This window comes from Streptomyces sp. NPDC041122 (assembly GCF_055592445.1).
This window is the reverse complement of record NZ_JBVIYQ010000010.1, coordinates 113,453-227,274: the sequence shown is the minus strand read 5'-3', so window position 1 is coordinate 227,274 and position 113,822 is coordinate 113,453. Positions and strand designations below refer to the sequence as shown.

General features: G+C 72.3%; 103 protein-coding genes, 1 tRNA gene and 1 pseudogene (2 of these 105 running past the window's edge). 37 read left to right on the top strand and 68 right to left on the bottom strand.

Annotated elements, in window-relative coordinates; translation table 11 throughout:
• On the bottom strand, positions 1-1,205 hold the start of the coding sequence (locus ACZ6B8_RS32160; protein WP_471609491.1) for a penicillin acylase family protein. It extends 1,654 nt beyond the left edge of the window; only the first 1,205 of its 2,859 coding nucleotides appear in the window; it begins with the start codon at positions 1,203-1,205; its stop codon lies beyond the left edge, outside the window.
• A 243-nt stretch (positions 1,206-1,448) separates the two neighbouring features.
• Between ACZ6B8_RS32160 and ACZ6B8_RS32155 the strand changes: the two genes are divergently transcribed.
• The 6 genes from ACZ6B8_RS32155 (at position 1,449) to mscL (ending at position 7,203) form a co-directional block, all read left to right on the top strand.
• Positions 1,449-2,954 (top strand): potassium/proton antiporter, encoded by a 1,506-nt coding sequence (locus ACZ6B8_RS32155; RefSeq protein WP_471086030.1) that lies wholly within the window; start codon positions 1,449-1,451, stop codon positions 2,952-2,954.
• A 238-nt stretch (positions 2,955-3,192) separates the two neighbouring features.
• Entirely contained in the window at positions 3,193-4,464 is a 1,272-nt protein-coding gene (locus tag ACZ6B8_RS32150; RefSeq protein ID WP_471085537.1) for an MFS transporter, read from the top strand.
• A 67-nt stretch (positions 4,465-4,531) separates the two neighbouring features.
• The gene (locus ACZ6B8_RS32145) at positions 4,532-4,864 is read left to right on the top strand and encodes an FmdB family zinc ribbon protein (protein ID WP_471085534.1); all 333 of its coding nucleotides are present in this window, start codon (positions 4,532-4,534) and stop codon (positions 4,862-4,864) included.
• A gap of 96 nt (positions 4,865-4,960) precedes the next feature.
• Positions 4,961-5,815 carry an S-methyl-5'-thioadenosine phosphorylase gene (locus ACZ6B8_RS32140; protein ID WP_471085531.1) on the top strand — a complete coding sequence of 285 codons (855 nt, stop codon included), beginning with the start codon at positions 4,961-4,963 and terminating at the stop codon, positions 5,813-5,815.
• A gap of 179 nt (positions 5,816-5,994) precedes the next feature.
• A complete protein-coding gene (locus ACZ6B8_RS32135) occupies positions 5,995-6,543 on the top strand; it encodes a hypothetical protein (RefSeq protein WP_471085528.1) in 549 nt (182 codons plus the stop codon).
• 183 nt (positions 6,544-6,726) lie between these two features.
• Positions 6,727-7,203 carry a large conductance mechanosensitive channel protein MscL gene (mscL, locus tag ACZ6B8_RS32130; RefSeq protein WP_471085525.1) on the top strand — a complete coding sequence of 159 codons (477 nt, stop codon included), beginning with the start codon at positions 6,727-6,729 and terminating at the stop codon, positions 7,201-7,203.
• Positions 7,204-7,246: 43 nt separating this feature from the next.
• On the opposite strand, the gene ACZ6B8_RS32125 is transcribed toward mscL, so the two are convergent.
• From ACZ6B8_RS32125 to nirB, 5 genes are all read right to left on the bottom strand, one after another.
• Positions 7,247-7,468 (bottom strand): hypothetical protein, encoded by a 222-nt coding sequence (locus ACZ6B8_RS32125; protein WP_471085522.1) that lies wholly within the window; start codon positions 7,466-7,468, stop codon positions 7,247-7,249.
• Positions 7,469-7,517: 49 nt separating this feature from the next.
• Positions 7,518-8,339, bottom strand: coding sequence for a pyruvate formate-lyase-activating protein (gene pflA, locus ACZ6B8_RS32120; protein WP_471609490.1), 822 nt, complete (start codon positions 8,337-8,339; stop codon positions 7,518-7,520).
• Positions 8,340-8,453: 114 nt separating this feature from the next.
• The gene (gene pflB / locus ACZ6B8_RS32115) at positions 8,454-10,724 is read right to left on the bottom strand and encodes a formate C-acetyltransferase (protein WP_471085516.1); all 2,271 of its coding nucleotides are present in this window, start codon (positions 10,722-10,724) and stop codon (positions 8,454-8,456) included.
• 315 nt (positions 10,725-11,039) lie between these two features.
• Positions 11,040-12,473, bottom strand: coding sequence for a NarK family nitrate/nitrite MFS transporter (locus tag ACZ6B8_RS32110; protein ID WP_471085513.1), 1,434 nt, complete (start codon positions 12,471-12,473; stop codon positions 11,040-11,042).
• A 135-nt stretch (positions 12,474-12,608) separates the two neighbouring features.
• Positions 12,609-15,401 carry a nitrite reductase large subunit NirB gene (nirB, locus tag ACZ6B8_RS32105; RefSeq protein ID WP_471609489.1) on the bottom strand — a complete coding sequence of 931 codons (2,793 nt, stop codon included), beginning with the start codon at positions 15,399-15,401 and terminating at the stop codon, positions 12,609-12,611.
• A gap of 341 nt (positions 15,402-15,742) precedes the next feature.
• On the opposite strand from nirB, the gene ACZ6B8_RS32100 reads away from it, so the two are divergent.
• From ACZ6B8_RS32100 to ACZ6B8_RS32085, 4 genes are all read left to right on the top strand, one after another.
• Positions 15,743-16,681 carry a sirohydrochlorin chelatase gene (locus tag ACZ6B8_RS32100; RefSeq protein WP_471609488.1) on the top strand — a complete coding sequence of 313 codons (939 nt, stop codon included), beginning with the start codon at positions 15,743-15,745 and terminating at the stop codon, positions 16,679-16,681.
• Positions 16,682-16,748: 67 nt separating this feature from the next.
• Positions 16,749-17,870, top strand: coding sequence for a P1 family peptidase (locus ACZ6B8_RS32095; RefSeq protein WP_471609487.1), 1,122 nt, complete (start codon positions 16,749-16,751; stop codon positions 17,868-17,870).
• A gap of 219 nt (positions 17,871-18,089) precedes the next feature.
• Positions 18,090-19,307, top strand: a complete 1,218-nt coding sequence (locus tag ACZ6B8_RS32090; RefSeq protein ID WP_471085501.1) for a L,D-transpeptidase — start codon at positions 18,090-18,092, stop codon at positions 19,305-19,307.
• A 196-nt stretch (positions 19,308-19,503) separates the two neighbouring features.
• The gene (locus ACZ6B8_RS32085; protein WP_471085498.1) at positions 19,504-20,292 is read left to right on the top strand and encodes a DUF6227 family protein; all 789 of its coding nucleotides are present in this window, start codon (positions 19,504-19,506) and stop codon (positions 20,290-20,292) included.
• A gap of 86 nt (positions 20,293-20,378) precedes the next feature.
• Here ACZ6B8_RS32085 and ACZ6B8_RS32080 read toward each other — a convergent pair whose 3' ends face one another.
• The 5 genes from ACZ6B8_RS32080 to ACZ6B8_RS32060 all read right to left on the bottom strand — a co-directional run bounded on the left by ACZ6B8_RS32080 (position 20,379) and on the right by ACZ6B8_RS32060 (position 25,758).
• Positions 20,379-20,684 (bottom strand): hypothetical protein, encoded by a 306-nt coding sequence (locus tag ACZ6B8_RS32080; RefSeq protein ID WP_471609486.1) that lies wholly within the window; start codon positions 20,682-20,684, stop codon positions 20,379-20,381.
• Positions 20,685-20,853: 169 nt separating this feature from the next.
• Entirely contained in the window at positions 20,854-22,917 is a 2,064-nt protein-coding gene (locus ACZ6B8_RS32075) for a PTS fructose transporter subunit IIABC (protein WP_471609485.1), read from the bottom strand.
• 157 nt (positions 22,918-23,074) lie between these two features.
• Complete coding sequence (gene pfkB / locus ACZ6B8_RS32070; RefSeq protein WP_471086027.1) at positions 23,075-24,022, bottom strand: 1-phosphofructokinase; 948 nt, start codon at positions 24,020-24,022, stop codon at positions 23,075-23,077.
• Between the two features lie 128 nt (positions 24,023-24,150).
• Positions 24,151-24,912: a DeoR/GlpR family DNA-binding transcription regulator gene (locus ACZ6B8_RS32065; protein ID WP_471085490.1), complete on the bottom strand. Its 762-nt coding sequence runs from the start codon at positions 24,910-24,912 to the stop codon at positions 24,151-24,153.
• Between the two features lie 216 nt (positions 24,913-25,128).
• Positions 25,129-25,758 carry a TetR/AcrR family transcriptional regulator gene (locus ACZ6B8_RS32060; protein WP_471085487.1) on the bottom strand — a complete coding sequence of 210 codons (630 nt, stop codon included), beginning with the start codon at positions 25,756-25,758 and terminating at the stop codon, positions 25,129-25,131.
• Positions 25,759-26,029: 271 nt separating this feature from the next.
• Here ACZ6B8_RS32060 and ACZ6B8_RS32055 point away from each other — a divergent pair, with 271 nt between their 5' ends.
• Positions 26,030-27,283 (top strand): extracellular solute-binding protein, encoded by a 1,254-nt coding sequence (locus ACZ6B8_RS32055; protein WP_471609484.1) that lies wholly within the window; start codon positions 26,030-26,032, stop codon positions 27,281-27,283.
• 50 nt (positions 27,284-27,333) lie between these two features.
• On the opposite strand, the gene ACZ6B8_RS32050 is transcribed toward ACZ6B8_RS32055, so the two are convergent.
• Positions 27,334-28,866: an MFS transporter gene (locus ACZ6B8_RS32050; protein WP_471085481.1), complete on the bottom strand. Its 1,533-nt coding sequence runs from the start codon at positions 28,864-28,866 to the stop codon at positions 27,334-27,336.
• Positions 28,867-28,987: 121 nt separating this feature from the next.
• Here ACZ6B8_RS32050 and ACZ6B8_RS32045 point away from each other — a divergent pair, with 121 nt between their 5' ends.
• On the top strand, positions 28,988-29,992 hold the full coding sequence (locus ACZ6B8_RS32045; RefSeq protein WP_471085478.1) for a helix-turn-helix transcriptional regulator: 1,005 nt from the start codon (positions 28,988-28,990) through the stop codon (positions 29,990-29,992).
• 113 nt (positions 29,993-30,105) lie between these two features.
• Here ACZ6B8_RS32045 and ACZ6B8_RS32040 read toward each other — a convergent pair whose 3' ends face one another.
• A complete protein-coding gene (locus ACZ6B8_RS32040; RefSeq protein ID WP_471609483.1) occupies positions 30,106-31,104 on the bottom strand; it encodes a sigma-70 family RNA polymerase sigma factor in 999 nt (332 codons plus the stop codon).
• A gap of 184 nt (positions 31,105-31,288) precedes the next feature.
• Between ACZ6B8_RS32040 and ACZ6B8_RS32035 the strand changes: the two are divergent.
• Together ACZ6B8_RS32035 and ACZ6B8_RS32030 are read left to right on the top strand one after the other, a co-directional pair.
• Positions 31,289-31,552: pseudogene (locus tag ACZ6B8_RS32035) on the top strand (GNAT family N-acetyltransferase); the annotation flags it as partial.
• A 149-nt stretch (positions 31,553-31,701) separates the two neighbouring features.
• On the top strand, positions 31,702-32,733 hold the full coding sequence (locus ACZ6B8_RS32030) for a questin oxidase family protein (RefSeq protein WP_471609482.1): 1,032 nt from the start codon (positions 31,702-31,704) through the stop codon (positions 32,731-32,733).
• A 113-nt stretch (positions 32,734-32,846) separates the two neighbouring features.
• On the opposite strand, the gene ACZ6B8_RS32025 is transcribed toward ACZ6B8_RS32030, so the two are convergent.
• The gene (locus ACZ6B8_RS32025; protein ID WP_471085469.1) at positions 32,847-33,617 is read right to left on the bottom strand and encodes a dioxygenase family protein; all 771 of its coding nucleotides are present in this window, start codon (positions 33,615-33,617) and stop codon (positions 32,847-32,849) included.
• Positions 33,618-33,716: 99 nt separating this feature from the next.
• Between ACZ6B8_RS32025 and ACZ6B8_RS32020 the strand changes: the two genes are divergently transcribed.
• Positions 33,717-34,232, top strand: coding sequence for a MarR family winged helix-turn-helix transcriptional regulator (locus ACZ6B8_RS32020; protein WP_471085466.1), 516 nt, complete (start codon positions 33,717-33,719; stop codon positions 34,230-34,232).
• Positions 34,233-34,251: 19 nt separating this feature from the next.
• Here the strand turns inward: ACZ6B8_RS32020 and ACZ6B8_RS32015 are convergent, their stop codons facing one another.
• Positions 34,252-35,775: an MFS transporter gene (locus ACZ6B8_RS32015; protein ID WP_471085463.1), complete on the bottom strand. Its 1,524-nt coding sequence runs from the start codon at positions 35,773-35,775 to the stop codon at positions 34,252-34,254.
• Positions 35,776-35,857: 82 nt separating this feature from the next.
• Positions 35,858-36,514 carry a TetR/AcrR family transcriptional regulator gene (locus ACZ6B8_RS32010; protein WP_471085460.1) on the bottom strand — a complete coding sequence of 219 codons (657 nt, stop codon included), beginning with the start codon at positions 36,512-36,514 and terminating at the stop codon, positions 35,858-35,860.
• Between the two features lie 283 nt (positions 36,515-36,797).
• Between ACZ6B8_RS32010 and ACZ6B8_RS32005 the strand changes: the two genes are divergently transcribed.
• Complete coding sequence (locus ACZ6B8_RS32005) at positions 36,798-38,069, top strand: M6 family metalloprotease domain-containing protein (RefSeq protein WP_471085458.1); 1,272 nt, start codon at positions 36,798-36,800, stop codon at positions 38,067-38,069.
• Here the strand turns inward: ACZ6B8_RS32005 and rho are convergent.
• Positions 38,056-39,210 (bottom strand): transcription termination factor Rho, encoded by a 1,155-nt coding sequence (rho, locus tag ACZ6B8_RS32000; RefSeq protein ID WP_471085455.1) that lies wholly within the window; start codon positions 39,208-39,210, stop codon positions 38,056-38,058. The two genes, ACZ6B8_RS32005 and rho, sit on opposite strands and share 14 nt — an antisense overlap.
• Before the next feature lie 306 nt (positions 39,211-39,516).
• On the opposite strand from rho, the gene ACZ6B8_RS31995 reads away from it, so the two are divergent.
• From ACZ6B8_RS31995 to ACZ6B8_RS31980, 4 genes are all read left to right on the top strand, one after another.
• On the top strand, positions 39,517-40,332 hold the full coding sequence (locus tag ACZ6B8_RS31995; RefSeq protein ID WP_471609481.1) for a 2,3-dihydro-2,3-dihydroxybenzoate dehydrogenase: 816 nt from the start codon (positions 39,517-39,519) through the stop codon (positions 40,330-40,332).
• A 291-nt stretch (positions 40,333-40,623) separates the two neighbouring features.
• On the top strand, positions 40,624-41,829 hold the full coding sequence (gene dhbC / locus ACZ6B8_RS31990) for an isochorismate synthase DhbC (protein WP_471609480.1): 1,206 nt from the start codon (positions 40,624-40,626) through the stop codon (positions 41,827-41,829).
• Positions 41,826-43,505, top strand: a complete 1,680-nt coding sequence (locus ACZ6B8_RS31985) for a (2,3-dihydroxybenzoyl)adenylate synthase (protein WP_471609479.1) — start codon at positions 41,826-41,828, stop codon at positions 43,503-43,505. The genes dhbC and ACZ6B8_RS31985 overlap by 4 nt, the downstream gene beginning before the upstream one ends.
• A 23-nt stretch (positions 43,506-43,528) precedes the next feature.
• Positions 43,529-44,164: an isochorismatase family protein gene (locus tag ACZ6B8_RS31980; RefSeq protein WP_471609478.1), complete on the top strand. Its 636-nt coding sequence runs from the start codon at positions 43,529-43,531 to the stop codon at positions 44,162-44,164.
• 112 nt (positions 44,165-44,276) lie between these two features.
• Here ACZ6B8_RS31980 and ACZ6B8_RS31975 read toward each other — a convergent pair whose 3' ends face one another.
• The gene (locus ACZ6B8_RS31975) at positions 44,277-44,819 is read right to left on the bottom strand and encodes a MarR family winged helix-turn-helix transcriptional regulator (RefSeq protein WP_471609477.1); all 543 of its coding nucleotides are present in this window, start codon (positions 44,817-44,819) and stop codon (positions 44,277-44,279) included.
• Between the two features lie 94 nt (positions 44,820-44,913).
• Here ACZ6B8_RS31975 and ACZ6B8_RS31970 point away from each other — a divergent pair, with 94 nt between their 5' ends.
• The gene (locus ACZ6B8_RS31970; RefSeq protein WP_471085438.1) at positions 44,914-45,327 is read left to right on the top strand and encodes an organic hydroperoxide resistance protein; all 414 of its coding nucleotides are present in this window, start codon (positions 44,914-44,916) and stop codon (positions 45,325-45,327) included.
• Between the two features lie 14 nt (positions 45,328-45,341).
• Here ACZ6B8_RS31970 and ACZ6B8_RS31965 read toward each other — a convergent pair whose 3' ends face one another.
• Positions 45,342-45,650 carry a helix-turn-helix domain-containing protein gene (locus tag ACZ6B8_RS31965; protein WP_471085436.1) on the bottom strand — a complete coding sequence of 103 codons (309 nt, stop codon included), beginning with the start codon at positions 45,648-45,650 and terminating at the stop codon, positions 45,342-45,344.
• A 129-nt stretch (positions 45,651-45,779) separates the two neighbouring features.
• On the opposite strand from ACZ6B8_RS31965, the gene map reads away from it, so the two are divergent.
• Together map and ACZ6B8_RS31955 are read left to right on the top strand one after the other, a co-directional pair.
• Positions 45,780-46,607 (top strand): type I methionyl aminopeptidase, encoded by an 828-nt coding sequence (gene map / locus ACZ6B8_RS31960; protein WP_471085434.1) that lies wholly within the window; start codon positions 45,780-45,782, stop codon positions 46,605-46,607.
• A gap of 84 nt (positions 46,608-46,691) precedes the next feature.
• Entirely contained in the window at positions 46,692-47,477 is a 786-nt protein-coding gene (locus ACZ6B8_RS31955) for an SAM-dependent methyltransferase (protein WP_471086024.1), read from the top strand.
• A gap of 28 nt (positions 47,478-47,505) precedes the next feature.
• Here ACZ6B8_RS31955 and ACZ6B8_RS31950 read toward each other — a convergent pair whose 3' ends face one another.
• From ACZ6B8_RS31950 to ACZ6B8_RS31880, 15 genes are all read right to left on the bottom strand, one after another.
• The gene (locus tag ACZ6B8_RS31950; protein ID WP_471609476.1) at positions 47,506-47,832 is read right to left on the bottom strand and encodes a hypothetical protein; all 327 of its coding nucleotides are present in this window, start codon (positions 47,830-47,832) and stop codon (positions 47,506-47,508) included.
• 96 nt (positions 47,833-47,928) lie between these two features.
• On the bottom strand, positions 47,929-48,951 hold the full coding sequence (gntD, locus tag ACZ6B8_RS31945; RefSeq protein ID WP_471085428.1) for a guanitoxin biosynthesis L-enduracididine beta-hydroxylase GntD: 1,023 nt from the start codon (positions 48,949-48,951) through the stop codon (positions 47,929-47,931).
• A 40-nt stretch (positions 48,952-48,991) separates the two neighbouring features.
• Positions 48,992-49,615 carry a hypothetical protein gene (locus tag ACZ6B8_RS31940; protein WP_471609475.1) on the bottom strand — a complete coding sequence of 208 codons (624 nt, stop codon included), beginning with the start codon at positions 49,613-49,615 and terminating at the stop codon, positions 48,992-48,994.
• The gene (locus ACZ6B8_RS31935; RefSeq protein WP_471609474.1) at positions 49,612-50,904 is read right to left on the bottom strand and encodes an MFS transporter; all 1,293 of its coding nucleotides are present in this window, start codon (positions 50,902-50,904) and stop codon (positions 49,612-49,614) included. The genes ACZ6B8_RS31940 and ACZ6B8_RS31935 overlap by 4 nt, the downstream gene beginning before the upstream one ends.
• Positions 50,901-58,061 (bottom strand): amino acid adenylation domain-containing protein, encoded by a 7,161-nt coding sequence (locus ACZ6B8_RS31930; RefSeq protein WP_471609473.1) that lies wholly within the window; start codon positions 58,059-58,061, stop codon positions 50,901-50,903. The genes ACZ6B8_RS31935 and ACZ6B8_RS31930 overlap by 4 nt, the downstream gene beginning before the upstream one ends.
• Positions 58,058-58,288 (bottom strand): MbtH family protein, encoded by a 231-nt coding sequence (locus ACZ6B8_RS31925; RefSeq protein ID WP_471085416.1) that lies wholly within the window; start codon positions 58,286-58,288, stop codon positions 58,058-58,060. The genes ACZ6B8_RS31930 and ACZ6B8_RS31925 overlap by 4 nt, the downstream gene beginning before the upstream one ends.
• A gap of 5 nt (positions 58,289-58,293) precedes the next feature.
• Entirely contained in the window at positions 58,294-59,370 is a 1,077-nt protein-coding gene (locus tag ACZ6B8_RS31920) for a thioesterase domain-containing protein (protein WP_471085413.1), read from the bottom strand.
• Positions 59,371-59,419: 49 nt separating this feature from the next.
• Complete coding sequence (locus tag ACZ6B8_RS31915) at positions 59,420-60,418, bottom strand: TauD/TfdA family dioxygenase (RefSeq protein ID WP_471609472.1); 999 nt, start codon at positions 60,416-60,418, stop codon at positions 59,420-59,422.
• Positions 60,419-60,510: 92 nt separating this feature from the next.
• Positions 60,511-61,257 (bottom strand): thioesterase II family protein, encoded by a 747-nt coding sequence (locus tag ACZ6B8_RS31910; protein WP_471085407.1) that lies wholly within the window; start codon positions 61,255-61,257, stop codon positions 60,511-60,513.
• Positions 61,254-62,483, bottom strand: a complete 1,230-nt coding sequence (locus ACZ6B8_RS31905; protein WP_471609471.1) for a cytochrome P450 — start codon at positions 62,481-62,483, stop codon at positions 61,254-61,256. The genes ACZ6B8_RS31910 and ACZ6B8_RS31905 overlap by 4 nt, the downstream gene beginning before the upstream one ends.
• The gene (locus ACZ6B8_RS31900; protein WP_471085401.1) at positions 62,480-64,282 is read right to left on the bottom strand and encodes a non-ribosomal peptide synthetase; all 1,803 of its coding nucleotides are present in this window, start codon (positions 64,280-64,282) and stop codon (positions 62,480-62,482) included. Before ACZ6B8_RS31900 ends, ACZ6B8_RS31905 begins: the two co-directional genes overlap by 4 nt.
• Complete coding sequence (locus ACZ6B8_RS31895; RefSeq protein ID WP_471609470.1) at positions 64,279-65,058, bottom strand: thioesterase II family protein; 780 nt, start codon at positions 65,056-65,058, stop codon at positions 64,279-64,281. Before ACZ6B8_RS31895 ends, ACZ6B8_RS31900 begins: the two co-directional genes overlap by 4 nt.
• Positions 65,055-65,267 carry an MbtH family NRPS accessory protein gene (locus ACZ6B8_RS31890; protein ID WP_471085395.1) on the bottom strand — a complete coding sequence of 71 codons (213 nt, stop codon included), beginning with the start codon at positions 65,265-65,267 and terminating at the stop codon, positions 65,055-65,057. The genes ACZ6B8_RS31895 and ACZ6B8_RS31890 overlap by 4 nt, the downstream gene beginning before the upstream one ends.
• A gap of 349 nt (positions 65,268-65,616) precedes the next feature.
• Complete coding sequence (locus ACZ6B8_RS31885) at positions 65,617-66,867, bottom strand: cytochrome P450 (RefSeq protein ID WP_471609469.1); 1,251 nt, start codon at positions 66,865-66,867, stop codon at positions 65,617-65,619.
• Complete coding sequence (locus tag ACZ6B8_RS31880) at positions 66,864-67,103, bottom strand: phosphopantetheine-binding protein (RefSeq protein WP_471085389.1); 240 nt, start codon at positions 67,101-67,103, stop codon at positions 66,864-66,866. The genes ACZ6B8_RS31885 and ACZ6B8_RS31880 overlap by 4 nt, the downstream gene beginning before the upstream one ends.
• A gap of 426 nt (positions 67,104-67,529) precedes the next feature.
• On the opposite strand from ACZ6B8_RS31880, the gene ACZ6B8_RS31875 reads away from it, so the two are divergent.
• On the top strand, positions 67,530-68,879 hold the full coding sequence (locus tag ACZ6B8_RS31875) for an AAA family ATPase (RefSeq protein WP_471085386.1): 1,350 nt from the start codon (positions 67,530-67,532) through the stop codon (positions 68,877-68,879).
• Positions 68,880-68,982: 103 nt separating this feature from the next.
• On the opposite strand, the gene ACZ6B8_RS31870 is transcribed toward ACZ6B8_RS31875, so the two are convergent.
• From ACZ6B8_RS31870 to ACZ6B8_RS31785, 18 genes are all read right to left on the bottom strand, one after another.
• Positions 68,983-69,318: an NIPSNAP family protein gene (locus ACZ6B8_RS31870; RefSeq protein WP_471085384.1), complete on the bottom strand. Its 336-nt coding sequence runs from the start codon at positions 69,316-69,318 to the stop codon at positions 68,983-68,985.
• Positions 69,315-70,085: a thioesterase II family protein gene (locus ACZ6B8_RS31865; RefSeq protein WP_471085381.1), complete on the bottom strand. Its 771-nt coding sequence runs from the start codon at positions 70,083-70,085 to the stop codon at positions 69,315-69,317. Before ACZ6B8_RS31865 ends, ACZ6B8_RS31870 begins: the two co-directional genes overlap by 4 nt.
• An 87-nt stretch (positions 70,086-70,172) precedes the next feature.
• On the bottom strand, positions 70,173-71,885 hold the full coding sequence (gene leuA / locus ACZ6B8_RS31860) for a 2-isopropylmalate synthase (RefSeq protein ID WP_471609468.1): 1,713 nt from the start codon (positions 71,883-71,885) through the stop codon (positions 70,173-70,175).
• 251 nt (positions 71,886-72,136) lie between these two features.
• Positions 72,137-73,420, bottom strand: a complete 1,284-nt coding sequence (locus ACZ6B8_RS31855) for an MFS transporter (protein ID WP_471085375.1) — start codon at positions 73,418-73,420, stop codon at positions 72,137-72,139.
• Complete coding sequence (locus ACZ6B8_RS31850; RefSeq protein ID WP_471609467.1) at positions 73,417-74,727, bottom strand: condensation domain-containing protein; 1,311 nt, start codon at positions 74,725-74,727, stop codon at positions 73,417-73,419. Before ACZ6B8_RS31850 ends, ACZ6B8_RS31855 begins: the two co-directional genes overlap by 4 nt.
• Positions 74,717-76,504 (bottom strand): amino acid adenylation domain-containing protein, encoded by a 1,788-nt coding sequence (locus ACZ6B8_RS31845; protein ID WP_471609466.1) that lies wholly within the window; start codon positions 76,502-76,504, stop codon positions 74,717-74,719. Before ACZ6B8_RS31845 ends, ACZ6B8_RS31850 begins: the two co-directional genes overlap by 11 nt.
• Positions 76,501-77,355 (bottom strand): O-methyltransferase, encoded by an 855-nt coding sequence (locus tag ACZ6B8_RS31840; protein ID WP_471609465.1) that lies wholly within the window; start codon positions 77,353-77,355, stop codon positions 76,501-76,503. Before ACZ6B8_RS31840 ends, ACZ6B8_RS31845 begins: the two co-directional genes overlap by 4 nt.
• A complete protein-coding gene (locus tag ACZ6B8_RS31835; protein WP_471609464.1) occupies positions 77,348-78,424 on the bottom strand; it encodes a MupA/Atu3671 family FMN-dependent luciferase-like monooxygenase in 1,077 nt (358 codons plus the stop codon). Before ACZ6B8_RS31835 ends, ACZ6B8_RS31840 begins: the two co-directional genes overlap by 8 nt.
• Complete coding sequence (locus tag ACZ6B8_RS31830; protein WP_471609463.1) at positions 78,408-79,937, bottom strand: AMP-binding protein; 1,530 nt, start codon at positions 79,935-79,937, stop codon at positions 78,408-78,410. The genes ACZ6B8_RS31835 and ACZ6B8_RS31830 overlap by 17 nt, the downstream gene beginning before the upstream one ends.
• Positions 79,934-80,173 (bottom strand): acyl carrier protein, encoded by a 240-nt coding sequence (locus ACZ6B8_RS31825; RefSeq protein WP_355807629.1) that lies wholly within the window; start codon positions 80,171-80,173, stop codon positions 79,934-79,936. Before ACZ6B8_RS31825 ends, ACZ6B8_RS31830 begins: the two co-directional genes overlap by 4 nt.
• Before the next feature lies 1 nt (position 80,174).
• Positions 80,175-81,581 (bottom strand): condensation domain-containing protein, encoded by a 1,407-nt coding sequence (locus ACZ6B8_RS31820; protein ID WP_471609462.1) that lies wholly within the window; start codon positions 81,579-81,581, stop codon positions 80,175-80,177.
• Complete coding sequence (locus ACZ6B8_RS31815; RefSeq protein ID WP_471609461.1) at positions 81,578-82,987, bottom strand: acyltransferase domain-containing protein; 1,410 nt, start codon at positions 82,985-82,987, stop codon at positions 81,578-81,580. Before ACZ6B8_RS31815 ends, ACZ6B8_RS31820 begins: the two co-directional genes overlap by 4 nt.
• A complete protein-coding gene (locus tag ACZ6B8_RS31810; RefSeq protein ID WP_471609460.1) occupies positions 82,984-84,180 on the bottom strand; it encodes a class-II aminoacyl-tRNA synthetase family protein in 1,197 nt (398 codons plus the stop codon). Before ACZ6B8_RS31810 ends, ACZ6B8_RS31815 begins: the two co-directional genes overlap by 4 nt.
• Complete coding sequence (locus tag ACZ6B8_RS31805) at positions 84,177-85,385, bottom strand: acyl-CoA dehydrogenase family protein (RefSeq protein ID WP_471609459.1); 1,209 nt, start codon at positions 85,383-85,385, stop codon at positions 84,177-84,179. Before ACZ6B8_RS31805 ends, ACZ6B8_RS31810 begins: the two co-directional genes overlap by 4 nt.
• Positions 85,382-85,651: a phosphopantetheine-binding protein gene (locus ACZ6B8_RS31800; RefSeq protein ID WP_471085344.1), complete on the bottom strand. Its 270-nt coding sequence runs from the start codon at positions 85,649-85,651 to the stop codon at positions 85,382-85,384. The genes ACZ6B8_RS31805 and ACZ6B8_RS31800 overlap by 4 nt, the downstream gene beginning before the upstream one ends.
• Before the next feature lie 3 nt (positions 85,652-85,654).
• Positions 85,655-86,536, bottom strand: a complete 882-nt coding sequence (locus tag ACZ6B8_RS31795) for a 3-hydroxyacyl-CoA dehydrogenase family protein (RefSeq protein ID WP_471085341.1) — start codon at positions 86,534-86,536, stop codon at positions 85,655-85,657.
• Positions 86,533-87,363, bottom strand: coding sequence for a thioesterase II family protein (locus tag ACZ6B8_RS31790; protein WP_471609458.1), 831 nt, complete (start codon positions 87,361-87,363; stop codon positions 86,533-86,535). The genes ACZ6B8_RS31795 and ACZ6B8_RS31790 overlap by 4 nt, the downstream gene beginning before the upstream one ends.
• Entirely contained in the window at positions 87,360-89,459 is a 2,100-nt protein-coding gene (locus ACZ6B8_RS31785) for a beta-ketoacyl synthase N-terminal-like domain-containing protein (RefSeq protein ID WP_471609579.1), read from the bottom strand. The genes ACZ6B8_RS31790 and ACZ6B8_RS31785 overlap by 4 nt, the downstream gene beginning before the upstream one ends.
• Positions 89,460-89,811: 352 nt before the next feature.
• Here ACZ6B8_RS31785 and ACZ6B8_RS31780 point away from each other — a divergent pair, with 352 nt between their 5' ends.
• Together ACZ6B8_RS31780 and ACZ6B8_RS31775 are read left to right on the top strand one after the other, a co-directional pair.
• Positions 89,812-90,591 (top strand): 4'-phosphopantetheinyl transferase family protein, encoded by a 780-nt coding sequence (locus ACZ6B8_RS31780; protein ID WP_471609457.1) that lies wholly within the window; start codon positions 89,812-89,814, stop codon positions 90,589-90,591.
• A gap of 142 nt (positions 90,592-90,733) precedes the next feature.
• Positions 90,734-90,806: transfer RNA gene (locus ACZ6B8_RS31775), tRNA-Arg, on the top strand.
• A gap of 316 nt (positions 90,807-91,122) precedes the next feature.
• On the opposite strand, the gene ACZ6B8_RS31770 is transcribed toward ACZ6B8_RS31775, so the two are convergent.
• From ACZ6B8_RS31770 to ACZ6B8_RS31725, 10 genes are all read right to left on the bottom strand, one after another.
• Positions 91,123-91,458 (bottom strand): DUF397 domain-containing protein, encoded by a 336-nt coding sequence (locus ACZ6B8_RS31770; RefSeq protein WP_471609456.1) that lies wholly within the window; start codon positions 91,456-91,458, stop codon positions 91,123-91,125.
• Positions 91,459-91,832: 374 nt separating this feature from the next.
• Positions 91,833-92,039 carry a hypothetical protein gene (locus tag ACZ6B8_RS31765; RefSeq protein WP_471609455.1) on the bottom strand — a complete coding sequence of 69 codons (207 nt, stop codon included), beginning with the start codon at positions 92,037-92,039 and terminating at the stop codon, positions 91,833-91,835.
• Entirely contained in the window at positions 92,033-92,518 is a 486-nt protein-coding gene (locus ACZ6B8_RS31760; protein WP_471609454.1) for a hypothetical protein, read from the bottom strand. Before ACZ6B8_RS31760 ends, ACZ6B8_RS31765 begins: the two co-directional genes overlap by 7 nt.
• On the bottom strand, positions 92,515-92,979 hold the full coding sequence (locus ACZ6B8_RS31755; RefSeq protein WP_471609453.1) for a hypothetical protein: 465 nt from the start codon (positions 92,977-92,979) through the stop codon (positions 92,515-92,517). Before ACZ6B8_RS31755 ends, ACZ6B8_RS31760 begins: the two co-directional genes overlap by 4 nt.
• Positions 92,980-93,066: 87 nt before the next feature.
• Positions 93,067-93,909 (bottom strand): helix-turn-helix domain-containing protein, encoded by an 843-nt coding sequence (locus tag ACZ6B8_RS31750; protein ID WP_471609452.1) that lies wholly within the window; start codon positions 93,907-93,909, stop codon positions 93,067-93,069.
• Positions 93,906-94,442 (bottom strand): DUF6879 family protein, encoded by a 537-nt coding sequence (locus ACZ6B8_RS31745; RefSeq protein WP_471609451.1) that lies wholly within the window; start codon positions 94,440-94,442, stop codon positions 93,906-93,908. The genes ACZ6B8_RS31750 and ACZ6B8_RS31745 overlap by 4 nt, the downstream gene beginning before the upstream one ends.
• A 3-nt stretch (positions 94,443-94,445) precedes the next feature.
• Complete coding sequence (locus ACZ6B8_RS31740; RefSeq protein ID WP_471609450.1) at positions 94,446-94,649, bottom strand: hypothetical protein; 204 nt, start codon at positions 94,647-94,649, stop codon at positions 94,446-94,448.
• Positions 94,646-95,002, bottom strand: a complete 357-nt coding sequence (locus ACZ6B8_RS31735; protein WP_471609449.1) for a chaplin — start codon at positions 95,000-95,002, stop codon at positions 94,646-94,648. Before ACZ6B8_RS31735 ends, ACZ6B8_RS31740 begins: the two co-directional genes overlap by 4 nt.
• A 45-nt stretch (positions 95,003-95,047) precedes the next feature.
• Positions 95,048-95,452, bottom strand: a complete 405-nt coding sequence (locus ACZ6B8_RS31730) for a hypothetical protein (protein ID WP_471609448.1) — start codon at positions 95,450-95,452, stop codon at positions 95,048-95,050.
• An 82-nt stretch (positions 95,453-95,534) separates the two neighbouring features.
• Positions 95,535-96,155: a Scr1 family TA system antitoxin-like transcriptional regulator gene (locus ACZ6B8_RS31725; RefSeq protein ID WP_471609578.1), complete on the bottom strand. Its 621-nt coding sequence runs from the start codon at positions 96,153-96,155 to the stop codon at positions 95,535-95,537.
• An 81-nt stretch (positions 96,156-96,236) separates the two neighbouring features.
• Between ACZ6B8_RS31725 and ACZ6B8_RS31720 the strand changes: the two genes are divergently transcribed.
• On the top strand, positions 96,237-96,800 hold the full coding sequence (locus ACZ6B8_RS31720) for a PH domain-containing protein (RefSeq protein ID WP_471609447.1): 564 nt from the start codon (positions 96,237-96,239) through the stop codon (positions 96,798-96,800).
• 102 nt (positions 96,801-96,902) lie between these two features.
• On the opposite strand, the gene ACZ6B8_RS31715 is transcribed toward ACZ6B8_RS31720, so the two are convergent.
• Both ACZ6B8_RS31715 and ACZ6B8_RS31710 read right to left on the bottom strand, forming a co-directional pair.
• On the bottom strand, positions 96,903-97,088 hold the full coding sequence (locus ACZ6B8_RS31715; RefSeq protein ID WP_471609446.1) for a hypothetical protein: 186 nt from the start codon (positions 97,086-97,088) through the stop codon (positions 96,903-96,905).
• A complete protein-coding gene (locus ACZ6B8_RS31710; protein ID WP_471609445.1) occupies positions 97,072-97,326 on the bottom strand; it encodes a hypothetical protein in 255 nt (84 codons plus the stop codon). Before ACZ6B8_RS31710 ends, ACZ6B8_RS31715 begins: the two co-directional genes overlap by 17 nt.
• 176 nt (positions 97,327-97,502) lie before the next feature.
• Here ACZ6B8_RS31710 and ACZ6B8_RS31705 point away from each other — a divergent pair, with 176 nt between their 5' ends.
• A complete protein-coding gene (locus ACZ6B8_RS31705) occupies positions 97,503-97,922 on the top strand; it encodes a hypothetical protein (RefSeq protein ID WP_471609444.1) in 420 nt (139 codons plus the stop codon).
• Between the two features lie 161 nt (positions 97,923-98,083).
• On the opposite strand, the gene ACZ6B8_RS31700 is transcribed toward ACZ6B8_RS31705, so the two are convergent.
• From ACZ6B8_RS31700 to ACZ6B8_RS31690, 3 genes are all read right to left on the bottom strand, one after another.
• Positions 98,084-98,884 (bottom strand): bestrophin-like domain, encoded by an 801-nt coding sequence (locus ACZ6B8_RS31700; RefSeq protein ID WP_471609443.1) that lies wholly within the window; start codon positions 98,882-98,884, stop codon positions 98,084-98,086.
• Between the two features lie 193 nt (positions 98,885-99,077).
• A complete protein-coding gene (locus ACZ6B8_RS31695; protein ID WP_471085266.1) occupies positions 99,078-99,332 on the bottom strand; it encodes a chaplin in 255 nt (84 codons plus the stop codon).
• A 382-nt stretch (positions 99,333-99,714) separates the two neighbouring features.
• Complete coding sequence (locus ACZ6B8_RS31690; protein WP_471609442.1) at positions 99,715-100,671, bottom strand: hypothetical protein; 957 nt, start codon at positions 100,669-100,671, stop codon at positions 99,715-99,717.
• Positions 100,672-101,162: 491 nt separating this feature from the next.
• On the opposite strand from ACZ6B8_RS31690, the gene ACZ6B8_RS31685 reads away from it, so the two are divergent.
• A complete protein-coding gene (locus ACZ6B8_RS31685; RefSeq protein ID WP_471085259.1) occupies positions 101,163-101,351 on the top strand; it encodes a hypothetical protein in 189 nt (62 codons plus the stop codon).
• A gap of 33 nt (positions 101,352-101,384) precedes the next feature.
• On the top strand, positions 101,385-102,785 hold the full coding sequence (locus ACZ6B8_RS31680; RefSeq protein ID WP_471609441.1) for a cytochrome P450: 1,401 nt from the start codon (positions 101,385-101,387) through the stop codon (positions 102,783-102,785).
• Positions 102,786-102,790: 5 nt separating this feature from the next.
• Here the strand turns inward: ACZ6B8_RS31680 and ACZ6B8_RS31675 are convergent, their stop codons facing one another.
• The gene (locus tag ACZ6B8_RS31675; protein WP_471609440.1) at positions 102,791-103,261 is read right to left on the bottom strand and encodes a PPOX class F420-dependent oxidoreductase; all 471 of its coding nucleotides are present in this window, start codon (positions 103,259-103,261) and stop codon (positions 102,791-102,793) included.
• A 204-nt stretch (positions 103,262-103,465) separates the two neighbouring features.
• On the opposite strand from ACZ6B8_RS31675, the gene ACZ6B8_RS31670 reads away from it, so the two are divergent.
• From ACZ6B8_RS31670 to ACZ6B8_RS31640, 7 genes are all read left to right on the top strand, one after another.
• Entirely contained in the window at positions 103,466-104,716 is a 1,251-nt protein-coding gene (locus ACZ6B8_RS31670; RefSeq protein ID WP_471609439.1) for an MFS transporter, read from the top strand.
• A 170-nt stretch (positions 104,717-104,886) separates the two neighbouring features.
• A complete protein-coding gene (gene snpA, locus ACZ6B8_RS31665; RefSeq protein WP_471609438.1) occupies positions 104,887-105,573 on the top strand; it encodes a snapalysin in 687 nt (228 codons plus the stop codon).
• A gap of 193 nt (positions 105,574-105,766) precedes the next feature.
• The gene (locus ACZ6B8_RS31660; RefSeq protein ID WP_471609437.1) at positions 105,767-107,662 is read left to right on the top strand and encodes a transglycosylase domain-containing protein; all 1,896 of its coding nucleotides are present in this window, start codon (positions 105,767-105,769) and stop codon (positions 107,660-107,662) included.
• Positions 107,663-107,731: 69 nt separating this feature from the next.
• Complete coding sequence (locus ACZ6B8_RS31655) at positions 107,732-108,616, top strand: MerR family transcriptional regulator (protein WP_471609436.1); 885 nt, start codon at positions 107,732-107,734, stop codon at positions 108,614-108,616.
• Between the two features lie 129 nt (positions 108,617-108,745).
• Complete coding sequence (locus tag ACZ6B8_RS31650; protein WP_471609435.1) at positions 108,746-110,488, top strand: trypsin-like serine peptidase; 1,743 nt, start codon at positions 108,746-108,748, stop codon at positions 110,486-110,488.
• A complete protein-coding gene (locus tag ACZ6B8_RS31645) occupies positions 110,485-112,893 on the top strand; it encodes a tetratricopeptide repeat protein (protein WP_471609434.1) in 2,409 nt (802 codons plus the stop codon). The genes ACZ6B8_RS31650 and ACZ6B8_RS31645 overlap by 4 nt, the downstream gene beginning before the upstream one ends.
• On the top strand, positions 112,842-113,822 hold the 5' portion of the coding sequence (locus tag ACZ6B8_RS31640; protein ID WP_471609433.1) for a hypothetical protein. It continues 486 nt past the right edge of the window; the window shows 981 of its 1,467 coding nt (coding positions 1-981); it begins with the start codon at positions 112,842-112,844; its stop codon lies off the right edge, out of view. The genes ACZ6B8_RS31645 and ACZ6B8_RS31640 overlap by 52 nt, the downstream gene beginning before the upstream one ends.

Genomic DNA, 113,822 nt, shown 5'->3' with positions numbered 1-113,822 from the left:
TAACCGGAGACGTCGTAGCCGCACTTGTCGGAGACCGCGCGGCAGTGCAGGCCCATCTGGTACCAGACCGAGGGCAGCTGCGGGGCCAGGTGCGGGTCGTTGGCGAGGAGCGGCTTGCCGGTGATCGTGTGCTTGCCGGAGACGACCCAGGAGTTCGAGCCGATGCCGTTGCCGTTCGGGCCGAGGATGGCCGGGACCTCGTCCAGCGCGTCGGAGAGGCCGGAGAGCTGCGAGGTCATCCCGGAGGGTGCCTGGGTGCCACCGGCGATGCCGGTGCCCGCCGTGCCGGAGCCGCTGCCGGACCGGGTGTTGGTGCCGGTGCCGGTACCCGTACCGCCGGTACCCGTACCGCCGGTACCCGTGCCCGTACCCGTTCCGGAGCCCGTCCCCGTGCCCGTACCGGCACCCACGCCGGATTCGGTGCCCTCGGGGTCGTACTCCTTGGTGGCGGCGCTGTAGGCGCCCTCCTGGACGATCGGCTTGTTCCGCTTGTACGGGTACTCGGGGTACAGGTCCTTGATCTGCGAGGGGCCGAGGCGGCTCGTCATCAGGGAGCGGTCGATCTCGTCCTGCATGTTGCCGCGCAGGTCCCAGGCCATGGCCTTGAGCCACGCCACGGAGTCGACGGGCGTCCACGCCTGCGGCTTGTAGTCGTTCTCGAAGCCGAGCGCCGCGTACTCGACGGAGATGTCCTCGCCGTCCTTGCCGTCGAGGTAGGCGTTGACCCCCTTGGCGTACGCCTGGAGGTACTTCTTCGTCTCCGGCGAGAGCTTGGAGTCGTACTCCTTCTTCGCCACCCGGTGCCAGCCGAGCGTGCGCAGGAACTCATCGGTCTTGACCTGGCCCTTGCCGAACATCTCGGAGAGCCGCCCGGAGGTCATGTGGCGACGGACGTCCATCTCCCAGAAGCGGTCCTGCGCCTGGACGTAGCCCTGTGCCATGAACAGGTCGGCGTCGGAGTCGGCGTAGATCTGCGGGATTCCGTTTCCGTCCCGCTGCACGTCGACGTTGCCGTCCAGGCCGTCGAGCTTGATCGACCCCTTGGTCTGCGGGAAGGAGGCGCGCACGGTGCTGACGCTCCAGTACGCGCCGAAGCCGATGCCTCCGACGATGGCCAGGACCAGGACGATCACGACGAGTCGGGCTCGGCGCCCCTTCTTCTTGCCGGACTTATGACCGGAAGAGGCGGTGGTGTTGGAGGGCATCGCTGTCCTTGCTGTCCTTACGCGAGCGGCAGGGCGGGCTTGGCGGGCTGTGCTGTCGACTTGGGCGGCTCTGGGAGCGCTGGAGCAACCATAGGCGCAGGGCGTTGCGGCTCCGGACGCGGAGTCAGGAACCCGGCCCTCATGAGATCGAATAGTCATTCGACGGCGTCAAGAAAGCGTTAACAATTAGGTAAGGTAACGAAGTACCAGGATCCGCAGGATCCACGGAGGAAGGAACGGCCCCTGACTGTCCACCACCTCAACCAGCTCCTGCTCGTCTGCTCGCTCGTCCTGCTCGTCGCGGTGGCGGCGGTCCGTGTCTCGTCGCGCAGCGGGCTCCCCAGCCTGCTCCTCTACCTGGGCATCGGCGTCGCCATGGGCCAGGACGGCGTCGGCGACGTCCACTTCAACAATGCCGAACTGACCCAGGTCATCGGCTATGCCGCGCTGGTCGTGATCCTCGCCGAGGGCGGCCTCGGGACGAAGTGGAAAGAGATCAAACCCGCCCTGCCCGCGGCGGCCGTCCTGTCGACGGTGGGGGTCGCGGTGAGCGTCGGCGTCACGGCGGCGGGCGCCCACTATCTCGTCGGGCTCGAATGGCGGCAGGCACTGATCATCGGCGCGGTGGTCTCCTCCACGGACGCGGCGGCGGTCTTCTCGGTGCTGCGCAAGGTGCCGCTCCCCTCGCGCGTCACGGGCGTCCTGGAGGCCGAATCGGGGTTCAACGACGCTCCCGTGGTGATCCTGGTGGTGGCGTTCTCCACGGTGGGCCCGGTGGACGACTGGTACGTACTGCTCGGCAAGATCGCCCTGGAGCTGGCGATCGGCGCCGCGTTCGGCCTCGCGGTCGGCTGGCTCGGCGCGTTCGGCCTGCGGCACGTGGCGCTGCCCGCCTCCGGCCTCTACCCCATCGCCGTCATGGCGATCGCCGTCACCGCGTACGCCGCCGGGGCCATGGCGCACGGCAGCGGCTTCCTCGCCGTCTACCTCGCCGCGATGGTGCTGGGCAACGCCCGGCTGCCGCACTGGCCGGCCACCCGGGGCTTCGCCGAAGGGCTCGGCTGGATCGCCCAGATCGGCATGTTCGTCCTGCTCGGCCTGCTGGTCACCCCGCACGACCTGCTCGACGACACCTGGCCCGCGATCCTCATCGGCCTGGTCCTGACCGTGGTGGCGCGCCCCCTGGAGGTCGTCGTCAGCCTGCTGCCGTTCCGTATGCCCTGGCAGGAGAAGGCGCTGCTGTCCTGGGCCGGCCTGCGCGGCGCCGTGCCCATCATCCTGGCGACCATCCCGATGGTCAGCGACGTCGAGGACAGCCAGCGGATCTTCAACATCGTCTTCGTCCTGGTCGTCGTCTACACCCTCATCCAGGGGCCCACACTGCCCTGGCTGGCCAGGAAACTGCGGCTCGGCGACTCCTCCGAGGCCGCCGACCTGGGCGTCGAGTCCGCTCCCCTGGAGCGGCTCCAGGGACACCTCCTGTCGGTGGCCATCCCCAAGGGCTCCCGCATGCACGGCGTGGAGGTCGGCGAGCTGCGGCTGCCCCCGGGTTCCGCGGTCACGCTGGTGGTGCGGGACGGAGAATCGTTCGTCCCGTTGCCGACCACGGTGCTGCGGCGCGGCGACGAGCTGCTCGTGGTGGCGACGGACCCGGTGCGGGACGCCGCCGAGAAGCGGCTGCGCGCGGTCGGCCACGGCGGCAAGCTGGCCAGTTGGCTGGGAACCGACGGAGAAAAACACCAATCGTAGGTGGCGGGGGTCTCATCGGCTGCGATCGCACGGCCAAATGAGACCCTCCCCTGTACGATGAAGGCACCTGATCGAACCAACTCTGCCTGAAGCAGAGCTGGCGCGACCGTATGGCGGCCGGTGACGCCCTCGCAGTGGGCCCCGGCATCTACCGCAGTTCCGCGCAAGAGGACAGCTCTCGGCACCGGCTCCCGCACAACGGGAGGACGCGCTACCAGGCGGCAGAAAGGCACGGGCCGTGGCATCCACGGTCACCGAATCCCGCCCCGGCTACGGACAGCTGCTGCGCACCCCGCGCGCCTGGACGTTCCTGCTGCCCGGCTTCGCGGCGCGTCAGCCGTTCGCGATGCTGACCATCTCCATCGTGCTGCTCGTGCAGCACACCACCGGCTCGTACGGCGCCGCCGGCGCCGTCTCGGCCGTCACCGGCGTCTCCATGGCGCTCTTCGCGCCCTTCAGCGGCAAGCTCGCCGACCGTTTCGGCCAGCGCGCCGTGCTGCTGCCCGGCGTCCTCGTGCACTCCGCGTCCGTGGTCACCCTGACGGTCCTCGCGCTCTCCGACGCGCCCCTGTGGGCGCTCTTCGTGGCCGCCGTGCCCGCGGGCGCCTCCACGCCGCAGATCGGCCCCATGGTGCGGGCCCGCTGGGGCGTCAAGCTCCAGGACTCCCCGCTGGCCACCACCGCGGCCGCCTTCGAGTCGGTCACCGACGAGCTGACCTTCGTCCTCGGCCCGCTGGTGGCGACCGCGCTGTGCACCACCGTCACCCCCTCCGCCGGTCTCCTCACCGAGGCCGGGCTCACCCTGGTCGGCGGTCTGCTCTTCGCCGCGCAGAAGAGCACCCAGCCCAAGCCGTCCGCGCACCACGACGAGCACGCGCGCGTGGAGCACGTCTCCGCGCTGCGCGTCCCCGGAATCCGCGTCCTGATCGCCACCTTCCTCGGCATCGGCGCCGTCTTCGGCGGCATGCAGGTCTCGCTGGCCGCCTTCACGGAGTCCATCGGCGAGCCCGGCCTGAACGGCGTCCTGTACGGCACGTTCGCGGCCGGCAACATGCTCTCCGGAGTCGTCTGCGGCGCCATCGCCTGGAAGGTCTCCCCGCAGCGCCGCCTGCTCGTCGGCTACACGGCGCTGACCCTGATGGCCTCCGGCCTGTGGGCCGCGCACTCCGTGCTGCTGCTCGCCGGCCTCGGCCTGCTGGTCGGCGTCTGCATCGCGCCCGCGCTGATCACCGGCTACACGCTGGTCGACAAGCTGGTCGCGCCGACCGGCCGCACGGAGGCCTTCACCTGGCTGACCGGTGCGGTCGCGCTCGGTCAGGCGGCGGCCGTCACGGTCGCCGGACAGCTGGAGGACCGCCTCTGGGACGGGGCCGGATTCCTGGTCCCGCTGGGCGGCACGGCACTGGCCCTCGCGGTCCTCGTGACCCTCCGCTCGCGGCTCGTCCCCAAGGCCCCGGGCCGCACCGTGGCGCGTGGCGTCGGTCACCGCGTGCCGGTGACGGTGGACTGATCCCGCGGAATAGGTCACTATGGAGCGTCGTTAGCACTCATCGAGTGAGAGTGCCAGGAGGAAGCAAGTGCCGACGTACCAGTACCAGTGCACCGAGTGCGGCGAAGGCCTCGAGGCGGTGCAGAAGTTCACCGATGACGCCCTGACGGAGTGCCCCAGCTGCAACGGACGCCTCAAGAAGGTGTTTTCGGCAGTCGGCATCGTCTTCAAGGGCTCCGGCTTCTACCGCAACGACAGCCGCGGCTCGTCGTCCAGCAGCACGCCGTCGACCTCGTCGTCGAAGTCCGCCTCGTCCTCCTCCTCGGCGGACTCGAAGGCTGCTTCGTCCTCCTCGTCCTCGGACTCCAAGTCCTCCGGCTCCTCCTCGTCGACGTCCACGTCGTCGAGCTCGGCCGCCTAGGACTCACCGCACGTCCTCCGTGCGACCCCGCCGTCCTGTGACGGCGGGGTCGTCGGCGTTCGCCCCGGTCGCTTCCCGCCCGGATACTGTGCGCCCATGGTGAACACGGCGAACCCCGCGCGGGCCGAGATCGGCGTGATCGGCGGCTCCGGCTTCTACGCCTTCCTCGACGACGTGACCGAGGTCCAGGTCGACACGCCCTACGGGGCCCCGAGCGACTCCCTCTTCCTCGGCGGGATCGCGGGGCGGCGCGTGGCCTTCCTGCCCCGCCACGGCCGCGGCCACCATCTGCCGCCGCACCGCATCAACTACCGCGCCAACCTCTGGGCGCTGCGCTCGGCGGGCGTACGGCAGGTGCTCGGACCCTGCGCGGTCGGCGGGCTGCGGCCCGAGTTCGGACCCGGCACGCTGCTCGTGCCCGACCAGCTCGTGGACCGCACCCAGGCACGCGCCCAGACGTACTTCGACGGGGCTCCGCTGCCCGACGGCAGCGTCCCGAGCGTCGTGCACGTCTCGCTCGCCGACCCCTACTGCCCCGCCGGACGTGCGGCCGCGCTGCGTGCGGCACGCGGCCGTGACTGGCAGCCGGTGGACGGCGGGACGCTCGTCGTGGTCGAGGGGCCGCGGTTCTCGACCCGGGCGGAGTCGCGCTGGTATGCGGCGCAGGGCTGGTCGGTGGTGGGCATGACCGGCCACCCCGAGGCGGCGCTCGCCCGGGAACTGGAGCTCTGCTACACGTCGTTGACGCTGGTCACGGACTTGGACGCGGGCGCGGACACCGGCGAGGGCGTCTCGCACGACGAGGTGCTCCGGGTGTTCGCCGCCAACGTGGACCGGCTGCGGGGCGTCCTGTTCGACGCGGTGGCGGGGCTTCCGGCGGAGGAGGAGCGGCGGGGCTGCCTGTGCGCCGGGGCGCTGGGCGGGGTGGATCCGGGGATTCCGCTGTCGTGAGAGTCGGAGGGGGCTGAGGCCCGAGGGGTGCGGAGGGCACCGCGAGGGGCGGAACTTCCCCTTCGGGTGAGGCGGTTGTCCACAACCGGTGAGTAGTCCACGGGCGTCAGCGGGAAGCGGCGCGGGCCTGCATCGTGAGAGCGCAAGCCCGGTTCCTCGCACCGCAGGCGGTGGTCGTCGTGACGCACGTTCCTCCTCAGACCCGGCCGGCAGACGGCTGCCCGGTCCCCCACTTCCCGCCCGTGCGGGTGCGCGGCGGGCATCCGCGGCTGCGCCGGCTGCTGCGGCACAGACGACGGGCCCTGGCCGTGGGACTGGCGATGACCGCCGCGGCCCTCGCGGCCGGCACGCCTCGCTCCTCGGCGCCGGACCCCGCCCAGCGGGCGGTGGCGGCAGAACCGGCGCGGGAGGCAGGGGCGGCCGGGGGCGCGTCCGGAGGTCTCGCGGGGCGGGCGACGGTGACCGCTCCGGTGCGGATCGCGGATGCGGACGCCGTGCGTCTGCTGCGCCCCGGCGACCGGGTCGACGTGATCGCCGCCGACGGTTCGTCCGGTGGCGGCGCGGAACCCCGCGTGGTGGCGGCCGGCGCGCGGGTGGCCGCGGTGCCGGAGCCGGCCGAGGGCCCCGCCGAGAGCGGCGCGCTGGTGGTCTTCGCCGTGCCGGGCCCGACCGCGGCGCGGCTCGCGGGGACCGCGGCGACCACGCGGTTGGCGGTGACGCTGCGATGAACGACCTTGCGCCGCACGCTCTCGTGGTGACCGACCCTGTACTGAATTCGAACGTTCACGATCGCACTGACAGCCTGTCAAGTAATCCGTTGGGGACGCCGAATTGGACAGGTCGGCCCGGGTCTGACGTAGGTTGCGAAGTTGTTTGTTCCGCAACACGCACATGCAACGAAAGGCCTTGTGGTGAGCGAGAAGAAGGAACCGGGCGTCTGGGACGGCTTCAAGGCCTTCCTGATGCGCGGCAATGTCGTCGACCTGGCGGTCGCGGTGGTCATCGGCGCCGCGTTCACGAACATCGTGAACTCGGTGGTCAAGGGTGTCATCAACCCGCTCGTCGGCGCCTTCGGGACGAAGGACCTCGACCACTACCACTCGTGCCTGAAGTCCCCCTGCGAGATGAACGCCGCGGGCGAGGTCTCCAAGGGCATCCCGATCATGTGGGGTTCCGTGCTCAGCGCGGTGCTGAGCTTCGTGATCACCGCGGCCGTCGTGTACTTCCTGATGGTGCTGCCCATGTCCAAGTACCTGGCGCGGGTGGCGGCCAAGCGCGCCGAGAAGGAAGGCACCAAGGAGGTCATGGAGATCACCGAGCTGGAGGTGCTCAAGGAGATCCGCGACGCCTTGGTGGCGCAGCGCGGCTCGGGTCATCGCGAGGAGTAGCGCGGCGGGCCTGCCGGGGCCCGGAGGGGCGGGCGGGGCGGGCTCAGAGGTGGTGGGGCGGCTTCTCGTCGAGGAAGCGCGCGAGGTCGGCGGCGCTGTCGCGGCCGGCCTCGGCCCGCTCGCCCCACCCTCGGTCCGTGTCGTCCGAAGACTGCTGCGACAGCGGGTCGTCGAAGATCAGCGCGTTCCCCGGCTGCTTCTTCGGGTCCTCGGAGGTCTTCGGCTTGTCCGGATCTCGCGGTTCGGGGGCGGGGGCGGGGCTCATGTCTCCAGGGTACGCCGGGGGCGCGGGCGGCTTCCGCCAGCAGCCGCCGTCAGATGGCCTTGAGGCCCTGAGCTGCGAAGATCTCCTTGGCCTCGGCCACCTGTGCCAGGGTGGGCGAGGGGGTGTCGCGGAGGGTGAAGTCCTTGCCGAGCCCGTCCCACTTCGCCTCGCCCAGCTTGTGGAAGGGCAGCACGTCGACCCGCGAGACGTTGCCGAGCGAGGCGGCGAAGCGGGCGACGCCCTCGATGTTCGCCGGGTCGTCGGTCAGTCCGGGGACGAGGACGAAGCGCACCCAGGCCTCCTGGCCGAGGCCGGCCAGCCGGTGGGCGAAGTCGAGGGTGGGCCGCAGGGGACGCCCGGTGACGTGCTGGTACGTGGCGGGGTCCCAGGACTTGATGTCGAGCAGGACCAGGTCCACGTCGCGGAGCAGCGCGTCGGTGGCGCGGGCGCCGAGGAAGCCGGACGTGTCGAGCGCGGTGTGCAGACCCAGTTCGTGCTTGAGGCGGTGCAGGAGTTCGCCGGTGAAGACGGGCTGCAGGAGGGGTTCGCCGCCACTGACGGTGGCTCCTCCCCCGGCGGCGGCGATGAACCGGGTGTACTTGGCGGCCTCGGCGATCACCTCGTCGGCCGTGGTCCGCTTGCCGTCGCGCATCCGCCAGGTGTCGGGGTTGTGGCAGTACCGGCAGGACAGCGGGCATCCGGAGAGGAACGTGACGAAGCGCGTCCCCGGTCCGTCCACACCGGTGGACAGGTCCCAGGAGTGGACCGAGCCGGTGACGGGGCGGTGGGTGGCGGCCGCCGCGGGGGTGGCCGCGTCCTCGTCGCCGCCACGGGGGCGGACGGGGATGTCGTTACCGAGCAGAACAGCCATGGCGGAACTCCCGAACTACTGGCAGAGCGTGGTGTGCGCGGCGCCCGGGGCCGGGGTGAGGGCCCGGCCCCGGGGCCGCGGATCGGGGGCGGCCCCCTGGTGGGGGCCGGGGGCTCAGAGGGAGCCGTGGAAGGTGCGGTTGATGACGTCGAGCTGCTGGTCACGGGTGAGCCGGATGAAGTTCACCGCGTATCCGGAGACCCGGATGGTCAGCTGCGGGTAGTTCTCCGGGTGCGCCATGGCGTCCTGCAGTGTCGCCTTGTTCAGGACGTTGACGTTCATATGGAAGCCGTCACTCGCCATGAAGCCGTCCAGGACGCCGGCGAGGTTCGCGATCCGCTCCTCGGGGGTGCGGCCGAGCGCGTCCGGGGTGATGGTGTTGGTCAGCGAGATGCCGTCCTCGGCGTCGTCGTAGTCGAGCTTGGCGACCGACATCGCGGAGGCGATGTAGCCGTGCTCGTCGCGGCCGTTCATCGGGTTGGCCCCGGGGGCGAACGGCTCGCCCGCGCGGCGGCCGTCGGGGGTGTTGCCGGTCTTCTTGCCGTAGACGACGTTCGAGGTGATGGTCAGCACCGACTGGGTGTGCACCGCATCGCGGTACGTCGGGTGCTTGCGGACCTTCTCCATGAAGTCGTGCACGATGCGGCGGGCGATCTCGTCGGCGCGGTCGTCGTTGTTGCCGTAGGCGGGGTAGTCGCCCTCGATCTCGTAGTCGACGGCGAGGCCCGTCTCGTCGCGGATCACCTTCACCTTGGCGTGCTTGATCGCCGAGAGGGAGTCGGCGGCGACCGAGAGGCCCGCGATGCCGCACGCCATGGTGCGCAGGATCTCCTGGTCGTGCAGCGCCATCTCGATGCGCTCGTAGGCGTACTTGTCGTGCATGTAGTGGATGACGTTGAGCGCGTGCACGTACGTCTTGGCCAGCCAGTCGAGCATCCTGTCGTAGCCGCGCACGACCTCCGCGTAGTCCAGGTACTCGCCCTCGATGGGCGTGAAGCCCTCGACGATGGTCTTGCCGGACTTCTCGTCGCGGCCGCCGTTGATCGCGTAGAGCAGGGCCTTGGCGACGTTGACGCGGGCGCCGAAGAACTGCATCTGCTTGCCGACGGCCATCGCCGAGACGCAGCAGGCGATGGCGGTGTCGTCGCCGTACTTGGGCCGCATCAGCTCGTCGGACTCGAACTGGATGGCCGAGGTGTCGATGGCGGCCTTGGCGGCGAACTCCTTGAAGCCCCGCGGCAGTCGCCGCGACCAGAAGACCGTCAGGTTGGGCTCGGGGGCCGGGCCGAGGTTGTAGAGGGTCTGCAGGGCGCGGAAGGTGGTGCGCGAGACGAGCGGGCGGCCGTCCTCGCCGATGCCGGCCATCGACCAGGTGACCCAGGTGGGGTCGCCGGAGAAGCCCTCGTTGTACTCGGGGGTGCGCAGGAAGCGGACGATGCGGAGCTTGATGACGAAGTCGTCGATGAACTCCTGGGCCTCGGCCTCGGTGAGGCGGCCCGCCTCGATGTCGCGCTGCAGGTAGATGTCGAGGAAGTTGTCGATGCGGCCGATCGACATGGCCGCGCCGTTCTGCTCCTTCACCGCGGCGAGGTAGGCGAAGTACAGCCACTGGATGGCCTCGCGGCCGGTGGTGGCGGGCCGTGCGATGTCGTAGCCGTACGACATCGCCATGTTCTTCAGTTCCGTCAGGGCCTTGATCTGCTCGGAGATCTCCTCGCGGCCGCGGATGACGTCCTCGGTCGCCCACTGTTCGCCGAGGGCGGCCTTGTCGGCCTCCTTCGCGGCGATGAGGCGGTCGACACCGTAGAGGGCGACGCGGCGGTAGTCGCCGATGATGCGACCGCGGCCGTAGGCGTCCGGCAGGCCGGTGATGATGCCGGAGGAGCGGCAGGCGCGGATCTCGGGCGTGTAGGCGTCGAAGACGCCTTCGTTGTGGGTCTTGCGCAGGTGCGTGTAGACGTCCCTGACCTCCGGGTCGGCCTCGTAGCCGTAGGCGTTGAGGGCGCCTTCGACCATGCGCCAGCCGCCGTTGGGCATGATGGCGCGCTTGAGCGGGGCGTCGGTCTGCAGGCCGACGATCAGGTCCCGGTGGTCGGCGGCGGTGCCGTCGACGTAGCCCGGCTTGAAGGCGTCGATGCGCGAGGGGGTCTTCACGTCCACGTCGTGGATGCCGCGCTCGATCTCCTCGGGGAACATCGAGAGGAGCTTCTGCCAGACCTGGGTGGTGCGTTCGGTCGGGCCGGCGAGGAAGGAGTCGTCCCCTTCGTACGGGGTGTAGTTCTGCTGCACGAAGTCGCGGACGTCGATGGCGTCCCGCCACAGACCGCCCTTGAAGCCCTCCCAGGCCTCGCCGTTCACTGTCGTTTCCGCAGGAGTGGCAGTCATGACGCGCACCTTCCGTATCGCTTCTTCGCTACGCCTCCATTCCACTCCTGTTCAGCCGGAGAAAGGGGCCGCAATGGTCCTCGCTTGAGGGACGGAGGTCCCTTTCTGGCGCAGCAGAATTCGAGTTCACCCATGTTGACCTGGTATTTCTCCCGGTACTTTGGACCCAAGTTCGCTTGTGAAAGTATTCACAAGAATTCCGGGGACATCTCGTGGTACGCGCGGTGCGCGCCGCACGCACCGGCAAAAAGAGGACGGGCCGAGTGCTCCCACACTCGACCCGCCCGGACCGTGTCGCTCACGCCTCTCGGGGCGTCAGCTGGGCGACTCCGCGCCCTTGCGGGCGTAGCACCACCAGGTGACCGCGATGCAGCTGACGTAGAAGGCCACGAAGCCCCACATCGCGCTGGTGACCGCGAAGTTGGCGAACATCGCCGGGATGAAGAAGAAGCCGTACGCCGCGATGGCGGAGGTGAAACCGGTGACGGCGCCCGCCTCCATCTCCGACTGCTTCAGCGCCTTCGCGTACTCGGGCGTGCCCTCGGTCAGGCCCTTCAGGTGCTGGTTGCGGAAGATCACCGGGATCTGGCGGAACGTGGAGCCGTTGCCGATGCCCGAGAAGAAGAACGCACACAGGAAGCAGGCGAAGAAGCCCCAGAAGTTGCCGTTGTCGCCGCCGGAGGGCAGGAAGTTGATCACGCCGATGATCGAGAGCGCCATGCCGACGAACGAGATGATGGTGACCCGCGCGCCGCCGATCTTGTCCGCGATCCAGCCGCCGGCCCACCGGGCGAGCGCGCCCACGGCCGGGCCCATCCAGGCGTAGGTGGCCGCGGAGTAGGCCGCGTCGATCGGGGTGAACGTGGTCTTGATCAGCATCGGCAGGGCCGCGGCGAAGCCGATGAAGGAGCCGAAGGTGCCGACGTAGAGCCAGGTCATCAGCCAGTTGTGCTTGCGCTTGAAGATGATCTTCTGCTGGCTGAAGGGGGTGGAGGCCACCTTGAGGTCGTTCTGGCCGAACCAGGCGACGACGGCCAGGATCACCAGGACCGGCACCCACAGGAACGCCGCGTTCTGCAGCCAGACCGGCGTGCCGTCGCCCTTGTGCTGGGCCGAGCCGACCGCGATGACCGAGCTGGTGATGACGATCGGGGTGAGCAGCTGGACGACGGAGACGCCGAGGTTGCCGAGACCGCCGTTGATGCCGGTGGCGTTGCCCTTGTCCTTCTTCGGGAAGAAGAAGCCGATGTTGGCCAGGGACGAGGCGAAGTTGGCGCCGCCGATGCCGCACAGGGCCGCGATGGCGATCATCACGCCGTACGAGGTGTCGGGGTTCTGAACCGCGATGCCGAGCCAGATCAGCGGGACGACCAGAACGATCGTGGAGAGCGCGGTGAACCGGCGCTGCCCGATCATCGGGCCGAGGAAGGTGTAGAGGATGCGGGCGGTGCCGCCGGTCAGGCCCGGGACCGCCGTCAGCCAGAACAGCTGGGAGGTGGAGAAGCCGAAGCCGACGTCCTTGAGGTTGGTCGCGGTGACCGACCACACCTGCCAGACCACGAAGGCGACGAGGAGGGCGGGGACCGCGATCCACAGGTTGCGCGCGGCGACCCTGCGGCCGGTGGACTTCCAGAAGAGTTCGTTCTCCGGCTCCCAGTCGGTGATGGTCTTACCGGGCCGGTACTGCGCGGGGTCGTACGAGGTGCCCGTCGGCGCGGTCCGCGTCGCTTGGGCGGCAGGCGATCTCATGTTGGTTCCCAGTTCGCTCAGGGTCCCGACCTTGCTACGGGGCCTGACACATCCACGATCACGCGCGGCGGCTCGCCGCAGCAGAGGCGTAGGGCACCTGCCGGCCAGGCCGAAGAGCGCGAAGGTGACGGGACTTCAGGCCTGTGCGGCCGGTTCTCCCGCGGGGATCTCGTGCACCGGCAGCGCGACCGTCGGGTCGTCCAGACAGCGGCCGGTCCGCAGGTCGAACTCCTGCTTGTGCATCGGCGACGTCACGACGGGGCGGCCGTCGCGGGTGCCGAGGATGCCGTGGGCGATCACGTCGGCGCCGGAGAAGGGGTCGCGGTTGCCGACCGCGTAGACCCGGCCCGCGCCGTCCTTGAAGAGCGCGGCCTCGGAGCCGTCGGGCAGCACCGCGACCCGGCCGCGCCCCGGCTCGAGGAACTCGGGCGCGGGCCGCGCGAGGTGCTGCTCGAAGCGGGCGAGGGCCTGCGGGTCGTCGAGGACGGCCTGCCACTCGTCGCGGTACGCCGCCGCGTGCCGGTCCATCTGGGCCTCCAGGTCGGCGCAGATGCCCAGCGAGTCGTCGATCAGGACCGACCGGAGGTGGTCGAGGCCGCCGATGCGCTCGAACCACGGTGCGGTGCGCTCCAGGCGCTCGCCGGTCCGCAGGTAGTACATGAGGAAGCGGTCGACGAGGCGGAGGAGCTCGGCGGTGGACAGGTCGGCGGCGAGCAGGTCGGCGTGGCGCGGGGAGGCGCCGCCGTTGCCGCAGACGTAGAGGTTCCAGCCGCTCGCCGTGGCGATGACGCCGATGTCCTTGCCGCGGGCCTCGGCGCACTCGCGCAGGCACCCCGAGACCCCGCCCTTGATCTTGTGCGGGGTGCGCAGGCCGCGGTAGCGCAGCTCCAGGTCGATGGCGAGCCGTACGGAGTCCCCCTGCCCGAAGCGGCAGAACTTGGCGCCCACACAGGACTTCACCGTGCGCAGCGACTTGCCGTAGGCATGGCCGGACTCCAGGCCGGCGTCGACCAGGCGTCGCCAGATCGTGGGGAGTTGGTCGGCGCGAGCGCCGAAGAGGTCGATGCGCTGACCGCCGGTGATCTTCGTATAGAGGTCGAAGTCGCGGGCGACCTCGCCGATCGCGATGAGCTGGGCCGGGGTGATCTCACCGCCGGGGACGCGTGGGACGACGGAGTAGGTGCCGTCCTTCTGGAGGTTGGCCAGGAACAGGTCGTTGGAGTCCTGGAGGGTGGCCTGCTCGCCGTCCAGGACGTGGCGCAGGCCGAGTTCGGGTGCGAGCGAGCCCAGGACGTTGCCGACGACGGGCTTGCAGACGGCGCAGCCCTCGCCGCCCTGGCCGTGCCGTGCGAGCAGTTCGGAGAAGGAGCGGATGCGCTCGGTGCGGACCGTCTCGTAGATCTCGGCGCGGGTCAGCGCGAAGTGTTCGCACAGGCCCTTCGACCGCTCGATCCCGGCGGCGGTGAGCTCAGCGTCGAGGACGGACTGGAGGGTGGAGAGACAACCGCCGCAGCCCGTGCCGGCCTTGGTGCACCGCTTGATGCCGCCGATGTCGGTGAGGGAGTTCTCGGCGACGGCGGTGCGTACGGCGCCCTTGGTGACGTTGTGGCAGCTGCAGACGACGGCGTCGTCGGGGAGGGTGTCGGCGCCCGGGAGACCGGCGCCGGCGAGGTCCGCGGCCACGGCGGGCAGGACGTAGGCCTGTGGCGGGGCGGGCAGGGGGCGGCCCGCGTGCGGTCGCAGGGTGCCGTAGGCGTCGGCGTCACCGACGAGGATGCCGCCGAGCAGCTGCCCTTCCGGACCGAGCAGCAGCTTCTTGTAGACGCCCTCCCGGGTGTCGGAGAAGACGACGGAGACGGCGCCGCCCTCCTCCCCCTCGGGCGCGAAGGGATCGCCGAAGGACGCGACGTCGGCGCCCATCAGCTTCAGCTTGGTGGAGGTGTCGGCTCCGGTGAAGAGCGAGACGCCGTCCCCGGCGAGGGCGTCGGCGGCCGCCTCGGCCATCTGGTAACCGGGGGCGACCAGGCCGTAGACACGGCCGTCGGCGCACTGGGCGCACTCGCCGATGGCGTAGATGTAGGGGTCGGTGGTCCGGCAGTGTTCGTCGACGACGACGCCGCCCCGGTCGCCCACGGCCAGGCCGGCCTCACGGGCGAGGCGGTCCCGTGGGCGCACCCCGGCGGAGAAGACGACCAGGTCGGCGTCGAGGGTGCGGCCGTCGCTGAGGGTCAGTGCGCACACGGCCCCGTCGTAGTCCGTCTCGACCCGGCTCGCTCCGACCCCTGTGTGCACGGCCACGCCCATCGACTCGATGGTGGCGCGCAGCGCGGCGGCGCCGCCGTCGTCGACCTGGAGGGGCATCAGGCGGGGGGCGAACTCGACGACGTGGGTGCGCAGTCCGAGGGTGCGCAGGGCGCCCGCCGCCTCCAGGCCGAGGAGCCCGCCGCCGATGACGACGCCGGTGGTGCGGTCCTCCGCGGCGGCGTACGCGGTGAGGGTCTCGACGTCGTACAGGGTGCGGTAGGTGAAACAGCCGGGGGCGTCCGCACCGTCGATGGGCGGCACGAAGGGGTAGGAGCCGGTGGCGATGACCAGGGCGTCGTAGGGGACGGTGGCGCCGGAGGTCGTGGTGACCGTGCGGGTGGCGGTGTCGATGTGCTCGGCCGGGTCGCCCAGGCGCAGGTCGATGCCGTACCGGGCGAGGAAGCCGGCGTCGCAGAGGGAGAGTTCGGCGTCGGTCGCTCCGGTGAATGCGGCGGAGAGGTGGACGCGGTCGTAGGCGGGCCGGTCCTCCTCGGCGAGCACGGTCACCTGCCAGCCGGGGCCCTGCGGGGCGGCGGGGTCGGCGAGGGCGCCGCGCTCGGCGAGCAGTTCCAGGAGGCGGTGTCCCACCATTCCGTGGCCGATGACCACCAGGGTCTGCTGCATGGGGGCACACTCCGTCGGTCGAGGTGGGTGTGGTGGCGGGGACGGGTGGGGCGGTGGGGCTCGTCCCCTATGACGGTAGGCCCGGGGAAAGGGGTGGACCAGTCGGCCAAGGACCTCTCCGGGAGGGTCCAACGACCCCTGGAGTCGGGGCCTTTGGCGGCGCCCGTACGGCGGGGCCGGGCGTAGCGTCGGCGCTGACGGGCTGCTTCCCGGCATCATGCGCGGCCCGGCGCGATGCGGGTTCCGGGGCGGGCGTGCGGCGACACCACGTCCCCGTCCCGGGCCCGCTCGCGAAGACCTCCGGTCTCCGGCTTCTCCTCCAGCTCCGGACGGGGTGAACGGTGCGACCTCTCGTACTCGCCGTGCACGGCAGCCCGCTGCCCGGTGCCGACCGCACCCTGCGGCGGCTCTGCGGCCAGGTCGAGCGGATCGCCGGGGTGCGGCCCGTCGTCGGCCACCTCGACCACCAGTCGCCCTCACTCGCCGAGGTGCTGCGCGAGGGCGCCGTCGTCGTCCCTCTCCTCCTGGGCGACGGCTACCACCGCACCGTCGACATCCCGGCCGTCGTGCACGGCGGCGGCTGCGTACTCGCGGAGAGCCTCAGCGGGGAGCCGGCCGTCGCGCTCGCGCTGCGCGATCGGTTGCGGGACGCGGGGCTGCGGGCGGGGCCGGGGGCGGCGCGGCCGGGGGCCGTGCCTCTCCCGGGGCTCCCGGCGGGACTCCGTCCATGCCTCGTCCCCGAGTTCGGCCGGCTCCGCGACTCTGGCGGGTTCCACCGGTTCCGCGGGTTCCATCGGTTCCCCGGGTTCAGCGCGGAGGCGGCAGGGGCCGAGGCCGTCGTGCTCGCCGCCGCCGGGTCGTCGCGCCCGGGTGGCAACGACGGGGCCCGCACCGCCGCAGGGCGACTGCGGTTGCTGCTGCCCGGGGTTCCGGTCCGCACCGCGTACTGCTCGGCCACCGGGCCCACCGTCCCCGACACGGTCGCGGCGTTGCGGGCCGCCGGGCACCGAAGGGTCTTCGTGGCCACGTTCCTGCTCGCCCCGGGCCGGTTCACGGCCGCGCTCGGCGAAGCCGGTGCGGACGCGGTGGCCGAGCCCCTCGCGGACCACCCGCAGGTGGCCCGGCTCGTGGCGCGGCGGTACGAGTGGGCGGCGGGAGGAGTGGAGGGAGGAGCGGAGGCCGGAGTGCCGGGCGCCGCACTCCGAGAGCTCGGCGCCGCCCCGAGCCAGGGCGCCACCCGAAAGCTCACCGTGCGGGCGCCGCGCCCCGGTTGCCGGTGAGCGAGGGTGGTACGCCTACCTCATGACCTCTGAGCCCCCTGTGCCACCTGTGCCCCCTGTCCCCTCAGTGCCTCCTACGCCCTCCGCCCCCTCGCCCCACACCCCCAGCTCCCCCACCCCCGACTCCCTCACCGACGTCGCCCTCGCGTCCGACTCCCCCACCCCCGGCTCCCTCACCGACGTCGCCGGGCTCAGGGTCGGTCATGTCACGTGGGCCGGGGGCGGGCGGCTCACCGGGACCACCGTGGTCCTCGCGCCCGAGGGCGGTGCCGTCGCCGCCGTGGACGTGCGCGGTGGCGGGCCCGGCACGCGGGAGACGGACGCCCTGGACCCGCGCAATCTGGTGCAGCGCGTCGAGGCCGTCGTCCTCACCGGCGGCAGCGCGTACGGGCTCGATGCCGCGTCCGGGGTGATGGCATGGCTGGAGGAGCAGCACCGGGGCGTGCGGGTCGGCCCGGAGCCGTCCCACGTCGTCCCCGTCGTCCCGGCCGCCTGCGTCTTCGACCTGGGGCGCGGCGGCGACTTCGGGGCGCGGCCCGACGCGGCGGCCGGGCGGGCGGCGGTCGAGGCGGCCGCGCGCACGGCGGAGTTCAGCCCCGTCGAGGAGGGCAACGTCGGCGCGGGCACGGGCGCGGTGGTCGGCAGGTTCAAGGGCGGTGTCGGCAGCGCGAGTGTCCGCCTCGACTCAGGTGTCACGGTCGCCGCGCTGGTCGTGGCGAACGCCGCGGGCTCGGGGGTCGATCCGGAGACGGGCGTGCTGTACGGGAGGTACTTCGCGGGGCGGCGGGTGACTCACCCCGCGCCCGAGGTCCACGCGGAGGCGACGCGGCGCCTCGACGAGGCCGCGGCGGAGAGCGGCGCGCCCCCGTTGAACACCACGCTGGCCGTCGTCGCCACGGATGCCGAACTCACCAAGGCCCAGGCGCAGAAGCTGGCCGGCACCTCGCACGACGGCATGGCGCGCGCGGTGCGGCCCGTCCACCTGCTCAACGACGGCGACACGGTCTTCGCCCTCGCCACCGGAGAGCACGCCCTGGCCGCCGAACGCCCCCTCGCCCTCAACGAGATCCTCGCCGCGGGCGCGGACATGGTGACGGCGGCGATCGTGCGGGCGATGCTCGCGGCCGAGTCCGTGCGGACGCCGGGCGGCACCTTCCCCGCGTACCGCGATCTCTACGGGAACCACTGAGGGCGTGCGATGAGAGGGGGTGTTGGAGGCGAGGAAGGGGTACGGAAAGAGGGGGCGCCAAAGAGGAGCAATACGGGCAAATGCAGTTCACCGAGGGCCCGTTGAGATCCCGCGAGGGCCCGGGAATGTGCCCACACTCACACCGTGCCGCGGGAACCTCCAACCCGCACAGGTCGCTCTTTACTCGTACTGGATCAGAACACGTACTTGGAGCAGCCCGTGACAAGGTCGGTCATAGTCAACCCCCGGCGCCGTGCCCTGCTGGCCGCCACCGCGCTCGCCGCCGTGGGCGCGCTGACCCTGTCGGCCTGCGGGGGTGACGCGGACGCCAAGGACGACAAGAAGGGCGGGGCTTCGGCCGCCAAGGGCGCGGACATCACCATCTCGTCGAAGGACGGCGCCACCGACGCCTCGATCAACGCCACCGGCGTCAAGGTCGCCGGCGGCAAGCTGACGAGCGTGAAGATGACGTCGGTGACGTCCGGCGCCGCGGTCGAGGGCGCCATCTCCGGCGACGGCACCAGCTGGAAGCCCAAGTCCCAGCTGGAGCGCGGCACGAAGTACAAGGTGACCGCCAACGCCAAGGACGACAAGGGCAACGCGGCGACCGAGAACGCGACGTTCACCACGGTCTCCTCGGCCGACAGCTTCATCGGCACCTACACGCCGGACGGCGGCGCCACCGTCGGCGTCGGCATGCCGGTCTCCTTCACCTTCGACAAGGCGATCACGGAGAAGAAGGACGTCCAGTCGCACATCAAGGTGACGTCGAGCAGCGGCCAGCAGGTCGTCGGCCACTGGTTCGGCAACCAGCGCCTGGACTTCCGGCCGGAGGAGTACTGGAAGGCCGGCTCCAAGGTCACCATGAAGATCGACCTGGACGGCGTGAAGGGCGCGAACGGCGCCACCGGCGTGCAGAACAAGACGGTCACCTTCACCGTCGGCCGGGCGCAGGTCTCCACCGTCGACGTCCAGGCCAAGAAGATGACGGTCGAGCGGGACGGCAAGGTCATCAAGACCGTCCCGGTCTCCGCGGGCAGCCCGTCGAACCCGACGTACAACGGCAAGATGGTCATCTCGGAGAAGTTCACCCAGACCCGGATGAACGGCGACACGGTCGGCTTCGGCGGTGAGTACGACATCAAGGACGTGCCGCACGCCATGCGCCTGTCCTCGTCGGGCACGTTCATCCACGGCAACTACTGGGGTTCGCCCTCGATCTTCGGCAGCGCCAACACCAGCCACGGCTGCGTCGGTCTCCAGGACGCGCGGGGCGCGGGCGACCCGAACACCCAGGGCGCCTGGTTCTTCAGCAACTCCCTGATCGGCGACGTCGTGACGGTCAAGGGCTCGCCCGACAAGACCATCGCCCCGGACAACGGCCTCAACGGCTGGAACATGTCCTGGAGCGAGTGGACGGCGGGCAGCGCGAGCTGACGCGGAGACCGCCCGCGAGCTGACGCGAACCGCCTGTGACCTGGGCGGCAGCACCTCGACGGCACCTCCCGACCGCGCGAGCCACGCGGGAACTTCCCGCGTGGCTCGCGCGTTTTCCCGTTCCCGGGCACGATGTCCGACCCAGGGGCTACGGTATGCACTCACCAGGTGACATGTAGCAACGCCGGGAGAAGCCTTGAGCGTTCCGTACGACACTGCGTACGAGCCACCCGAGTCGCCCGAACCACACTCCCCGGAGGAGCACCTCGAGCGACTCCTCGGCCGTGCGATGAACTCCTTCGACCTGCCGGACGAGGTCGTCGCGCGCCTCGACTCCGCGCTCGCGCACGACAGTTCGCTGCACTCGGCGCACCACAGCTCGGGCCTGCACCGCGAGACGTTCAGGCACACCTGGCTGCTCGCGGACGCGTCGGTGCTCACGCTCTGGGAGCTGGTCCACAACACGGCACCCGGCAGCCCGCCGAGGCACGAGATCTACGCCGACGAGGAGGAGGCCGGCGTCGCCACGTCGCGGCTGCCGCTGCCGCCCGATCCGCCCGGCTGTGGCCGTCCGGTCGTGCTCGACCTCCCGGCCGACTCCGAGCCCCGGCACACGTACGTGCCGGACGGCTCCGCGGACCACGCCCGCCGGCTGCTGCGCCGCGCCGAGAACCCCGACGCGGACCGGCCGGGCACGAGTGTCGAACTGCTGCTGCGGGCGGCGTTCGCGCACCGGATCACCCAGGCCTTCGGCCGCCCCTGCCTGGCCGGCGAGGTGCGCATGTGCTTCTCGCTCTACGAGCACGCGTTCCTGCTCTTCGACGGCGGCGAGACCAGCCTGTGGGAGGTCGAGCACACCCTCACGCCCGACGGTCGGCACATGTGCGAGGTGTACGACACCGAGGCGGCGGCCCGCGCCGCGATGGAGCGCAGGGCCCGCGACTGGACCCAGGGACGGGGGCAGCGGCGGGCGGCGGAGGCGTAACGGCCGACCGCGGCCGGAGCGCGGGCGCAGACCCCGGCAGGACCGGCAGGACCGGCAGACTGGCAGGACCGGCACCGCCTAGGGCGTCAGGCCCGCCCGCGGCCCTCGCCGAACTGCCGTACCAGACCGGCGAAGGCGTCCCGCTCGTCCGCCGTGAGCTCCACGTTCTCCGCGCGCGGCGGCCCCTGCTGGACCGGCAGTGCGTGGAGCGGCTGTGCCTGGCCCCACCCCTCCACTTCGAGGCGCTCGAACCGGTCGAACCGGTCGAACCGGCCCGGTCGGCCGGGCCGCTCCTTGCGCATCACCCGCACCAGGCCGACGGCCCAGACGACGGTCGCCACGGCGAGCACGGCCACGCCTATCTGCTGAATGGTCGAGACATCCTGGAGCATGCGGCCCAGTAGACAACAGGGGCGGGGGCTTACGACAGGGGGTAATGGGACTTAGGTCCCGAAGTGACGCAAGTCGCACACTCCGGATTCCCGAGTTCCGCACCCCCGGGGCCTCTTGAGGCCCCGGGCACGTCACTCAGGCCGACATCGAGCCGGCCGATCAATTCGATCAGGCCGCCACGGACTCCCGCGTCCCGTCGGACGCCTTGCCGAGCGACGCGTCGCCGCCCGACTCCGCGCCCGCTCCCGCACCGTCGCCCGCGCCCTCGCCAGCGCCCTCGCCCTCGCCCTCGCCCTCGCCCGAAGGGGCCGTCTTCCTGGTCCCCTTGAGCAGGACGACCACGGCCGTCGAGACGCCGACACCCGCGGCGACGGCGACCAGGTACAGCAGCGGCTGGCCGATCAGCGGGACCACGAAGACGCCGCCGTGCGGGGCGCGCAGCGTGCAGCCGAACGTCATCGACAGGGCGCCGGTGACCGCACCGCCCGCCATGGACGCCGGGATGACGCGCAGCGGGTCGGCCGCCGCGAACGGGATCGCGCCCTCCGTGATGAAGGAGGCGCCGAGGAACCAGGCCGCCTTGCCGTTCTCCCGCTCGGTCCTGGTGAACAGCCGTCCGCGGACCGTGGTGGCGAGCGCCATGGCGAGCGGCGGGACCATGCCGGCCGCCATCGCCGCGGCCATCACCTTCAGGGAGCCGTCGGTCGGGTGGGTGAGGCCGCCGACCGCGAAGGCGTAGGCCACCTTGTTGAGCGGGCCTCCGAGGTCGAAGCACATCATCAGGCCGAGGATCACGCCGAGGATGACCGCGTTGGCCCCGGTGAGCCCCTCCAGCCAGTCGGTCAGCGCGCTCTGCAGGGAGGCGATGGGCTTGCCGACGACGAGGAACATCAGGAAGCCGACCACCGCCGAGGAGATCAGCGGGATCACCACCACCGGCATGATGCCGCGCAGCACGGCCGGGATGCGGACGCGCTGGATCCCCATCACGACGGCGCCCGCGAGCAGACCCGCGGCGAGACCGCCGAGGAATCCGGCGTCGATGGTGACGGCGACCGAACCGCCGACGAAGCCGGGTACGAGGCCGGGCCGGTCGGCCATCCCGTACGCGATGTAGCCGGCGAGGACCGGGACCAGGAAGGCGAAGGCGAGACCGCCGATCTGGAAGAGCAGCGCGGCCCAGCTGGTGTGGTCCGTCCAGATGAAGTGTTCGGCGACGGACGGCGCCTTGTCGATCTTCCAGCCGCCGATGGCGAAGCCGAGGGCGATCAGGAGGCCGCCCGCGGCGACGAACGGCACCATGTAACTGACGCCGGACATCAACCATTTGCGCAGCTTGGTGCCGTAGCCGTCCTCGGCGTCACCGGCGTTGTCGACCGGGGTCGTTCCGGCGGGGGCGGTCGTCTCGCCGCGGGCCGCCTTCTCCCGTACCTCCGCGATGAGTTCGGCGGGCCGGTTGATGCCGGCCTTCACCCCCACGTCGACGGTGGGCCTGCCCGCGAAGCGGGTCTTGTCGCGTACGGGGACGTCGTGGGCGAAGATCACCGCGTCCGCGGCGGCGATGACCGCGGGGTCGAGGCGGGTGAAGCCGGCCGAGCCCTGCGTCTCGACCGTCAGCTCCACGCCGGCCTCGCGGGCGGCGTTCTCGAGCGACTCGGCGGCCATGTAGGTGTGCGCGATGCCGGTGGGGCAGGAGGTGACCGCGACGATACGGAAGGGCTGCTCACCGGCGGGCGCCTCTCCCGTGCCGGGCTCACCCGCTCCGGGCTCACCCGCTCCGGGCGTCTCTTCGCCGCGGATCAGCGCGGCCGCCTCTCGGGCCGTCGAGGCCGACCGGAGCGCCCCGGTGAACTCCGCGTCCATCAACTGCCGCGCCAGCGAGGAGAGAATCGTCAGATGGGCGTCGTCCGCACCCGCCGGGGCCGCGATCAGGAAGATCAGGTCGGCGGGGCCGTCCGGCGCGCCGAAGTCGATGCCGCGGGCCGAGCGTCCGAAGGCGAGGGTCGGCTCGGTGACGTGGGCGCTGCGGCAGTGCGGGATGCCGATGCCGCCATCGAGGCCGGTCGGCATCTGCGCCTCGCGGGCCGCCACGTCGGCGAGGAACCCGTCCAGGTCGCTGACGCGCCCGAGGGCCACCATGCGCTCGGCGAGCGAACGCGCCGCGGCTTCCTTGGTTCCGGCGGACAGGTCGAGTTCGAGGTCGACCAGGTCCGCGGTGATCATCTCGGTCATCGCGGGCTCCTTCGCACGCGTATCGCCCGGAGGGCGGGGGCTGGGGTGGGGACTGGGGTTGAGGCAGGGGCTGCGGCTGGGACGGGAACCGAGGGGAGGACGGTGGCAGGGGGCAGGTCAGGGGTCGCGGCGACGGACCGCACCGGCGTCGGCGCCGTCACGAGACCGGCTCCGTCAGCGCGCGGTCCAGCGGGACCTCGGCCGTCACGGTGACCGCATCCGGCGCGAGATCCGCCGGCGCCGGCATCGCGCTGCCCGGCAGCTGAACGGCGGCGGCCCCGTGCGCCACGGCCGAGGCGAGCGCCAGCGGCCCGGTGCCGCCCGCGATCAGGAAGCCGGCCAGGGAGGAGTCGCCGGCGCCGACGTTGCTGCGTACGGCGTCGACGGGGGCGCTCGCGAAGTACGCGCCCGCCTCCTCGACCAGGAGCTGGCCGTCGGCGCCCAGGCTGGCGAGGACCGCGCGGGCGCCGAGGCCCCGCAGCTCCTCCGCGGCCTTGACCGCGTCGCCGACCGTGGCGAGCGGGCGGCCGACGGCCCCGGCGAGCTCCTCGGCGTTGGGCTTGACCACGTCGGGGCGTTCGGCGAGTGCGGCGAGCAGCGCGGGGCCCGAGGTGTCGAGGGCGATCCGGGCGCCGGCCGCGTGCGCGCGGGCCACCAGCTCCGCGTACCAGGACGGCCGCAGGCCGCGCGGCAGGCTGCCGCAGCAGGCGATCCAGTCCGCGCCCGCCGACCGCTCGCCGACGGTGGCGAGCAGCATCTCCCGCTCGTCGTCGGACAGTTCGGGGCCCGGCGCGTTGATCTTCGTGAGCGTGCCGTCCGGTTCCGCGACCGCGATGTTGGAACGGGTCTGCCCGGTCACCGGCACCGGGGCGACCTCGATGCCCTGCTCGTCGAGGAGCCGGGCGACGAGCGCGCCGGGCGCGCCGCCCAGTGGCAGGACGGCGACCGTCCGCACGCCCGCCGCCGCGACGGCCCGCGAGACGTTGACGCCCTTGCCGCCCGGGTCCATGCGGTCGCCGGTGGCGCGGACGACCTCGCCCCGGTCGAGCGCGGGCACCTCGTAGGTGCGGTCGAGGGAGGGGTTGGGGGTGACGGTGAGGATCATGCGGGTACCGGCTGCTGCTTCCTTGCTCGTGCGCGGGGTCGTGCGCGGGGTGGTGCTCGTACGCGGGGTCGGGCCTGTGCTCGTACGCGTGTCCGTCCGTGCGCCCGCGAGCGCATCCGTACGCGTCCTCATGCGCGGACGACCTCCGTGCCCGCCGCCTCGATGGCGGCGGCCTCCTCCTCGCCGAGGCCCGTGTCCGTGATCAGCAGGTCCACGTCGGCGAGGTCGCCGAAGCGGGCGAAGTGTTCCTGGCCGTGTTTGGCGGAGTCGGCGAGCAGCACGACGCGGCGGGCCGCGGCGACCGCCGCCCGCTTCACTGCGGCCTCGGCGAGGTCGGGGGTGGTGAGGCCGCCCTCCGCCGAGTAGCCGTTGGCGGCCAGGAAGAGGACGTCGGCGCGGATCTCCCCGTACGCCCGCAGCGCCCACGCGTCGACGGCGGCGCGGGTGCGCTGCCGGACGCGGCCGCCGATGAGGTGGAGCTGGATGCCGGGGTGGTCGGCGAGGCGCGCGGCGGTGGGCAGGCCGTGGGTGACGACGGTGAGCGTCGACTCCAGCGGGAGCGCCGCCGCGAGCCGCGCGACGGTCGAGCCCGCGTCGAGGATGACGCTGCCCTCGGCGGGCAGTTCGGCGAGGGCGGCGCGGGCGATGCGGTCCTTCTCGTCGGCGGCGGTGCCCTCGCGCTCCGCGAGGTCCGGCTCGAAGTCGAGCCGCCCGGCCGGTATGGCCCCACCGTGCACACGGCGCACGAGTCCGGCGCGGTCGAGGGCCTTCAGGTCGCGCCGGATGGTCTCGGCGGTGACCCGGAACTCCTCGGCCAGTGACAGGACGTCGACCCGCCCGCCGTCACGCGCCAGGCGCAGGATCTCCTGCTGCCGCTCCGGTGCGTACATGTCCGTTTTCCTCCGCCGAATGTCCGAGCATGTGGTTTCACTCGCAGAGTACGGGCGAGGTACGGGAAAGTAAACGGGTTCGGGCCCACTTCGGACACAAACGGACTTTCGTACGGCGGGGAGGCCCCGTTGGCCCTCACCCGAAGCCGACGTAAGTCCCCTCGCGAGCCCTCCGGTAAGCCCCCCGGTACGGGACAGCGCCGGGCGCGCCGGGCCTTACGGCCACCCGAACCCGTCGAGCGCGTCGAGGCACCGCTCCGCCAGCGCGGCCGGACCCCCCGCACCCCGCGCCGGCTCGTCCCCCGCCGCCCAGCTCTCCACCGCGACCCGCACGGCCGCGCTCGCGACGCCCGCCGCGAGCCGCAGCGCCATCCCCGCCTCCGGCGCGGGCGGCTCCGTCCCACCCGTCCGCTCCGCGAGGACCGCCAGGAGCGTCTGCTCCGAGGCGTGACACGCGTCCGCCCACACCGAGCGCAGCGCCGCACTCCGCTCCGACATGCGCAGCAGCGACCGGACCCAGTCGAGGGACTCCACCGCCGCCGTGTCCCCGGCGCCCAGCGCGTCGGCCACCGCGTGCCGCAGCGCGTCCGGGACCGCCAGCCCGGCCGGCGCCCGGCGCACCGCCTCGGCCCACTGCTGCGCACCCGCGGCGAAGAGCGGGGCGACCGACTCCTCCTTGGTGGCGAAGTAGCGGTAGAAGGTGCGCGGTGCGACGCCGGCCGCGCGGGCGATGTCCTCGGCGCGGGTGGCCCGCAGGCCGTCCGCGACGAACAGCGCCGCGGCGGTGCGGGCGATGTCCAGGCGGGTCTCGTTCTTGCGGCGCTCCGTCAGCGAACTTGCAGGCATGCCTGGCAGGTTATGCCAGCCCCGCGACCGGTCGCGCCGGCTCTTCCGCGCCCGGGTTCGAAGACACGTACTGCCCATGTGGCAGAATCTGCCACCGTCAGGCGCGGGACGGGCGGCGACCCTCCGGACCGGACGGTGCTCCCGCACTGGACGCGGACCCTCCGCCGGGCGGGCGGCGGCCACCGGGGCGCGACGATGCACGCACGCCCACTGGGCGCGGGCACCCCGCACCCACCCGCGCACGCGGTGCGAGCAAGAGGTGGCAACAGCGGTGCGTCGTCGGCAGTTCCTTCTCCACACGGCCGGTCTCGCCGGCGCCACCGCGCTCGGCGCCGGCGGCCTCAGCGCCTGCTCCGCGGAGACCGACACCCCGCTCAAGGTGCTCGTGGCCAGTTACGACAAGAGCGTGGGCTCCTCGATCGGGGACCAGTGGGGCAGCCTGACCGCGGCCTTCAAGAAGGCCCACCCGGACATCGGGATCAGCCTCGAACGCGTCCCGTTCGCCGAACTCGACCAGACCCTGGCCCGGCGCGTGCGGGACGGCGACGCCCCCGACATCGCCCAGTCCAACTTCTTCGCGCCCTACGCCGAGCAGGACAAGCTCTACGGCGCGTCCGACCTCTTCGACGTCCGCACCGAGGGCGACTTCATCCGCTCGTACGCGGAGGCGGGCATGGTCGACCGCGTCCAGTACGGCCTGCCCTTCCTCGCCAGCACCCCGCGCCTCTTCTACAACAAGGACCTCTTCAAGCGGGCCCATGTCACCGCGCCCCGCTCCTGGTCCGAACTGCGCGACGCCGCGCGGGCGTTGAAGGCGGCCGGCGTGCCCACCCCCTACGGGCTGCAGCTGGGCCCGGAGGCCGCCGAGGACGAGGCGCTCGCCTGGCTGCTGGCCGACGGCGGCGGCTACGCGGGCCTCACCGGCTACGACTTCGCCACCCCCGGCAACATCGAGACCCTGACCTGGCTCCGCGACAACCTGGTGCGGCCCGGCCTGGCGGGCGCCGACCCGAAGTCGCTGACGAGGACGGACGCGTACGCCCAGTTCCTGCGCGGGAAGATCGGCATGCTGATCGCGCACCCGGTCCTGATGGGCGCCGCCGACAAGGCCGCGTTCCCCTACGCGCACGCCCCGTTCCCCAAGAAGGTCGGCGGCGCCGCGCCGCCCGTGGGTCTCAACGACTGGCTGATGGCGTTCCGGCAGAACGGGCGGCGCGAGCAGTGCGGCGCGTTCCTGAGCTTCCTCTACGGCCGCAAGTCCGCGCTGGAGTACGGCGGCAGCCAATCCGCGCTGCCGGTGACGAGTTCGGCCGCCCAGGCGCTGCGCGAGGACCCGGAGCAGCGGCCGATGCGGGAGTTCATCGACCAGATGCCGCAGGCCCAGTTCCAGCCGACGAACCTCGGTTCGTGGCCGGAGGTCAGGAGCGCCGTGCGCCGCCACATCGGTGGGGCGGTGGCGAAGAACGGTGACCCGAGGGCCGTCCTCGAGGCCCTGGACACGACGGCGACCCGGGCGGAGCTCTGAGGCTCCCCACCGGGCCGCGTCCGATCCACCGATCGCCCTGACCTGCTCGGTCAAGAGGTCAACGCGGGCTCCTTCGCGGGCAGTTCGTCCTGCGCCGGCTCCTCGCCGGCGCCGCCCTCGACGTGCTGCCGCGGCTTCGCGGGCAGCGCGAACATCAGCAGGAAGATGATCACGAGGACACCGGTCACCCACCACAGGGCGTGTCCGAAACCGTCCACGAACTCCGCGGGGATCCGGTCCGGCGTGACCCGCTCGTCGATCACTCCGAAGAAGGCGACCGACACCAGGCCGAGGCCGAGCGCGTTGCCCATCTGCTGCACGGTGTTGATGAGACCGGAGGCCGAACCGGCGTGCTCCTGCGGCACGTCGGAGAGGACCGCGTCGGTGATCGGGGCGACGATCAGGCCCATGCCGAGGCCCATCACCACGAGGGGCAGCGCCATCTGCCAGGGCGCGATGCCCGCGCCGTACCGGTCGGCCTCCCAGATGTAGATGAGCACGCCGGCCGCCATCGTCAGGGCGCCGGCCTGCAGCACCTTGCGGCCGAAGCGGGGCACGAGCTGCTGCACGGAGAGGCCGGCCGCGGCCGAGACGGCGATCGAGAACGGCACCCCGGTCAGGCCGGCGCGCAGCGCGCTCCAGCCGAGACCGATCTGCATGTAGAGGGTCCAGACGAGGAAGAAGATGCCGAGCGCGACACCGAACACGGTCTGCACCGCGATGCCCGCGGCGAAGCTCTTCACCTTGAACAGCGACAGCTCGACGAGCGGCGAGCCGTCCCGCGCGGCCTTGTGCCTCTCGTACGCGACGAGGGCGCCGAAGACGACGAGCGACCCGGCCATCATGAGGTGGCCCCACAGCGGCCAGTCCAGCTCGCGGCCCCGGGTGAGCGGGTAGAGCAGCATCAGCAGGCCGAGCGTGACCAGGACGACGCCGACCAGGTCGAGCTTGAGGGCCCTGGGCGCCTTGGACTCGGTGATGAACTTGCGGCCGAGGATCACGCCCGCGACACCCACCGGCAGGTTGATGAGGAAGATCGGCCGCCACTCCAGGCCGAAGATGTTCCACTCGGTGAGCAGGGCGCCGAGCAGCGGCCCGGAGACCGCGCCGAGGCCGACGACCATGCCGAAGAGGCCGAAGACCTTGCCGCGCTCGTGGGCGGGGAAGGTGGCGTGCACGATCGAGAGGACCTGCGGCACCATCAGCGCGGCCATGCCGCCCTGCAGGATGCGGGAGGCCACCAGCATCTCCGGGTTGGCGGCGAAGCCGCAGAGCGCGGAGGCGACGGTGAAGCCGGTGATGCCGATGAGGAAGAGCCGCTTGCGGCCGTGGATGTCGCCGAGCCGTCCGCCCGTGACGAGGCCGGCGGCGAAGGCGAGGCTGTAGCCCGCGGTGATCCACTGGATCTGGCTGAACGAGGCGCCCGCGTCCCGCTGGATGGACGGGATGGCGATGTTGACGATCGTGACGTCGACCAGGTCCATGAAGGCGGCGGTCATCACGATGGCCAGGGCGAACCAGCGCCGCCGGTCGCCGGCGGGCGCCGGTATCCCGGGGGCGGAAGTGGTGCTCGGTGAAGTCATGCCGTCAGGCTAGAGGCCATGTAGGACAGTCCATGACCTAGATGTCCGGCATCCTGATCGGCATGACGACGGACCGCACGGCAGACGACGGACGGCACGACATGACGACGGGGAACGCGACATGACGGCGGACGGCACCACGGCGGGCACCGACACCCCGGCCCGGCTCCTGAAGCTCCTCTCGCTGCTGCAGACGCCGCGGGAGTGGCCCGGCGGCGAGCTCTCGGAGCGGCTCGGGGTCAGCAGGCGCACGGTGCGGCGCGACATCGACCGGCTGCGCGACCTCGGCTATCCGGTGCGGGCCAGTCAGGGGGCGGCGGGCGGCTATCGGCTCGTGGCGGGCAAGGCCATGCCCCCGCTGGTCCTGGACGACGAGGAGGCGGTGGCCATCGCGGTCGGCCTGCGGGCCGGGGCGGGCCACGCGGTGGAGGGCGTGGAGGAGGCGTCGGTACGGGCACTCGCCAAGCTGGAACAGGTGCTGCCCGCCCGGCTGCGCCACCGGGTCTCCGCGCTGCAGATCGCGACGACGCCGCTGACCAGCGGGGACGGGGCGAGCATCGCGCCGGAGACGCTGACGGTGATGGCGTCGGCCGCGGCCGGGCAGGAGCGGCTGCGGTTCGCCTACCGGTCGGGCGACGGCACGCGCTCGCGCCGGCTCACCGAGCCGTACCGGCTGGTGTCGACGGGGCGGCGCTGGTACCTCGTGGCGTACGACATCGACCGCGAGGACTGGCGGACCTTCCGGGTGGACCGGGTGAGCGAGCCGTTCGCGACGGGCGCGCGGTTCGCGCCGCGGGAGCTGCCGAAGGGGGACGCCGCGGAGTTCATCCGCGACGCGATGTGGGGCGGCGGACGCCCGTCGTACGACCTGGACATCACGTTCGCGGCGCCCGCGGAGTTCATCACCGCGCGGCTGCCCTCGTCGCTGGGTCCGCTGCGGCCCCTGGACGACCGCAGCTGCCGTTTGCGCTGTCCGGCGTCGGACTCCGTGGAGTGGCTGGCGGTCCGTCTGGCCGTCATGGACTGCGACTTCACGGTGCACGGGCCGCGGGAGCTGGTGGACTGCGTCAGGGAGATGAGCGCTCGCCTGTCCCGGTCGGTGAAACCAGGGCAGGCGGGCGGGTAGAACGCGCGAAGCGCGACGCCCCGACGAAACGGCCCAGCAGGCCATGCCGGACAGAGCCCCCGGCGCCGAGAAGAGACACCGGGGCAGCAGGAGTGCACCGCCAGGCCGGCCGCCTAGGCCGCCGCGTCGAAGCCCGTGTCCCGCGCGAGCTTCTTCAGCTCCAGCAGTGCGTGCTTCTCTATCTGGCGGATCCGCTCACGGGTCAGGCCGTGCTCCTTGCCGACCTCCGTCAGCGTCCGCTCCCGGCCGTCCTCGATGCCGTACCGCATCTTGATGATGGAGGCCGTGCGCTGGTCCAGCCGGCCGAGGAGGCCGTCGAGCTCCTCGCTGCGCAGCAGCGACAGGACGGACTGCTCGGGCGACACGGCGGAGGTGTCCTCCAGGAGGTCGCCGAACTGGGTGTCGCCGTCGTCGTCCACGCCCATGTTCAGCGAGACGGGGTCGCGCGCCCAGTCCAGGACGTCCGTGACGCGCTCGGGCGTCGAGGACAGCTCCGCGGCGATCTCCGCGGGCTCCGGGTCCCGGCCGTTCTCCCTGTTGAACTCGCGCTGCACGCGGCGGATCCGGCCCAGCTCCTCGACCAGGTGGACGGGGAGGCGGATGGTGCGGGACTGGTCGGCGATGGAGCGGGTGATGGCCTGGCGGATCCACCAGGTGGCATAGGTGGAGAACTTGAAGCCCTTGGCGTAGTCGAACTTCTCGACCGCGCGCACCAGGCCGGCGTTGCCCTCCTGGATCAGGTCGAGCAGGGGCAGGCCGCTGCGCGGATAGCGGCGGGCCACCGCGACCACCAGACGGAGGTTGGACCGGATGAAGACGTCCTTGGCCCGCTCGCCGTCGGCGACCAGCGCCTCCAGCTCCTCGCGGTCCGCGGTCACCTTGCTGTCCTCGACCTCGCCGTCCAGGATCTTTCCGGCGTACACCCCCGCCTCGATGACCTGGGAGAGCTCCACTTCCTTGGCTGCGTCGAGCAGTGGCGTACGCGCGATCTCGTCGAGGTACATGCCGACCAGGTCGCGGTCGGCGATCTCCCCGCCTACGGCGCGAACACTGCGTGCCGCGTCGGTCTCGCCGGAGGCGGACTTACGACGGGCGACGGCACGGGTTGCCATGCGTGCTCCCTTGCGATCTATGGGGTTCCTGGTCGGCCCACTGGTGGGGCCTCTGTGGTGGATGGCACACCCTCGGGTGCCCTGCATCCGATGGAAACAACGACTGGAATCCGGACAGAATTCCCAAGCCGCGCATCTTTTTTCCTGACGGTGCAGTACCCTGTGGCGCCACACGGGAGGCCGGATGCCGTCGGAAGGCACAGAGGTGCAGGTCAGGCCGGGCGATGAGGCCGACCTCGAAGCCCTCACGGACCTCTGCAACCACTCCGTGCGTGAGACGGCCGTCACCTTCGACACCGTCGCCTTCCGTCCGGAAGAGCGCCGCCCTTGGCTGCTCTCCCACCCCGAAGACGGCCCGTACCGTCTCTTGGTTGCCCAAGGGGCGGATTCCGGTCTCCGCCCCTCTCGGGTGCTCGGTTACGCGACGAGTACTCCTCTTCGTACGAAGTCCGTCCGCCACGGGGCCCTACGAGGGGCCGCTCGGTCCGTGGACCTAGGTCGCGGTCCGTGGACCTAGGTCGCGCGCCCGCTCCCGGGGCGGGTTTCTCGGGCCCCAGCCCGATACGCGCCGCCGCCCGCGCCGCCTACCGTCCCCGCATGACCGACACCACAGGCATCCTCGACGAAGCCCTGCAACGGCTGCACTCCTCCGGTCCCGAGCGGCTGGGACGGCTCACCAACCACGCGCCCATGGCCGTCGAGGCGCTCACCGCGCGCGGGCAGGCCGGCGCCGTCCACCGGTGGCTCGATCTCTACGCCCCGAAACTGGAGGACTTCCCCGCCTCCGTCGAGCCGGTCACCGACGCCGGCTGGCAGGACGCCCTGGGTGATCCGCGCCGGGCCGCGGACTGGATCGCGTACTTCCGCCGGAAGCTCGCGGCGGAGCCGTGGCGTGCCGTGCTCGCCACGTGGTGGCCCCGGCTGCTGCCCGGCCTGTACGGGGGTTCCACGCATCCGGTGATCCGGGTGGGGCACGCCGTGCGGGCCCTGGAGGCGGGCGGCCCGGCGCAGGGTGACCTCACCGAGCCGCGGCTCGCCGAGCTCGCGCACGGGCTCGGCTACTGGGCCGCCCGGCACCGGCCGCTCGGCACCCCCGCCCCGCTGCCGGGCGCCCTCAGCGCCGCCGACGCCCTGGAGGCGGTGCCGCCCATCGCCGGGCGCGCGGCCGGCAGCTTTCCCGAACGGCTCGGCCGGGTGAACGCGCTGCCGCGGTGGGGCTCCGCGGTGACGGACCCCGAAGAGGCGCGGCGGCTGCTCACCGATCTGGTGCGGGCGGCCACGCACCGGTACGCCACGCACGGTCACGGCGAGGAGACGATGCTGGTGCACGCGGCGACGGCGCCCAACGCCGTGCTCCGCGTGCTTCCCGTGCTGCCGCGCGGGCTGTGGGTGCCGAGCCTGCGGGCGGCCTGGACGGCGTCGGCCGCCGTCACCGCGATGTACGCGCCGGATGAGGCCGTCGCGTACGAGCCCTCCGGTGACCTCGTCGCCGAGGAGGTCTTCGAGCGGGCGCTCGCTCATGGGGACGAGCATGTGATCAAGTTCGCGGACACGGCGTTGGACGTCGGCGATCAGCGGGCGCTGGGGGCGGCCCTGCGGGCGGTCGAGCTGAGCGTGCCGCTCCGCTGAGTCGCTTTTCGGCCGCGGGTTCGTGCGTGGCCGGTCGCGCAGTTCCCCGCGCCCCTGACGGCACCACCGCGCCCGGCGATCTCATCCGCCCCTCGCCCCCCCCCTGCGAGCCCTCAGCCGAACTGCACCGACCTCTTCGCCAGCCCCATCCAGAAGCCGTCGATCACGCTGCGCTGCGCGGTCAGGTCGCCCGTCGCCTCCGCCGCGCCCAGGGTCACGAAGAGGGGGGCGAAGTGCTCCGTCCGCGGGTGGGCCAGGCGGCCCGCCGGGGACGTGCGGCCGAAGTCGAGGAGGGCGTCGACGTCGCCCGACTCCAGGGCCTCGTGGCCCCACGCGTCGAACTCCGCCGACCAGGCGGGGACGCCCTCCTGGCGCAGCGCGGCCAGGTTGTGCGTGAAGAAGCCGCTGCCCACGATCAGCACGCCCTCGTCGCGCAGCGGGGCGAGCCTGCGGCCGATGTCCATGAGGCGGCGCGGGTCGAGGGTCGGCAGCGATATCTGGAGCACCGGGATGTCCGCGTCCGGGTACATCTCCACCAGCGGGACGTAGGCGCCGTGGTCGAGCCCGCGGTCCGGCACGTCCTGCACGGGCGTGCCGGGGGCGCGCAGCAGCTTCCGTACCGAGGCGGCGAGTCCGGGGGCGCCGGGTGCCGCGTACGTCACCTCGTAGTAGTGCTCGGGGAAGCCCCAGAAGTCGTACACGAGGGGCAGCGTCTCGGTGGCGGACAGCGCGAGGGGGGCCTCTTCCCAGTGGGCGGAGACCATCAGGATCGCGCGGGGGCGCGGCAGCCGGGCCGACCAGGCGGCCAGCTCGCCGGGCCAGACCGGGTCGTCGGCGAGCGGCGGGGCCCCGTGGCTGAGGTACAGGGCGGGCATGCGGGTCATCGCGCACCTCCTCCTCTTACTTGAAGTCTCAAGCTTTACGCGACCACCGTACGCATGGTTTGTTCAATGTTCAAGGAAGGGCCTCGTACAGTGGGGTACATGGATACGGCAGCGACCCCTTCCCCGGCCGACGAGCCGCGCTGGCTGGACGGCGATGAGCAGCGCGTCTGGCGGGCCTACCTCCAGGCGACCACGCTTCTCGACGACTTCCTCGACCGCCAGCTGCAACGCGACGCGGGCATGCCGCACATGTACTACGGCATATTGGTCCAGTTGTCCGACGCCCCCCGACGGCGCCTTCGGATGACCGAACTGGCCAAGACCATGAAGATCACCCGGTCCCGCCTCTCGCACGCGGTCGCGCGCCTGGAGAAGAGCGGCTGGGTGCGGCGCGAGGACTGCCCCTCGGACAAGCGCGGCCAGCTGGCGATCCTCACCGACGAGGGGTTCGGGGTGCTGCGCAGGACGGCGCCCGGCCATGTCACCGCCGTCCGCCAGGCCCTCTTCGACCGGCTCACCCCGGAACAGCAGAAGTCCCTCGGCGAGATCATGACGATCGTCGCCGAGGGACTTCAGCCCAAGGAGGCCGGGGCGGACCTCCCCTGGCTCCGCTAGGCGCTGCCCACGAACCGGGTCAGTGCACCAGCACCGGCACCTTCACCTCGTCCTCGACGCCGTCCTCCGACGAGGCCGAGGAGTTGCCGCCCTGGGCGCCGGTGGTGACGAACGTCGCGGCGATCAGCGCGGAGACCGCGAGGATGCCGACCGCCCACCAGATGGCGCTGGTGTAGCCCTCGACCATGGCCTGGGCCTGGAGGAGCCTGGGGTTGGAGGCGGCCAGGGACGCGTGGTCCGTGAGGTACGCGGTGGTCGCCGACGCGGCGATGGTGTTCAGCAGGGCCGTGCCGATGGCGCCGCCGACCTGCTGCGAGGTGTTGACCATCGCGGAGGCGACACCCGCGTCACGGGCCTCGACGCCGTGCGTGGCCAGCGACATGGCGGGCATGAACGCCGTACCCATGCCCAGACCCAGCATCAGCTGCGCGGGCAGGATCAGACCGGCGTAGGAGGTGCCGATCTCCAGCTGCGTCAGGAGCAGCATGCCGAGGGCGGCGAGCAGGAAGCCCGGGGCCATCAGCAGACGCGGGGGGACGCGGGTCATCAGGCGGGCGCCGATCTGCGTGGAGCCCGTGATCATGCCGACGATCATCGGCAGGAAGGCGAAGCCGGTCTTGACCGGCGAGAAGCCCTTGACGATCTGCAGGTAGTACGTGAGGAACAGGAACAGGCCGAACATCGCGATGACGGCGAGCCCCAGCGACAGGTAGACACCGCCGCGGTTGCGCTCGGTCAGGACGCGCAGCGGCAGCAGCGGCGACGTGACCTTGGCCTCGGTGAGGACGAACGCGGCGAGCAGCACGACGGACGCGACGAACATGGTGATCGTCACGGAGTCGGACCAGCCCGCGGACTCGGCGCGGGTGAAGCCGTAGACCAGCGAGACCAGGCCGAGGGTGGAGAGGACCACGCCGGGGATGTCGAGCGGCGAGCGGTTGCGGCCGCCGGCCGGCTCACGGATGACGAAGTACGCGCCCAGGGCGGCGATCACCGCGAACGGGATGTTCACGAAGAAGGTCCAGCGCCAGTTCAGGTACTCGGTGAGGAAGCCGCCGAGGATCAGGCCGACGGCGCCGCCGCCACCGGCGATCGCGCCGTAGATGCCGAAGGCCTTGGCGCGCTCCTTGGCGTCGGTGAACATCACCGCGAGCAGCGAGAGGGCGGCGGGCGCGAGCAGCGCGCCGAAGACACCCTGGAGGGCGCGGGCGCCCAGCATCATGGCCTCGCCGGACGCGGCGCCGCCGAGCGCGGAAGCCGCGGCGAAGCCGATCAGACCGGTCACGAAGGTGCGCTTGCGGCCCCACAGGTCGGCGATGCGGCCACCGAAGAGCAGCAGACCGCCGAAGGCGAGCGCGTAGGCCGTGATGACCCACTGCCGGTTGCCGTCGGATATGCCGAGGTCCTGCTGGGCGGAGGGCAGCGCGATGTTCACGATGGTCGCGTCGAGCACGACCATCAGCTGCGCGAGAGCGATGAAGATCAGCGCTCTCCAGCGGTTGGCGTCGGGCCCGGTGCCGGGCTTGAGGGCTGTTTCTGACATGGGAGTAGCCACCTAGCGGTACGGAGTGGTGAAAAACGAACGACGTACGGGATGAAGCGGGTGAGGAGCGGGGTCGGCCGGGTCAGTGCTGCCGGAGGTCCCGCAGGGTCGCCGCCTCCCCCGGGAGTGCGGACCGGGCCGGTGCCATCAGGCCGTCGAGGAACAGCTGCAGATGGCGGTGGACGAAGCCGTCCATGCTCGGGCAGGCCGTGCCGGGCAGCGGCCGGGTGAGCTGGGAGAGGGCGACCATCAGGTCTCCGACGGCGATGTCGGTGCGCAGCTGCCCGGCCGCGCGGGCCCGCCCCATGAGGCCTTCGATGGACTGTTCCAACTGCTCACGGGCGTCGAGCAGTTCGGGGTGGAAGGGATCGAATTCCGGCGAGAGCATCGGGCACATGGCGCCGATCCGCTCACCGGCCGCGGCGTGCACGAAGGTACGCAGCGCGCCGAACGCCGCACCCTCGTCGGCGTCCGCCGTGGCGATGCCCTCTTCGGCGAGGGCGGTGACGCGGTCCATCACCGTGCGGACGACCTGGCGGACCAGTTCGCCGCGGTCGGCGAAGTGCCGGTAGACCGTGGCGTTGCCGACGCCGGCCCGGCGCGCGACCTCGTCGAGGGGTACGTCGGCTCCGTACTCCACGAACATCTCGCGCGCCGCGGCGACGATCCGCTCCCGGTTGCGCAGGGCGTCGGCCCGCGGGCGGGTGGCGCGGCGCTGCGGGGCGGTGGCGGTGTCCACGGCTGCTCCTCGGTCGGTGGTCTTCGTCCGGGGTCCCGCTGGACCCCGGCTCCGGCGATCCGGGGAGTACTTCCCCGTTTCGCGCGGACACAGTTCCAAACGGGGAGACAGTCCCCGGATATTTCCCGTCACGCGTCCGGATCCATGTGAGCTGAGTCACACCTGTTCCGGCGAGAAACCCACGATCGGTCGCACCCAGCGAGCGCACGCGCATCCCCCGGCAGAGGGTGATCGGACAGGGTGCAGCCAGGACCGGCGGCTGCCGCGGAGCGGAAGGCCACGCATGCAGCAGCCGACCTGGCGATACATACGCAGCGCCGCTCTCGCCTCCTTCTCGGCCTTCGCCCTCACGGTCACCACATCGGCGAGCACCGGCCGCCTGATGGAGAAGTCGCCCAGCGCGGCAGGGCCGGTGGCCCTGGCCCGCGGCGCCACGCTCGCACCCTGCATGATCAGCGGCGCGATGGGCGTGCAGATGTCGGAGGGCGTGCCCACCTCGCCCGGCTACGCCCGCTCCACCGGTACCGTCCGGGCCCTGAACCTCATGATCGACTTCTCCGACGCACAGGGCCAGGGCAGCGCGCTCGACCGGCTCGCGGAGTTCTTCCCGCAGACCGCGAAGTGGTTCAGGACCAGTTCGTACGGGCACCTCGACTACCGCCCGGAATCCCCGATCAAGCACTGGCTGCGGATGCCCAAGAGCTTCGCGAAGTACGGCATAGAGCGCGGCGCCCCCTTCGAGCCCGGCTACCGCACGCTCGTCGAGGACATAGTGGCCACCGCCGACCCGGACGTGGACTTCCGCTCGTACGACCTCGTGAACATATTGATCACCCCGAACGCGGGCCCCTCAGCCCTGGACACCGTCCTGTCGGTGACCTTCGCGGGCAATCACGAGGCCCCCGTCGCCGACGGCGTCCCCGTCTCCAACGCGTCCTTCGTCTACAGCCGCCAGGACGACGGCTCGGGCAGCTACGGCGAGACGGGGTACCGCGTCCTGCCGCACGAGAACGGCCACGTCTTCGGCCTCCCGGACCTCTACACCCAGGAGGGCGGCGGGGCGGCCGGGCACTGGGACATCATGAGCGAGGACTGGGGCGCCAACAACGACCTGGTGGCCTGGCACAAGTGGAAGCTGGGCTGGCTCGACGACGACCAGGTCAGCTGCGCCGCGAGCTCGGGCACGACCGAGCACGTGCTGTCCCCGCTGTCCCGCACCGGCGGCACGAAGCTGGCGTTCGCCCCTATCGACGAGAAGGCGGGGTTCGCCATCGAGGCCCGCACCGAGGGCGGCAACGACGAGGCGGTGTGCAAGCCGGGGGTGCTGGTCTACCGGGTGGACGCGGAGGTCGACACCGGCCGCGGCCCGATCACGGTCTCGGACTCCAAGCCCGACAGCGGCGGCTGCACGCACCGGCCCAACGTCCACGCGGAGCTGTCCGACGCGACCTACGGCGTCGGCGAGACCTTCACCGACCGCAAGACGGGGATCCGGGTGACGGTGGCGGGTGTGAACGACGCCGGCGAGTACCGCGTGCACGTCACGCGGCCGTAGCGTCCGCGCGGACGTGCGCCCCCGGCACGGTCTGCCGCACCTGGCGCAGGAACGCCGCGTTGCTCGGGGTCTTCGCGATCTGTTCGAGCAGCGCCTCCAGGGAGCCCTGCCCGTCCCGGCCGCGCAGCGCCCGGCGCAGTCCGCGCATGGCGGTCAACTCCTCGCCCGGCACCAGCAGTTCCTCGCGCCGGGTGCCGGAAGGGGTGACGTCGACGGCGGGGAAGACGCGGCGCTGGGCGATGGAGCGGTCGAGCCACAGCTCCATGTTGCCGGTGCTCTTCAGCTCCTCGAAGTAGTAGTCGTCGGCGCGCGATCCGGTCTCCACGAGCGCCGTCGCGAGCAGGGTGAGGGAGCCGCCCTCCTCGGCGAGCCGGGCGGCTCCGAAGAGTCGCTTGGGCCCCTGCACGGCCGAGGCGTCGACGCCGCCGCTGAGGGTGCGGCCGCCGCTGGAGGCCGCGTTGTTGTACGCCCGGCACAGCCGCGTCAGCGAGTCGAAGAGCATGACGACGTCCCGCCCGTCCTCGACCATGCGCCGGGCGCGTTCGACGGCGAGTTCGGCCAGCGCGATGTGTTCCTTGGCGGGCCGGTCGAAGGTGGAGGCGAGCACCTCGCCGCGGACCGAGCGCCGCATGTCGGTGACCTCCTCGGGCCGTTCGTCGAGGAGGACGACCATGAGGTGGCACTCGGGGTGGTTGCGGGCGACGGCGGCGGCGATCTGCTGGAGCAGCACGGTCTTGCCGGTGTGCGGCGGGGCGACGATCAGGCCGCGCTGGCCCTTGCCGAGGGGCGCGACGAGATCGACGAGCCGCCCGGCCACGGGCCCGCCGGGCGTCTCCAGGTGGAGCCGTTCGCGGGGGTGCAGCGGAGTGAGGTCCGCGAAGCGGGGCCGGCCGCGCAGGGCGCCGACCGCCCGCCCGTTGACCCGTTCGGCGCCGGCGAGCACGCCCGGACGCCCGCAGACGCCCTCGACGAAGTCGCCGGTGCGCAGCTCTAGTTGGCGGATGACGGCAGCGGGTACCTGTACGTCACGGGGCCCGGCAAGACAGCCGGCTCCCCGCAGGAAGCCCCGCCCGTCGCGTCCGACGTCGAGAACTCCCGTACAGGCGACCGCGGTTGCGGATTCAGTGGTGGTGATGGTCATGAGAGGTGTGTCCTTTCGCGGACAGGCAAGGGGAAGGCCCGGCGGGGCGGCGGATGACCACGCCCCGAACGACGGGCGACAAGAGAACTGCGTCAACAGCAGAGGAAGGAGACCGAAGCGGTCCGACAGATCCCGCCGGAGGCCGGGAGGCACGGGCGCCCTAGACGGGGCGTACACACGTACCACTCGCAAGGTAACACAGGACCCGCGGAACGCCCCCACCCTTGCGTACCCGGCAGTGACCTCGGACAGGGAATGTAAGTTAGGTTAGGCTTACCTAACGAGTTGGGGGAGGTCGCTCACACCATGCCCGAGCACATACCGAACACGTCGCCGACGGACGAGTTCGCCGGGCGCACGGCGCTGGTGACCGGCGCGGGCCAGGGCATCGGCGCCGCGGTCGCCGCCGCCCTCGCGGCGCGGGGCGCACACGTCGTCGCCACCGACCGCGACGCGCACGGCATCGCCGAACTGGCCCGCGCCACAGGCGAGTCGGCCGACAGGATCACACCCCACATCATGGACGTCACCGACGCGACCGCCGTGACCGACGTCGTCACCGGCATCGTCCGCGACCACGGCGCCCTGGACCTCCTGGTGAACGTCGCGGGCATCCTCCGCAGCTCCCCCGCGATCGAACTGACCGACGCCGACTGGGCCGACACCTTCGCCGTGAACGCCACCGGCGTCTTCCACACCTCGCGCGCCGCCGCGGCACACATGACGGCGCGCGGCTCCGGCTGCATCGTCACCGTCGGCTCCAACGCCGCGGGTATCCCCCGCACGGGCATGGCCGCGTACGCCGCGTCCAAGGCGGCCGCGACCGCGTTCACCAAATGCCTCGGCCTGGAGATCGCCCGCAGCGGGGTGCGCTGCAACGTCGTGGCCCCCGGCACCACGGACACCGCGATGCAGCGCGCCCTGTGGCCCGACGCCACGTCCCCCGAGCCCCCGCCGGGCGTCCTGGACGGCGACCTCACGACGTACCGCACGGGCATCCCCCTGGGCCGCATGGCCACCCCCCAGGACATCGCCGAAGCGGTCCTGTTCCTGGCCTCGGACCGCGCCCGGCACATCACGCTCCAGGAGCTGTACGTGGACGGCGGAGCAACCCTGCGCTGACAGCGCGGGACGCCCCGCCGACCGCCACCCGCGGACGAAACGGGAGGGGACGCGGGGGTATGCGCGCACGGAGCACCGAGCCCGCAAGAGCAACATGGTCCGCGAGGCAGCGCCGCAGGGATGGCGAGTACGCACATACCCCCACGGCCCCGCACCCACAACCGGACCCCAGGCGCAACCGACGCCCCCGCGCCCAGAGGCAAACGCCACCCACCCACACCACACCGCACCCACACCCACACCCACACCCACACCCGAACCCCCGCCCCCCACCCGAGAATTGGAGCCCCCGTGTCGACCGCACCCGAGGTCGCCCCGCACGTCACGACGGCCGAGCAGGCCCACCCCGTGGTAGGCGCGGCCACCGCTCTCCTCGCCGCCTACACCCCGGACGCCCGCTTCCTGGGAACCCCGACCCACACCCTGCTCGCCACCGGCGTGCACGCCGAAGTCCCGCACGACGAGAGACCGTTGCCGCGGCGCGTCACCGCCACCCTGGCCGACGCGCACCGCGCCGGTGTCGCCGAGCCGTACGTCATCGGCGCGGTCCCCTTCGACCACACCGCCCCGGCCGCCCTCACCGTCCCGGAGACCTCGCTCACCGCGCCCCCGCTCGCCGCGGACCCCCTGATCGCCCTGCCGACGGAGACACCGGACGCGACCGGCTGGCACGTCCGCCCGGTGCCCGCTCCAGAGGAGTACGGCGCGGGCGTGGCCGCGGCGGTGGACCGCATGTGGCGCGGCGACTTCAGCAAGGTCGTCCTCGCCCGCACCCTCGAACTCACCGCGCCCGCCCCGCTCGACCTCCCCGCGATGCTCCAGCGCCTGGCCCGCCGCGACCCGGCCGGCTACGTCTTCGCGCTGCCCACGGCCCCGGGCCGCACCCTCGTCGGCGCCAGCCCCGAGCTCCTCGTCTCGCGCCGCGGCCACAAAATCGTGGCGAACCCGCTCGCCGGCTCGACGCCCCGCAGCGACGACCTCGCCGAGGACGTGCGCCGGGCGGCCGCGCTCCTGGAGTCGGCCAAGGACCTGCACGAGCACGCGGTCGTGGTGGACGGCGTGCACCAGGCACTGGCCGGCTACTGCACGGAGCTGACCGTGCCGGCCCGCCCCACCCTCCTCCGCACCGCGACGATGTGGCACCTGTCCACCACGGTGACCGGCACGCTCGCCGACCCCGCCGTGTCCGCGCTGGAGCTGGCCTGCGCCCTGCACCCCACCCCCGCGGTGTGCGGCACGCCGACGGCGACCGCGCGGGAGGTGATCCGCGCGACGGAACCGTTCGACCGCGGCTTCTTCACGGGCGTCGTCGGCTGGGGCGACGCGAAGGGTGACGGCGAGTGGGTGGTGACGATCCGCTGCGCCGAGGCCGGGGAGCGGAGTCTGCGGCTGTACGCGGGCGCGGGCGTGGTCGCCGCGTCCGACCCGGCGGCGGAGACGGCGGAGACGGGCGCGAAGTTCCGTACGTTCCTGAACGCGGTGGGAGTGGAGCTGTGAGCGCGGGCACCCCGGAGGCCGAAGCCCCCACCTGGCCCGCGGAGTTCGCGGCCCGCTACCGCGAGGCGGGCTGGTGGCGGGGCGAGACCTTCGGCGGGATGCTGCGCGAGCGCGCGGCCCGGCACCCGGACCGTACGGCGGTGGTCGACCCGGGCGGCACCGGCACCCCGCCCCGCCGCTGGACCTACGCCGAACTCGACGGCCGGGCCGACCGCCTGGCGGCGGGCCTGCTGGCCCGGGGCATCGCCAAGGGCGACAAGGTGGTCGTCCAGCTGCCCAACATCGCCGAGTTCTTCGAGACCGTCTTCGCCCTGTTCCGCATCGGCGCGCTCCCGGTCTTCGCGCTGCCCGCGCATCGCGAGACGGAGATCCGCTACTTCTGCGAGTTCACCGAGGCCGTGGCGTACGTCATCCCGCAGGAGCTCGGCGGCTTCGACCACCGGGGCCTCGCGGCGAAGCTGGTGGACGACGTCCCCACGCTCAAGCACGTGTTCGTGGCCGACGGCGACCCCGGCCCGTTCGACGCGCTGGCGGACGTCACCGCCGAACCGGCCGGGATCCCGGATCCCCCCGCCCCCTCCGACCTGGCGTTCCTCCAGCTCTCCGGCGGCAGCACGGGCGTACCGAAACTGATTCCGCGCACCCACGACGACTACATCTACTCGCTGCGCGGCTCGAACGAGATCTGCGCGGTCGACGAGGACAGCGTCTACCTCGTGGCCCTGCCCGCCGGGCACAACTTCCCGCTGTCGTCGCCGGGTTCGCTGGGCGCGCTGTACGCGGGCGCCCGCGTCGTGCTCTGCCCGCGGCCCGGCCCGGAGGCCGCCTTCCCGCTCATCGAGGCCGAGGGCGTCACCCTCACGGGCCTGGTCCCGCCGCTCGCGCTGCTCTGGACGGAGGCGGCGCCGGCCACCCCGTACGACCTGAGCAGCCTGGAGGTCCTCCTCGTGGGCGGCGCGAAGTTCAGCGAGGAGGCGGCGCGCCGGGTGAAGCCGGCGCTCGGCTGCACGCTGCAGCAGGTCTTCGGCATGGCGGAGGGTCTGGTCAACTACACGCGCCTGGACGACGACACAGAGACGATCGTCACCACGCAGGGCCGCCCGATCTCCCCGGACGACGAGATCCGCGTCGTCGACGACGCGGACAACGACGTGCCGCCCGGCGAGACGGGCCACCTGCTGACCCGTGGCCCGTACACGATCCGTGGCTACTGGAACGCGCCCGAGCACAACGCCCGCTCCTTCACGGCGGACGGCTTCTACCGCACGGGCGATGTCGTGCGCCGCACCGGGACCGGCCACCTCGTCGTCGAGGGCCGGGCGAAGGACCAGATCAACCGGGGCGGCGAGAAGATCGCGGCCGAGGAGGTGGAGAACCATCTCCTCGCCCACCCGTCCGTGCACGACGCGAACGTGGTCGCCGAACCCGACCCGTACCTGGGCGAGCGGACGTGCGCGTACGTGATCCTGCGCGCGGACGCGGAGCCGCTGAAGCCGGTCGCGGTCAAGAAGTTCGTGCGTGAACGTGGCCTGGCCTCCTACAAGGTGCCGGACCGGGTGGAGTTCGTGACGGCGTTCCCGCAGACGGGGGTCGGCAAGATCTCGAAGAAGGACCTGCGCGCGGCCTCGGCCCGGACCCCCGCGCCTTCCCCCTCCACCCCCGCCCCGTCGGCCTGACCGGAACGGAACAACCCACCACCATGCCCCTCCCCGCCGTCACTCCCTATCCGATGCCGTCGGCCGACGCGCTGCCGGCGAACCGCGTCGACTGGAAGGTCGACCCGTCCCGCGCCGTCCTCCTCGTACACGATCTGCAGAACCACTTCCTCTCCGCGTACGACCGGACGGCCTCCCCCGTGCCCGAACTCCTGGCCAACGTCGCGGAGTTGAAGCGGTCGGCCGCCCGGCTCGGGGTGCCGGTCCTGCACACCGCGCAGCCGGGTGGCCAGACCCCCGCCGAGCGCGGACTCCAGCAGGACTTCTGGGGCCCCGGGCTGCCCGACGACGCCCACGCGGCGGCCATCGCGGCCGAGATCGGCCCGGCCCCCGCAGAGACGGTCCTCACCAAGTGGAAGTACAGCGGCTTCGTCCGCACGGACCTGCTGGAGCGGATGCGTGACCAGGGCCGCGACCAGCTGGTCGTCACCGGCGTCTACGCCCACATCGGGGTGCTGATGACGGCGTGCGACGCGTGGATGCAGGACATCGAGGCGTTCGTCGTGGCCGACGCGGTGGCGGACTTCTCGGCGGACGACCACGCGATGGCGCTGCGCTGGGCGGCCGGGAAGTGCGCGGTGGTGACGACGACGGAGGCGGTGTTCGAGGAGGCGGTGTAAGGCGGGTCCACAAGGGGGGAAGCGCCGCCGGGCCGCCCTTCGGGACGGTCGGCGTTGGGCCGCTCTTCGGTGCGGTCGGTGTTGGGCCGCTCTTCGTCGCGCCCGGACGCGGTCAGCCCGCGCAGGCGCCCGTTCCTCGTCCGGCGCCGGAACCCGCCCCGTCCAGGGCCTCGGTCAGCGCGTCGAGCCGGGCACGCAGGTCCCGGACCTCCCCCAGCGACAGCCCCGTGGCCTCGGCAATGGCGCGGGGCACGGCCCGCGCCCTCTCGCGGAGCGCGGCCCCTTCGCCGGTGAGCCGGACGGTCACGGACCGCTCGTCCTCCGGGCTCCGCCGCCGCTCCACGTGACCGGCCGCCTCCAGGCGCTTGAGCAGCGGCGAGAGCGTGCCGGAGTCGAGCCGCAGCCGCTCCCCGATCTTCTTGACGGGAAGCTCGCCGTGCTCCCAGAGCACCAGCATCACCAGGTACTGCGGGTAGGTGAGCCCCAGGTCCTTGAGCGCGGTGCGGTAGACGCCGTTGAAGGCGCGGGCGGCCGCGTGCAGCGAGAAGCAGATCTGCTCGTCGAGCCGCAGGAAGTCCCGCTCACTCCGTACGTCACCCGCGTCACCCGCTTCACGCACGTCGCCTGTTCCTGACCCGACCTGTGCCTTCTCCATGGGGTCAGGCTACCTCGACACCCCATTAAGTTGTGCACAACTGAATTGCGTGCTCTACTTCTCGTACGCAGCAGACAACGAGGAGAGGAACACCATGGACGCGCTGTACACCGCCGTGGCCACCGCCAACGGGCGCGAGGGCCGCGCCGTCAGCTCCGACGGCCAGATCGACCTGCGACTCGACTTCCCGGCGGCGCTGGGCGGCAACGGCCAGGGCACCAACCCCGAGCAGCTCTTCGCCGCCGGGTACGCCGCCTGCTTCGCGAGCGCGATGGGCAACGTCGCCCGCCAGGAGAAGATCGACGTCACGGACGTGTCGGTGACCGCCGAGGTCAGCATCGGCAAGGACACCGACGGCGGCTTCGGCCTCGCCGTGGTCATGCGGGCCGAGCTGCCGGACCACCTGCAGGGCCCCGCGGGCGAGGAGCTCCTGCGCAAGACGCACGCGTTCTGCCCCTACTCCAAGGCGACCCGCGGCAACATCCCGGTGGAGCTCGTCATCGAATAGGGGGCGTCACGGGGTCACGAAGCCTCGCTCAACGCCAGGCCCGCCCCGGCGCCCTGACCCGGCCCGCACCCCTCGTCCGGGGCGACCCGCCAGACGCGGGCCAGCTCGGAGAGCGGTACGCCGAGCACCTCGCTGAGGCGGACGACGGTACCGAAGGCCGGCGTGGGCAGCCGGCCGGTCTCGATCTTGCGGAGGGTCTCCGGCGAGATCCCGGCCGCGAGGGCCACGTCGACGGGGCTGCGCGCGGCCCGGGCGGCGCGCAGCGCGGCCCCGAGGCGTCGGCCCGCCTCGATCTGTTCGGGGGCGAGCGGGTGGCGAACCATGCGGCCAGGGTAGGGGCGCCCGTGTTCGACCGGCAACCATCCCGCTCCCCAGCGCTGCCTGGTATAAATATACCGGTCAGCAGCCGACCTCCCATGGCCGGACACCACCTCGGGGAACAGAGGACCGCAGTGATCGAACACAAGACGCCCAGGGACATCGAGCGCATGCACGTGACCGGCCGGTTCGTCGGCCAGGTCCTGGAGGAGCTCGGTGACCTCGCCGCGGTGGGGGTCGACCTGATGGACCTGGAGCACCACGCGCGCCGCCGCATCAAGGAGCGCGGCGCGGTGTCCTGCTACTGGGACTACTCCCCGTCGTTCGGCAAGGGCCCCTTCCGCAACGTGGTGTGCCTGTCGGTCAACGACGCGGTGCTGCACGGACTGCCGCACCCGTACAAGCTGCGCGACGGCGATGTGCTGACCATGGACATGGCCGTGACCATCGACGGCTGGTCGGCGGACTCGGCCCACACCGTCGTCGTCGGCACCCCGGCGGAGGAGGACCTGCGGCTGATCGAGGCGACGGAGGTCGCCCTGGACTCCGCGATCGAGGTCGCCCGCCCCGGCAACCGCCTCGGCGACATCTCGGCGGCGATCGGCGCGGTGGCCGCGGAGTACGGCTACCGGGTCAACCTGGAGTTCGGCGGGCACGGCATCGGCCGCACGATGCACGAGGACCTGCACATCCCCAACGACGGCCGTCCCGGCCGGGGCTGGAAGCTGCGGCCGGGCCTCACGATCGCGATCGAGCCCTGGTTCGCCCGCGGCACGGACAAGATCGTGTACGATCCGGACGGCTGGACCATCCGCTCGGCCGACGGCTCCCGCACGGCCCACTCGGAGCACACGGTCGCCGTCACGGAGGACGCCCCGCTGGTCCTGACGACCCGCCCGCGGCAGCTGGCGGAGCGCCAGGAGCCCGCCGCTCACCCGAACTCCCGTACACCGTCGTCCTGAAGCAGGACAATGACGGGACCCGTGCGAGGGCCGCACGAGGAGAGGGCAGGGGACGAAGTGACGGGGAACGAGCACCCGGTGGACATGTCGGCCAGGCTGAACACCGGGATCGCGCACAACGCGCGGGTGTGGAACTACTGGATCGGCGGCAAGGACCACTACGAGGTCGACCAGCAGGTCGGCGACCAGGTCGCCACGATGTTCCCGGTGATCCGGGACGTCGCGCGGGCGGACCGCGAGTTCCTCGGCCGCGCGGTCCGCTTCCTGACCGCGGAGCACGGGGTGCGCCAGTTCCTGGACATCGGCACGGGCCTGCCGACCCTGGACAACACCCATGAGATAGCGCAGCGGACCGCCCCCGAGTCCCGCATCGTCTACGTCGACAACGACCCCATCGTCCTGGTCCACGCCCGCAGCCTGCTGGTCGGCACCCCGCAGGGGGCGACGGACTACATCGACGCGGACGTCCGCCGCCCGGACGACGTCATCGCGGGCGCCGCGTCGACGCTGGACCTCGAACGCCCCGTCGCCGTCATGATGTTGGGCATCCTCAACTTCGTCCTGGACACGGACGAGGCACGGGACATCGTGCGCCGCTTCATGGCCGCGGTCCCGTCCGGGAGCTTCCTCGTCCTGACGCATCCGACCACGGACGCCGACCTCGACGGCGAGGGCAACGTGGAGGCCATGCGCTTCTGGAACGAGAACGCCACCCCGCCGATCACCGCCCGCACCCGCACGGAGATCGGCACGTTCCTGGAGGGCCTGGACCTCCTGGCGCCGGGCCTGGTGTCCTGCTCGCACTGGCGCCCCGACGGCGGGTCCGCCCCGGCGCTCCCCCAGTTCGGCGCCGTGGCGGTCAAACCCTGACGGCAGGGGGCGGAAGCGCCGGGGATCGCTAGTACCGGTCGTCGTCGAAGTCCGTGGTGTCCTGGTCGGTGTCCCGGCCGTAGGGATCGTCGTCCGCGGGCAGCGGCGGGAGCACCATGTCCCGCTGCAGCGGTCCCGGGTCCTGCTGGCGCTGGTAGCGGTGCATGCGGACCCGCAGATGCATCTTCCGCTCCTGCACCCTCAGCCGGCGCCGCTCCCGCCGTCCGGCGTCGTCGTCGTCCAACTCCTGGATGAGGCGCCGGTTCTCGAAGTAGTCACGCTCCTGGCCGGCCACGTCCTCCCCGGGCGAGGGGGCGTCCTCGTGCTCACCGTCGTCATCCGAGTGGGCTGTCATACGGCTCACAGTACTGGCTGCCCCCCGCCCCCACATGTGGTGTCCGCCACCGCGTCCGTGCCGCGGTGGCGGCCCCGGGTGCCGCCACCGCCGGGGTCAGACGACAAGGCGTCCCGCGGCGGAGTCCCGCGCGGCGCGCGACCTGCGCAGGTCGCGGGTGACCACGGCCTTCTGCAGCCAGCGGTCGGCTCCGTCGTAGCGCGCCGTGAACGCCCGACGGCCGTGCACGGCAAGGTAGTTGTCGACGACCAGCAGATTGCCCGCCTCCACCACCACGTCCTGCTGCGCGCGCTCCAGCTCCGTCACCAGTTCCTTGAGCGCCCGCTCCGCCTCGGCGTCACCGTCGACGCAGCGCATGAAGAACGGGTCGATGCGCAGGTACGGGGAGTCCGCGGCGCCGAAGAGCACGGCCACCGGCTTGGGGTCCTCCCGCATCGCGCGCACCCGCAGCAGCCCGGGGTCGTTGGGCCGCTGGACGGCGAGCTGCCGCAGGTGCTCGTCGTCGGGCAGGATGTAGAAGCGCCGCTCGGACAGCACCTGCCGGGCGTCCGCCGACAGCTCCACGTCCCGGACCGAGGCCAGTGTCGTCGGAACCCGGTCGTGGTTGCGGATGCCGAACAGGGCGAGATAGTCGCAGCGGTAGGGGTGGAACGCGTCCTCGGTGTGCCATTCCAGGAGCACATCGCTGCCGTGCCCGCTCTGCTGGCCCTCTTCGCCGGCGATGGGCAGCACGTTCTGGATCATCCGGCCGGACTGCAGCGTGGGCCAGCTGAACACCTCGCCGAGGCACTCGCCCATCAGCGCGAGGAAGAGCTCCTCCCGGCGGGTGCGGCCGGCGGCCGCCGCCTCGGCCCAGTTGCGGGGCGTCGGGCCGACGGCCTCGTCGTCCACGCCGAAGCCGCGCAGCATGAAGGCCGCGGCCGCGTCGTTGCGGCGGAACTCCTCCAGGAACCGGCGCAGTCCGACCGGTACCCGCGCCACCAGCTCCCAGGCGTTGTCGTAGAACGTCTGGTCGCCCGGATCGTTCCGTGCCACGTTCGGTTCGTCGAGCAGCCGCTGGAGGGACGATATTTCCTCGGCGGACAGGTCGTAGCTCAGAATGCCGTGGTACTGACTCATTGAGGTCTCGTTTCTGGTCTCGTGCGCGCCCACGCCACAGCTACTTTTCCGCTGCGTTGTCTTCCGTGGCCCACCACGCGATGTGACGGTCGAGGGGGGCAATCGGCATGACCGCCTTGAACATGTCATTCGGCACATTGGCCAGTCGTGCGTCGTACGGTTTGCCGACCGCGGCGAAAGCGCGCTGGATTCCCACGCGCTGTCTGTTGATCGCTGTGGCCTGCCGCTCGAAAGTGCTGCAGGGTTGCACCAGGAAATAGGTCCGTTGATCGCCGTGCGTGTACCGGGGCGACGTCTCCGGATAACAGGGGGCGAAGGACACGACGAAGAACAGCTCGCCCTCGATCATCGCGTACCACCGCTCGTCGGGCCGCGGATCGTCGGGGATGTACACGCTGGTGAACATCTCGTCGAGCGTGGTGTAGAAACACCGCGTCAATTCCACCAGCGCGTCCAGCGTGCCGCCGAGGGACGGGTCCTCGAAGGTGAGGATCATGCCGTCGCGGGAGAGCTCGGCGGCGGTGCGGAAGAAGTCCGCTATGGCCTCCCGGTGCTCCTTCAGCTCCGTCTTGACGTCGGCGGTCCTGATGGTGATGCCGGGGCCCATCTTCGACGGCTTGGCGAAGGGGCAGTACGTCTTCTGTGTGATCTCCTCGAAGCTCATGCGGAAGTCTCCACCTTTACTGATGCACTGACAGGTGTCGTGGCCCGGCAGCCGATGACGTAGAACCACCAGCTCGCGACGACGACCGCGATCAGCACGTAGAACATGACGGCCGGCGCGAAGTGCTGGAGGAGGAAACCGCAGAGGATCGGCCCGAGGCTGATGCCGATGTGGATGAGGTTCTGGGCGCCGAAATAGCTGCCGCGCAGCTTCTCGGGAGCGATGGAGTCGATGAAGGTGAACTCGGCGGGCACCACGATGACCTCGCCGAGACTGAAGACCGCCACGGCGACGACGAGGACGATCGCGTTCGTGGAGAGCGACATCGCCAGCAGCCCGACGACGAAGGCGCCGGTACCGATGGTCAGCCACCTCAGCAGGGTGTCCTGCTTGAGCCGGCTGCCGAGGACGTACTGGGAGGTGATGACCACCACGGCGTTGGCGGCCGAGATGTAGGCGACCAGCTCGTAGGCGGTGGCCCGGTCCTCCACCATGATCAGGTACTGCGACATGAAGGTCAGCAGCGGCCCGTACGCCACGATGCTGAGGATGCCGCCGATGGTGAAGTACATGAGGCGGCGGTCCGTCCCCATCACCTTCAGCACCTGGCGGAACTTGGGGGCCTCCTCCTCGCTCTCCTCCTCGACCCGCTCGGGGACCGGCTCCGCGGCCGGCTCCGCCACCGCGGGCGTGGCCGTTTCGGCGCCGGCGGTCAGGAACCGGTGGCGGAAGAGGATGAGGGGCAGCAGGGAGGCACCGATGATGCCGACGCTGAGGACGAACGGACCGCCCGATCCGACCGCGACCGCGGCGACGCCCAGGAAAGGACCCACCGCCGCGCCGATGTTCTGCAGCGAATAGCGCAGCGAGAACACCTTGGTGCGGTTCTCGGGCGGCACCAGATCGGAGAGCAGGGCGCTGCCGGCGACCCCCATGGTCGAGGAGGCGACATTGGTGAGCAGCAGCACCGCCGTGACCGTGAAGGGATCATGGATCACCGTCAGGCTGAGATAGAGCAGAATGATCACGATGTCGAGCACGATGACCAGGTTGATCTTCGTGACCCGGTCCGCGAGATAACCGCCGTACACACTCGCGACCGTGCCGACGAGTACGCTGCCGCCGATCACATAGCCGATGGTCGAACCGCTCATGCCCACCGTGTCGTACAGGTAGATGGGCATGTAGGCGAGGATCGCGAAGAAACTCAGGCTTCTCGCGGCGTTGCAGGCCAGCAGGACCTTCATCGCGAACGGAAGTTCGCGGAGCATTGTCAGAAAGTTCTTCATTCTTTTCCTGCCGCGATCGATTCGAGCGTACCGATGAGGGACTCCTTGAGCGCACTGATCTGGTGGTCGTCGAACACCTCGGGGTGGTATCCGACGGTGATGTCGAGTTCCCTGCCGGGAATCACCGTGATGCTGAGGGGGTAATGCGGGAGCCCTCGGGTGTCCTGCGGGTCCTGCGCCTGTTCCCGCACCCGCAGTCCGTCGCCACCGCTCTCCTCCAGGATTCCTGCGGGGTAGTTCTGGAAGACGTAGCAGGCGTCGAACAGTTCGCCCGCTCCCACCAGCCGCTGGATCTCGGAGAGTTCGAGGGAGCGGTGGGGCAGCGTCTCCAGCTGCGTCTCGTGCACCCGGGCCACGGTGTCGCCGACCGGTTCGCCCGGGTGGCATCGCACCCGCAGCGGCACGGTGTTGAGCAGGAGCCCCACCATGGATTCGATGCCGTCGAGGTCCGCGGGCCGTTCGGAGACGGTGTTGCCGAACACCACGTCGTCACGTCCGGTGATACGGCCGATCGCGACGCCCCACGCGGTCTGGACGGCCGAACTGAGCGTCACCCCGGCTTCCGCGCACCGGCGCCGCAGCGCACCGGTCAGCTCCGGCGGGACCGTGAGCCCCGTGGCGCGCAGCGCGACGTCCGGCGCCGGCTTGGCCGCGCAGACCCGGGTCGGCCCGTCGACACCCGCCAGATACGCCCGCCACGCCGCCACCGCGGCCGCGCGGTCCCATGCCGCGAGCCACGCCAAGTAGTCCCGGAAGGGCGGGGCCTTCGGCAGTTCCTCGCCGCGGTACAGGGCGAAGAACTCCTGCCACACCAGCAGGGTCGACCACCCGTCGAGCAGCATGTGGTGGTCGCTGACGAGCAGCCGATGCCGCTCGGCCCCCAGACGCAGCAGGGTGAAGCGCATCAGCGGGGCCACCGCGAGGTCGAACCGCCGGCCCAGGTCCGCGGCGAGGATCTCCGCCTCCGCGTGCTCCTGCTCGGCAGGGGTGAGCCCGGACAGGTCGTGCACGGCCCACGGCACCTCCACCCGGTCGCACACCACCTGCAGGGGGGCCTGGAGGCCGCGGTGGATGAACGCGGCGCGCAGGTTGTCGTGGCGCATGAGGAGCGCGTGCGCGGTGCTCCGCAGCCGCTCGGCGTCCAGCGGCCCGTCCAGGTCGAACACGGTCTGGCTCTGGTAGGGATCGGGACCCTCACCGGCGACGGCGGTGTGCAGCAGGAGCCCCTGTTGCAGGGGAGCGAGCGGCAGGATGTCGCTGAGGCCGGGGTAGTCGCTCTCCAGCTGGTTGACGGCCGGCTGCCGGACGTCGACGAGAGCGACGTCCGACGGGGTCAGGCCGCCGAGCTCCGGGTGGTCCGCGAGGCCGGCCAGCGCGCCGAGCAGGAGCGTCCACCGGTCGGCGAGCGCGCCCACGGCGGCCTCGGTGAACCGGGTGGCGTCCCAGTGCCACACGGCCTCCAGGGCCATTCCGTCGGCGTCCGGCCGGACGTCGACGCGCAGCGCGTGGCCCGCGCCGTCGTCGTCCCCGGGCACCCCGGCGGGCAGCAGCCTCAGGCACACCTGCGAAGCCCCGTACGCCGACAGCCGCCGCGCGGTCTCCGGGTCGGCGAACAGCGCCGGGTAGCCGCGGCCGCCGTCCGGCACCGCCCGCACCTGCTCCTTGACCCGCTTCAGGACGCGCGCCAGGTACGGCGGCTCGGCCAGGGCCTTGGCCAGGTCCGGGGCGCCCGGGTTGAGCCGCACCGGATGCGCGGCCGGCGGCGTCGCCGTGGCCAGGTCCAGCCGCAACCACGCCCCGGCCTGCGGGAGATACGTGCGGCGCCACTCGATGAGCGCGGGCGCGAGCGCGGCCAGCGCGATGTGTTCGGGGGCGCAGTGGTAGAGGTGCGGCAGGACGGTGAGCAGCCGTTCGGCGTCCCGTCCTGCCACGCGCCGGATGATGCGACCCCGGCCCGGGGCGGGCGGGGCGTCGGACGCCGAGTCCTCGGAGACCGGGTCCTCGGAGACCGGGTCCTCGGAGGCCGGGTACCCGGGGTCGGGTGTCCCGAGGATCTTCTCCCAGGCGTCGACGTCCACGGCCGCGCCGTCGTCCGCCGGGCGCGCCTCGGCGTTCCGCGCGGCCCGGGCCACGAGGGCCTCGACCGTCTGATCGTGGAACACGTCACGGGGCGTGAGCAGGAAGCCCTCCGCGCGGGCCCGGCTGACGAGTTGGATGGACCGGATGCTGTCGCCGCCGAGGTCGAAGAAGCGGACGTCGGCGCCGACGTCCGACAGGGCGAGCACGTCGGCGAAGAGCGCCGCCATCGTCTCCTCCCGCGGTGTGGCCGGCGGCCGTCCCGCCCGGGCCCCGAAGTCGGGTGCGGGCAACTGCCGCAGGTCCAGCTTGCCGTTGGGCGTCAGCGGCAGCGCGTCCAGGACGACGACGGCGGCGGGCACCATGTGGGCCGGCAGCCTACGTGCCGCGTGACGGCGCAGCTCGGTGGCGAGGCCGTGCTGCTCGGTGCTCGCGCCGTGCGCCGGGGAGACCACGTAGCCGACGAGCTGCTGATGGCCCGGGGTGTCCTCGCGGACGACGACGGCGGACTGCGCCACCTGCGCGTGGTCCTTCAACACCGCGTCGATCTCGCCGAGTTCGATGCGCATCCCGCGGATCTTGACCTGGTCGTCGGCGCGGCCGACGAAGTCCACCACCCCGCTCCCGCCGTGCACGCGCCAGCGCGCCAGGTCTCCGGTGCGGTACATCCGCGCGCCCGCGGGCCCGAACGGGCAGGCCACGAAACGCTCGGCGGTCAGGCCCGGCCTGCCGAGGTAGCCGCGGGCCAGACCGTCGCCGCTGATGTACAGCTCACCGGTGACGCCGGGCGGCACCGGGCGCAGCGCGGCGTCGAGGACGTACACCCGGGTGTTGCTCAGCGGACGGCCCACCGGCACCGACGCGTCCTCGAAGCCCTCCGGGCCGCTGCCGCACTCCCAGTACAGGGTGTCGACGGTGGCCTCGGTCGGCCCGTACGCGTTGATCATCCGGCGGCCCGGCGCCCAGGCGGCGGCCAGTGCGGGCAGGCAGGCCTCACCGGCGACCATCACGTTGCCGCAGTCGGCGAGCGCGTCCTCGGCCATCCCGCCGAGGATGGTGGGCGAGAAGGTGATGTGCGTGGGCCGGTAGCGGGCCATGGCCTCGCGCTGCCGGTCGGTGGAGAGCAGGTCGTCGGGCGAGGTGAGCACGACGGTCGCGCCGGCCAGCAGGGTGCAGCACAGCTCGCAGAAGGTCGGGTCGAAGTTGATCGAGGAGAACTGCAGGAACCGCGAGCCCGGCTCCAGGCGGAACCGCTCCAGGTAGCTGTGGGCGAGGTTGGGGATGCCGCGGTGCGTGACCGCGACGCCCTTGGGGCGCCCGGTGGATCCCGAGGTGTAGATGACGTACGCCAGGTCGTCGAGGCGCAGCTCCGCGCGGCGGTCCGCGTCCGTCGGCGCGTCCGCGCGGAGCCGCGCCACCTCCTCCAGCGCGGCCGGATCGTCGAACTCCAGGCGCGGCACCCGGCGCGCCTCCTCGGGCAGCTTCGCGACGACGTCGCCCGTGGTCAGGAGCATCCGGGGCGCGCTGTCCGCGACCATGAAACCCAGCCGGTCCGGCGGGTAGTCCGGGTCCAGCGGCAGATACACGCCGCCCGCCTTGAGGATGCCGAGCAGCGCGGGCAGCAGCTCGGGGCGGCGCCGCATCGCGAGGCCGACCACGTCGTCGCGGCCGATACCGCGGGCGATCAGCCAGTGCGCGATCCGGTTCGCCCTGCGGTCCAGTTCGGCGAAGGTCAGCTCGGTGTCCTCGTGGACGAGCGCGACCGCGTCGGGGGTACGGGCCACCTGGTCGGCCAGCAGCCGCGGGTAGGTCGCGCCGGACAGCTCGACGCCGGTGTCGTTCCACTCCCGCAGGATCCGGTGCTCCTCGGCGGCGCCGAGCACGTCGACGGAGGTCAGCGGGCGGGCCGGGTCCTCGGTCACCGACCGCAGCACCCGCAGCAGCCGTTCGGTCAGCGCCTCGGCCGTGGCGCGGTCGAACAGGTCGGTCGCGTACTCGATCTCGGCGCCGAGCCCGTCCGGCCGTCCGTCCGCGGTGAACCGCTCGGTCAGCTCGAAGGTCAGGTCGAACTTCGACGTGCGGGTCGGCACCACCTCGTGCGCGGCCGTCAGCCCGTCCAGGCGCCACTGCGGGGCCACGGTGTTCTGCAGGACCAGCAGGACCTGGAACAGCGGGTGGTGGCTGGTGCCGCGCGCCGGGTTGAGGACCTCGACGAGGTGCTCGAACGGCAGGTCCTGGTGCTCGTACGCGGCCAGGTTGGCGGCCCTGACCCGGGCCAGCAGGTCGGTGAAGGCCGGGTCGCCGGAGGTGTCGGTGCGCAGCACCAGGGTGTTGACGAAGTAGCCGACGTTGTCGTCGACGGCGCGGTCGCCGCGCCCGGCGAGGACGCTGCCCAGCGGGATGTCGGTGCCCGCGCCGAGTTTGGTCAGCAGGGTGGCGAGGGCCGCCTGGAGGACCATGAACAGGCTGACGCCCTCGCGCCGGGCCAGCTCCGCCAGCCGGTCCGCCAGTTCGGCGGGCACCTCGAAGGGCACCACGTCGCCGCGGTAGGTCGTCGTCGCGGGGCGCGGCCGGTCGGCGGGCAGCTCCAACAGCTCCGGGGCGCCCGCGAGTTGGGCGCGCCAGTAGGCCACGTGCCGGGCCATGCGGCTGTCCGCGTCGTCGGCCGAGCCGAGGAGTTCGCGCTGCCACAGCGTGTAGTCGGCGTACTGGACGGTCAGCGGCGGCGCCGTGGGGGCCGTGCCCGCGCGGTGGGCCGTGTACGCGTCGCAGAGGTCGCGCACCAGCGGGGCCAGCGAACCGCCGTCGCTCGCGATGTGGTGGATGCACAGCAGCAGCACGTGTTCCCGGGCGCCGGTGCGGAACAGGTCCACGCGGACCGGGATGTCGGTGGTGAGGTCGAAGAGGTGGCCCGCCGCGATGTCGAGGGCGGCCGGCAGTTCCTCGTCGGTGATCTCGTGCACGCAGAGGTCGGCGGCGGCCGCCACGGCGGGATCCGCCGCGTCCACCACGACCTGTTCGGCGCCGGCGGGCCCGTCCGCGAACCGGGTGCGCAGGCTCTCGTGCCGTCGCAGCAGGTGGGCGACCGCCGCGCGCAGTGCCGCCGGGTCGAGCTCCCCGGTCAGCCGCACCGCGACGGGCAGGTTGTAGGTGGCGCTGGGTCCTTCCATCCGGTGCAGGAAGTACAGGCCGCGCTGGGCGTACGACAGGGGCAGGGTGGCGCCGCGGTCCATCGGGCGCAGGGCGGGCCGCGCCTGTTCGGCATCGGTGAGGCGCAGCGCGAGGGCGGCGGGGGTGGGCTCGTCGAAGACGGTACGGATCGGTATCTCGACGCCCAGTTCGGCCCGGACGCGGGAGACGAGACGGGTGGCGAGCAGCGAGTTGCCGCCGAGGTCGAAGAAGCCGGTGTCGGCGCCGACGCCGTCGAGTCCGAGCACCTCGCCGAACAGCTCGGCGAGGGCCCGCTCCTGCGGGGTGGCGGGGGCGCGGCCCGCGGCGGCGGTGGAGAAGTCCACCGGCGGCAGGGCCTTGCGGTCGATCTTGCCCGCGGGGGTCAGGGGGAAGCGGTCGAGCACCCCGATGCCGGCGGGCACCATGTACTCCGGGAGCCAGGCGCCGAGGGCGTGGCGCAGCTCGTCCGGTGCGGGGGCGTGGCCGGCCGCCGGTACGACGTACCCGGTCAGCCGGGCCGCTCCGGGGCCGTCCTCGCGCATCACCACTCGCGCCTGGGCGACCTGCGGGAGCCGGCGCAGCGCCGCCTCGATCTCGCCGAGCTCGACGCGGTAGCCGCGGATCTTCACCTGCTCGTCGACGCGGCCGACGAAGTCGACGGTGCCGTCGGCGCGCCGGCGCACCAGGTCCCCGGTGCGGTACATCCGGCTCCCGGACCCGCCGAACGGGCAGGCCACGAACCGTTCGGCGGTCAGGGCGCCGCGCCCGTGGTAGCCGCGGGCCAGGCCGTCCCCGGAGAGGTACAGCTCGCCCGTCTCGCCCTGGGCCACCGGCGCCAGGCGGTCGTCGAGGACGTGGATCCCGGTCTTCCACAGCGGGGTTCCGACGGCGACGGGCTCCCCGGCGACCACCGGTGCGAGGAGCGACCAGATGGTGGTCTCGGTCGGTCCGTAGAGGTTCCACACCGCGGCCGTACCCGTGGCGAGGAAGTCGGCGAGATCCTGCGGCAGGGCCTCGCCGCCGCACAACAGGCGTGCCTCGGCGGACAGTTCGCAGGGCAGCCAGCCCGCCTCGCGCAGCAGCTGCCACAGCGCGGGGGTGCCCTGCACCAGCGTGGGCCGGGCCTTCGCCAGGCGGCGGCGCAGCGCCACGCCGTCCACGGCGGTCTCGCGCGGCACCAGATGCACCACGGCGCCGTTCACCAGCGGCAGGTACAGCTCCAGGCCGGCGATGTCGAAGGAGATGGAGGTGGTGGAGAACACCACGTCGCCGGAGTGCACCTGGAACCGGTCCGACAGGCAGTCCAGGAAGTTCGTCAGGGAACGGTGGGTGACGACGACGCCCTTGGGGCGTCCGGTCGAGCCCGAGGTGTAGATGGTGTAGGCGCCGCGGTCCGGCTCGTATCCGGCACCGCCGAGGCCACCGGCACCGGCACGGCCGGCCGCATCAGCGCCCCGTACGTCCTCCTGCCCGCCGTCCAGGTACAGGACCGCGCCCGCCCCGGCCGTGACCGGGCCCTCGCACGCGGCCGCCGTGGCCTCATCGGTGAGCAGCGCGCGCGGCGCGGCGTCGGCCACCATGTACGCGAGCCGGTCCGGCGGGTAGTCGGGGTCGAGCGGCAGATACATCGCCCCGGCCTTGAGCGTGCCGAGGAGCGCGGCGACCAGGTCCGGGGAGGTCGGCAGGAGCACCCCGACGACGTCCTCCGGGCCGACGCCGCGCTCGGCGAGCCGCCGCGCCACCCGGTCGGCCCGCTCGTCGAGTTCGCCGTACGTCACGACGGTGTCCCCGGCGATCAGGGCCGGCGCTCCCGGGGCGCGTGCGGCCCGCTCCTCGAACCGGGCGACGAGACCGGCCGCCGCTGCCGCTTGGGTGGCGCCGGTGTCCGAGCGCCGCACTTGCGTGGTCATGAAGCCACTTCCCCCGGGTCGACGCCCCGGCGTACGGGTGCCAGGTCCGTCCAGTTCCGCTCGATGTGCTCGGCGCAGGCCGCCTTCGGTCCCGGGCCGAAGACGGTGCTCCAGCCGGCCGGCACCTCGGCGAAGTCCGGCCACAGGGAGTACTGGCCTGCGGTGTTGCGCAGCACGAGGTACACGCCGGCGGCGTCCTCGAACGGGTTGGTGGCTGTACTGTCCATGCCGCTCAGTTCTCGCCCAGGTAGTCGGTGGTGCGGGCCGCGAGGTACGCGGCCTCCTCGATGCAGAGCCGCTGGCCGTAGAACTCGGAGTCGAGGACCTCCGCCGTCAGCTCGCCCTTGATGACCGAACGCCAGTCGTCCAGCGTGTAGTTGTCCTTCGCGAGCAGCATGAGCAGGTCGACGTCGGCGGGTTCGGGGCGGTAGGAGGCCAGCGCCTTCGAGGTGTTGATGAAGGAGGTGTAGAGACGGCGGCAGAACGCCTCGGCCCGGTCGTCGAAGCCGAGGCCCGTGCCGAACATCGCGGCGGCCGAGTCGCGCAGCGCCACTTCCAGGTCGGCGTTCTTTGGGGTCATCCCCGGGAACTGCTCCGTCGTCCCCGACATGCGCAGGACGCCCTCGTAGAAGTCCACGATCAGCTCGTCGTCGGACATCACGGTCTCGGGGTTCAGTTCGAGGTAGCCGTCGACCACGACCGTCCGGCCGATGCTGAGCCCGCGGTCGGCGGCCATGCGGCCGAGTTCGACGCAGATCGCGCCGCCGGCGCAGGAGCCGAAGAGATGGAACTCCTCCTCGCCGAACTCGTCCTGCAGCACGTCCGCGTAGAGCTCGGCGAGGCCCTGGATGTCGTCCGGCACCTCTCCGGCGCCCTCGACAAGGAGGGGCGACTGCAGCCCGTAGCAGGCGCGGTCCGTGCCCAGCTCCCGGATCAGCCGGCCGTAGCCGTCGACCATGCCGTGCCCGGCGTGGACGAAGACGATCGGGGTGCGCGAACCCTGGTTGCTCATCCGGATCAGCGCGTGCTCGGTGTTGGCGGCCTGCGGCTGCGCCTTCTCCGCGCTCAGGGCGGCGATGGACTGGAACCGCATCAGGTCGCCCATGTTGAGCTGCCAGCCGAGGCGCTGGTTGATCTGCTCGATGGTGGCGAGCGCCGTCAGCGAGTCGCCGCCGGCCTGGAAGAAGTTGTCGTGCACGCTCACGTCGTGCTTGAGCGTCGTGCTCCAGATGTCCAGGAGGATGTGTCGCACCAGGCTCGGTTCGACCGGGCCGGCCGACGCGTTCGCGGCCGTCTCCGCTGCGTTCATGTGCGGTGTCCTTTTCGGGAGTCTCGCGGGCGGTTGACTGGGACGGGCCCTAGGCCAGCACGGGCCCCGGGCCGGTCCGGTGCGACAGGCTGCGCCGCCCGTCCAGGTGGACGTAGACCCGGTGGAGCCAGCGGTCCTTGCCGTCGTAGCGGGGGGTGAACTCGGTACGGCCGTGCACCACGAGGCGGTTGTCCAGGAAGGCCATGTCGCCCGGGCGCAGCACCAGCTTCGACGCCACCTCGCTCAGCGCGTCACCGAGCCTGCGGAGCGCCTCGGCGGCCTCGTCGTCGGTGGCCCTGGTCGCGTTGAAGTCGACCTGGATGTCCGGGTCGTCGGCGGAGCCGTTCAGGACGCGGTGCGCGACGGTCGCGTCGCCCGAGCGGAACGACGGCGGTGCCTCGGTGACGAACCTGGGCTGGCGCAGGACCGCCAGGTCGGCGTCGTCGAGCAGCACCCGCGCCCTGCGGACCGAGGAGAACGAGGTGCCCGCCGTGCCCTCGTGGTCGCTGCGCAGGCACAACAGCCCGATGAGGTCCGGCCGGTGCGGGTGGAAGGCGTTCTCGTTGTGCAGTTCGAGCTCGACGGAGCCGGCGTTGCTCTGCGAGTCGGCCAGCGCCGGGACCGGTACGACGTTGTGCACCAGCGCGCCGTGCTTCTCGTTGCGGAAGGCGAACACGTCGCCGAGCTGCTGGCCGATGAGCATCGCCGTCGCGGCGGGCACGGTGGCCCTGCGCTCCACCGAGTCCGGCACCGACGGCGTGTCGGGCAGCGTCCCCGCGTCGACGGGGAGGTTCCCGATCAGCAGGGTGCCGCCGAGGCCGGGCTCGCTGCGGAAGGTGCGCAGGGCTTCGAGCAGCCGCAGGGGCAGCCGGCAGCTGTGCTGCCGTACGCGCGCCAGCCACCGGGGATCGTCGACCGGCCCGGCGGCCGGAGAGCGGCGCAGCTCGTCCGCGAGGGCGTGCACCTCGGTGCGCTCCCGCTCGGTCAGGGTCAGGCTCGACCGCTCGATGTCCTCGGGGGTCCGGTGATCCAACACGTGCAAGGGCATGTCTGGTCCTTTGAGCGTTTCCGCAGCCTGGCTGCGACACGTCACGCCGCGTTCGTGCGCGGGGTCTGGCCGTCACGGTCCGCCGCGGCGGCCTATTCGATGCGTACGGCGGTCATCTCGTGCTCGATGAGCTCGCGCAGCGCTCCGGGGAAGCGGAGGAACTCCCAGTGGTCGCCCTCCAGGACGTGCAGCGTGGCCGCGGCGCACTCGTCCCATCCGGGCCAGACCTCGGCCCGGGGCACGACGGCGTCCTCGGTCCAGGCGATCACCGAGACGGGGACGTCCCGGCTGGGGAGCGCCTCCGCCCGGTAGCCGCGCTGCAACCGCACGTCGGCGAGCAGGGTGTCCGCCGCCATCTCGACGAACTCCGGCGGCAGCCGGTGGCCCAGCGCCGCGCTGCGCTCCTCGATCTCGGCGGCCATGTCGACCTCGTCCAGGTCGACGAAGTTCAGCTTGCCGTAGAGCCCCCGGTGCGGGGCGCCCCACCCGGAGGCGAAGATCCGCCGGGGAACCGGCAGGCCCTGCTTCTCCAGATGGGCCGCGGTCTGCAGCAGGAACGGCACGGCACCGCAGTGCCCGATCAGCGCGTACGGCCGGTCGAGCCGGCCGGCGATCTCCGCGACCAGGCCCTCGGCGAACTCCTGGTGGCTGGCGACGTTCTCCTCGCCGAACCGGTTCTCGCGGCCCGGCGGCTGCACGGCGACGAACCGGCCCGCGCCGAGCTCCCGCGGCCACGCCTTGAACGACGAGGCCCCGGTGCCCGCGTACGGCACGCCGAAGACCAGGTAGTCCCCGTCGTCCGGCACGGGCTGCAGGGTCCAGCGGGTCATGCCGGTCATGCCGCGCTCACCCCGACGGGAACGCTCTTGTACTCCAGCATGAAGTTCGACCGGAGCCGGACCGTCGGTCCTGCCGGGACCAGCCTGCCGGGCCGCTCGCGCAGACCCTGGAGCAGCGCGGCGAGCGCGGTGCGGCCCATGGCGGCGCCGATGCAGTGGTGCGGCCCGCTGGCGAAGCCGACGTGCCGGTTGGGCGCCCGGCCGAGGTCGAACCGGTCCGGGTCGGGGAACTGGTCCTCGTCGCGGTTGGCGGACGCCGTCCACAGCGTGACCGAGTCGCCCTCGGCCAGCTCGACGCCGCGCACCACGACCGGCCTGGTGGTCTGCCGCTGCACGTAGGAGGCGGTGGACGTCCAGCGGACGAACTCCTCCAGGCCGGTGCCGACCAGCTTGGGGTCCGCCCGCAGCCTCTCCCACTCGGCCGGGTCGTCCATCAGCGCGAGCAGACCGCCGCTGGCGCTGTGCTGTGTGGTCTCGTTGCCGCCGATGGCCAGGTTCATCAGGTTGAACAGGAGCGAGTCCTCGTCCAGTTCGCGCTCCCCCGGCTCCGGCGTGAGCAGGATGCTCACCGCGTCCTCGCCCCGGTTGACCCGGCGGTCGGCGATCAGGTCCAGGAAGAAGTCGAAGATGTCCGCCTGGGCGGTCGCGAGCCGCAGCCCCTCGTGGTCGATGCCGAGGGTGTGCTCGTGGTCCCGGTAGCCGATCATGGTCTGGGTGAGCCGCAGCAGGTGCAACGCGTCGGCGTGCCCGATGCCCAGCTGGGCCATCAGACCGCCGGCCGGCAGCTCGCGGGCCACGTCGGCGGCGAAGTCGCCGCCGCCGTCGGCCCACACCTTGTCGAGCGCGACGGCGACCCGCTCGCGGACCGTCTCCGTCACGCGCTCGATCATCTTCGCGGAGAACACCCGGTGCATCCGGCGGCGCAGCTGCCGGTGGCGCTGCGCGTCGGAGGTGACGAGCATGCGCCCGGACGCGGTGTCGACCTCGTTGCGGAACGAGCCGCCGATGACGGTGCCGTGCTCCGAGCTGAACGTCTCGGTGTCCCGGAAGGCCATCAGGACGTCGTCGAACTTGGTCAGAGCCCAGAACCCGCCCTCGGGCGTGGGGTTCCAGTGGACCGGGGCCTCCTTGCGCAGCCGCGCCCACAGCTCGTGCGGGTCGCCGGTGACGAAGGCCTCGGTGTCGTTGAGGTCGATGTCGGGGGCCGGACTCAGCATCTGCGTCATTCGCCCTGTCCCTTGCTCTGCGCCGCGTCGACGGCGAGCGCCATGTCGGAGAGCACGGTGCTGCCCAGCACGTCCTGGAGGCTGATGCCCTTGGCCTGGTCCCGGCTGATCCGGCGGCTCATGCGGAAGGCCAGCATCGAGTTGCCGCCGAGCTCGAAGAAGTCGTCGTTGACGCTGATCCGCTCGGTGCCGAGCAGCTCCTCCCAGACCTCGGTGAGGTAGCGCTCGCTGTCCGTGCGCGGGGCCACGTAGTCGCTGCGGCGGCGGTCCCGGTCGGCAAGCAGCACGAGGAGTGCCGCGGTGTCGCGCTTGCCGTGCGGGGTCGACTGGATCTCCGGCACCTGGACGAACTCGGAGGGCACCTGGTAGTCGGGGATGGTCGCCTCGGCGTACGCGCGCACCTCGGGCATGGTGGTGCGGCCCTGCGGCACGACGAACGCGACGAGCCGCTTGTCCTGGCCCTCGCCCTGCGGCAGCACGGCGGCGTCGAGGACGCCGGAGCAGGCGAGGAGCGAACGCTCCACCTCGCGGGGCTCCACCCGGTAGCCGCGGATCTTCACCTGGTCGTCGTTGCGGCCGAGGTAGTCGAGGACGCCGTCGGGGCGCTCGCTGACGAGGTCGCCGGTGGCGTACATGACGGAGCCGGGGACGCCGAACGGGTCGGGCAGGAACCGCTCGGCCGTACGGGCGGGATCGTGCAGGTAGCCGCGGGTCACACCGGCTCCGCCGATGTGCAGCTCGCCCGGTGTGCCCTTGGGCACCGGCTGCAACCGTGCGTCGAGGACGTGCAGTTGTACGCCCGCGAGGCCGGCGCCGATGGGCACGCTCGTCGCGTCCGGCGCGACCTCGGCGATGGTGTACGCGGTCGCCGCGGTGGTGCCCTCGGTGGGCCCGTACAGATTGACCAGCTGTCCCTTGAACTTGCTGGCGAGCACGTCGCGGCAGGCGGCGGGGCGGACCACGTCGCCGCCGGTCTGCAGCACGCGCAGCGAGGAGAAGACGTCGGCGTCCTCGGCCGCGATGTGGTTGAAGGCCATGGTCGGCGAGAGCAGCGCGGTGATCCGGCGGCGGCGCAGCTCGCGGCCCGGGTCGCCCTTCACCAGGTCGGGCACCGAGGGCATCATCACGATCTCGGCGCCGAACCAGAACGAACTCCACAGCTCCCAGTGGAAGGTGTCGAAGGAGATGTTCGCGATCTGGGCCACCCGGTCGGCGGGGCTGAGCTCGGGCAGCAGCGGGTTCACCGCGAAGTGCACGAGGTTGTGGTGCTCGACCACGACGCCCTTGGGGGTGCCGGTGGAGCCGGAGGTGAACAGCACGCACGCCGCGTCCTGGGTCGCGGGCTCGGGCAGGCCGGCCGCCGGTGCGGCGCTCCGGGCGCGCTCGGCGTCGTACTCCCAGACCAGGGTGGGCACGTCGTCGCCGAGCTGTTCCCGCTCGCCGGGGCCGATCAGGGTGACGCGGCCGTCGGCGGCGCGGAGCATGAGCTCGCGCCGGGCCTTGGGGTAGCGCAGGTCCACGGCCACGTAGGCCGCGCCGGCCCGCAGTACGCCGAGGATGTTGATGATCAGGTCGACGTCGCGCTCGCGGTGGATGCCCACCCGGTCCTCGCGGCGCACCCCCTCGGCGATGAGACGGTGGGCCAACTCGGCCGACGCGCGGTCGAGTTCGGCGTAGGTGAGGCGGCGGCCCGAGTCGTCCGACACCGCCGGGGAGTCGCCGTGCTCGGCGGCCGACCGGGCGAAGAGCTCGGTCAGGGTGAGAGGGGCGTCCGGGGCAGTCCGGTCATCTGTCTTCACGGTGTGCGCGTTCCTCCTCGTGCGGGGATACCGTCTGCGATGACCTGAAGCAGGTCCGCTGGTGCCGATCGATGGGTGAAGTCGTCCCCGGGCAGCAGGACTTGGCGCACGTTTCCGTACGCCTCCCACTCGTCCATCTCTTCGGGACGCATGTGGGTGTCGCCGGTCCAGGAAATGGTGGTGACGTCCAGGGGCGTGCCGTCCGGGCCCGGGGGCTGGTAGCCGCAGGTCAGTTCGATGTCGGCGCGCAGCACCTGGATGGACAGTTCGAGCAGTTCGTCCGGGGGCGTGGGCTCGCCGCGCTGTTCGCAGCCGTACCGCAGCTCCGCCATGTACTCCTCGTCCGTGGTCTCCGGGGTGAAGGGGCCGGAGCGGCCGCCGCCGAAGTAGCCGCCGCGGTGCGGGGCCAGACAGGAGGAGGCGAAGATCTGCACGGGCAACGGGCCGCCGCGCGAGGCGAGTTCGACCGCGAGGCCGTAGCTCAGGCGCGCCCCGAAGCAGTGGCCGAAGAAGGCGAAGGGCTTGTCCAGGCACGGCTGGAGCGCGTCGGCCGCGTCCTTGACGAACTGCTCCATGGACGTGTGCGCCGGAGAGGTGATGCGGTTCTCACGGCCCGGGAGCTGTACGGGGCAGATCTCGATGTCGTCGATCCGGGTGGGCCAGCCGCGATAGGCGGAGGCTCCTATGCCGGCCACCGGGAAGCAGAACACCCGGGCCCGCGCCTCGGGGTCGGTATCGCGGACGAGCCATTTCCGGCCGCCTTCCCGGGTGCTCAACTCTGCACCCGACCCACGCCGGCCGGGCGTGCGTCGACCCAATTCCGTGAAATCCACTCCAGGCAACTCGTTTTATCTCCGCGGTGCCCGGTCTCGCTCCAACCGGTGGGCACGGAAAGTCCGGCGGGCCAAATGCTGTGCCGCCCTTGCTCGCTGCGCACGGTCAGCCAAGCGGCGCTCTCCGCCGCATCCAAGGAGGTTTCGCTCATCATTGCTCCGGTCGGGATAAAGGTGGGTGAGCTCGAGGATGGTGGCCCTGCCTGGTGGAGCCCGGAAATCCAAACTAGAACCCGCCGCTGACGGGCACCGGCACCTCATGAGGCAGAACGGAGGCAACTAGGGGGCGCCCGACTTACCCCGTTTTGTTGGGCGGTGCGACGTCGGTGGCGGCGTCGGCCACCGCACCGGCACTCGGCTGCCGCTTTCGCCCCCGCTCCGGAATGAATGAGTCCGGCCGGCGGGGAATCAAGGTGGGCGTCGGGGCGCCTACGCGGGCAGGCTCCGCCTACCCCGTGATCGGCCGGAGAATCGTCCGGACTTTCGGGCTCGGCGCGGAATTCACACCCTTTTTCGGCCGACGACGGGGAAATGCGTCATCCCGGCGATGAAAATGGACCGCAGATGCTGCGGCTCCCCCGCGACGTCGAGCGAGCCGAACCGCTGGAGCAGCTCCTCGAAGAAGACGCGCAGGGTCATCCGGGCCAGCGGCGCGCCGATGCAGAAGTGCGGTCCGAAGCCGAAGGCGACCTGGCGCTTGGCGCCGTCGCGTGTGATGTCGAACGTGTGCGGGTCGGGGAACCGGGCCGCGTCCCGGTTGGCCGAACCGATCCACGCGACCACCGCCCCGCCGGCCGGCACCGTGCCTCCGGCGATCTCGACGTCGTGCACCGCGTACCGCATGAAGTTGCAGGCGGACGAGGTCCAGCGCAGCCCCTCCTCGACCAGGTTGGGCACCAGGGAGATGTCGGCCGCGGCCTTCGCGTACTGCTCGGGATGGTCGATGAGCGCCTGCACCGTGCCCGAAATGGTGTAGGGCGTCGTGATATTGGCGCCCAGGAGAATGCTGTATCCGTCGAGGGCGATCTCCTCGTCGGTCAGCGGCGCGTCTCCCGCGCGGACGCTCATCAGGTGGTCGAGCAGGCTGCCGTTCTCCTCCTCCGCCCCGTCCGCCCGGCGCCGCTTGACCCACTGGGTCACGTAGTCGACGAGCTCGTGGTGGGAGATGGCCAGCGTCGCCGCCTCGCTGCCGAGCCGGAAGTGCGGGTCCGAGGGGGCCATCACCATCGAGGTCAGCTGGACGAGCTCGTCCCAGTCCTTCTCCGGGATGCCCAGGAGCGGGCCCGTGACGATCGCCGGCAGGCGCTGCACCTGCTCGCCCAGGTCGAAGGGGGCGCCGTCGAGGGCGGGTGCCAGGAACCGTACGACCGCCCGCCGGATGCCGTCCTCCCAGGACTTCACCGCCCGCGCGGTGAGCTTGGGGGCGATCGGCCTGCGGACCTCGGTGTGCCGGGGCGGGTCGGTGGAGGTCAGGAGCACGCCGGCCGCCACGTCGTCCTGCCCGAGGTGGGTGATCACCGTGCCGCGCTCCGAGGTGAACTCCCGGTGGTCGCCGAGGACGCGGCAGACGTCGTCGTAGCGGGTCACCGACCAGAACTCCCGGCCGTCCGGCAGGGTCTGGTGGTGCAGCGGCGCCTTCTCCCGCATCGCGTCCCAGATCAGGTGCGGGTCGCCCGAGGTGAAGAGGTCCAGGTCGAGGAGATCGACGTCGTCGAGGTCGATCTCGCGGCCGGTCCCCGGCGTCAGCCTCACGTCAGCGCCTTCGCCCGCTCGATCAGCTCGGCGACCCGAGCCGGCGTCTGCGCCAGATAGAAATCGCGCACGGACAGCTGGACGCCGTACTCCTGCGACAGCCGTTCGAGGATCCGGATACCGATGAGTGAATTACCGCCGACCTCGAAGAAGTTGTCGTTCACCTCGACCTGGTGATCCTCGATGAATTCTGACCATAGCTTTGCGATTTCCTGTGCCAGCGGCGACGATTCCATTGCCTGTATTTCCTTCCGTGGCCGACTCACTGCCATTGCAGTCGTCAGGGAGATGTGCGTCGCCTGCCGGAGGGATCAATTCCCGAGAAGGACCGAGCAGGCCGATGCGTCCGGCGTTATCCGCCCGAGGCGGTCGCGACGCAGGTGAATTGACGCAGGTCGAGTGATCGGGGAAACCGAGCGCGAGAAGTGATCGCGCCGCGAGATACCAGGCAGGTGTTGCCCCGCAGGCTCGACAGTACGCAGAGCGACGGGTCTTGTCCAGGGTGTTGATAAAGCCAGGTGGCCGCCGTAAGTTGGGCGACCTCACTGACCTGCTGCCTCGCAGTCGGAGGCAAAGACGTCGCCTTTCGGGGGAAAATGCGACGGAGTGCGCATTCGCGATGGTTTTGCCTTCAATGGCAAGGGACACCCCAGCGAGGACCTTTGAATTCGTCACAGAACCACGACGAGTGCACGAGAGCGGTCGACCAGCAGGCGTCACCGAGTCTCGGGTCTGTACTCAAAGCAGCACGCAGGCGCATCGGCGTCACCCAGAGTCAGCTCGCCGACCTGTCGTCCGTCAGCGTCCGGGCGATTCGCGATCTCGAACTCGATCTCACCCAGAACCCGCGGCGGGAGACCCTCCGGCTGCTCCTCGACGGACTGCGGCTGACCGGGGCCCAGCGGGCCAAGGTCGAGGAAGCGGCCGCGGGACCGTTCCCGCGCGGCATGCTGGACTCCCTGGCCCCGCCGCCCGCCGCGCTCGGACCGATCATCGGCCGCGAGCGCGACATCGAGGCCCTCACGGACCTCATCGAGCTCGGCGGGCACCGGCTGATCCGCGTGGTCGGCATGGCCGGGGTCGGCAAGTCCCGGCTCATCCAGGAGGTCGCCGGGGCCATGCACGCCTCCGCCCAGATGCCGGTGGTCTGGGTCGAACCCGAGGCGGGCCCCGCCGGCAAGCCCGCGGATCCGGTCCGGGACCGCATCACCGCCCTGCTCAACGGCGACCCCGAACTCGACTACCTGGCCACGGCGTTCGGCACCAACGACGTCCTGCTGGTGCTGCACGACGTGACCGTGGGACCCGGTCCGGAGGCGGCGCTGCGCCGTCTGCTCGAGCAGTGCCGGGGCCTGCACGTCCTGTGCGAGGCCCGCGAGGGCTCGCAGTGGGGCGCGGGCACCGACCATCCCGTCTTCCCGCTGCCCGTTGCGGAGCGCCCGGCCGGCCTTCCGGGGCGTGACGCGACGTCAGCCGTCAGCCCGGCCCTGCAGTTGATGCTGTCGCGGCGCAGCTCCCTGGAGCGGGAGGCGCTGGCCGACAGCCGGACCGCGGCCGCCCTGGCCGGCATCTGCCACAGCCTCGACGGCATCCCGCAGGCGATCGAGGCAGCCGCGGCCTGGCTGCTCCTGTACGAGCCGGCCCAGCTCCTGGATCTGGCGCGGCGCGATCCGTTCAAGCTCGCCACCTCGCCCGGCAACGACGCGGCCGATCTGCGGGCGGCGCTGGAGCGTGCCGTCAACGCGCTCGACCCGCGGGACGCCGACATCCTGCACCGGCTCGCCACCCAGCCGCACCCGTGGACCATGGCCCAGGCCTTCGCCTGCCTCGGGCACGTCGGGGACTCGGCGCTGAGCGCGATCCATCTGCTGTGCACCCGGGGCCTGGTGCGCCCGTCCGGCTGGGACGCCGCCGGCACCCCCAGGTTCACCGTCCTCAACCTGGTCCGCCCCCTGCTGGCCGAGCGGACCGCGCCGACGGCCCCCGCCGTGGTGGCCGCGTCCCACGCGTGAGCCTCCCCCGCAGGAACCGAAGAGCCCGTGTCCGGGCCTCGTCGTCCGCCCTCACGGGCGGACGGGCCGAGGTGCCGGACACGGGCTCTCGTGCGGAGGTCGCTCAGCCGCTGGTGCGGCCGGGGTCGGCCGGGTCCGCGGCCAGCGGTCGCAGGAAGCGGCGCTCGTAGCGCTTGATGCAGCCGGTGGCGCGGGCCAGTTCGACGGCGGCCCGGCACTCCGCGTCCTCGAAGCTGGCGTTGCGGTACACCTCGTACTCGGCGAGGCTCGGGAACGAGAACAGCGCGTAGGCGACGTCGCTGTCCCCCTCGCTCGGCATGAAGTAGCCGTGGTGGACGCCGCCGAGGCGGTTGACGAGCCGCACCCACCGGCGGCCGTACTCCTCGAAGTCCTCCAGCTTGTCGATGTCGATCTCGTACTTCAGGTGAACGGTGATCACGTCTGTGCGGTCTCCTTGACCTTCTCGATGTCCTCGGCCATGTACCGGGCCAGGCTCTCCGCCTGCTCGAACAGATAGAAGTGCCCGCCGGGCAGCGTGTGGAACCGCACGGGGCGGGTGCAGTACGACTGCCAGTCGTCGATCAGCTCCGGCTTGTTCAGCTCGTCCTCCACCCCCATGAACACCGACATCGGCACCGAGACGGGCGGACCCGCCGCGTACTCGTAGGTGTCCACCAGGTGGAGGTCGCCCCGCAGGATGCCGACCATCCAGTCCGCCATCTCGGGGTCGTCCAGCATCTCCTCCGGAGTGCCGCCGAGCCGCCGCAGGAAGTCCAGGAGCCGCTCCGGCGGCCACAGGTCACGCCGCTCCGAGAAGTGCTCGCTCGCCAGCCGCGGTGCCGGCATCGCCGACACCCCGAACCAGACCGGCGGTTGAGCGGACCGCTCCAGTTCGCGGATGAGTTCGTAGCCGATCAGGGCGCCCATGCTGTGCCCGAACACCGCGTAAGGGCCGCTCGCCTCGGCCAGGATGGCGGGCGCGAGCAGCTTCACGGCCTCCGCCGCGTCCTGGCAGTGCGTCTGGTGGGAGGCCGTGCCGCGGGCCGGCAGGTCGACGGCGCGCAGCCGCCAGCCGGGCGGGAAGGCCCGGGCCAGCGGCATGAAGCCGACCGCGGAACCGCCCGCGTGATGAAGGAAGTAGCAGGTCAGCTCCTCGGCCGTACCGTCGGACGACGCATCGGGGCGCTTCTGGAGATCTCTGAACATCGTTGTTTCGCCTATCTCATGGGGCCCGTCACCACGTTGACGGTGCCATGGCGGGGCGCCCCGGTCGAGACCGGGGCCCCCGCGGTGTCAGAGGGACGCCCGGTTGACGGCGGAGGCGACGGCGCGCACGGCCGCCCCGGCCTCGTCGGCGTGCCGCCCGACGCCCCACACGCTCTCGCCGCCGATCTCGCACTCCGCGTAGACGATCACCGGGGAGTCCTCGGCGGCGGCCGGCTGGACGCTGAGGGACCGCGCCACGACGTCCGTCCCGGCGCCCCGCAGCGCCTCGGCGAACGTCTCACCGCAGTCGGCCCGGAAGGTGCGGGCCGCGCCGTCCAGCTCCACCTCGACCACCCCGGCCGCCGCCCCCGTCACCCGCAGCCGGGCGCCCTCGCCCAGGAACTCCCGGGTGAAGAGCTCCCACACCTGCGCGGACCCGACCTCGGCGGCGCTGGCCTCGCTGTAGCTCTGGACCAGGCGGGAGAACTCCACCTGGAGACGGCGCGGCAGGTCGAAGCCGCGCTCCGTCTTGAGCAGGTACGCCACCCCGCCCTTGCCCGACTGGCTGTTGACGCGAATGATCGCCTCGTACGAGCGGCCCGCGTCCTTCGGGTCGATCGGCAGGTAGGGCACACCCCAGGGCACCTCACCGACGGGCGTGCCGACGCGCTGCGCCGCCTGCTCCATCGCGTCGAACCCCTTCTTGATCGCGTCCTGGTGGGACCCGGAGAAGGCCGTGTACACCAGGTCGCCCGCGTACGGGTGGCGCGGGTGGACCGGCAGCTGGGTGCACTCCTCGGCGATCCGCCGGACCGTCTCCACGTCCGAGAAGTCGATCATCGGGTCGACGCCCTGGGAGAAGAGGTTCATGCCGAGGGTCAGCAGGTCCACGTTGCCGGTGCGCTCGCCGTTGCCGAACAGGCAGCCCTCCACCCGGTCGGCCCCGGCCAGGAGCGCGAGTTCGGCCGCGGCCACCCCGGTGCCCCGGTCGTTGTGCGGGTGCACGGAGAGGCTTATGTGCTCGCGGCGGCTGAGGTTGCGGTCCATCCACTCGACCTGGTCGGCGAACTCGTTGGGCAGGGTGCACTCGACGGTCGCGGGCAGGTTGATGATGATCGGGCGCCCCTCCGCCGGCTGCCACACGTCCATCACCGCCTCGCAGATCTCCAGCGCGTAGTCCGCCTCGGTCGCGGTGAACGACTCCGGCGAGTACTCGAACAGGAGCTCCCCGCCGACGTGCTGCCCGGCGAGCTTGGTGATGAGCCGGACCGCCTGCACCGTCAGGTCGAGGATCCCCTCGCGGTCCGCGCCGAACACCACCTGGCGCTGCAGCGGCGAGACCGAGTTGTACAGGTGGACGATGGCGCGCGGGGCGCCCCGCACCGACTCGAAGGTCCGCTCGATCAGTTCGGTCCGTGCCTGCACGATGACCTGGATCGTCACGTCGTGCGGGATCAGGTCCTGCTCGATGAGCTCTCGCACGAAGTCGAAGTCGACCTGGCTCGCCGACGGGAAGCCGACCTCGATCTCCTTGTAGCCCATGGCGACGAGCTGCCGGAACAGCCGGTGCTTGCGCGCCAGGTCCATGGGCTCGGGCAGAGCCTGGTTGCCGTCGCGGAGGTCCACCGAGCACCACAGGGGCGCCGTGCGGAGCTTGCGCGTCGGCCACCGGCGGTCCGGCAGGTCCGGGGTGCCGAAGGGCTTGTAGCGGTGCACCGGCATGCCGCTCGGCTGCTGCACGGTGCCGGTCAGGGAGGTGGCGGCCTCGGTGGCGGGCCGTCCTGCAAGTGTGCTTGACATTGTCGGTCCTCTGCCCGAATCGGAAAGGAATGTCTGTGCGTTGAGGGGTGTCGCCCGGGATGCCGGCCAGGGGCGCGCCGCGGGCGCCCGGCCTCGTTCGTGTCGCGGATTCGTGTCGCGAGTTGCTCGCCATGCACGACGAAGCTCGACCTTAAAAGGGCCGGGGCCCCAGGATCGGCAGCACCAGGGGCGACCGGGCGGCGACTTCCCTCCCCGGGCCGCCGGTCGGGCCCCGCGGGCGGCCCCGGGCGTCAGGAGACGGCGGCAGCGGTGTGGTCCGGCGGCACGTCGCGCAGGCGGCGCAGCGGCGAGAAGAGTACCCAGAGGCCGCCGAGGCTCGCTCCGACGACGCCGACCCACAGCGTGGGGCGCAGCCCGATCCAGGTCGCGAGCGCGCCTCCGACGAGCGCGCCCAGCGGGATGGTTCCCCAGACGATCCACCGCACCGCGGCGTTCATCCGGCCGAGCAGCTCCGGCGGACAGAGCTGCTGCCGGTAGGTGACCTGCGCGGTGTTGTAGACGATGGCGCCGAAGGTGAACGCGAACCAGCCGATGCCGAAGAAGACGACCCGCCAGCCGTTGTACGCCAGCGGCACGAGGTAGGACGGGACGCCGCAGGCGAGCGGGGCCAGCCAGATGATGCGGGCGGAGCCCACCCGCCGGGCGAGGCGGCCCGCGAGCAGTCCGCCCAGGACGCCGCCGACGGGTCCGAGGGCGAGCAGCAGGCCGGCCTGGCTGGAGGAGAGCCCCAGTTCGCGGACGAGGAAGGGGATCTCCATCGCCGACGCCATGTGGGAGAAGAGGTTCACCGTGGCGGTGCAGGCGACGATCCGGCGCAGCACCGGGTGCCGGACCACGAAGCCGAGGCCTTCGCTCATCTGCTCGCGGAAGGTCGGCCGCGGCCCGTCGGGGCGGGCCGGCTTCGGCTCCGGGGTCCGGATCAGGAACAGCGAGGCGGCGGAGACGAGGAACGACATCGCGTCGGCGACCAGCGCCCTGGCCCCGCCGATGGCGGCGACGAGGACACCGGCCACCGTGGGCCCGAGGGTGGCGGCGGCCGAACTGGTGGTGCCCAGCTTGCCGTTGGCGTCGATCAGCGACTCCTTGGCGACGAGGGCCGGCACATAGCTCTGGTACGCGACGTCGAAGAACACCGTCAGGGAGCCCGTGACGAGCGCCACCGCGCACAGGTGCGTCAGCGTGAGCGTGTCCAGGTACCAGGCCACCGGCACCGTCGCGATGACCGCCGCGCGCACCAGGTCGCACCACATCATCAGCCGGTGCCTGGCGACCCGGTCCACCACCACGCCCGCGGGCAGCGCGACGAGCAGGAAGGCCAGCGTGCCGAGGGCGGTGAGCAGGCCGACCTGGAAGTTGGAGGCGTCCAGGGCGGTGATGGCGAGGAACGGCAGCACGAACGGCGTGATCATCGAGCCGACTTCGCTGACCGTCTGGCCGCCCCACAGCAGCATGAAGTCGCGGTGGCGCAGCAGGGAGGGGCGTGCGGCGTCGGCGGCGGGCTTGGCCTCGGTCACGGCATCCGTCCGATGGGTCGTAGGGGCTCGGCGACGGCTGCGGCGAGCAGGGTCGTGTACCGGGCGGCGAGCCGCCGCGCGGTGGTCTCCTCGAAGAGGTCCGTGCTGTACTCCAGGCGTCCCCGGCACTCCGCGCCGTCGTGGACGAGCGACAGGGACAGGTCGACCTTGGCGGTCCGGGTGTCGCCGAACTCCCTGGTCACCCGGCAGCCGCCGAGCCGCAGGCCGGGCGCGGCCACCCGCTGGAGACCGAACATCAGCTGGAACAGCGGATTGGCGCCCGGGTCGCGCGCCGGGTTCAGCTCCTCCACCAGGAGCTCGAACGGCATCGCCTGGTGGGCCAGGGCCGCCCGGCTCTCGTCGCGCGTGCGCAGCACCAGGTCGCGGAAGCTCGTCCCGTCCGGCACGTCGAACCGCTGCACGACCGTGTTGCCGTACATGCCGATCAGCGCGAACTGGCTCTCCCGGGTCCGCAGGGCCACCGGCGAGCCGACGACGACCTCCGGGGCGCCGCTCTCCTCCCGTACCAGCGCGACGAACGCGGCCAGCAGCACGGCGTACGGCGTGGTGCCGCAGGCCCGCGCCAGCCGGCCGGCGCCGCCGACCGTTTCGGGACCGACGGTGACCGGCACATGGGCGCCGGCGAAGCTCCACACGGCGGGGCGCGGGTGGTCGGTCGGGATGCCCGCCCGCGCCGGTACGCCGGCGAGGTGCTTGGTCCAGTGGTCCCGCGCCCGGTCCAGGGCGGCGCCCGCGACCTGGTCCGCCTGCCACCGGGCGAAGTCCGCGTACTGCTCGGCCAGCTCCGGCGGCTCGGGTTCACGGCCGGCCGTGAACGCCTCGTACAGGAGCGAGAGTTCGTCCTCCAGGACGGTCAGCGACCAGCCGTCGCACACGATGTGGTGGAGCGTCAGGCAGAGCACATGGCGGCCGGGCGCCGTGGTCAGGAGCAGCGGCCGCAGCACCTCACCGGCCGCCAGGTCGAACGGCCGCCGCGCCTCGGCGGCGGCGCGCCGCTCCGCCTCGCCCTCCGGGTCCTCGTGCCCGGTCAGATCGGCGCGCGGGACGCGGACCGGCGCCGCGGGCCGGATGACCTGGCGCAGGGCGCCGCGGGACATCCGGTAGCCGGTGCGCAGCACCTCGTGCCGCCGGACCAGCCCGGTCAGGGCCGCTTCGAGGGCCGGGGCGTCCGGCTCCCCGTCGATCCGGTAGAGGACGGGGACGGTGTAGGCCGGGCTGTCCGGGTAGAGCCGGTCGAGGATCCACAGCCGTTTCTGCGCGTACGAGACCGGGGGGTCACCGGTCACGGGACACCTCGGCCGGCGCCGCGCCGGACAGCCCGGCGGACACCTCGGCCGCGAGCCGCTCGATCGTCGGGTCGTAGACGTACGCGCCCAGCTCCACCCGCACCCCGTAGGCGGCGTTGACCCGGGACAGCAGCCGCATCGCGAGCAGGGAGTGGCCGCCGAGCGCGAAGAAGTCGTCGGTGACGCCGACCGAGGGCAGGCCGATCAGCTCGGCGGCGATCGCCGCGAGCTCCCGCTCCAGGTCGGTGCGGGGCGCCACCGCGGCCGTGGCCTCGTCGTCCACCGGCGCCGGCGGCAGCGCCGCCCGGTCCACCTTGCCGGTCTTCGTCAGCGGCAGCGCGGGCACCACCACGAAGGCGGACGGGATCATCCACTCCGGCAGCGTCGCGGCCAGGAACTCCCGCAGGCCGGTGGGCGTCCGGCCGGGCTCGGCGGGGGACACATGGGCCACGAGCCGCACCTCGCCCGTCGAGCGGTCGGCGACCACCGCCACCTCGCGGACCTCCGGGTGGAGGCTCAGGACCGCCTCCACCTCGCCCGGCTCGACCCGGAACCCGCGGATCTTCACCTGGTCGTCGATCCGCCCCAGGTAGTCGAGCCGCCCGTCCGGCAGGACCTTCACCAGGTCCCCGGTGCGGTACATCCGGGCGCCGGGCTCCTGCGCGTACGGGTCCGGCAGGAAGCGCTCCTCGGTCAGGTCGGGGCGTCCCGCGTAGCCCTGGGCCACGCCCGGGCCGCCGATGAACAGCTCGCCCGTCTCCCCGTCCGCGACCGGCGCCAGGTCCTCGCCGAGCACGTAGCAGTCGGTGTTCGCGATGGGCAGGCCGATCGGCACCGAGCGGGCGTCCGCGGCGAGTTCGGTCAGCTCGCCGCAGACCGCGTAGGTGGTGGCCTCCGCGGGACCGTAGCCGTTCACCAGGCGGGCGGGGCGTACGGCGGGGTCGGCGGCGAGCAGGCGGTGCACGGCCGCGACGCTCAGCGCGTCGCCGCCGACCATCAGGGTGTGCAGCCCGGCGAAGGTGTCCGGCCGGTCGGCCATCACGGTGGTGAAGAGCGCGGAGGTCAGGAACATGGTGGTGATCCGGTGCTCCGCGAGCGCCGCGGCCAGCGCGACCGGCGAGAGGACCGTCGCGGTCGGGATCACGACGACCGTGCCGCCGTTCAGGAGCGCCCCCCAGACCTCGAAGGTGTAGACGTCGAAGGAGGAGTTGGACACCTGGGCGATGCGCTGGTGGGGGCCGAAGTCCAGGTAGTCGGTCTCGCGGACGAGCCGGAGCACCGAGCGGTGCTCGATGACGACGCCCTTGGGGCGTCCGGTGGAGCCCGAGGTGAACAGGATGAACGCGGCGTCGCGGGAGCCGGTCGCGGCCTGCGGCAGGCCGGCCGGGTCCTGCGTCCGCTCGGCCTGGCGCACCTCCTCGGCGGTGACCGTCACGGTCGCCTCCGCGGTGGCCAGCATGTACTCCTTGCGCTCCGCGGGGTACTCCGGGTTGATCGGCACATAGGCGCCGCCCGCCTTGATGACGGCGAGCACCGCGGTGACCAGTTCGTGGCCGCGCTCCAGGAGCACGCCCACCCGGGACCCCTCGGTCACGCCCCGGTCGCGGAGCAGTCCCGCGAGCCGGTCGGAGCGGGCGTCGAGTTCCGCGTACGAAAGGGTGTGGGCGCCGTCCACGACGGCGGGCGCGTCCGGTCCCGCCTTGACCTGTGCGGCGAAGGCCGCGGCCATGGACGTGTCGGCCGGGTAGGGGGTCACGGCCCCGCGCAGGATGCTCACTTGCTCTTCTCCAGTTCGCTGTCGAGGGACTCGGCGTGGGTGGTGGCGCGTTCGCGCAGCTCGTCGTCGTACCGGATGCGGCCGCCGGGACCGGCGAGGCGGGGTGCGGCGACGGCGGTCCTGCGGATCATCGTGACGCTGTTCTGCCGGAGCTTGTGCGACTCCAGGAGGTTCAGGACCTCCAGCTCACCGGGCCTGGACCGTTGCAGTCCGGCCAGATAGCGCAGGATCGCCTCGCCCTCCGGGTAGGTCATCAGGTAGTGCAGGACCACCACGCCGCCGGCCGGGTTGATCCGGTCGAGGAAGTGGTCCAGGAAGTACAGGCAGTCCCACGCGTCGACCCAGGCGAAGTCGATCGGCTCGAAGTCCTCGGGCAGCGCGTCGTCGGCCTCGCGCAGCGACGCGTCCACGATGGTGACCGCTCCGGTGAGCCCCAGCTCGTCGAGGACCGCCTCGACCAGCCCGGCCGACGACTCCGGGATCGACCGGTCGTCCACGGCCACGAACCGCGGCCGGTACGGCTCCAGGTACGACGCGGGGGCGGCGAGCGCGGGCTCGGCGCGCAGCCAGTCGTCGTCCAGCGGGGTCCCGGCGCGCAGATACCGCCGGGTCTTGGCGGCGAGCAGCCGTGACTCCTCGGCGGCCTGCTCCTGGGCCCCGGCGAGGGCGGCGGCCAGGAACGGGGTGGTGTAGCCGGAGCCGACCTCCAGGACCCGGCGGGGCCGCGTCATCCGGATCAGCCCGGCCAGGAAGGGGGCGACGGCCTCGGTGCCCATGCCGGGCACCCGCAGCCGGGCGACGGCCCGCGCGAAGTCCGGGCCGTCCGTCGTCGTGCCGGTCCGCTCAGCCATGGGGGTGCTCCGCGGCGTTCAGGTCGGCGATCCGTTCCAGGCCCTTCATCACGGTGTCGGGCGGCAGCCCGAAGTCGATCAGGCAGGCGATCTCGTCCACGCCGATCCCGCGCAGCCGCTCCACCGCGCGCGCCGCGGTCTCCGGCGAGCCGAGCAGCCCGCAGTCGTCGACGTAGCGGTCGAAGGAGCGCTGGACGATGAACTCCACGTCGGCCTCGTGCAGTTTGGCGGGGTCGATCCGGCGCCTGCCGTCGAACCCCGAGCCGAGGAGCAGTCCGAGCGAGCCGCGCAGATAGCGCAGGAGCGGTTCGCGCACCAGCTCCCGTACCTGGTCCGCGTCGTCGTCGAGATAGGTGTGCACCATCAGGACCACGTGCCGGCCGCCGGCCGCCCGGTACTCGCCGATCTTGTGCGCGAGGTCGTCCAGGTCCTGGCCGAGGAGATGGGTCAGCACGCCCGCGCCCATGGCCCCGGCGGCCCGGAAGGTCTCCACGCTGCCCGAGCTGGTGATCCAGGTCGGCAGTTCCGGCTGTACGGGCCGGGGGTGGACGGACACCTCGCGCTCGGTGCCGGCCCCGTCGGGGAAGGCGAGCGACGCGCCCCGCCAGAGCTCCTGGACCTGGCGCACTTGGTCGGCCATCAGCCGGCGGCGGTCGGCGTACGCCTCCGGGCGCAGCGCGAAGTCGGCGGCGTGCCAGCCGGACGCGAAGGAGATCCCGACGCGGCCGCCGGAGAGGTTGTCGACGACGGACCACTCCTCGGCGATGCGCAGCGGGTGGTGCAGGGGCGCCACGACACTGCCCGCCCGGATGGCCACGCGCTCGGTGACGGCGGCGACCGCCGCCCCGGTGACGGCCGGGTTCGGGTACAGGCCGCCGAAGGGGTGGAAGTGCCGCTCCGGGGTCCATACGGCGGCGAGACCGCGGGTGTCCGCGAACCGGGCGCCGTCGAGCAGGAGTTGGTACCGGGGACCGGTGAGCTCCTCGCTGTCGGAGGCGAAGTAGAAGAGGCTGAAGTCCATGCCGCGCCGTGGCGCGGCCGGGGCCGGGGGTTCAGGCGAGTGCGCCATCGTTGACCTCACTGACGATGCGGCGGAGCGCGCCGCGGTCCACCTTGCCGTTGGCGTTGCGGGGCAGGGAGTCGAGATGTTCGAAGCGGCGCGGCACCAGGTGGATCGGCAGCGTCGCGCGCAGCGCGCGGATCAGCTCCATCCGGCCGGTGCCGCGCCCGGTGTAGCAGGCCACCAGATCGGTGACGCCGTCCCGGCCGACGCCGAGCACCACGGCCTCCGTCACCGCGTCGAGGCGCCGCAGCGCGGCCTCCACCTCGCTGGGCTCGACCCGGTAGCCGCGGATCTTCACCTGGTCGTCGAGCCGGCCCCGGTGGACCAGCTGTCCGTCCTCGGTCCTGACGCGGTCGCCGGTGCGGAAGTACCCGTCGGCCGTGAACCGGCCCTCGTCGTCGCGCGGGTCCAGATAGCCGTCGAAGCGCTGGGGACCACGCACCCACAGCTCGCCCGTCTCCGCGACGACCCGGTGCTCGAGGCCCGGGTAGATCCGGCCGATGGGAACGGTGCCGTTGGAGGTCACCGGCCACCGCGCGGGGTCCCCGGGCAGCCGGAACTCGGCGCAGGCGACGGTGAGTTCGGTCGGGCCGTACAGGTTGTCCAGGGTGGCGTCCGGGGCTACGGCGTGCCAGGCCCGCGCCTGGTCCAGGGTGAGCTGTTCGCCGCAGAAGACGCTGTGGCGCAGGGCCGAGGGGCGGCCCGCGGCGAGCTGCCCGAATCCCGCGCTCACCGAGACGGCCGAGGGCACCGAGAACCAGTGGGTCAGCTCCCGGCCGCTCAGGTAGTCGACCGGCGCGAACAGCTCGGCCCGTGAGGGCACCACGAGCGTCGCCCCGCCGCCCCAGGTGACGAACAGGTCGTACACCGACAGGTCGAAGGTCAGCTCGAAGGTGTGCGACATGCGGCAGCCCGGGCCGACGCCGTAGCGCGCGATGTTGTGCGCCACGAACGGCAGCGCCTGCCGGTGCCGGATCGGGATGCCCTTGGGCCGGCCGGTCGTGCCGGAGGTGAAGAGCAGATACGCGGGACGGTCCGGATCCGGCTCGTACGGCGTGAGCCGCCCGTCCGGCGCCGCCCCCCGGATCTCGTCGTCGTCGAGCCGCAGGACGGGGCGCTCGCCCGCCCACTCGGTCCCGCCGCGCGCGACGATGGCCGCCTCCGCCACGACCACGTCGACGCCTGCCGCCGCGCAGATGTCCCGGTTCCGGGCCGCCGGGTAGTCCGGGCCCAGGGGGACGACCGCGGCGCCGAGCCGCAGCGCCGCGAGGTAGCCGGTGTACGCGACGAGGCTGCGGGCGGCGAGCAGGCCGACGCGCTCCACCGTGCCGTGCTCGGCCGCGATCCGCTCCGCGAGCACCTCGGCGCCCCGCAGCAGCTCGCGGTAGCTCACCGCACCGCCCGTGCCGCTCTCCGCCGTGCCGCCGTCCGCCGTGCCGCGGTCCGGGAACTCGACGGCGGGGGCGTCCGGCAGCCGTGCGGCGGTGGCCGCGACCACCTCGTACAGGCTCCGGGTCATGCGCCGCTCCGCAGGAACTCCGCCTGGCGCCGCACGGTCGGATGCTGGAAGAGGTCGGTGGCGCGCAGCTCACCCGGCGTGAGCTCGTTCAGCTGCTCCCAGAGCAGAAGCAGCAGCAGCGAGTTGCCGCCGGCGTCGAAGAAGCCGACGTCCAGGGGTATCTCGGTCTCGTCGTAGCCCAGGGTCTCGGCCCAGGCCGTCCGCACCGGGCCGATCAGCTCGTCCGCGTCGCTCACGTCATGCCTCCTGTCGCCGGCCGGCGCCGGTCAGCGCTGAAATCCTGGTGTCCGGGGCCGCGGTCACCGCGGCGAGCAGCTCCTCGTACCGCGCGGCGGCCCGGGCGACGGTCGCGGCGTCGAAGAGGTCCCCGTCGTACTCCCAGATGAGCTCGACCGCCTGGGTCGTGGCCTGGTCCCGCTGCCCGATCGACTGCTCGGCCCGGGGGATCGCGATGATGTTGAGGTCGAACTTGGCGCTCTTGTTGCTGACGCCGGGCACGACCTCGATCTCCAGTCCCGGGATCCGCACGGCGCGCGTCGGCGAGTCGTGGAAGGCGAACAGCACCTCGCACAGCGCCTGGCGGCCCGGCACCCGGGGCGGCCGCAGCGCCGCCACCACCCGGTCGAAGGGCAGCTCCTGGTGCTCCAGCGCGCCGAAGGTCGTCCTGCGCACCCGGCCGAGCAGTTCGCGGAACGACGGGTCGCCGCGCAGATCGGCGCGCAGCGCCACCGTGTTGACCAGCATGCCGAACATGCCGTCGACCTCGGGCCGGGTGCGGGCCGCCATCCCGGTGGCGACGCAGAAGTCCTCCTGCCCCGACCAGCCGGCGAGCAGCACCTCGAACGCGGCGAGCATCACCGTGAACAGCGGCACCCGCTCGCGCGCGGCGAGCGCGCGCGCCGCGTCGGCCAGCTCGCCCGGCACCGTGAAGCGCGGCGCGTCACCGGTGAAGCGGCGCACCGGGGTGCGGGGCCGGTCGGTGGGCAGGTCGAGGAAGAAGGGCACCCCGTCGAGCTGCTCGCGCCAGTACGCGAGCTGCTTCTCGGCGGCCGGTCCCTCCAGCCAGGACCGCTGCCAGACCGCGTAGTCGACGAACTGGACCTCGGGTTCGGGCAGCGGCGAGGGCTCCCCCGCCGCGTACGCCTGGTAGAGCACGCACAGTTCGTCGACGAAGAGGTTGAACGCCCAGCCGTCGTGGACGAGGTGGTGCTCCTGGTGCAGCAGCACATGCCGGTCGTCGGCGGTCCGCAGCAGCCGCCAGCGCACCAGCGGCAGCCGGTCCACCGGGATCTGCTCGGCGACCGCGGCCCGGACGACGTCGGCCTCGGCCGCCGCGCCGGCCCCGCGCAGATCCTGGACCGGCAGCTCGACCTCGTAGGGCGGGCGCACCACCTGGACCGGGCCGTCCGGGCCGTCGGTGAAGGTCGTGCGGTAGGCCTCGTGCCGCCGCACCACCTCGGTGAGGGCGGCGGCCAGGGGCCCGGCGTCCAGCTTCCCGGTGAACACGATCTTCGCCTGGAACTGGTAGGCGAGCATGCCGGGCCGCAGCTGCTGCATGAACCAGAGCCGTTCCTGCGCGCTCGACAGCGGCAGGGGCGTGGTCCCGTCGCGCGGCACCGGACGGATCTCGGTCATGTCGTTCATGCGTGCTCCTTCGTCACTGCTGACGGGTCCTCGGCGAGCGCGGCCCAGTCGACCGCCGCACCCGCCACCCACAGCCGGCCGGTGGCGGCGAGCAGCAGCTCCCACTCCGTGCGGCTCTCCAGACGGCCCGGCAGGGTCTGCACGACCGAGGCCACGGCGTTCGACGGGCGGTCCGGGTGCCCGAGGGCGAGCCGGTTGAGCGCCTGGCCGGGGCCGAGCTCGATGAGCTGCGGGTCCGGCAGCCGCCAGATCTCGGCGAGCTCGTCCGAGAAGCGGAGCGTCCGGGAGAGCTGGCCGGCCCAGAAGACCGGGCTCGTCGCCTCCTCGTCGCGCAGCCAGGTCCCGGTCACGTTCGACAGCAGCGGGGTCTTCGGCGGGGCGAGCGGCACGGCGGCGAGCAGCTCCTCCAGGGGGCCGGCCAGCGGCTGCGTCATGGCCGAGTGGTAGGCGTGCGCGGTCGCGAGCCGCTGGGAGGGCAGCCCCGCCCCGGTCAGCCGCTGGACGGCCGCGTCGACCGCGTCGGCCGGGCCGGAGAGGACCGTCTGCGTCGGGCCGTTGAGCGCGGCGAGCGACAGCGGCCCGGGGAGCAGCCCGGCCAGGGGGCCGTCCAGCGCCTCCGGTTCGGCCGCGACGGCGAGCATCGCGCCCGGCGGCAGCCCGTCGACGAGCCGCGCCCGCCCGGTGACCAGGCCGAGGGCGTCCTCGACGGGGAACACCCCGGCCAGACAGGCGGCCGTGTACTCGCCGACGCTGTAGCCGGCGAGCGCGGCGGGGGCCGCGCCGAGCGCCGTCAGGGCGCGGGCCAGGGAGTACTGGAGCGCGAACATCAGCGGTTGCGCCACGACCGTGCGGTGGATCTCCCCCGGCGCCGTGTGCCGCTCGAAGCCGTCCGCGGAACCGGATCCCTCGGGGAGCTCGGGGCCGCGCGGGAAGAGGACGGGGTGCAGGTCCAGGGCGTGCTCGTCCGCGAGCACCCGGAAGCAGCGGTCGAGCTCCTCCCGGAACACCGGCAGACACCGGTACAGGCCGGCGCCGAGCCCCGGGTACTGGTCGCCGACCCCGGAGAACAGATAGACGCGGGAGGCGTCGCCGCCCTGTCCACCGGTGGCCACGCGCCGGATGTCCCGCTTGCGCAGCCACCGCGCGGCGTTCCGCGGCGAGTCGGCGAGGACGGCGCGCCGTGCCGTGCCCGGCTCCGCCGGGGGCGCGGGCACCGCGGGCAGCCGTGCGAAGTCCGCGTCGTCCATCGTGTCGAGCCGGTCGGCAAGGTCGTCCGTGGCCCGCTCCAGCAGCTCCCCGGTCGGCGCGCACAGCGTCAGCAGCCGCGGCGGTACGGGGGCGGGTGCGGACGCGGAGGTGGGTGTGGGGGCCGGTGCGGGCCCCGGCGAGGGTTCGCGTACGGTCACGGCGCCACCGCCGCCCGTACGGATTCCGGCCAGTTCGCCGGGTCCAGACCGTGCCGGCACAGGAAGGCGTAGGCGAAACGTTCCAGGCCGAACCCGGCGCACCCGGTGAAGACCGGCTCGCCCGTCCCACCGGCGATCCCGAAGGACCGGCCGAAGAACTGCTCGTGGTAGTTGAACGAGCCCACGGAGACGTCGCGTTCGCCGTCGAGCGGGAGCCGCAGCTCGTACTTGAGCTCAAGAAGCCGCTGCGACCAGGCGCGCGCCGCCGTCGTGTCGTTGAGGAAGAACGGATCGCCCGCCACCTCGCACCGCCCGGCCAGACCGAGCGCGTCCACCAGCTCGTACGCACGCTCCATGAGCCGGCGGCGCGCGTCGAGGACGAACTCCGGCGTCCCGAGGAAGACGATCTCGCGGATCGTGAAGTCCCACAGCCGCTCCAGGGAGCGCCGGTAGCGGGACTCGTTGCGGAACGACTTGCCCCGCGCGGTCACCACCATCGACGGCTCCGGCAGCGGGCCGTCCGCGAACTGGTGGTAGGTGTGGAAGCACATGGTGGGCGGCAGACAGTCGTCGTGGCCGCCGCTGTGCGCGGTGAGCGCCGCCCGCAGATCGCCGCCGCCCGCGAGGTCGTCGAGGAAGCCGCGGTAGCTGTCGACGTCGCCGTGCAGCCGCGTCACGGTCATCACCATCTGCGGGAACGACTCGAAGTAGCCGGTGCGGCGCAGCGCGTCGGCGGTGATCAGCGTCGGGTACCGGAACTCCCGGGCGCCGAACTCCTCGACGACCAGGCCACGCAGCAGCGCGTCCAGGTGGTCCATCAGCGACAGGACCGGCTCGCCGACACCGATCTGGCCCGCGCCCGCCTCCACCGCCGCGCCGCGCGCCACCAGCTCGTCGAACACGTCCTTGGCCGGCCCGGTGTCGGCGGCCCGCCAGACCACCCTGGGCTCCAGGAACCGCTGCCCGAGCAGGTCGTTGGCGGTCACCAGGTTGAGTTTGCGGGTGAGTTCGGCGGGGTCCGCGCCGGCGGACCCGTCGACCTCCACGTCCACGGCGGTGATGTCGCCGGACGCGTCCGAGCGGACCAGGGAGAACCCGGTGATCGTGTCGGAGACGAAGTAGACGCGCTGGGCCAGCTCCTGGGCGAGTTCACCGGGCAGCACCGGTTCCAGGGGAATCCGGATCCTCGTCACCGAAGCCCACCCCCCGGCTCGGCCCCGCCCGCCACCGCGCCGCCCGACAACGCCCCGCTCACGCCCAGCAGTTCGGCGAGGATGCCGCGCTGCACGGAGTTGGAGCCGGCGTAGATCGGCCCGGCGAGCGCGTCGCGCAGTTCACGCTCGAAGCCGTACTCCTCCAAATAGCCCCGGGCGCCGTGCAGTTCGACGGTGGCCATCGCCGTCTCGACCAGGCCCTCGCTGATGAAGATCTTGGCCATGGTGGCCTCCTGGAGGGCGAGGCGGCCCTGCCGCTTCAGCCAGCCGACCCGGTAGAGCAGCATCCGGGCCAGTTCGAGGCGGATCTTCATGTCCGCGATGGGGTGCGACACCGCCTGGAACGTCCCGAGCGTCCGGCCGAACTGGCGGCGCGAGTTGGCCTGCCGCACGGAGGCCTCCAGGAGCCGCTCCATGGCGCCCACGTGCGGGGCGAACATGAAGGAACGCTCCCACTCGATGGTCGAGGTGAAGACCGGGTAGCCGGCGCCCTCCTGGCCCAGCAGGTTCGCCGCGGGCACGGGCGTGCCGTCGAACTCCACGACGCCCATCGGGGTGGTCCGCAGCCCCATCTTCGGCATCTCGCGCTTCTTCACCACGCCGGGCATGTCGGCGGTGACCAGGAACGCCGACAGCTGGTCCTGCCGGCCGGGACCCGTGCCGGTGCGGGCGATCGTGACGTAGACGTCCGCCACCGGACCGTTGCTGATGAAGCACTTGGTGCCGTGCAGCCGGTAGCCGTCGCCGTCGCGCTCCGCCGTGGTGGTCATGGCGAGGATGTCGGAGCCCGCCTCCGGCTCCGACAGCGCGTGCGCGCCGACGAGCGAGCCGTCGCACAGGCCGGGCAGGAAACGCCGCTTCTGCTCGTCCGTGCCGTGCAGCAGCAGATAGATGACGCAGCCCCAGAGGTGGTTGTTCACCGCGAACACCAGGCCGTTGTCGGGGCAGGCGTAGCCCAGCGCCTCCAGCGCCATCATGGTGGTCAGCGGGTCGAACCCGCGGCCCCCGTACTCCTCGGGCACCGGCCAGCCCAGCACGCCGAACCCGGCGCACCGCAGCCAGTCCTCGCGCGGGAAGCGGGCGCCGCGGTCGTCCTCGGCCGCGTCACGCCCGAGCTCCGCCCGGGCGAACGCGATGATCTCCCGGCGCAGCCGCAGCTGCTCGGGCGTCGGCTCGACGATCACGCGCCGCCTCCGGCGAGGGCCTTCTTGCGCTCCACGAACTCCGATATGGCCGTGACCGAACGGAAGTTGGTGAAGGCGAGGTCCTCACCGGCGACGGCCAGGCCGTAGGTCCGCTCGACCCACATCACCAGCTGCACGGCGAAGAGCGAGTTCACCAGCCCCGAGGCGAACAGGTCCTCGTCGTCGTCCACCTCGACGCCGTGCACGTGCTCGGCGAGGAACTCCCGGATCAGGACCTTGTCGTCCTCGGTCGTCACGTCAGCCATGGGTCACTCTCCCGACTCGTAGGAATGGAAGCCCTGTCCGGTCTTGCGCCCGTGGAGACCCGCGTCCACCAGCCGGGTGAGCAGGGGGCAGGGGCGGTACTTGGGGTCGCCGAAGTTGTCGTACAGGACCTTCAGCGACAGCAGGACGGTGTCCAGGCCGATGAGGTCGGCGGTCTCCAGCGGGCCCATCGCGTGCCCGAAGCACTCCTTGAACAGCCGGTCGACGTCCGCCGCCGTGGAGACGCCCTCGTGGAGGAGGAAGACCGCCTCGTTGATGGTGAGCATCGCGACGCGGTTCGTCACGAACCCCGAGGAGTCCTCCACCAGGACGTGCCCCTTGCCGACCCCGTCGAGCAGCGCCCGGGTCCGCGCGATCGTGGCGTCCGACGTGTGGTGGCCCCGGATCAGCTCGACGGTGGGCTTGAGGTGCGCCGGGTTCATGAAGTGCATCCCGATCACGTGCTCGGGCCGGCCGGTGAGCCCGGCGACCCGCGTGATCGGAATCGCGGAGGTGTTGACGCCGAAGGGCACGCCGGGGCGGCACAGGGCGTCGAGCTCGGCGTAGAGGGGACGCTTGACGTCCCAGTCCTCGGTGACGTTCTCGACCAGGAAGTCCACGTCCCCCAGCCGCTTGAGGTCCACGGTGAAGTCGATCCGCCCGGTCACCTCCAGCGGATCCCGTACGGGAGTCCCGGGCCGGACCAGCGGAGCGAACCGTACGTTCCTCGCGATCTCCTCCCGTGCGGACGCCAGGGCGGCCTCCACCACGTCCACCAGCACGACCTCGTGCCCGTGTTCCGCGAACAGCTCGGCCACGCCGCGACCCATGGTCCCGGCTCCCACCACCCCTATGCGGTCCACCCGTTGGTCTCCCTGTGTCGTCATGTCGTCATGTCGTTGGTGTTCGGTATGGATGCACGGAGGGTGCGCAGGAGGTCGTCCCGCCCCTGCCCGCCGCGGAAGTAGAAGTGCCCCCCGGCCGCGAGCGCGAGCTCGGTCGGGCCGCTCGTGTGCCGCGCCCACCCCTCCCGCCAGGGCGCGTACGCCTCCTCGCGGCCGGCGAGGACGGTGACCGGCCGGTCCAGCGCCGGCTGGGACCTCCCCGGGACGTACCGCTCCAGGAGGGTGTAGTCGGCCCGGAAGCACGCGAGCGCGTGTGCCCGCAGGTCGGCGTCGGCCCGCAGGTGGTCCATGGGCTCGCCCGTGCCGCGCTCGATGGCGTCGAGCAGCTCGTCGTCCGACAGACCGCGCACCGGCCGCGTGACCGGCGGCAACGGCGGTGCGGGGCAGGAGGAGACGATCAGCCGCTCGGGCAACGCGCGTCCGCGCGCCTGGAGTTCGCGCGTCACCTCCAGGGCGATGAGGGCGCCCAGGCTGTGACCGAAGAAGAGGAAGGGACGACGGGGGTGCGGTGCGTCCCCTGTGGGTCTCGCGCTTCCCGGGGCCGTGTGGCGCGCGCTCCCCGGGTCACCGTCGGGGTTCTCGAAGTCGACGGCCGAGACGAGGGCGCCCACCAGGGCGTCCATCCGCGTGTGCGGCGGCTCGGCCTGGCGGGTGGTCCGCCCCGGCAGGTGTACGCCACGGACCTCGACCCCCGGCAGGTCGTCGGACCAGCGGACGTACTCGCCCGGCAGCCCGCCCGCGTGCGGGAAGCAGTAGAGGACGGCGACGGCGTCCGGACGGCGGTGCCGGCGGACGGTCCACCGCGTCACGGCATACGGCCATCGCCGGAGGCGAGCCTCGCCTCGATCAGCGCGGCGAACTCCTCGGCCGTGGGCGCCGTGATCAGCTCCTTGGGCGCGAGCTCCACCGGGTACGTCTCGCGGATCCTCGCCACGAGGCGGGTCGCGATGAGGGAGTCGCCGCCGAGATCGAAGAAGCTCTCGTCGGGCTCCACCTCGGGGAGATCGAGGATCTCGGCGAAGTACTTCGCGATCAGGTCGTACGTGACCGCGCCGACGGGCGCGGATGTCGGGGGCGCGGCGGGTGCGGCCGGTGGGGCGGCTGCGGCGGGCCGGTGGTGCCGTGCCACCGTGAACAGCCGGCGCTCGAAGGGGTACGTGGGCAGGGCGACCTTGCGCGGTTGGCGGCCCCGGTGCAGGGCCGCCCAGTCGACGGCGGCACCGGTCAGCCAGCGCCGGCCGACGGCGACGGGATCACTCTCCGCGCCCTCGGCCTCCCCGCCCGACGGCCACACCGCCCTGGGGGCGGTGACGAGCCGCTCGGGCTCCTCGCCCGCCAACACCCGTACGGCGTCAACGGCGTCGTTCACCACCGCGACCCGCCGGTACGGGAGCTCCCGCCGCCCGGTCTGCAACGTCCAGGCCACATCGGCGAGTACGGTGCCGGGCTCGGCCCGCAGCCGCTCCGCGAGCCGGGCGGTGACGGCCTCCAGGGCGGCGGGGGACTTCGCGGAGAGCGGCAGCACGTGCGGGCCGCGCGCGCTCGGCGCCCCGCTCGACTCCGTACCCGTACCCGCTCCCGTATCTTCCGTGTCCGCATCCGCGGGTGGCTGTTCCAGGACCACGTGGGCGTTCGTACCGCCCACGCTGAAGGAGCTCACGCCGGCCCGGCGCGGCATGCCCGCCGGCCGCCAGTCCTCGGCGCGGGCGACCACGCGGAACGGGCTGTTCTCGAAGTCGATCTCCGGGTTGGGCTCGGTGAAGTGCAGGCTGGGCGGGATGACCCCGTGCTTGAGCGCGAGGACGGTCTTGATGAGGCCGGCCACGCCCGCGGCGGCGTCGGTGTGCCCGACGTTGGTCTTGACGGAACCGATCCCGCAGTAGCCACGGCGCGGGCCGCCGCTGTCGCCGCCGCTGTCACCGTCGCGGCTGCCGTCGTCGGCGCGGCGGAACGCCTTGGTGAGGGCGGCGATCTCGACGGGGTCGCCGAGCCGGGTGCCGGTGCCGTGGGTCTCCACGTAGGTGCAGGACTCCGGTGTCACGCCCGCCACCCGCTGGGCCCGCTCGATGACCGCGGCCTGCCCGGCGACGCCCGGGGCGGTGAAGCCCATGCGGTCGGCGCCGTCGTTGTTGACCGCCGTCCCGAGGATCACCGCGTCGACCCGGTCGCCGTCGGCCCGGGCGTCCGCGAACCGTTTCAGCACCACGACGCCGACCCCGTCACCGCCGACAAGCCCGGTCGCGGCGGCGTCGAAGGCCCGCAGCACGCCGTCCGGCGCCTGGATGCCGACCTCGTCGGTGCCGCCCACACCGGACGGCAGCCGCACGGTGACGCCACCGGCGAGCGCCAGATCACAGTCGCCGGTCAACAGCCCCTGGACGGCGGCGTGCACGGCGACCAGCGAGGTGGCGCAGGCGGCCTGCACGGTCATCGTCGGGCCGGTCAGACCGAGCCGGTGGGCCACCCTGCTGCACAGGAAGTCGGGCCCGTTGGCGACGCGTATCTCCCAGTCCGAGGCGGCCGACGCGGCCGATTCCGCGGGCCGCTCGGCCCGGTCCGCCTTGAGCAGCTGCGCGTACGCGTTCTCGCCGCTGCCCCCGTACACACCGACCGCTCCGGTGACCCGCTGCGGATCCTGGCCTGCGTCTTCGAGCGCGGCCAAGGCGCTCTCCAGGAAAATTCGAGCCTGTGGATTGATGATGCGGGCCTCGCGTGGCGAAATACCGAAGTATTCGGCGTCGAACCACTCCGGATCGTCGAGAAGCCCGCGGGCCGCGACACCGTCGGGACCACTGATTCGTGTGATCGAATCCGTACCGTCCAGCAGATTCCGCCAGAACGCCTCTGGGCCGTCCGCGTTGGGAAACTTGCAGGTCATACCTATGACCGCGATCCGTCTGTCCACCGTAATCACGGGGCCCCGCCTCTGTTCGGTGTTCGGCCCGGCGAGCTTAACCAGCGCCCTGACGGGTCACAAGGGTTGACCTGAAGCACCGAAGGGAGTAGGCGGGGGCGCCGGTGCGGCGGGGCTGGAAATAACCGCTGAGAGCGCCGACTTGCCGCCCCGAAAGAACGAGCCGGCGGCCAACTCCAACCAAATGCACAGTGGTTATGTCCGAGCCGAGATGGACGGCCGGAGGAGACGACGCGGAGCGGTCATCGCGAGATCCCCGGCACCACACAAAACGGGTGCCGCCGCCGCGGGGGCGGCGTACGTTGTGCGAGTGATGCGAGCACACTCCGTGACGGCTCACTCCGTGACGGCCCACTCTGCGACGGCCCGCCCGCCTGCGGGGGCCGGCAGCGGGGCGTACACGCCCAGGGACTTCGACCCGGCGCGACCGCCGACGGCCGGCGGCCGCCACAGCGGGGAGCCCGGCCTCTGGCTGGCGCGGGTGGGCGCGTTCCCACTCGACCTGGCGGTACTCGACTTCCGGGAACGGGAGCGGGCGCGGGCCTTCCGGCGCGAACGGGACCGTTCGCTGTACGAAGTGGCTCATGTGGCGCTGCGGCAGCTGCTCGGCGCGGAGCTGGACGTCGATCCGGGAGCGGTCCGGCTGGCCAGGGCGGACTGCCCCGGCTGCGGCGGCCCGCACGGCCGCCCGATCGTGGACCCCGGTCACCACCCACCGGACCTGCACTTCTCGCTCTCGCACACGGCCGACACGGCACTCATCGCGATCGCCGGCCGCCCGGTCGGGGTGGACGTGGAGGAGCTGCCGTCACCGGAGGTGGTGGCGGAGGTCGCCACGGCCCTGCACCCCCGGGAGTCCACGGAACTCGCCGCCCTGCCGCCGTCCGCCCGCCCGGCGGCGTTCGCCCGCTGCTGGACGCGGAAGGAAGCGATCCTCAAGGGAACCGGCGAGGGCCTGGGCGCCGGGGCGGCGACGGTACTGGTGGGTACGGGCGCCCGCCCGTACCCGGTCCCCGGCTGGCACTGCACCGACGTCCCCGCCCCGCCCGGGTTCGCGGCGGCGGTAGCGATGGCGATGGCGGGGACGGCGACACCCTCACGGCAGCCCGAGAGGCCCCGGTGACCCTGGACCCGGGCCCCACCCCCCTCCCCCGGCCAGGGCGGGGGCCGACGTCCTGGAACCACCACCCGCTATACTGTCGGCGGTATCGCAGACAGTAGTGCCTGCTCACCACAGTCCTGCCGGGAACGGCACGGCCTGGACCGCCTTCGTAGCTCAGGGGATAGAGCACCGCTCTCCTAAAGCGGGTGTCGCAGGTTCGAATCCTGCCGGGGGCACAAGGTCAGAACGAGAAAGGCCCAGGTCACGGAGTGATTCTCCGGTCCTGGGCCTTACTTGTACGCAGGTCAGGTCGCCGGCCCGCCCTCACGCCAGTACGGGCTGTTCAGGATGGCGTTCTGCCGCCGCACGATCGCCCACGTCCGCTCGGGCGTAGAGCCGAGCGGCGTGCACTCGTGGCAGATGTAGCTGCCCGCCGCACTCGGCGCCGTCGGGGCCGGCGGGCCGGGGTGCTGTGAGCAGCCCGGGCCACCCACCAGTGAACGGAGATTGTCGCGAGGCGGGGTCCGGGCCTCACGCTCTCCGCCCGCGGTCTCAGGCCGCGATGCCTGCCGCGCCGAGCTCCTCTGCGTTCGCTCGGAAGCTGTCGAACTCACCCGCGATCACCCCGTCGAAGAACTTGCTGATCTCCACCCGGCTCATCAGCAGCACCGGCGCGGCCGGGTCCTTGTCGTCGCTGATGGCGATCATGCGGGTGCCGTCGGGGATGCTGTGGTGCGGGTGTCCCTGCGCGTCCGGGGCCTCGGCGAGGATCACGCAGTCCTTCACGATCGGGTCGAGGTCGGTGCGGCCGGCCTTGCGCCAGTCCAGGCCGGGCGCGGTGTGGTGCTGGTAGGGGATGGTGGTGCGGCCGTTCGTGAGCGTGCCCATAGGGCGCCTCCTGTTGAGTGATTCGACCCCCGGGGTTCAGCCGGGGGCTAGCTGCCCTCTGCGTGTGCGAAGGGAGTTGAGGGGGGAGCCGGTCTGCGGTCAGGGGCGCGGGAGGCTCGGCGCCGCGTACCCGGCTGTGTGTCCTGCTCGTGCTTCGGCGCGTGCCGCCTGGAGCGCGTCGCTCTCGCTGCTCTCCCCGGGCAGCGGGCACCGGCAGGGGCAGTCCTCTTCGGCCCCCAGGATCAGGCGCGTGCCCTCCAGCGTGAGGCGGGTGTACAGCTCACAGGACGTGTGCACCCTGTCCGCTCGGCCCTCCAAAAGCGCGCGGAGGCATGGCGGGCACGGCACCGGTACTGGTCCACTCGCGGGGCGTTTCACGCGCTGTCCGTCGGGGCCGCACTGGCGTCGATGCCCGCGGCGGCATGGGCGGCGGCTCGCGCGGCGCGCAGCGCGCGCCGGATCCTGGTGCCCGCATCGCAGTCCGCGAGGGCCTGGCAGCGCGCGCAGTCGTCAAGGTGCGCGAGAAGGTGCTGGTACGTCTCCTGCTCCTGCCGTTCCTCGGGTGTTCGCTCGGTCAGCACGGCTCTGCTCCCTCGCTGGCGCGGCCGATGCGGCTGAGGGCCTCTACGGCAAGGGGCTCGCACAGGTCGCCCTCGTAGCGGGGCGCCACCACCCAGTGCGTGCCGGGCGGTTCGGTGCGGGCGAGCTTCGGCACCCCGAGGTAGGTGTCCACCCCCAGCCAGGGGGCGACGTCCTGGTGCGGCCAAGTTCCCCTACATCGTGGCCTGGTGAGCGCGTAGTACGTGCCGCCCATGGCGCGACCGTCGTAGATCACCGGACCGTCGAGGCTCTGCGCGAGCCGGGCCGCGACGACCTGCGGGTCGGTGGAACGCACCGCGCTGTGCACGAGGCGCTCGGGGAGGCGGACCGCGTCGAACCTGCGGCCGCAGGGAAGCAGCGCGACGCCGCTGTCCGCCCATTCGCGCCGGGCCAGAGCTGGCTCCTGCTGCGAACGTGCCAGCCAGTCCGCAGTCTGCGATGTCTCTCTCGGGGTGGTCATCCGAATGCCTCCGCAAGAAGTCGTGGGCCGCCTCCCGGGCCGAGTGCGGCGGCGAGGTGAACGGGGTTGTTGAGGCGGCCGGATCCATCGGGAGCCTCCAGCCGGACCCGGCTGTCGACGGCGAGCCGTGTAGACGGGCAGTGCAAGGGCCAGCCGACGGGCAGCACGTGAACGTCGGGGATGTCTGCGAGGTGATCGGTGGCGTCCAGGGGGACGAGCCACCATGCGCAGTCCGTCCGGAAGTCGGGAAGGAGCGGGCCCAACTCGTATTCAGGCAGCCGCTGCACGGCAACCATGGCCGTTTGCATGGGCGCCTCGACGGCCGGCCACCAGGTGCAGTGGAGCGTGGCGAGGGTCCGCAATCCCCATGTCAACAGCGCGAGTTCGGCGCTGGCGGCGCTCTTGGCGAGCCAGGCGTCCAGGTGGTTGGGCGCGGGTGTCGTGTGCGTGGGTGCTGCCATGACCAGGACCGTAGGGACCGCCGTGAGTCGGTGTCGGGTCGGTTGCGCGCGATTGCGCGAGGAGCGGCCCTGGTTGAGCGCGGTTGCTCAGGTTGCTGCAATCGCCGCGCGGGCCCGTGCGATCAGTCGGTGCGCCTGCGGTCCGCCGACGGCGCCCGTCGCAAGTTGATCCCATACGCGCCCATAGAGCGCGAGGTCGTCGGCAGATTCGTACTGCAACTCGGTGTCGACGGTCTCGACGATGACCCGCTCTTCGTCGAAGATCCAGAAGCCGTGCTTTGGGGTGATCGTCATCGGCGCGCCGAGCGGGACGATGCCCAACTCCACCGTGGACATGCCGATCAGCGAGACAAGCCGGTCGAGCTGGCCCGTCATCGTCTCGCGCGTACCCACGATGGCGTGAAGAGCCGCCTCCCAGATCAGGACGCGAAAGAGCTTGCCCGGCTCATGGAGTGCCTCCTGACGGCGCATGCGGGCGTGTACGGCCGCGTCTGTGTCACGCGGCGAGCGCATCAGCTCGGCGTTCTGCGTGAGGAGTTGAAGCGCGTACGAGGGCGTTTGGAAGAGTCCGGGGATGACGGTCGCTTCATACCCGCGCATCGTCGCGGCGCGCTGGTACTCGATCACGTAACGGTCCTGCACCGGCGTGTGGCCGGCGGCGAGCTGGCGCCGCCAATGGCGTTGCTGAGTCTCCAGCGCACGCAAGCGGGCTTGTAGCTCAGCCGTTCGGCCCGGGGCGCCGACCGCCGAAGCCCACGCTTCGAGGTCCGCGGGGGTCGCGGTCTGCCGGCCATTCTGCAGACGCGAGACCTTCGAGCGCTGCCAGCCAAGACGTGCGGCGAGCGTCTTGCCATCGAGGCCGGCCTCGGCACGGAGTTCACGGAGCCGCGCGCCGAGAGCCTCTCGACCGTGTTGGAAGTCCGTGCTCACGCGGAGGAACGTACCTGCGTCCACACCTCGGCAGAAGGGCGTGCAGCGGCCAGTGCGGCATCACGGGCACGGCAAGCAGTGAGCACCTCTGCCGGGTCGTCGATCAGCTCGACTCCGATGGTCGTGTCGGTGTCGTCGATGTGCATGCGGACGAGGGCGCGGGAGTCGAAGAGCCAGAAGTCCATGTCCGGCAGATCGAGCCGTACGGCTTCCGTGCGTGGCAGTACGCGGATGTCCTCGCCCGCGTCGATGTTTCCGGCCGCGCTGGCCATCAGGAAGCGCTGCCCGTCCGTGGGCGGTTCGTCGATAATCCGGACACGGGAGAACCGCGCCCCGTTCGTGGCCTTGTCCCGTACGTTCACGTTCCACGGGTGATCGGGCTCCGGGGCTGGGAGAGTGCCGCGCATGAACGCCTGGAACCGGGCACCGTCCCGATCGGTGGCGTAGCCGCGGCGCGTTTCAAGGCGGAACGCGGTGTGCTCGAAGTCGGCGAATAGATGGGTGATCTCCTCGAAGGGGATCAGGGACGGCACGGGCTACTCCTTGGGGGCGAAGCGGGTGAGCAGGTCGCGGGGGATGACCACGAACGTCTCATGCTCGCCTACGTCGCGCAGTTGCGCGAGGTGCTCGGGGTCGGTGAGCTGATCGCCCTGAACGACGATCTGGCCCGTCTCTTCGATCTCGTACAGAGTCGGGCAGTTGCCGTGTTCGGATGTGGTGCCGATGAACCTCAGCGTCATGTCTCGTCCTCCTTCTTAGCCGGTGAGGTGCCCAGCATGCTGAGCGACAGACCTGTGCGGGGACGAGTTGCGCGAGATTGCGCGTGACAGGCGGGGGCCCCAATGACATTGCCTGAGTTGCCGTTCGCATTGACGGGTACGAAGGGCGACTGCTGAACCGCGTCGCCGCTGCCCACGCTGGGCGAGTCGAATCCCGCGCCCATAGCGTCGGCGCCGGGGCCGTCGTCTGCGGTGGCGGTGCCGGCGCCTCCGATGATGGTGGCGGAAGCAAGGGCGGCGATGGCGAGGATCGTGCGGATCCGCTTGGGGTACCTCCCGGTGGAGGAACGGGCCTGTCGGGCGCCAGGTATCACCGGTTCAACATGCCGATGGGGGGCTCCTTCTGGCCGCGAGCTCCGTCACTGCGGGCGTGGCTCCGAGGACGGGAACGCCTCGCGCAAGGCATCGGCATGTACCGCATCCCACTCGCTGATCAGCAGACGTTCCACCCTACCGTCATGCTGGCGCAGTTCGATCTCGTGCCCTTTATCAAAATCCACCCGCACCGGCTGATCCCTGCAGACCGCCACGGCCTCACCGCGCATCATCTCGAACCAGATGCCCCGTATGCCGTACTGGCGGTCGTTTCCCCGGTGGCGCAATACCCGTACCCGGCGGTCAGTCAGCAGAAGCGAAGCGTGCCGCGGCACCAAACCCCATAGTGCGCGCCCGTACACCACCGCACAACCGGCCGTCATGCGCTCCCCCTCGGGAACCCACTTCGCCAGCCGTTCGCGATCCACCGACCACTTGGCCGCATCCATCGCCGTTCCCCCATTGAACCTCGGTCTCACTATCCACGGAACTTCTACCCGCGATCCGAACGGCTAGAGAGGCACGAAACGACTAAAGAGGCACGACAGGAAGCCGGGTAAGGGCGGAGTACAAGGGTCGGTCACTCGGGCAGGGAGTGCAGGGCCTGCGCGGGCTCCTGCTGTGAACGTGCCGGCCAGTCCGCGACCAGTGATGTCTGTCTCGGGGGGCATGGGAATGCCTCCGCGGGAAGTCGTGGGCCGCCCCGAGGGCAGAGTGCGCGGCGAGGTACATGGGATCGACGACGCGGCCGTACCCGTCCGGAGCCGCCAGCCATACGCGGCCACCGACGGTCCGGACTGCTGCGGGAGGGCGGCGCGGCGAAGCGCGAACAGCGCCCCTGACGCCAAAGACGCGAGTGCGGGTCCGGGGCGGGTGGCGCTCCCGGCGAGCCGGGCGGTTCCTGGAACAGGCGCGGACATCGTGCCCTTGAATGCGGCCATATGGCAGGATCCCCAGGTCCACACGCGGCATGCCCACCACGTCGTACAGGCGGTCGAGCTGTTCGGCCATCACCGACTTGAGGCACGAGCGGTGGTAGAGCGCCGCCTCACACACGAGGAACCGGAACTCCTTCCCCGGTTCGTACAAGGCTCCGGTGCGCCCAAGGGGAACCCCTAGGGTCTCGCGCTCGCGGCAGTCATATCCGGCGATACGCTCAGATCCTCATCGTGGCGGGGGCACGATGCCGTTCGGCACGGGCGCCCCGCCGTCAGACGTGGAGGGGTGCCACAGATGGTGGACGTCAACGTGCGGCCGGACATCGACGCCGCAGCAGCGAAGCTCAAGAGCGCGGTCGGGTCGAAGCGCGAGATTCAGAAGTTGCCCGAAGTGCTGTGGGAGGGAGAGACGGTCGAGATGCTCGCGCCCGGCCTCTACGGCAAGGGCAACGGCCTGGTGGTGATGACCGACCAGCGGCTGGTCTTCCTGAAGCACGGCGTCATGTCGCAGCAGGTGGAGGACTTTCCGTACAGCCGCATCAGCTCCGTGCAGTGGACGGGCGGCATGCTGATGGGCACGCTGGCGGTATTCTCGGCGGGCAACAAGGCGGAGATCAAGCAGATGCCGAAGGACGCGGGCAAGGCGCTGGCGGATGCGCTGCGTGCCCGCCTCGCCGGTGGCGTCACGGGGGCGCAGGCCGCCGCCACAGCGCCGGGCGCCGCTCCTGCTCCCGCTCCCGCCCCCGCCGGCGGGGACATCGCGTCACGCCTGGCGACCCTCGATCAGCTCCGGGCCGCCGGGGCGATCACGGACGAGGAGTACCGGGACCGCCGGGAGAAGATCCTGGACAGCCTGTAGGGCTCGGGCCCACCGGCGCCCCCAGCCATGGATGTTGGCTGGGGGCCCGGCTCCGTCAGATCCCTGAGTGGAATTCGCGACGACCCCTCGTGCGGCGAATCTTCAGCCGTGGGAGCGTCGCGATTCCCGTACGGCGTGGGCACCGCTGATCGAGGCCGTGAGCCACAACAGGGCCGAGGCGATGGCGATCCGGCTCTCCACGTGGGCCGCGGTGGTCGCCGCTATGTAGACGGCGGCTCCTACGACGACTCCGACGGAGATCGACGTCGCGTCACGCCACGGTGGCACCACGGAATTCCGCCCCACGAACATCCGGATCGCGATGGACAGAAAGACGGCGATACAGGCGCTGTACAGAACCCACATGTTTCAAGAACCCCAGCTTTAACGTGCAGTGATCAACAGAATAGTCACCGGGGCGGAAGCGTCCCGCGGCACACTTGATCTCGATACGGCGCTTGTCGGTCTTGGCGCTCATCGCAACCTTGGTGATGGCCGCGGCATGCGCGCTCAAGCAGCCGTTCATGCCCGGCGGTGTATCCCAACCTGTGGCCACTAGTGCCCCGTTGTTGGCAACCTCCTTAGCTCGCCTCAGGGCGCATCGAGGATGGCGCCACCGGCGGACGATAGTGTCGGGCCGTCATGGAGTGGATATCCCCCGTCAGTACGGCACTTGGCGCGGCCATCGGAGTCGGGTCGACGTTGCTCACCGATCGCCTCCGCTGGCGCAGGGAGCGGGCGGACCGGAGTCTCGACGTGCGCCGGCAGCTCTACGCCGAGTACACCGCCGCACTCTCGCGCATGCGAACGGCGCTCAACGAGTGCGTGCACGACCGCATTTCCGCGGAGGAGCGCCCGCTGCGGGTGCGTGAGCTGTTCCTGACGCCCGGCGCGTACGAGATCCGGCACCAGTTGGCCATCACCGCGCCGCACGAAGTCGTCGAAGCCGCGCGTACCGCGTTCGTGGTGCTGAGAGATACGAGAGATCTGCTCATGGATGGCGCCGCGGTCGACAGCCCCATCTATAGGGAACTCGAGGACCGGTTCGACGTGGCAGTGGCCGAGCTCCGCGTCGTCATGCGTCGAGATCTCGGTATCCGAGGGGCGCTCGTGCGGGGGTGATGCGGACGGTGGGCCAGGTGAAGGCCCGTCTCGCGGTTCGGCGCGGCGCGGCGCGCACGGAAGTCCTCCTTCCAGACGCGCCGTCCGGGCACCGAACTTGGGAGCTTCCCGGGAGGCGGGGTGCCGTGGTCCGGAGGCTCGGTGTCGGGGACGTCCCCGTCTCAGATGCTGCGCCGCTTGCCCTTGTCGTCGCAGGGGATGTCCGACGCGGGGTGCGTGGCGAGGAAGTCGCGGTTGGCCTGGCGTTCGGTCTCGCTGATGGCGGTGGGGCTCACGTTGATGAGGCCGCCGAAGGGGCGGTCGACGTCGCGGATGATGCAGAGGGCCGTCGTGAGCAGCGCGGTGATGATGGTCAGGGTGATGAGCTGGCCGCGGTTGTTCCTGCGGGGCATGCAGACGCCGAGGGCGACCACCGTGATGATCAGGGTGGCGAGCAGGAACCAGAAGATGGTGCCGGGGATGCTGGCGGTGGCCTGGGTGAGGCGTTCCTCGCGTTCGTCGGAGCGCTTGTTGTCGGCGGCGATCAGCATGCCGAAGACCGGCTTGCCCGCCAGCGGGCGGAAGTTGTGGCGCATGTCGGTCGACCACACGCTGGGCGCCGACGACCCGTGGCCGTCGGCCATCGCGGGCCACTCACTGGTCCGTACGGCGCGGGCGTAACAGACGGCGTCCGCCTGGAGCGCGGCCTTCTGCTCGGACGGCGCGTATTCGGCGATCTCGGTGAGCTGGTCGAGGGCGCGGGCCTCGCCGCGCGCGGCGTTCTCGGCCTTGCCGTACGAGCCGGAAGCGGTGACCAGGACGAAGGCGAGCAGCAGCACCGTCAGGGTGAGCAGCGGCCCCACGAGGTCCTTCACGCCCATCCCCGAGTCGTCGTCCTCATGGATGAGACGAGGCCGCAGGAAGCGGTTGGCTGCGACGCCGGCGAGCAGGGCGAGCACGGCGACGACGATCACGAGGACCACGGACGTATACCTCCAGGGCGGGGGCGGGGCCCATACCCGTAGGCGTATGCGTACGGGTATGGGTATGGGGCTTGGCGTCCCTTCCCGGGGCGTGGGCGCGCGAGTCGCGCAGAAACCTTCCGCCGCCCTCGAAGGGGGTATCTGGCTTACGCCAGTGGGACCCCCGCGCCCCGCCCGGTCCTGCCCTGCCCGTTCAGTGGGCCTTGCACTTGTTCGCCGCCGCCGGGTTCAGCAGACCCACGACGTTGACCGTGTTGCCGCACAGGTTGAGGTCGATGTTGACCGGGACCTGGATGACGTTGCCGCTCAGGAGGCCGGGGGAATGCGCCGCCACGGCCTTGGCGTGGGCGCCGGCGTCCGGGCCGGGGGACGCCACGGCGGCGGTGGAGCCGGCGAGGACGGTGACGGTGGCGAGCGCGGCGGTGGCGAGGATCGTGCGCATACGCATGGGGTACCTCCTGGGTGGGGGCGGACCTGAGGAACGGACCTGTCTGGTCTCACCCGTCGCGCCCTCCGGTAAAGCGGCGGTGGGCCGTCTGCCGGTACGGAACCGTCCGTCCGTGGGACCCGGCCCGGCCCGGTGCCCCGCCCGTGGCTACCTCGCCAGGCGATCGATGACGTTGCCGTTGGCGCAGTTGTTCTGGTGGGTGCCCGTCCAGTCGCTCAGGGCCGGGGCGACGGCGAGTTCGTTCGTGCAGACGGCCTCGGCCGTGAAGTTCCAGTTCCGTCAACGAAGCCCGTTTGCCGGGGTCACCGCGGTTCCGGTCCGTTCAGGTGATGTCCCACCCCCCAGGTCCCACCCCCCAGGTCCCGCCCCCGGGTCCCGCCCCTCAGGCCCGCACCCGCACCCCGTACCGCGTCCGCATGCGGTGGAGTTCCCACAGGGCCACCGCCGTGACCGAGACCGGGCCGCCGAGCACCGCGCTCCACTGGGCCGCCGGCGGGCCGTGCGGGAGGCCGCCGTCCAGGGCCAGGCTGCTGAGCATCAGTTCCCAGACGAGTACGACGGTCAGCGCGGCCGGCAGGGCCGCGTGCACGTTGGACGTGTTGAAGGCGTAGCGGGCCGCGTACGCCGAGGAGAACAGCATGAACGGAAGCAGCCAGACGAGGCCGAGGAGCAGGGCGAGGGCGATGAGGCCGTTGATCAGTGTGCCGTAGTTCTGCTTCAGGATGAGCGCGCTGCCCGCCAGCACGAGGGCGACGCCGGCCAGGATGCCGACGTACCAGCCGACCGCCTTCAGGGGCGCGCGCAGCCGGGAGCGGAGCGCGCGGCGGTGCTCGGCGGGCGCGTAGCGGATGAAGCCCATCACCACCAGCGGGCCGGTGAGGATGAGCAGGATCGGGGCCATGATCAGCTTGACCACGCCGTCGTTGGCGACGCCGCTCCAGCCGTCGTCCGCGCCGTAGGTGTAGATCAGGTAGAGCGTCGCGGCGGCACCGACCAACGCGCGCCACAGCTGCACCTTCGACACCAGCGGATCCGGGATGTGACCGGCACCCGGCTGGTTGAAGATCGCCTCGGCCCGGCGGCGGGCCGAGCGGATGACCGGGATGAGCGGCGAGACGAAGAGGAAGCCGCAGCCGGAACGCCGTCGGCGGACGGGCTGCGGCGGCAGGGGGTACGGGTGGGGGTAGGGGTAGGGGTTCTGGGGTGTGTACGGGTGCGGGGTCGGGGGGCCCTGTGGCGGGATGTGCGGAGGTGGCGTGCCGCCTCCCTGTGGTGGCGTACCGCCGCCCTGCGGTGGTGTGTTCCGTGGTGACCAGCCCTGATATCCCCCGTGAGCCACTGTTCTCCCTGCCTTCCCGCGGCCTTCCCGCGACGCCGTTCGAGCGCGCGCAGTCTACTGGCCTGTATCCGACGGGTCTTGCCTTCGCGCGGCGACAGCGGCAGCGGGGAACCCACCGCCCACGAGCGGCAGTCACGTCGGCCCGCCACTGGACACGTTCTGCAACAAGCAAGAAGAACAACTGCGATCCGGCCGACCCGGTCGACTTCCGGACGAGGTCTCGGCCGGAAGTCGAACCACCGCATCAGCGGCGGCAATCCGTGGTGCGTGGACGCCCCGTTCCGTTCCTCGGGGACGGGCCGGGGAACCGTCCCGGCGGTGTGGTGCACTGTGATGAGCCGGCGAACGAGTTCACCGAGAACCTCACCCGGTGACCCGGAGTGGATGAGTGAGCACATGACCACCGACTGATCCGATGCACGAAGAGGGGGGACGGACCGGCCCGAACCGGCCGGCGCGTCCCCCCTCCGCACGTCTAGGGAGAAATCCTCATGGGCTTTCTGTACTTGGCCCTCTTCGCCGCGTTTCTCTATCTGGCGCCCGTGGCCCTGCTGTGCCGGAAGGTCGCGATCAGGACAACGGCGAAGGTGGGCTGGACCATGACTTTCCTGCTGATCGCCTTCCCCGTCATCCTGCTGGTCATCGGCGGCGTGGTGGACGCCAAGGGAGCCGCGTCGTAGGGATCTGCCGCATCACGCACAGAGGAGCACGGCATGCGCATTCCTGGACCCGAACCGCGGGCGGACGGCGGGGTGGGAGCCATCGCGGAAGCCGGGGGCCTGCACACCTACCAACTCTGGCTGCACGCCGAGTACGGGCCCGTCGTGCGCTTCCAGTTGCCGGGGGTCCGCGACGCCGTGTCCGTCGCCGACCCCGTGCTGCTGGAGGCCACCGCCCGGCTCGACGAGCGGCCCGCCCCGCTGTTCGCGTTCCTCGACCCGCTCTGCGAGGCCGGGAACCTTCAGGTCATCGGGGCCGACGAGCACGGGCCCTGGCGACGGTTGCTCCTGGAGGTGCTCGCCGGGCGGCCGTCCCACGAGCGGCACTTCGAGGAGTTCGTCTCGCTCGTGGAGGAGCTCGCCGACCGGTGGGGCGCCGAGGCCGGCCGGGGCGACCCGGGCGAGGGCGGTGACGCGGGCGCGCCGGTCGTCGCGCTGCAGAAGGATCTGACCGCGCTCTCGCTGCGGATGATCTGCGCGTACGCACTGGGCGGCGACGGCCTGGACGGTGTCGTCGACCCGGACGCGGTCGTCGACGCCTTCGAGGTCGTCCTCGCCGAGTACCTGGGGAAGATGTACCGGACGGCGGGGGACGAGGAGGACGACGGCGGGGCCCCGGAACGGGCCGCCGCCTCCCTCCAGTACCTGCGTGACACCGTCGACCGCGTGGTCGCCGCGCACCACGACGCCGATGCCAACGGAACCGGACACCGGGCCGACCGGAGCGACCTCATCGGCGCCCTCGTCGAGGCCGGCACCTCGCCCGCGCGCATCCGCGACACCGTCATGGTGACCATGCTGGCCGCCCACCACACCACCGGCGTCGCCGTCTCCTGGACGCTGCACCTGCTCGGGCGCCACCCCGAGACCGCCGAGCGCGTCGCCGACGAGCTGGACCGCGTCCTCGGCGACCGCGCCGCCCCCGACCACGCCGATCTGCGGCGGCTCACGTATCTGGACATGGTGCTGAAGGAGGCCATGCGGCTCTGCCCCCCGGGGCCGTACGGGGCGCGGGAGACGGCCGAAGCGCTCACCGTGGGCGCGTACGAGATCCCGGCCGGGGCCACCGTCTTCTACCCCTTCCGGGCCGTGCACATGAACCCCGAACACTGGCCGGAGCCCGAGAAGTTCCTGCCCGAGCGGTTCACGCCGGAGGCGGTCGCGACACGTCCGCGGCTGGCCTACGTCCCCTTCGGGCTCGGGCCGCGCAGCTGCGAGGGCGCGGCGCTCGCCGTGGTCGAGGCCCAGCTCGTCCTCGCCGTGCTCCTGAAGAGGTTCCGTTTCCGGCCCGTCCAGGGGCACGAGGTGACACCCGTCGAACGGTTCGTGCTCTGGGCCGCCGACGACATCCGCATGACGGTCACTCCCCGGCGGCCCGAGACACCACCGTACTGATCGGCTCAGCCCAGGTCCTCGCCGTACACCCGGTCGACCGTCATCGTCATCAGCACCCGGCGGTCGGCCACCATCGCCGCGCGGTACTCGTCCCAGTCCGGGTGCTCCCCGGCCGCCGTCCGGTAGTACGTCACCAGGGCCTCGACCTCGGGGCCGTGCGGGTCGGTGCCCGGGCCCGTGAGGGTCGCGATGCCCTCGGTGGTGGCCCAGGAGCGGCCGTCGGGGCCGGTGACCTCCAGCGTGGCCCGCGGGTCCCGGCGCAGGTTCGCCGTCTTGGCCCGGCCCTCGGTCATCGACACATGGAGGACCCCCGCCTCCGCGTCGTAGAAGGGCATGACAGGGGAGAGCTGCGGGCGGCCGTCCGCCTTGATCGTGGCGAGCACGCCGAGCCTGCTCCGCGCGAGCAGCGCGTACGGGTCGAACGCCGGGCGGGCGGGGGTGCCTGAAGTGCCGGGCGTACCAGGTGTGTTCGTCATGTGCAGGGCCTCCGAAGACAGGGCGAGCGTACGGACGGTGCGGACCACGTGGGCGGTACGACGTCCCCACCCCCCGGACGGCAGAGGCACCGCACGTCGTACGCCCCATCATCAGCAAGCCCCCACGGCCCCACCGCATTCCCCACCCGCCACCCCCCTTAAGCTGCCCGCCACACCGAACCCATCCGCGAGCCCCGGGGGACCATGGCCAACGCCACGGAAACGTCCGAAGGGCAGACACCGCCGCCACCGTCGGAAGCCGTCCGTTCCCCCCTCCGCGCCCCCGCCTTCCGGCGCTTCGCCCTCGCCCAGCTCGTCTCCGCCACCGGCTCCGCCATGGCCCCGCTCGCCCTCGCCTACGCGGTGATCGGCGCGGGCGGCGGGGCCGGGGCGCTCGGGGTCGTCCTGGCCACCAACACCGTGCCGACCGTCGTCTTCCTGCTGGTCGGCGGCGTCCTCGCGGACCGGGTCTCCCGCAGCCGGCTGCTCTTCCGCGGCAATCTGCTCGCCGCCGCCGCGCAGGGCGCCCTCACCCTGGTCGTGGGCTGCGGGTACGCGAGCACCGGTTCGATCGCCGCCTGCGGCTTCGCCTCCGGTGTCGCGGTGGCCCTCACCGCGCCCGCCGCGCAGGGCGTCGTCGCCCAGCTCGTCGCCCCGGGACAGTTGCAGCAGGCCAACGCCCTGCTCCGGCTGCCCGCCAACGCCGTCAAGGTGGTCGGGCCGGTGGCCGGCGGCATGGTCGTCGCGGTCAGCGGCCCGGCGTGGGCGCTCGGCTTCGACGCGGTCACCTTCGCCGTCGCGGCGCTGCTGCTGCTCGGGCTGCGGCTCGGCGCCCCCCTCGGCAGCGGCGGCGTGCTCGCCGATCTCCGGGCGGGCTGGTCGGGGTTCCGGTCGCGGACCTGGCTGTGGACGTACACGGCCGCGGGCACGGTGCTCGTCGCCGCCTGGCTCGCGGGCTACCAGCTGCTGGGGCCCGTCGTCACCGAGGAGCGGTACGCGGGGGCCCGCACCTGGGGGCTCATCCAGGGCGCGTTCTCGCTGGGTCTGCTCGCGGGGACGGTCGTCTGTCTGCGGTGGAGGCCGCACCGGCCGCTCGGCGTCGCCGTCGCCGCGAGCTCGGGACTCGCGCTGCCGCTCGCGGGTCTCGCGCTCGGGCTTCCGCTGCCCTGGCTGCTGTTCGCCACGGCGGTCGCCGGCGTCGCCCTGGACATCGCGGCCGTCACCTGGACGACCGCCTTCCAACAGAACGTCCCGGAGACGGAGTTGGGTCGTATGAGCTCCTTCAACCAGGTCGGTGAGCGGCTCGCGATCCCGCTCGCCTATCTGGCCGTCGGCCTCCTCTCGTCCGTGTTCGCCGACCGCTCGGTCCTGCTGGTCTGTGCGGCCGTCATCGTGGCCGCCACCCTGCTCAACCTCTGCGTACGCGACGTGCACCGGATCCGGCGACCGACCTGACCCGGCGGGGCGTACGGCTGTCGTGCGCCCCAAATACCGCTCCACGTAACCCAGTTGATGCCATGACGCTATCGCCAGATGGCATCGGCTCAAACGCGCCCCGCCCTCCCGATACTCGTCCCGACCGGAGGCCGCACCCGCAGGCCCCCGCCCGGAAGGGACACACCCCCATGAACCGAACCAGAACCAGCCTCGCCGCCACCCTCGGCGCGACCGCGCTCCTGGCCTCGCTGGCCGCCGCCCCCACGGCGTTCGCGGCACCGGCACCCGCGCTCGACTCGGTGCGGCCGGCGTCCGCCCCCGCCGTGTCCGGGTACACCGGATCCGCCGAGGACAAGGCCGCCACCCGGCAGTTCTTCGAGGCCGTCATGAAGTCGGCGATGAAGCAGCAGGCGGCGAAGCCCGGCATCCAGGTCGTCACCGTCCGGTACAGCACGAGCCGGGCGCCCAGCTTCCGCAACCAGATAGCCCAGAGCACGCAGATCTGGAACTCCTCCGTCAGCAACGTGAAGCTCCAGGAGTCCTCCTCGGGTGCCAACTTCGAGTACCGCGAGGGCAACGACTCGCGTGGCTCGTACGCCTCCACGGACGGGCACGGCCGGGGCTACATCTTCCTCGACTACCGACAGAACCAGCAGTACAACTCCACCCGCGTGACGGCCCACGAGACCGGGCACGTCCTCGGTCTGCCCGACCACTACTCGGGCCCCTGCAGCGAGCTGATGTCGGGCGGCGGCCCCGGCACGTCCTGCACCAACCCCTACCCGAACGCGCAGGAGCGGCAGCGCGTCAACGCCCTCTGGGCCAACGGGATCGCGGCCCTCCAGAACAAGGGCGTGCTGACGAAGGTCCGCTGACCGCTGCCGGCCGGCCCCGCCGACTCCCCTCGGCGGTCTGTTACGTGACGCAAACAGCCTCCGGGGAACTCCCGCGCTGTTACGCACCGCAAACAGCCTCGGGGCCAACCCGGCCGCGTACGGCGCGCTCTCCCCCGGCATGGGTACACATGCTCAGGGGAACAGGGCGCGCCGTCGCGGCCGGCGACGGTTCGTGGACTATCCGCGCTCCGGCCGTCACGGCATCCGCCGCTGGCTTCCGTCGTGGCGCCAACTGCTCGGTGCCGTGGCGCTGTTCATCGCCGCCGTCGCCGGGCTCTTCGTCTGCGTGTACGTCAGCGTGGACATCCCCGACGTGAACGCGTCGGCCCGCCGCGAGGCCAACGTCTACTACTGGTCCGACGGCACCCAGATGGTGAGCACCGGCGAGGTCAACCGGCAGAACGTGGAGCTCGGCCAGATCGCCCCGGCCGCCGTGCACGCGGTGATCGCCGCCGAGAACGAGACGTTCTACCGGGACTCCGGGGTCTCCCCCAAGGGCCTCGTCCGCGCCGCCGTCAACATGGTGCGCGGCCGCGAGACGCAGGGCGGCTCCACCCTCACCCAGCAGTACGTGAAGAACACCTACCTCTCGCAGGACCAGACGGTCACGCGGAAGGCCAAGGAGTTCGTGATCGCGCTGAAGCTGGACCGCGGGAAGAGCAAGGACGAGATCCTCCAGGGCTATCTGAACACCAGCTGGTTCGGGCGCGGCGCCTACGGCATCGAGGCCGCCGCCCACGCCTACTACGGCATCCCCGCGTCGCGGCTCGACCCGAGCCAGGGGGCGTTCCTCGCCGCCATGCTGAAGGGCGCCGAGAGTTACGACCCGGCGGGCGGCGCCGCCAACCACCGGCGGGCCCGCGAGCGCTGGGCGTGGATCCTGGACCGGCAGGTCGGGGCCGGCCTGATGTCGCAGAAGGAGCGGGACAGGTACCGCACCTTCCCCGAGCCGCGCAGCCGGTCCCGCTCCACCAGCCTCGGCGGGCAGACCGGCTACCTCGTCGACATCGCGGCCCGGTACGTCAAGGAGCACACCGGCCTCACCGACGAGGAGCTCGCCCGCGGCGGCCACGAGATCCACACGACCTTCGACCGGCACAAGGTGCGCCGCCTGGAGCGTGCCGTGCGCCGCGTCCTCGCCCGCGACACCGACCCCGAGAAGCGTGCCGCCGACCGGTACCTCCAGGCCGGCGCCGCCTCCGTGCGGCCGTCCGACGGGGCGATCGTGGCGCTGTACGGCGGCCCGGACGCCACCGAGCACTTCACCGACAACGCCGACACCTCCGGGGTGCCCGCGGGGTCGGCCTTCAAGCCGTTCGTGCTGGCCGCCGCGTTGCAGTACGGGGTGCCCGTGCACGACGAGCCGCTCACCGGGGCGGCCGGGTTCGCGGCCCGCGCGCCCGACCTGCGCCCGGCCCGGCTCGCCGACGCGCACTACGCGGCCGACGGCACCCTGCGCCCGGCGAGCGGCGCCCCCGACCCCGACCGCCCCACCCTCGGCCGGGCCCTGGTCGCCGGCGGCAACGCCACCTACGTACGCCTGGGCAAGGAGGTCGGCCTGGACGAGGTCCGCCGCACGGCCGTCGACGCGGGCATGCTGCGCCGGAGCATGGCTCGCCTGGAGCCGACCTTCTCCATCGGTACGTCGACGCCCAGCGCCATCCGCATGGCCACCGCGTACGCGACGTTGGCGAGCGCGGGGATCCGGCACGACCCGTACTCGGTGACCAAGGTCGTCAAGGACGGCGCGGAGCTGCCCGGCCTGGAGCGGCCGGCGTCCCGGCGGGCACTCGACGGGGACGTGGCCCGGCAGGTCACCGACGCGCTGCGGGCGGGCGGCCGGGGCCTCGGGCCGGGGGTCGCGGCGGGCCGCACCGGCGACCAGGACCGGCTCAGGTCGGCCTGGTTCGCGGGCTACACCGAGGAGCTGTCGACGGCGGTGACGCTGTTCCGGGTGCGCCCCGAAGCGCCGCGGCTGCTGCCGATGTCGGGCGTCGGCGGCCCGGGGTCCCGGCACGGCGGCGTGCTGCCCCCGCGGATCTGGAAGGAGTACACGGCCGGGCGTTGACCTTGCCCTTGGGGCAGACTCCAGTGTCCTCCCACCGGGCCGGACGGCCCGGTGACGGAGGATGATCCCGTGAGCGAGACACCAGCAGGACCGGCGCGGGCCGGCGGCGAGCTGCTCTCCATCGGCGAGTTCGCCACCCGTGCCCGGCTCTCCCCGAAGGCGCTGCGGCTGTACGACCGGCTCGGTCTGCTGCCGCCCGCCCACGTCGACGAGGTCAGCGGCTACCGGTTCTACCGGCCCGACCAGGTCGGGCGCGCCCGCACGGTCGCGCTGCTGCGCCGCCTCGACATGCCGCTCGCGGCGGTCGCCGAGGTCGTGGCGCTGGACGGGGAGCGGGCCGCGTGCTCGCTCGAGCGCTACTGGGCCGGGGTCGAGGAGCGCTTCGCGGAACAGCGGACGCTCGCGCGCTACCTCCGTGGCCGACTGTCGGGAAGGAACACCGAGTTGTACGCGACCTTCGAGATGCGCGTCGTGGACGTGCCGGAGCGGTACGTCCTCAGCGAGACCAGGCATGTGCGGAGCGGGGAGCTCTCCGCGTGGATCGGCGCCTCCGCCGGACGTCTGGAGCGGGCCGCCGGGAAGTGCGGGGGCGTCGCGGCCCCGCACTACGTCGTCTACCACGCGGAGGTGACCGAGGAGAGCGACGGGCCCGCCGAGTCCTGCGTGCCCGTCGTCGACGCGGCGGCCGCCCGCGCGTGGGCGGCGCGGCAGGGCAGGGCCCGGGACGTCACGGTGCGCAAGGAGCCCGCGCACCGGCTCGCCTGCACCAGGATCACCAAGGCGCAGGTCTCCTATCCGCAGATCATCGCGGCGTTCGACGCCGTGGAGGCGTGGGTCGCCGGGCAGGGGCTCACCGTGGCGGGGCCGTGCCGCGAGGTGTACTTCGCGGACTGGGAGCGTACGGGGCCCGAGGACGAGGTGTGCGACGTGGCGTTCCCGGTCTCGGGGGCGTGATCGTCCTTCCGTGCCGCCGTGGCCCCCTGCCTCCCCGTGCAGCCCAGGAGCCTTTGTCCGTCTCCGCACCTATCCTGAGGAAGCATGGAGGGGGCTGCGGAAGCTGTGGACGGGGGCGTCAACTCTCCTATGGATCATGCGAGTTGGCGGGTACGGCTGCGCCGGTGGGCGGCGTCGGGGAGCGGGGACGTGCTCGGCGCCGGCGTCCTGTTCGGCGCCGACCGCGTCCTCACCTGCGCCCATGTGATCCGCGACCCGGCGACGGGGCTGCGGCCCGACCGCGTCCAGGTCGAGTTCCCGCTGCTCCAGGGCCTGGAGCGCACCCCCTGGCGGACCGCGACCGTGGCGGCCGGACACTGGGTGCCGCCCTTCGGCAAGGCGCAGGGCGACCTCGCGGTGCTCGTCCTGGACACCCCCGCGCCGCTCCCCTCGCCGGTCACACTGCACCGCACGCTGGACTACCGGGGCGCCACCGTCCTCATCGACGGCTTCCCCGAGCACCGGTCGGGCGGCCAGTGGCTCACCGGGGTGTGCCGGGGGCCCGGCGGCGAGGGCGACGAGCGGGTGCAGATCGACCTCACCGGGGCGGGCGCCGACGCCGGGGGCGCGGCGCGGCTGCGCGGCGGGTTCAGCGGGGCCGGGGTCCGCGAGGAGGGCACCGGCCGGCTGCTCGGCGTCCTGGTGCAGGCCGACGAGCGGGGCGAGCACGGGTACATGATCCCGGCGGCCACCGTCGCCAAGTACTTCCGGCGGTTCGCCGAGCGGTACGTGAGCGGGCCGCACGCCGTCCCGGGCCACCGCGTCGTCTCCGCGGACGCGGCCCGCGCGGCCCGCCCGCACGGGCTCCAGCGCACCGTCACCCGCTGGCTGAACGGCGAGGCGGACGCGTGGGACACCGAGGTGCTCTTCGTCGCCGAGGACGACGAGCGGGCCCGCCAGGCCCTGTACGTCGTCCTGAACATGGCCGACCGCGAACAGTCGCCCCAGCTGGCCGTGCGGCCGGTCGAGCACGGCGCCGGCGGCGACTCGCTGCTGTCCCGGGCCGGCATCGCGCCCCGGGTCGGCTCCATCGGCCTCGTCCTCGACCTGGAGGGCGTGGCCCTCGACGACCCCGGCCGGCCGGAGCTGCGCGAGGCGCTCGCCGTCCTGCGCCACGAACTGCGGCACGCCGCCCGCCCGCACACCGCACCCCGGCGGCGCCCCGCCGTCGCCGTGCTCTACCCCGACCGGTCCGCCACCGAGCCCGCCGCCGCGGCCCGTGTGCTGGGTGAACTGGCCGCCGCCGGGGCCCGGTTGCTCCTCGTGGTCCGCTCCAGCACGCACGGCTTCACCTACGCGCTCGCCGAGCGGCTGCTGCCCGCCGAGCGCGCCGCGCAGTGGCTGCAGCGGATCGGCGCGCGCGTCGACGTCCTCGCCGACACCGAGCGGCGCGCCCGGCACCTCTTCCACCGCGTGGAGCCGCACGTCGTCGACCCGCCGACCGCCACCGCGTACGCGGCCCGCGCCGCGTTGTGGACCGTACAGCTCAGCGGCGAGCTGGGCCCGCCGACCGATCGGGGCGGACCGCGTTTTTTGGAGAAGCTCAGTTACGCCGAACAGGCCGTGGAGACCCACCTGTTGCGGGCCGAGCGCGCCGAGGGCGAGCTGCGCCGTGTGCTCGACGAGCATCTGCGGCTGCGGGGGCTGCTCCGCGACCACCTGGCCCGCCTCGCCCGGCGCGGCCTCGCCGAGCACCCGGACGCCGTGGGCCCGTACCGCGAGGCGCAGCAGCTCCTGATGGCGGGCCCCTGCCCGCTGCCGGACGCCGAACGGGCCGTCGCCGCGTTCACCCGGGTGGTGCGGCGCCTGGCCGACCCGGACGGTGACGCGTGAGCGCCCGCACGTCCTGCCCGCACCCCGGCTGTTCGGGCACCGTCACACCCACCGGGTACTGCCTGGCCAGCGGGGAACGCGTCGACGCCGACACCGGCCTGCACTCCGCGCGGGCCACTTGGGACGCCGTGGCCCCGGCGGACCCCCGGCCGCCGCACTCCGCGGACCGCGAGTCCTCCGAACGCTGGTTCGTCGAGGCCGGGTTCGCCGCCGCACCGCCACGGGCCGCCCGCGTCACCCTGCCGCCCGAGCACCCCGACCCCACCGTGCTGCCCGAGATCACCCTCCTGGACCGGGCGGACACCGCGGGCCCCGCCCCGGACGCCGGGCTCCCGTTGCCGCCCGGCACGCTGCTCGCCGGCCAGTACCGCCTGGTACGGCCGCTCGGTTACGGCGGGATGGGCGAGGTCTGCCTCGCCCACGACACCAAGGTCGACGACCGCGCCGTCGCCGTGAAGATGCTCCACGCCGACCTCGCGACCACCTCGTACAGCCTCCTGGAGGGCGAGCGGCGTGAGCTGGTCGAGCTCAACCACGACGGGTTCATCCGGGTCTTCAACTACGGGCACCACGACGGCGTCGGCGACTTCCTCGTGCTGCAGTACGTCGACGGGCTCAACCTCGAAGAGGTGCGGGCCCGCGCCCGCGAACACCCCGACGACTTCGGCCGGGCACGCTTCCTGGAGTTCGTGCTCGCGTACGGCGTGCGGATCCTCGCCGCGCTCGCGCATCTGCACGCGCCCGAACGCGGCAAGGTGTACGGCGATCTGAAGCCGCCGAACGTGATGCACGACGGGTCCACCACCAAGCTCGTCGACGTCGGCAGCGTGCGCCGCACGGGCGCCCCGGGCCTGACCACCGACCTCTACCGGGCGCCCACCGTCGGCGACCACGGCGAATCGGCGCCGCAGGACGACCTGTTCAGCCTCGGCGAGACCCTGCGCACCCTGTGCGGCATCGGCGAGTCCCGCCACGACCTCGCCGGGCTCGCCGCGCTCGATCCGCTGGACGACGCGGCCACCGGCCACCGGGGCCTCGGCCCGGTCTCCCTCGCCCGGGTCCTGCGCCGCGCCACCCGCACCCGGCGCGAGGACCGCTTCGCCACCGCCCGCGAGATGGACGACCAGCTGCGCGGCGTCTTCCGCGAACTGCGTTCGCTGCGCACCGGCGCGGAGACCTTCGAGCCCTCCCCCCTCTTCCTGCAGTCCGCGCACGCCCTGGACGCCGGGCTCGGTGCGGCCCCCGAGGTGTCCCGCTGGGCGGCCCCGGCGTCGGCGCCCCATTACCCCGCACCCGCCCCGCCCGAGGTGGCGGGGCGGCTGCCGGTGCCGCGCCCCGACCCCGACGACGACCACCACGGCGAGCTCAGCAGGCTCAGCGACGACGACCCCGAGGCGCTGCTCCAGCACACCGGCGACTGGCACGGCTCCCCCGAAGTGCACCTGCTGCGGTGCAGGCTGCGGCTGCGAGTGCCGCGCGAGGACCCCGACGACGGCCCCCTCACCGGTGCCGAGACCGCGCTCGCGCTGGCCGAGGACGCCATCGGGCCCGCCGCCGCCCCGTACGACTGGCGGCTCGACTGGCACCGCGGGCTGCTCGCGCTCGCCCGCTCCCGGGTCGCCGAGGCGCGCGGGCACTTCGACCGGGTCTACGGCGCGATCCCCGGCGAGTACGCGCCCAAGCTGGCCCTCGGCTACTGCGCCGAGCGGCTGGGGCGCGGGCACGAGGCGCTGACCTTCTACGAGGCGGTGCGGCTGCGCAACCCCTCGCTGGGCAGCGCCGCGTTCGGGGCCGCGCGGGCCCGGCTCGCGCTGGGCGGGCCGGCCGCCCTCGCCGACGCCATCGCCGCGCTCGACGCGGTGCCGCAGCACTCCCGGCACCGCACCGCCGCCCGCACGGCCGCCGTGCGCGTACGCGTCGACCACGCGCGGGACGCGGCCGGGCTCGGCGCGGCGGTACGGGCGCTGGCCCAGCTGTTCTCCGCGCACGGGCTGACCGACGCGCAGGCGCGGATGCGGATGAAGGCGGAGGTGTGGGGCGCGGCCCACCGGCTCCTCGGCGCGCCGTCCGGGGACCCGCCCGCACCCGGCGCGGGGGCACCCCGCATGATGACCGCCGCCGAACTGCGCGCCGTCGCCGCGCACGCCGACCCGCTGCTCGCCTTCCCGGCGGACGAGCGGGCGCTGCGCACCGACCTGTCCCGCTTCTACCGGGGCCTCGCCCACCAGGCGGCCCGCGACGCACCCGCCGCACCCGACGACGGCGCGCCGCCCCTGGCCGAAGTCCTCCTCGACCGCGCCTACGCGGTGCGCCCGCTCGGACTGAGGCACTCCCGATTCGGCAAGGACACCCCATGGCTGGGCAAGAAGATCAGGAACTGGCCGCCTCGGTCACCCTCGAGGTGAACCAGGTGCTCGAACTCCCCCGCCCCCGGCCCCGCTCGACGGGCACGCGGGAGACGGCCCGGATGTACGCGGTCATCACGGTCGCCGTCCGCAGAGCGGCCGGGGCGGACCCGACGGACGCCGAACGCCCGGCACCGGCGGGCGCCGGGCCGGCCGGCGCGCGGCTCGCCGAGGTGCTGCTCATCGATCACTCCTCGTCGATGGTCATGCCGCCGAGCCGGCTCGCCGCCGCCCGCGCCGCTGCCGTCAGCGCGCTGGCCCGCATCCCGGACGGCTCGCTGTTCGCCCTGGTGGCCGGGGGCGACAGGGCCGCCATGATCTACCCCCGGCGCGCCCAACTCGCCGTCGCCCACGCCGAGTCCAGGGCCGCCGCCGAGGCCGCCCTGCGCGACTGCACCCCGGGGGGCGGCACCGCGATGGGCACCTGGCTGGAGCGTGCCCGGCACCTCTTCCGCGACCTGCCCGGCACGGGCGCGGGCCCCGGCACGGGCAGCGGATCCGGCGCCGCCGCCGACCGCTTCGTACGCCACGCCCTGCTGCTCACCGACGGCAAGAACGAGCCCGGTTACGAGACCCGCGCGGAGCTGCGCGAGCGCGTCGAGCGGTGTGCGCACGCCTTCAGCTGCGACGTCGTCGGCATCGGGGACGCCTGGGAGACCGAGGAACTCCTGCTGATCGCGGGCGCGTTGGGCGGACGGACCCGTGCCGTCGCCGACCTGACCCGGCTGCCCGGCGAGGTGGCCGCGCTCACCGGCCGCGCCGCCGACCGTGACGTCACCGGGCTGCGCCTGCGCCTGACCCACCGCGCGGGGGTGCGCCCGTACTCCTTCGAGCGGGTCCACCCGACCCGGGCCGCCCTCGAACCCGACCACGTCGACCTGTCCGGGGCGCGGGCGGGGACGGGCGGGCCGGTCCAGGAGTACGGGCTC

Bases quoted from the DNA above. Each gene is read 5' to 3' on its own strand.
- ACZ6B8_RS32140 (WP_471085531.1), top strand. From the start codon at position 4,961: ATGGTGAACACGGCGAACCCCGCGCGGGCCGAGATCGGCGTGATCGGC.
- ACZ6B8_RS32125 (WP_471085522.1), bottom strand. From the start codon at position 7,468: ATGAGCCCCGCCCCCGCCCCCGAACCGCGAGATCCGGACAAGCCGAAG.
- pflA (WP_471609490.1), bottom strand. From the start codon at position 8,339: ATGGCTGTTCTGCTCGGTAACGACATCCCCGTCCGCCCCCGTGGCGGC.
- pflB (WP_471085516.1), bottom strand. From the start codon at position 10,724: ATGACTGCCACTCCTGCGGAAACGACAGTGAACGGCGAGGCCTGGGAG.
- ACZ6B8_RS32110 (WP_471085513.1), bottom strand. From the start codon at position 12,473: ATGAGATCGCCTGCCGCCCAAGCGACGCGGACCGCGCCGACGGGCACC.
- nirB (WP_471609489.1), bottom strand. From the start codon at position 15,401: ATGCAGCAGACCCTGGTGGTCATCGGCCACGGAATGGTGGGACACCGC.
- ACZ6B8_RS32080 (WP_471609486.1), bottom strand. From the start codon at position 20,684: ATGCTCCAGGATGTCTCGACCATTCAGCAGATAGGCGTGGCCGTGCTC.
- ACZ6B8_RS32075 (WP_471609485.1), bottom strand. From the start codon at position 22,917: ATGACCGAGATGATCACCGCGGACCTGGTCGACCTCGAACTCGACCTG.
- pfkB (WP_471086027.1), bottom strand. From the start codon at position 24,022: ATGATCCTCACCGTCACCCCCAACCCCTCCCTCGACCGCACCTACGAG.
- ACZ6B8_RS32065 (WP_471085490.1), bottom strand. From the start codon at position 24,912: ATGTACGCACCGGAGCGGCAGCAGGAGATCCTGCGCCTGGCGCGTGAC.
- ACZ6B8_RS32060 (WP_471085487.1), bottom strand. From the start codon at position 25,758: ATGCCTGCAAGTTCGCTGACGGAGCGCCGCAAGAACGAGACCCGCCTG.
- ACZ6B8_RS32050 (WP_471085481.1), bottom strand. From the start codon at position 28,866: ATGACTTCACCGAGCACCACTTCCGCCCCCGGGATACCGGCGCCCGCC.
- ACZ6B8_RS32045 (WP_471085478.1), top strand. From the start codon at position 28,988: ATGACGGCGGACGGCACCACGGCGGGCACCGACACCCCGGCCCGGCTC.
- ACZ6B8_RS32040 (WP_471609483.1), bottom strand. From the start codon at position 31,104: ATGGCAACCCGTGCCGTCGCCCGTCGTAAGTCCGCCTCCGGCGAGACC.
- ACZ6B8_RS32030 (WP_471609482.1), top strand. From the start codon at position 31,702: ATGACCGACACCACAGGCATCCTCGACGAAGCCCTGCAACGGCTGCAC.
- ACZ6B8_RS32025 (WP_471085469.1), bottom strand. From the start codon at position 33,617: ATGACCCGCATGCCCGCCCTGTACCTCAGCCACGGGGCCCCGCCGCTC.
- ACZ6B8_RS32020 (WP_471085466.1), top strand. From the start codon at position 33,717: ATGGATACGGCAGCGACCCCTTCCCCGGCCGACGAGCCGCGCTGGCTG.
- ACZ6B8_RS32015 (WP_471085463.1), bottom strand. From the start codon at position 35,775: ATGTCAGAAACAGCCCTCAAGCCCGGCACCGGGCCCGACGCCAACCGC.
- ACZ6B8_RS32005 (WP_471085458.1), top strand. From the start codon at position 36,798: ATGCAGCAGCCGACCTGGCGATACATACGCAGCGCCGCTCTCGCCTCC.
- rho (WP_471085455.1), bottom strand. From the start codon at position 39,210: ATGACCATCACCACCACTGAATCCGCAACCGCGGTCGCCTGTACGGGA.
- ACZ6B8_RS31995 (WP_471609481.1), top strand. From the start codon at position 39,517: ATGCCCGAGCACATACCGAACACGTCGCCGACGGACGAGTTCGCCGGG.
- ACZ6B8_RS31980 (WP_471609478.1), top strand. From the start codon at position 43,529: ATGCCCCTCCCCGCCGTCACTCCCTATCCGATGCCGTCGGCCGACGCG.
- ACZ6B8_RS31975 (WP_471609477.1), bottom strand. From the start codon at position 44,819: ATGGAGAAGGCACAGGTCGGGTCAGGAACAGGCGACGTGCGTGAAGCG.
- ACZ6B8_RS31970 (WP_471085438.1), top strand. From the start codon at position 44,914: ATGGACGCGCTGTACACCGCCGTGGCCACCGCCAACGGGCGCGAGGGC.
- ACZ6B8_RS31965 (WP_471085436.1), bottom strand. From the start codon at position 45,650: ATGGTTCGCCACCCGCTCGCCCCCGAACAGATCGAGGCGGGCCGACGC.
- ACZ6B8_RS31955 (WP_471086024.1), top strand. From the start codon at position 46,692: ATGTCGGCCAGGCTGAACACCGGGATCGCGCACAACGCGCGGGTGTGG.
- ACZ6B8_RS31950 (WP_471609476.1), bottom strand. From the start codon at position 47,832: ATGACAGCCCACTCGGATGACGACGGTGAGCACGAGGACGCCCCCTCG.
- gntD (WP_471085428.1), bottom strand. From the start codon at position 48,951: ATGAGTCAGTACCACGGCATTCTGAGCTACGACCTGTCCGCCGAGGAA.
- ACZ6B8_RS31940 (WP_471609475.1), bottom strand. From the start codon at position 49,615: ATGAGCTTCGAGGAGATCACACAGAAGACGTACTGCCCCTTCGCCAAG.
- ACZ6B8_RS31935 (WP_471609474.1), bottom strand. From the start codon at position 50,904: ATGAAGAACTTTCTGACAATGCTCCGCGAACTTCCGTTCGCGATGAAG.
- ACZ6B8_RS31930 (WP_471609473.1), bottom strand. From the start codon at position 58,061: ATGACCACGCAAGTGCGGCGCTCGGACACCGGCGCCACCCAAGCGGCA.
- ACZ6B8_RS31925 (WP_471085416.1), bottom strand. From the start codon at position 58,288: ATGGACAGTACAGCCACCAACCCGTTCGAGGACGCCGCCGGCGTGTAC.
- ACZ6B8_RS31920 (WP_471085413.1), bottom strand. From the start codon at position 59,370: ATGAACGCAGCGGAGACGGCCGCGAACGCGTCGGCCGGCCCGGTCGAA.
- ACZ6B8_RS31915 (WP_471609472.1), bottom strand. From the start codon at position 60,418: ATGCCCTTGCACGTGTTGGATCACCGGACCCCCGAGGACATCGAGCGG.
- ACZ6B8_RS31910 (WP_471085407.1), bottom strand. From the start codon at position 61,257: ATGACCGGCATGACCCGCTGGACCCTGCAGCCCGTGCCGGACGACGGG.
- ACZ6B8_RS31905 (WP_471609471.1), bottom strand. From the start codon at position 62,483: ATGACGCAGATGCTGAGTCCGGCCCCCGACATCGACCTCAACGACACC.
- ACZ6B8_RS31890 (WP_471085395.1), bottom strand. From the start codon at position 65,267: ATGAGCGAAACCTCCTTGGATGCGGCGGAGAGCGCCGCTTGGCTGACC.
- ACZ6B8_RS31880 (WP_471085389.1), bottom strand. From the start codon at position 67,103: ATGGAATCGTCGCCGCTGGCACAGGAAATCGCAAAGCTATGGTCAGAA.
- ACZ6B8_RS31865 (WP_471085381.1), bottom strand. From the start codon at position 70,085: ATGTTCAGAGATCTCCAGAAGCGCCCCGATGCGTCGTCCGACGGTACG.
- leuA (WP_471609468.1), bottom strand. From the start codon at position 71,885: ATGTCAAGCACACTTGCAGGACGGCCCGCCACCGAGGCCGCCACCTCC.
- ACZ6B8_RS31840 (WP_471609465.1), bottom strand. From the start codon at position 77,355: ATGGCTGAGCGGACCGGCACGACGACGGACGGCCCGGACTTCGCGCGG.
- ACZ6B8_RS31835 (WP_471609464.1), bottom strand. From the start codon at position 78,424: ATGGCGCACTCGCCTGAACCCCCGGCCCCGGCCGCGCCACGGCGCGGC.
- ACZ6B8_RS31830 (WP_471609463.1), bottom strand. From the start codon at position 79,937: ATGACCCGGAGCCTGTACGAGGTGGTCGCGGCCACCGCCGCACGGCTG.
- ACZ6B8_RS31820 (WP_471609462.1), bottom strand. From the start codon at position 81,581: ATGAACGACATGACCGAGATCCGTCCGGTGCCGCGCGACGGGACCACG.
- ACZ6B8_RS31800 (WP_471085344.1), bottom strand. From the start codon at position 85,651: ATGGCTGACGTGACGACCGAGGACGACAAGGTCCTGATCCGGGAGTTC.
- ACZ6B8_RS31795 (WP_471085341.1), bottom strand. From the start codon at position 86,536: ATGACGACACAGGGAGACCAACGGGTGGACCGCATAGGGGTGGTGGGA.
- ACZ6B8_RS31770 (WP_471609456.1), bottom strand. From the start codon at position 91,458: ATGGGCACGCTCACGAACGGCCGCACCACCATCCCCTACCAGCACCAC.
- ACZ6B8_RS31760 (WP_471609454.1), bottom strand. From the start codon at position 92,518: ATGACCACCCCGAGAGAGACATCGCAGACTGCGGACTGGCTGGCACGT.
- ACZ6B8_RS31755 (WP_471609453.1), bottom strand. From the start codon at position 92,979: ATGGCAGCACCCACGCACACGACACCCGCGCCCAACCACCTGGACGCC.
- ACZ6B8_RS31740 (WP_471609450.1), bottom strand. From the start codon at position 94,649: ATGACGCTGAGGTTCATCGGCACCACATCCGAACACGGCAACTGCCCG.
- ACZ6B8_RS31730 (WP_471609448.1), bottom strand. From the start codon at position 95,452: ATGGATGCGGCCAAGTGGTCGGTGGATCGCGAACGGCTGGCGAAGTGG.
- ACZ6B8_RS31720 (WP_471609447.1), top strand. From the start codon at position 96,237: ATGGTGGACGTCAACGTGCGGCCGGACATCGACGCCGCAGCAGCGAAG.
- ACZ6B8_RS31710 (WP_471609445.1), bottom strand. From the start codon at position 97,326: ATGAACGGCTGCTTGAGCGCGCATGCCGCGGCCATCACCAAGGTTGCG.
- ACZ6B8_RS31695 (WP_471085266.1), bottom strand. From the start codon at position 99,332: ATGCGTATGCGCACGATCCTCGCCACCGCCGCGCTCGCCACCGTCACC.
- ACZ6B8_RS31685 (WP_471085259.1), top strand. From the start codon at position 101,163: ATGGGCTTTCTGTACTTGGCCCTCTTCGCCGCGTTTCTCTATCTGGCG.
- ACZ6B8_RS31680 (WP_471609441.1), top strand. From the start codon at position 101,385: ATGCGCATTCCTGGACCCGAACCGCGGGCGGACGGCGGGGTGGGAGCC.
- ACZ6B8_RS31675 (WP_471609440.1), bottom strand. From the start codon at position 103,261: ATGACGAACACACCTGGTACGCCCGGCACTTCAGGCACCCCCGCCCGC.
- ACZ6B8_RS31670 (WP_471609439.1), top strand. From the start codon at position 103,466: ATGGCCAACGCCACGGAAACGTCCGAAGGGCAGACACCGCCGCCACCG.
- snpA (WP_471609438.1), top strand. From the start codon at position 104,887: ATGAACCGAACCAGAACCAGCCTCGCCGCCACCCTCGGCGCGACCGCG.
- ACZ6B8_RS31650 (WP_471609435.1), top strand. From the start codon at position 108,746: ATGGATCATGCGAGTTGGCGGGTACGGCTGCGCCGGTGGGCGGCGTCG.